Genomic DNA, 113,763 nt, shown 5'->3' with positions numbered 1-113,763 from the left:
AAATTCACGCCAGCCCCAACCTTCGTCATCCCACCAGCGGCGATCGTTATAACCGTCCGCCGCAATAAAACGATAAAACTCGGCATTGCTGACCAGCATTTTACTGGCCTTAAACGGCTTCAGTTCGGTTTGCTGGCTACCGTATTCGTTATCCCAGCCATAAGTGTCGTCGGTTTTGCCCTGCTGCACACGGCCGCCGGGCATCGCGATCAGAGAATTTTCCGGTACCGATTGACGATCGTGACGCGCCTGCGGGCAAACTGGCCAGTGCGGCTGCGGCTTAACCCATTCAATCGGCAACTGGCGCATCAGCACGCTGGAGGTTTCCAGATGAATACGTTCGTGTTCGATGCCCATCAAAATCACCCACGCCGGGCTGTCCCAGTCGATCGGCAGTTCCAGCGGCATGGTGCGAATAAACTCACTCACCAGGCTTTTCACTTTGCCACGATAGTCGCGCACTTCTGCGATGGTCGGCCAGTCGTAATGGCTGTCGTTGAGATCGTCCCAGCTCATCTCATCCACGCCGATCGCCATCATCGCCTCAATACGATCGTCAACGCGTTGATCGAGGTAGCGGCCTGCCATCAGCTTATTAATGTAGAAGGTTGCGGTGTGACCAAAATAGAAGATCAGCGGATGGCGCAGCGAAATGGCTTTGTTAAACCAGGCGCGCTCGTCCGCCAGGCAATCAAACAAGCTTTCATACAGTTCCCAGGTTTGGGTGAAGTACGCCAGCAGCTCGGCCCGTTTTTGTTCGGAGTGTTGGCCGGAAAGTTTCAGCGTACGGGTCGGTGCGGGAAGTTGGACGGTCGTCACAAGGTGCTCCAGTTTGCTAAATGCTCGAACTTATCAATATAGCAAATTAGCATTTCCGCCAGATGAATTAGCGCTGCCAGCGGCGCAGCAGACGGCTTTTCAGGCCGGTATCGAAGCGCCAGATGTGATCGAAGATGCGCAGAATGCCGGGTTTGCCATGCAGCGACATTGCTACCGCGTGGAAGCGCTGTTGATGTTGGCGCTGACGCTGCTTAATGGTGCTGACGATGTCGTCCGGCAAACGCTGGGCAATAAAATCCGAAACGATCACCGCATCCGCTTCCTGCCACGCGCTGCCTTCCATGCGTTTCACCACCGCCGCAAGGCAGGCCGCGAGATCGGTACCGCCGCGAAAACGCTGGCTGAGGAAACGGATCGCCTGCTCAATGCCGTTATCAGCGGTGAGTTCATAACCGATCACTTCATGAGCAAACAGCATGATATAGCAGCGGCGCTTATCCGCCAGCGCCACTTTCAGCAGCGCCAGGCAAAAGGCTTTGGCGCAGCGCTCATTGAAACCGCCCATCGATCCGGACGTATCAACGCAAACGATAAACGGGCCGCGCGGTTGCTCCTCATGCTGCTGGTGGCTGGCCGGACTCATGGTGACTTTTTCGTGCCACGCATCGCCCTGCAGACGATAAGTCAGCAAGCGTTTCTCGACTAAGCGCCGATAAAACTCCAGCTCTAACTCGCTTATGCTCAATGCCGCCAGCTCAGGTGGCAACAGACGCAGCACATCATCGCTTTGATGAATGCCGCTGACTTCTTCCGGTACGTTATCCGGTTCGCGCACCAGCTGGTGAAACGCTTCCAGCGGTACATCCTGCGACGGCACCGATTTGGCCTCGCGGCTGCGACCCAGCTGCTGCGCCAGCTTCATCAATTCCGGCTGCTGGGCGAGGAAATCGCCGTACTGCACAATCAGTTCATAATCGCCGTGCTGCAGCGGCGCTTTGCTTAAATCCCACAGGCGTCCGGCGGCAGCTTCATCGTCATCGGTAAGAATCGGCGCCAGCTGACCGCTGATCGCCATGCGCTGCTGCAGCTCGGCCATCAAGCGTTCGCGCTGCTCTTCCAGAAGGGTTTCATTCAGCGTCAGCGTTTGCAGCGTCAGGCTGAGACGCCAGCGTTGCAGGAACAAGGTGTGTTGCGCGTTGCTGAGCTGGTCGCTTTCAGCATTCAGCAGCAGTTTGCTGGCTTCTTCGATGAACGGCGACGGCAGGCTTTTCAGCTGCGTCATAATGTTGGGTAACTGCTGGGTGAAATGTTGCGTGCTGAGTAGCTGCATCTGTTGAAACAGCTGAAACTCCTGCGCCAGCGCTTCTGGCACCGGCGTGACTTTGATCTGCTCGGCGATCTCCGATCGCCAGCGCGGCAGATCGCGCAACATGGCTTGTTTCAGGCGGGGAAATTTCTCAAAGAACAGCGCCAGTTGCGGTGAGGCGAGCAGCGCGATAATCAGCTCTTCGATTAACTCGGTTTCGCCAATCGACAACAGCGCACTCAGCGTCTCCAGTGAGATCATTTTCTCGCCTGTTTCAGCTGTTCCGCGACATCCTGCAGGCTGGTTTCGATGCGTGCCAGCCAGTCATCGCTAATGAACAGACAGCGCTGATGCTGGCTGAACAGCGTGCGCTGCGCGCGCAGCTGGGTTTCCAGCGCGTCATATTCATCAGCGATCTCCTGCGGCATCTCGCTGCTGCTGCTGGCGCCCGGCAGCGTCAGACGCGTGGATTGCAGGCTGACATCGCGCAGCGTCAAACAGTGATGAGTATCCACCAGCATATCCAGCGTCTGACCAAAGCCGATGCCGTTCAGCTTGCCACGGATTTCACCACCCTTCAGCAGCCACTGATCCAGCGCTTCGCGGCCAATCAGAATGTGCGTCACCTGCATGTCGTGCAGCATCAACGGTTGTTGCAGCATTAGCGTCAGTTGATCATCGGTGATGGCGGCGGGTAATTCGTAGTGCGGTTTGCGGCTGAACATGCCGCTGTGTTTCTCCAGCGTTAGCGCTTGCGCCACGCTTTGCTGCTGTTGCAGCGCCAGCCGGCGGCCTTTGATCTGCTGCAGCTTATGTAGCAGCGCCTGTTGCTGCCACGCATGTTGCGACATCAGCGTATCGATTTCGCGATCCAGCATTTTCATCGACGCCACGTCATGCCACAGGCAATCTTTCAGCAGCACTAAGTCGATGGGCGCGATGGCCACGCGACCGCTGTAAAAGGCGCTAGCCTGCAACAGGTGAATGGCTTTCTTCCAGCGACGATCGGAAATGTACGGCGCGTCCGGCAGCGTTTCTAACTGCTGACGAAGCTGATAGATCAGTTCAAACACGTGATCCGGTAAACTGACCTGGCTGATGCCTTTCTGCCACTGCTCATACTCTTCGTCGCTGATGCGCAACGATTCCGCCACTGGATTGTCGTTTTCATCCTGCTGGTGGGTGAGCATGCTGCGGAAGTTCTGCTTCTCATGCACGTTATCCAGCCACAGGCGAATCAACATGCGGTCATACAGCGCTTCGAGGCCACTATCGGCTTCCGGCAATTCGTTGGAAGCGGTAACCAGCAGGCGCATTGGGATTTTTTCTTCGCTGTCGCCATTGCGGAAGCGGCGTTCGTTAATGGCAGTCAACAAGGTATTAAGAATTGCCGGGCCGGCTTTCCAGATTTCGTCGAGGAAGACTATTTCGGCATCCGGCAGATAACCTTTGGTCAGACGCTGATAACGCCCTTCATCTTTTAGTGCCTGAATCGACAGCGGGCCAAACACCTCTTCGGGGGTGGAAAAACGGGTCATCAGGTATTCAAATGCGCGGGCGTGCTGGAAGGCATATTTCAATCGGCGGGCAATCAGACTCTTGGCGATGCCCGGCGGCCCGAGCAGAAACACACTTTCGCCACTTAAGGCAGCCAGCAAACAGAGGCGGATCGCATGATGGCGTTCATACAGCCCTTTTTCCAGAGCGTTGCTCAGGCGAGAAATTCTTTCTGCCAAAAGATGGGGTTGAGCCATAATCACATCATTATCCTTTTGATACTGGTGCCGTCATAGTCTGGCGAGCGCAATACTCTACTGATTATCATGCGCGATTGCGTTGATAGCCGTCAGCTTTTTTGTTTCAGAAGGTTGATGCGAGAAAACTCGCCGCTTCCAACGGTTTTTTGGCGCTATTTTCGGCGAAAAACCGCGTCACCGACGCGATGGTGACACTTTGTAAGAGTAGGTTTTTTTGGGAATATGTGCATACTGTGCGCTTTTTGATGGCTTGAGCGGAAGGCAAGCGCCTCCGGCTCCAACAAAAGACAACTTATGAGCTCGGATAAGAAACAGTCCCTTGGGGCAGTCACGCTGGCGGCAATTGGCGTGGTGTATGGCGATATCGGTACCAGCCCACTCTATACATTGCGTGAATGCCTCTCTGGTCAGTTTGGATTTGGCGTGGAGCGCGAAGCGGTTTTTGGCTTCCTGTCGCTGATTTTCTGGCTGCTGATTCTGGTGGTGTCGCTGAAGTACATCAGCTACGTGATGCGTGCAGATAACGCCGGTGAAGGCGGGATTTTAACGCTGATGTCGCTGGCCGGACGAAATACCGGCGCCAGAGCCACCGCGATACTGGTGATCATGGGCCTGATCGGCGGCAGCTTCTTCTACGGGGAAGTGGTGATCACGCCAGCGGTGTCGGTGCTATCGGCGATAGAAGGTCTGGAAATTGCCGCGCCGAGCCTCGATACCTACATCGTGCCGTTGGCGATTGCGGTGCTGACGTTGCTGTTTGTCATCCAGAAGCACGGCACCGGCATTGTCGGTAAGCTGTTCGCGCCGGTGATGCTGCTGTGGTTTATCATCCTCGCCGTATTGGGTGCGCGTAGCATCATTAATAATCCTGACGTGCTGCACGCCATGAATCCTTACTGGGCGCTGCACTTCTTTATTCAATACAAAAGTGTCTCTTTCTTCGCGCTGGGCGCGGTGGTGCTGGCGATTACCGGCGTGGAAGCGCTGTATGCCGATATGGGCCACTTCGGTAAATTTCCGATTCGTCTCGCCTGGTTTATCGTGGTGCTGCCTTCACTGGTGCTCAACTACTTTGGTCAGGGCGCGCTGCTGCTCAAACATCCTGAAGCGATCAAAAACCCGTTCTTCCTGCTTGCGCCGGATTGGATGCTGATCCCGATGTTGATTCTCGCCACCTTAGCCACAGTGATCGCCTCGCAAGCGGTGATTTCCGGCGTGTTCTCATTAACGCGTCAGGCAGTGCGTCTCGGCTATTTGCCGCCGATGCGCATTGTGCACACCTCAGAAGAGGAGTCCGGGCAGATCTATATTCCGGTGATTAACTGGCTGCTCTACTTCTCGGTGGTGATTGTGATTGTTGGCTTCGAGCACTCCAGCAATCTAGCGGCGGCTTATGGCATCGCGGTCACCGGCACCATGGTGCTGACCGCCATTCTCTGTTCTACCGTGGCGATTCAAAACTGGCACTGGAACCGCTATCTGGTGGTGCTGATTCTGATTGCCATGCTGATCATCGACGTGTCGCTGTTCTCCGCCAACCTGATCAAAGTGTTCTCCGGCGGTTGGCTGCCGCTGACGCTGGCGCTGATGATGTTCATCATTATGACTACCTGGAAAAGCGAGCGTTTCCGTCTGCTGCGTCGCATGCATGAGCACGGCAATTCACTGGAAGCGATGATTGCATCGCTGGAGAAATCGCCGCCGGTACGCGTGCCGGGCACCGCGGTGTATATGTCGCGTGCGCTGAATGTGATTCCGTTTGCCATGCTGCATAACCTCAAGCACAACAAAGTGTTGCATGAGCGCGTGGTGCTGCTGACGCTGCGTACGGAAGATGCGCCTTACGTGCACAACGTCCGTCGTGTGACCATCGAACAGTTGTCGCCGACCTTCTGGCGCGTGGTGGCGAGTTACGGCTGGCGCGAAACGCCAAACGTCGAAGAGATTTTCCACCGTTGCGGTCTTGAAGGCCTGAACTGCCGCATGATGGAAACCTCCTTCTTTATGTCGCATGAATCGCTGATTATCGGCGATCGTCCGTGGTACCTGCGCCTGCGCGGCAAGCTGTTCCTCGCGCTGCAACGCAATGCGCTACGCGCGCCGGATCAGTTTGAAATCCCACCGAACCGCGTGATCGAGTTGGGAACCCAGGTCGAGATTTAATGTTGTGCGCGTCACCAACTCAAGGTGACGCGCAATCCTCCGCTGGCGCGCTGGCTGAACTGCAAGCGAACGCCGTGCAACTGGGCAATATTTTTCACGATGGAAAGCCCTAATCCGCTGCCGGTTTGCGCCTGTCCTGGCGGTCGCCAAAAGCGTTCACCCAACCTTATCAACTGCTCATCGCTGACGCCTGGCCCGTTATCATCAACGGTAATGGCGCGGGCATTGAGCTGCACATCAATAGTGCTGCCCGACGGCGAATAGCGCAGCGCGTTATCCAGCAGATTGCGCACCATCAACCCCAGCAACAGCGGATGACCGTTCATCACCGGTTCGGCATGGCTGGTGAACTGCAAAGCGGTGTTTTGTTGTTCTGCCTGCGGGAAGTGCTCCGCCAGCAGGTTTTGCAGCAGCGGCGCCAGCGCCACCGGTTGAAACTCGCTGCGCAGATCGTCGGCTTCCACGCGTGACAGCGTTAAGAGCTGATCCACCAGACGCGTGGCACGCACGATGCCGCTATCCAGTTGCTGAATGGCGCGTTTGCGCATCGCCTCATCATCATCAGCCAGTTGAATCACTTCACTCTGCACGCGCAGCGCCGCCAGCGGGCTGCGCAGTTCATGGGCGGCATCGGAGGTAAAGCGACGTTCGCGCTGCACCAGATGCGCCATACGACTGAACAAGCCGTTAAGCGCCACCACCAGCGGCTTCACCTCTTTAGGCAAGCGCGTGTCCGGCAATGGCGTGGCATCATCCGGCGCACGCTGATGCAGGGAAAGCGTGAGGCGTTTCAACGGGCGCAGCTCGAACCACACCAGCGCCAGCAGCAGCAGCAACATAAAGGGCATGGCAATCAGCCACGGCAGCAGGCTGCTGAGCGCCAGATCGCGCGTCATATCTTCGCGGTATTCCCATTCTTGCCCGACCACCACGCGATAGCGCTTATCCTCGGAGGTGAGCCACACCAGGCGCCAGCTGTCTTTATCGCCGCGCAGTCGTCCATCAACAAAGCCATCGCGCTGATGATCGAATTGCAGATCGCGACCGTTTTCGCCGTCGTTCAACAACGGTTGGCCTGCCGCGCTGAAAATGGCAAATGCCAGCGCATCATCATCCTGATCGCCGCGGTGATGGCGCAGGATCGCTTTGGTTTTCGGCAACGTCACGTCCTGCAGTGAGGTGGGATCAAGCGCTATCAGCCGTTTGGCGAAAAGCATCTGCTGAGTATCAAACAGCTCGTTCACCGTATCGCGGGTTTGATGCCAGGCGCTGAGGCCGGCCAGGCCGCCGCACACTATAATCAGCAGCACAAAGCCGATGGCGAGGCGCAGAAACAGACTCATTCCGCCGCTCCCAGCGTATAACCGACGCCGTGTACGGTACGAATAAACTGGCTGCCGAGTTTCTTGCGCAGATGATGAATGTGCACTTCCACCGCATTGCTGGAGACATCTTCATCCCAGCTGTAGAGCTTCTCCTCCAGCTGACTGCGCGTCAGCACGCGGCCAGGATTACGCAGAAACAGTTCCAGCAGCGCCAGTTCGCGGCTTTTCAGGCTAACGGGTTCGCCATCGCACAGCACGCTGTGGCTGCCGGGCGCCATTACCACGTTGCCGTGTTTCAGTTCCGGCTGTAGTTGCCCATGACGGCGACGGATCAACGCCTGCAAGCGTGCCGCCACTTCTGTTAACGCAAACGGCTTACACAGGTAATCGTCGGCGCCGAGTTGTAATCCCTGTACGCGCTGATCGAGCGCATCGCGCGCGGTGAGAATCAGCACCGGCACATCGTGTCCTTGCTGGCGCCACTGACGCAGGATATCCAGACCATCGCGTTCGGGCAGCGACAGATCCAGCACCACCGCGTCCCAGGGTGCGGCGGTCAACGCCTGAAATCCGGCTTCGCCGGAGACAAACCAATCCACGCTGAAACCAAGTTTGGTCAACCCGACTTTCAAACCGTCGCCAATCAGCGTGTCATCTTCAATCAGTAAAATGCGCATCAACTCTCCTTCTGTTAAGCGGAGTTATACGAAGCACAATTGCTCTTGTACAGCGAAAATCCCGGCAAATAGACTATTTTTCATGAATGTTAGCCAAACGGATTCTCTTAAGATCCTGTTAAGAACCTTATGGTGAAATAGCTCCCGTAAACCGACACATTCATGGAAAAGAGGTGAATTATGAAAAAGTCTGCAGCTCTGTTAGCGATTGTCGCCCTGGCCGCCACGCCGGTTCTTGCCGCTCAGCAAGGTGGCTTTGTTGATCCCAATGCGCCATCCGCGCAGGTGAAGTCCGGCGGGTTCAAAGCCGATAACACCAGCGTTGTCACGGTGAAACAGGCCGAAGAGATGAAAGACGATAGCTGGATTACCGTGCGCGGTACGCTTGAGAAGCAAATCGGTGATGAGGATTATCAGTTCCGTGATGCCACCGGCACCATGAAAGTTGAAATCGATCATAAACGCTGGAACGGTTTGACCATCACGCCGAAGGATCAGGTAGAACTGACCGGCGAACTGGATAAAGATTTCAACTCCATCGAACTGGACGTGAAACAGGTACGTAAACTGCCGTAATGCCATCTTCGGGGCCGCAGCAGCGGCTCCAAAATCCCACCAAACTCAAATTCTCTCCGGCACAAGCGAAACGTTTCGATGGCGATCACATTTCCGTGATGCCGCCATTGAGTTGCCGTGCGCATTTTATACACTCCCGATCAGCGAAACGTTTCGCTGTGGAGTGGAATAAATGAAAAAAGGTCGCTTGTTAAACGCTGAAGTCTCACATGTGATTGCTCGCCTGGGGCACACCGATACGCTGACGATTGCAGATGCAGGCTTGCCGATTCCGGCCGGTCCACAGCGCATCGATCTGGCGTTAACGCCGGGTACGCCCGAATTTCTACAGGTAGTTGACGTTGTCACGCAGGAGATGCAGGTCGAAAGCGCCCTGATGGCGGAGGAGATTAAGCAGCACAATCCGCAGCTCCACAGCGCACTGCTCGCCGTGCTCGAAGCCTTGCAACAGCACCAGGGGAATGTCATCACCATCCGTTACACCAGCCATGAACAATTCAAACAACATACGCAGCGTAGTCAGGCGGTCATTCGCAGCGGAGAGTGTTCTCCGTATGCGAATGTCATCCTGAGCGCCGGCGTGACCTTCTGAGGCCGCTATGCAACCGTTATTGCAACTCAAAGGAATTGAAAAGTCGTTTCCTGGCGTGAAGGCGTTGAATGGCGCATCGCTGGCCGTTTATCCGGGACGCGTGATGGCGCTGGTGGGTGAAAACGGCGCGGGCAAATCCACCATGATGAAAGTGCTGACCGGCATTTACAGCATGGATGCCGGTTCCCTGCAGTGGCTGGGTAAGGATGTGGCGTTCTCTGGCCCGAAAGCGTCGCAGGAAGCAGGCATTGGCATTATCCATCAGGAACTGAACCTGATTCCGCAGCTGACTGTTGCCGAGAATATCTTCCTTGGCCGCGAATGTGTTAACCGCTTTGGCCGCATCGAATGGAAAAAGATGTATGCCGAAGCGGATGCGCTATTAAAGCGCCTCAATCTGCGTTTCGACAGCCACAAGCTGGTGGGCGATTTGTCGATTGGCGATCAGCAGATGGTCGAGATCGCCAAGGTGCTCAGCTTCGAGTCGAAAGTCATCATTATGGATGAACCGACCGATGCGCTGACTGATACCGAAACGCTGTCGCTGTTCCGCGTCATCAATGAACTGAAAGCGCAAGGCTGCGGCATCGTCTATATCTCGCACCGCATGAAAGAGATCTTCGAGATTTGCGATGACGTCACCGTGTTCCGCGATGGGCAGTTTATTGCCGAACGCGCGGTGTGCGATCTCAGCGAAGAGAGCCTGATCGAGATGATGGTCGGCCGCAAGCTGGAAGATCAATATCCGCGTATCGATCAACAGCCGGGCGAGATCCGCTTAAAAGTGGAAAATCTCAGCGGTCCGGGCGTTAATAACGTCAGCTTTACGCTGCGCAAAGGGGAAATCCTTGGCGTGTCGGGTCTGATGGGCGCAGGACGTACTGAACTGATGAAAGTGCTGTACGGCGCGCTGCCGCGCAGCAAAGGCAAAGTGACGCTGAACGGCCGCGAGATCGTGACCCGCTCTCCGCAGGATGGCCTCGCCAGCGGCATTGTGTATATCTCGGAAGACCGCAAGCGCGATGGTCTGGTGCTCGGCATGTCGGTGAAAGAGAACATGTCGCTGACCGCGCTGCGCTATTTCAGCACTGGCGCGGGCAACCTGCGCCACAGCGACGAGCAACTGGCGGTGGGCGATTTTATCCGCCTGTTCAACGTTAAAACTCCGTCAATGGAGCAACCGATTGGTCTGCTGTCTGGCGGTAATCAGCAAAAAGTGGCGATTGCGCGTGGCCTGATGACGCGCCCCGATGTGCTGATTCTTGATGAGCCGACACGCGGCGTCGATGTCGGGGCAAAAAAAGAAATTTATCAGTTAATTAACCAGTTTAAAGCCGAAGGGCTGAGCATCATTTTGGTGTCGTCGGAAATGCCGGAAGTGCTGGGCATGAGCGATCGTATTGTGGTGATGCATGAAGGCCATCTGAGTGGCGAATTTTCCCGTGAGCAAGCTACCCAGGAATCCCTGATGGCGGCGGCAGTCGGTAAGCAACACAGCGAGGAGTTAGTTGTATGAGCACCCAAACCTTACCCGCCAGCCGTCGTTGGTTTAGCAAAGCCTGGCTGCTGGAGCAGAAATCACTGATTGCATTGATCGTGCTGATCGCCGTGGTTGCCAGCCAGAGCCCGAACTTCTTCACGCTGGCCAACATGTTCAACATTCTGCAGCAGACATCCGTCAACGCCATTATGGCGGTCGGCATGACGCTGGTGATTCTGACCTCGGGCATTGATCTGTCGGTGGGATCGCTGCTGGCGCTGACCGGCGCGGTGGCGGCATCGATTGTCGGATTAGAGGTGAATGCGCTGGTGGCCGTTGCGGCTTCGCTGGCGCTGGGGGCGGCGATTGGCGGTATTACCGGCGTGATTGTAGCGCGCGGCAAGGTGCAGGCTTTCATCGCCACGCTGGTGATGATGTTGCTGCTGCGCGGCGTCACCATGGTTTACACCAACGGCAGCCCAATCAATACCGGTTTTAACGATAACGCCGATCTGTTCGGCTGGTTCGGTATCGGTCGCCCGTTGGGCATTCCAACGCCGGTGTGGCTGATGGTCGCGGTGTTCGGGCTGGCGTGGTACATGCTGCATCACACGCGCCTTGGTCGTTACATCTATGCGCTGGGTGGCAACGAAGCGGCCACGCGTTTGTCGGGCATCAACGTTAATCGCGTTAAAATCATCGTCTATTCGCTGTGCGGCCTGCTGGCGGCATTGGCGGGCACCATCGAAGTGGCGCGTCTCTCTTCCGCACAACCTACAGCGGGCACCGGTTATGAACTGGATGCGATTGCTGCGGTGGTGCTGGGCGGTACCAGCCTGGCGGGCGGTAAAGGTCGCATCATGGGCACGCTGATTGGTGCGTTGATCCTCGGTTTCCTGAATAACGGCCTGAATCTGATGGGCGTATCGTCTTACTACCAAATGATTGTTAAAGCCGTCGTCATTCTGCTAGCGGTGCTGGTGGATAACAAAAGCAGTAAATAACTCTGACCTTCACACAGGATTTAAAAATGAAAAAGTTAACTGCATTGGCCGTCATTCTTGGCGCCACCCTCAGTGCTGGCGCGATGGCAAAGGACACCATTGCTCTGGTGGTATCTACGCTGAATAATCCGTTCTTTGTGTCACTGAAAGATGGCGCACAGAAAGAAGCTGACCAACTGGGTTATAACCTCGTAGTGCTGGATTCGCAGAACAACCCGGCGAAAGAGCTGGCGAACGTGCAGGATCTGACAGTGCGCGGCACCAAGCTGCTGCTGATCAACCCAACTGATTCTGATGCGGTGGGTAACGCCGTGAAGATGGCGAACCAGGCAAATATTCCGGTGATCACGCTGGACCGCGTAGCAGCACAAGGCACCGTGGTGAGCCACGTAGCTTCTGACAACCGCTTCGGCGGCAAAATGGCCGGTGACTTCATCGCCAAAAAACTGGGCGATGGCGCGAAAATTATTGAACTGCAAGGCATTGCCGGTACCTCTGCGGCGCGTGAGCGCGGCGAAGGCTTCAAACAGGCAGCCGATGCCCACAAATTCAACATCCTGGCGAGCCAGCCTGCTGACTTCGACCGTACTAAAGGTCTGAACGTCATGCAGAACCTGCTGCAGGGACATCCGGATGTGCAGGCCGTCTTCGCTCAGAACGATGAAATGGCGCTGGGCGCGCTGCGTGCGCTGCAAACCGCGGGTAAAACCGACGTGCTGGTGGTGGGTTTTGACGGCACCGCTGACGGTGTGAAAGCCGTAGAATCGGGTAAACTGACCGCGACTGTGGCGCAGATGCCAGACAAGATTGGTATGATTGGCGTGCAGACTGCCGATAAAGTATTGAAAGGCGAGAAGGTGCAGGCGGTTAATCCGGTTGACCTGAAGCTGGTGACCAAATAATAAGTAAAGAAAAGCAGGGCAACGCGCCACCGTCCTGGTGGCGCATCTTTCTGGATGAATCCCAATGACCACAAGCGCAAAACTGGCCGTTCTCGGCAGCATCAATGCCGATCACATCCTTAACCTCGCCCATTTTCCACGTCCGGGCGAAACGGTGATCGGGAAACAGTATCACATTGCTTTTGGCGGCAAAGGGGCCAATCAGGCAGTGGCTGCGGGCCGTGCCGGTGCAGACATTGCTTTTATTGCCTGTGTAGGCGCTGATGATATTGGCGAGCGTATTCGTCAGCAGTTGCAGCAAGACCGCATTGATACCGCACCGGTTGAAACTGTCGCAGATGAATCGACCGGTGTAGCGATGATCTTCGTGAATGGCGAAGGCGAAAATAATATCGGCATCTATTCCGGTGCCAATGCCGCGCTGACGCCGGCTCGCGTTGCGCAGCATCAGCAGGTGATTGCCGATGCTGATGCGTTGCTGATGCAGCTGGAATCTCCGCTGGAAAGCGTTCTGGCCGCCGCGAAGGTTGCTCGCGCGCAGCAGACGCAAGTGATCCTGAATCCCGCACCGGCCACGGCGCTCTCTGATGAGCTGCTCGCGCTTATCGACATCATCACGCCAAATGAAACCGAAGCTGAAATTCTCACCGGTATTGCGGTGAAGAGCGATGAAGATGCCGCGCGTGCTGCTGCGGCATTGCATGCGAAAGGTATTGCTACCGTGTTGATCACGCTAGGCCGTCGCGGTGTGTGGCTGAGTGAGCAAGGCAACGGCGTGCGCATTCCGGGCTTCAGCGTGCAGGCCATCGATACTATCGCAGCGGGCGATACCTTCAACGGGGCATTTATTACCGCACGTCTGGAAGGTGTGGCGATGCATGATGCTGTACGTTTCGCCCATGCCGCCGCTGCGATTGCAGTGACGCGTCCGGGCGCGCAGCCCTCAGTGCCGTGGCGCACTGAGATTGACGCCTTCCTGCAACAACAGGACTAAGCGCTTGGCTACCATGAAAGATGTCGCCCGCCTGGCGGGCGTCTCTACCTCCACCGTTTCACACGTCATCAATAACAATCGCTTTGTTAGCGAGCAGGTGCGTGAAAAGGTGGAACAGGCGATTCGTGAGCTGAACTATGCGCCGTCCGCGCTGGCACGCAGCCTGAAGATCAAACAAACCCGCACCATCGGCATGCTGCTGACCGCCAGCAGTAACCCGTTTTATTCCGAAGTGGTGCGCGGCGTAGAAAACAGCTGTTACGAACGCGGCTATAGCCTGATTCTGTGTAATACCGAAGGCGATGAAGAGCGTATGAATCGCAGCCTCGAAACGCTGATGCAAAAGCGCGTCGATGGTTTACTGATGATGTGCACCGAAACCCATCTGCCGTCGGCGGAGATCCTCAATCGTTATCCCTCGGTACCGATGGTGATGATGGACTGGGCGCCATTTGAAGGACGCGGCGACATTATTCAGGACAACGCGCTGCTCGGCGGCGAACTGGCAACCCAGCATCTGATTGATCGTGGCTACACGCGCATTGCCTGTATTGCCGGGCCGCAGGATAAAACCCCCGCGCGTTTGCGTCTTGAAGGTTTCCATAAAGCGATGGCCAACAGCGGATTATCGGTTCTGCCGGGTTTTGTGGTTGATGGTGATTTCGAGTTTCAGGGCGGCTTCAACGCCATGAATCAACTGCTGACGCTGGATACGCTGCCAGAAGCGATATTTACCAGCAACGATGCGATGGCGGTTGGCGTCTATCACGCCTTGTTCCAGGCCGGATTGCGCGTGCCGCAGGATATTGCGGTGATGGGCTATGACAACATTGAGCTGGCGCGTTACCTGACTCCGCCGCTTAGTACCATCCATCAGCCGAAAGATGAGTTAGGTGAACTGGCGATTGATACCTTGATTCATCGTATGAGCGATCCCGACGCCAGTCAGCAAACGCTGGTGCTGACGCCGGAGCTGGTGGAGCGCGGTTCGGTCTAAGTCGCTTTCTTCTTTTTCTCGCGGTTGGCGATCAGATTACGCCCATCGCTCGGACGTAACATCATAAAGGTAAAGGCAGACAACACCGTGACGACGCCCATCGTCAGGAAGGTGGCGTGGAATTGCGCGACGGTTGTGGCCTCGACATCCTGATAGAAACGCAGCACTGCGGCACTCACCGCCACGCCAAAGCTGATCGACAGCTGCTGCGTTACCGCTAGCACACTGTTCCCGCCGCTGGCGTTCTCATCATTTAAATCTGCCAGCGTGATGGTGTTCATCGCGGTGAACTGCGTTGACATCGCCATCCCCAGAATCAACAGTGCCGCCAGCAACATCACCACGCTGCCACCCGGCGATTGCAGTGAGAAGGTGGCGATCAATATGCCAATAATAATGGTGATACCTACCAACGTATGGCGATAACCAAAGCGGCGTAGCACTTGCGTCACCGTGGATTTCGCCAGCAACGCGCCAATCGCCGTTGGACCCATCATGCAACCGGCAATCAGTGCGGGAAAACCAAAGCCCACCTGCAACATCAGCGGCATCAGGAACGGAATGCAGCCGGTTCCCAGACGCGAAGCTATGTTGCCAATGATGCCGACCGAGAAGGTGCGGGTTTTAAACATTGGCAGATTAATCAGCGGTGCCGGATGGCGACGCGCGTGCACTATATAGAGAAGAAGTAATGCAATGCCGCCAAACAGCACCAACAACGCTTGCCACGGCAACACCACGCGCTCGCCAAACAACTCGATACCGACCGAGATCAGCACCAGACCCAAACCAAACAGCAGGAAGCCTGAAAAGTCGAAGCGGCGTTTTGGGGTAGTGAAGTCCGGCATATATTTGCGTGCGTAGAAGATGCCAGCGATACCGATGGGAATGTTGAGGAGGAATATCCAGTGCCAGCTGGCGTAGGTCACTAACAATCCGCCCAGCATTGGGCCCAGAATCGGGCCTACTAAACCCGGCATGGTAACGAAGTTCAGCACCGGCAGCAGTTCACTGCGTGGATAAGCGCGTAACAACGCCAGGCGCGCGACGGGCATCATCATCGCCCCGCCTATCCCTTGTACCACGCGCGAGACCACCAACATGCTCAGCGAGCCGGATAAGGCGCAGGCCAGCGAACCCAGCGTAAATAGCGATACCGCAAGAATGAAGATTTTGCGTGTGCCGTAGCGATCGGCTAACCAGCCACTCACCGGAATCAGCATCGCTACCGTTAACGTGTAACTGATGATGGCGGATTGCATGGCAAGAGGGGAACGTTCAAGGCTGGTGGCGATAGCAGGAAGCGCAGTATTCAGGATGGTGGCATCAAGTGCTTGCATGAAAAACGCCATGGCGGCGATCCAGGGCAAGCCGGCCATGCTGCGCGCGGAGCGAATCATTGAAAGTCCTTCTCGAATAATTGTCAGCCTGCGACAAAGAAATTACGTTTGGTTAAAGAGAATAGCATTGGTGTTTAAGGTGATGGCGCTGATTTATGCCGATGAAGCGGCGATTTTGACTGATTCTTCGCCGGGAAATGTCCGTTTTTAACGCGTTCGTTTAAAAAAGAGGCGCTCAGTCATTTTTTTGCAATTAACCCTTGTCAGCTCCGAATAACTCCCTATAATGCGCCACCACTGAGACGGCAAAGCGGCAACGCAGACGGCTTGGCAGGGAGTGAAGAAATTCATTCCGCCGGATGAAAGCGCTGAAAAAAGTGTTTGACTCCGAAGGAGAGTAGCGTAGTATACGCCACCTCGCGACAGACGGTTCAGCCGCTGTTCGCAACGCTCTTTAACAATTTATCAGACAATCTGTGTGGGCACTCGCAGGATTGATATCCGCGTCTCCGGACGCAAAAAAATATCAAAGCCTCACGAGTGAACACATAATGAAATTCATTATGACGTTTTACAGATGAGCATCGCTGAACTTGTTTCAGCAAATCAAACTTAAATTGAAGAGTTTGATCATGGCTCAGATTGAACGCTGGCGGCAGGCCTAACACATGCAAGTCGAACGGTAGCACAGAGAGCTTGCTCTCGGGTGACGAGTGGCGGACGGGTGAGTAATGTCTGGGAAACTGCCCGATGGAGGGGGATAACTACTGGAAACGGTAGCTAATACCGCATAACGTCGCAAGACCAAAGTGGGGGACCTTCGGGCCTCACACCATCGGATGTGCCCAGATGGGATTAGCTAGTAGGTGGGGTAATGGCTCACCTAGGCGACGATCCCTAGCTGGTCTGAGAGGATGACCAGCCACACTGGAACTGAGACACGGTCCAGACTCCTACGGGAGGCAGCAGTGGGGAATATTGCACAATGGGCGCAAGCCTGATGCAGCCATGCCGCGTGTATGAAGAAGGCCTTCGGGTTGTAAAGTACTTTCAGCGGGGAGGAAGGCGGTGAAGTTAATAGCTTCACCGATTGACGTTACCCGCAGAAGAAGCACCGGCTAACTCCGTGCCAGCAGCCGCGGTAATACGGAGGGTGCAAGCGTTAATCGGAATTACTGGGCGTAAAGCGCACGCAGGCGGTCTGTCAAGTCGGATGTGAAATCCCCGGGCTTAACCTGGGAACTGCATTCGAAACTGGCAGGCTGGAGTCTTGTAGAGGGGGGTAGAATTCCAGGTGTAGCGGTGAAATGCGTAGAGATCTGGAGGAATACCGGTGGCGAAGGCGGCCCCCTGGACAAAGACTGACGCTCAGGTGCGAAAGCGTGGGGAGCAAACAGGATTAGATACCCTGGTAGTCCACGCCGTAAACGATGTCGACTTGGAGGTTGTTCCCTTGAGGAGTGGCTTCCGGAGCTAACGCGTTAAGTCGACCGCCTGGGGAGTACGGCCGCAAGGTTAAAACTCAAATGAATTGACGGGGGCCCGCACAAGCGGTGGAGCATGTGGTTTAATTCGATGCAACGCGAAGAACCTTACCTACTCTTGACATCCAGAGAACTTAGCAGAGATGCTTTGGTGCCTTCGGGAACTCTGAGACAGGTGCTGCATGGCTGTCGTCAGCTCGTGTTGTGAAATGTTGGGTTAAGTCCCGCAACGAGCGCAACCCTTATCCTTTGTTGCCAGCGGTTCGGCCGGGAACTCAAAGGAGACTGCCAGTGATAAACTGGAGGAAGGTGGGGATGACGTCAAGTCATCATGGCCCTTACGAGTAGGGCTACACACGTGCTACAATGGCGCATACAAAGAGAAGCGACCTCGCGAGAGCAAGCGGACCTCATAAAGTGCGTCGTAGTCCGGATCGGAGTCTGCAACTCGACTCCGTGAAGTCGGAATCGCTAGTAATCGTAGATCAGAATGCTACGGTGAATACGTTCCCGGGCCTTGTACACACCGCCCGTCACACCATGGGAGTGGGTTGCAAAAGAAGTAGGTAGCTTAACCTTCGGGAGGGCGCTTACCACTTTGTGATTCATGACTGGGGTGAAGTCGTAACAAGGTAACCGTAGGGGAACCTGCGGTTGGATCACCTCCTTACCTGAAGATACCTTCCCGCGAAGTGCTCACACAGATTGTCTGATAGAAAGTAATGAGCAAGACGGCTGCGAAGTCGTGACACTATCGTGTCCCCTTCGTCTAGCGGTTAGGACTCCGCCCTTTCACGGCGGCAACAGGGGTTCGAATCCCCTAGGGGACGCCACTTGCTTGGTGACAGGTGAAAGGTGTCTCCACGATGTATCTCAAACGAAGCTTACGAGCTGCGTCTGAGATACTGCTCTTTAACAATCCGGAACAAGCTGAAAATTGAAACGACGTATCGTCTTCATTCTCCGTAATAAGAATGAAGCGGCGATATGTTCGAGTCTCTCAAATGCTTGCAGTCTGCACGCGTTGCAAAACGCCTGTGGGTTGTGAGGTTAAGTGACTAAGCGTACACGGTGGATGCCCTGGCAGTCAGAGGCGATGAAGGACGTGCTAATCTGCGTAAAGCGTCGGTAAGGTGATATGAACCGCTACAGCCGACGATGTCCGAATGGGGAAACCCGGTGCACCCAGTGCATCATCGCAACATGAATACATAGTGTTGCGAGGCGAACCCGGGGAACTGAAACATCTAAGTACCCGGAGGAAAAGAAATCAACCGAGATTCCCCCAGTAGCGGCGAGCGAACGGGGAACAGCCCAGAACCTGAATCAGTTTGTGCGTTAGTGGAAGCGTCTGGAAAGTCGCACGATACCGGGTGATAGTCCCGTACACGAAAGTGCACATTCTGTGAGTTCGAAGAGTAGGGCGGGACACGTGGTATCCTGTCTGAATATGGGGGGACCATCCTCCAAGGCTAAATACTCCTGACTGACCGATAGTGAACCAGTACCGTGAGGGAAAGGCGAAAAGAACCCCGGCGAGGGGAGTGAAACAGAACCTGAAACCGTGTACGTACAAGCAGTGGGAGCCTCTTTAATGGGGTGACTGCGTACCTTTTGTATAATGGGTCAGCGACTTATATTCTGTAGCAAGGTTAACCGTATAGGGGAGCCGCAGGGAAACCGAGTCTTAACTGGGCGTTAAGTTGCAGGGTATAGACCCGAAACCCGGTGATCTAGCCATGGGCAGGTTGAAGGTTGGGTAACACTAACTGGAGGACCGAACCGACTAATGTTGAAAAATTAGCGGATGACTTGTGGCTGGGGGTGAAAGGCCAATCAAACCGGGAGATAGCTGGTTCTCCCCGAAAGCTATTTAGGTAGCGCCTCGTGAACTCATCTCCGGGGGTAGAGCACTGTTTCGGCTAGGGGGCCATCCCGGCTTACCAACCCGATGCAAACTGCGAATACCGGAGAATGTTATCACGGGAGACACACGGCGGGTGCTAACGTCCGTCGTGAAGAGGGAAACAACCCAGACCGCCAGCTAAGGTCCCAAAGTCATGGTTAAGTGGGAAACGATGTGGGAAGGCACAGACAGCCAGGATGTTGGCTTAGAAGCAGCCATCATTTAAAGAAAGCGTAATAGCTCACTGGTCGAGTCGGCCTGCGCGGAAGATGTAACGGGGCTAAACCATGCACCGAAGCTGCGGCAGCGACACTATGTGTTGTTGGGTAGGGGAGCGTTCTGTAAGCCGTTGAAGGTGTGCTGTGAGGCATGCTGGAGGTATCAGAAGTGCGAATGCTGACATAAGTAACGATAAAGCGGGTGAAAAGCCCGCTCGCCGGAAGACCAAGGGTTCCTGTTCAACGTTAATCGGAGCAGGGTGAGTCGACCCCTAAGGCGAGGCTGAAAAGCGTAGTCGATGGGAAGCAGGTTAATATTCCTGCACTTGGTGTTACTGCGAAGGGGGGACGGAGAAGGCTAGGTTATCCGGGCGACGGTTGTCCCGGTTTAAGCGTGTAGGCTGATACCTTTGGTAAATCCGGGGTATCTTAAGGCTGAGGCGTGACGACGAGCCACCACGGTGGTGAAGTAACTGATGCCCTGCTTCCAGGAAAAGCCTCTAAGCTCCAGGTAACACGAAATCGTACCCCAAACCGACACAGGTGGTCAGGTAGAGAATACCAAGGCGCTTGAGAGAACTCGGGTGAAGGAACTAGGCAAAATGGTGCCGTAACTTCGGGAGAAGGCACGCTGTCATCAGGTGAAGTCCCTCGCGGATGGAGCTGAAGGCAGTCGAAGATACCAGCTGGCTGCAACTGTTTATTAAAAACACAGCACTGTGCAAACACGAAAGTGGACGTATACGGTGTGACGCCTGCCCGGTGCCGGAAGGTTAATTGATGGGGTTATCCGCAAGGAGAAGCTCTTGATCGAAGCCCCGGTAAACGGCGGCCGTAACTATAACGGTCCTAAGGTAGCGAAATTCCTTGTCGGGTAAGTTCCGACCTGCACGAATGGCGTAATGATGGCCAGGCTGTCTCCACCCGAGACTCAGTGAAATTGAAATCGCTGTGAAGATGCAGTGTACCCGCGGCAAGACGGAAAGACCCCGTGAACCTTTACTATAGCTTGACACTGAACATTGAGCCTTGATGTGTAGGATAGGTGGGAGGCTTTGAAGCGTGGACGCCAGTCTGCGTGGAGCCAACCTTGAAATACCACCCTTTAATGTTTGATGTTCTAACGTAGGCCCGTAATCCGGGCTGCGGACAGTGTCTGGTGGGTAGTTTGACTGGGGCGGTCTCCTCCCAAAGAGTAACGGAGGAGCACGAAGGTTGGCTAATCCTGGTCGGACATCAGGAGGTTAGTGCAATGGCATAAGCCAGCTTGACTGCGAGAGTGACGGCTCGAGCAGGTGCGAAAGCAGGTCATAGTGATCCGGTGGTTCTGAATGGAAGGGCCATCGCTCAACGGATAAAAGGTACTCCGGGGATAACAGGCTGATACCGCCCAAGAGTTCATATCGACGGCGGTGTTTGGCACCTCGATGTCGGCTCATCACATCCTGGGGCTGAAGTAGGTCCCAAGGGTACGGCTGTTCGCCGTTTAAAGTGGTACGCGAGCTGGGTTTAGAACGTCGTGAGACAGTTCGGTCCCTATCTGCCGTGGGCGCTGGAGAATTGAGGGGGGTTGCTCCTAGTACGAGAGGACCGGAGTGAACGCACCACTGGTGTTCGGGTTGTCATGCCAATGGCACTGCCCGGTAGCTAAGTGCGGAAAAGATAAGTGCTGAAAGCATCTAAGCACGAAACTTGCCCCGAGATGAGTTCTCCCTGACTCCTTGAGAGTCCTGAAGGGACGTTGAAGACTACGACGTTGATAGGCCGGATGTGTAAGCGCAGCGATGCGTTGAGCTAACCGGTACTAATGACCCGTGAGGCTTAACCTTACAACGCCAGAGGCGTTTTGGTCTGAGAGACCGGATATTTTCAGCTTGTTTACGGACTGGTCTGCGGCGCCTGAGAGGGGGCTGCGGACGAAACAGAATTTGCCTGGCGGCTTTAGCGCGGTGGTCCCACCTGACCCCATGCCGAACTCAGAAGTGAAACGCCGTAGCGCCGATGGTAGTGTGGGGTCTCCCCATGCGAGAGTAGGGAACTGCCAGGCATCAAATAGTGAAGAAGCCCCGGACGAAAGTCCGGGGCTTTTTTACGTCTGAATGTTAGCTAAAAACTGGCTATTTCAATGCTTTTTAAGCCACTGAACAATAAAATCGGCAACCTGCATTGGCTGATTAATATCCAATATGGGCAAATTCAGTTCCATATCCTCATCAGTAGCGACGGCAATCACATACTGATCCAGCAAATCCTTAATCTCACCTTTAACGCCACGCCGCCAAAGTGCAATTTTGGGGACCGGCTCATCTTTGAAGCCCTCGACCAGCACCAGATCCAACGTTGAGCTATCCATCTGTGATGCTAATTGCATTAGGCTTAAAGGCTTATTAGGTGATTCAACCATCAATGCCCAGCGCTGATTACTGGCGACGATCACCTGATCCGCCCCAGCTTTACGCAGCAAATAACTGTCTTTCCCCGGCGTATCGATATCCATCTGATGATGTGTGTGCTTAATTAAGCCTGATCGAATCCCCTGAGTTTTGAGAAGTGGAATGACTTGCTCAAGCAAAGTGGTTTTTCCTGTCCCGCTCCATGCGGAAATCGCCAGTAAGCGCACACTCATAAATACTTTTCCTCATTCATGAGATCGTCTGGCGTATTGATATTGCGGAACGCAGATTCTGGGTCTGAAAACGCAATAGCATGCCCGCCATGCTCATGTAAGAACTGCATTAAACGTCGCTCGCCGCGCAGTAGCCAGGTTTCAAGATCATCAGCCAATGCGCAATTGACCAGCGCTAAGGCTGGATGATCACGCTGGGAGGATTTCACCCACACAGCGGGCGCATCATTACGCTGTTGCCACAGACGCGCGACAAAGTCATTGGGGATCCATGGCGTATCACAAGCGCAGAAAGCGACCCATTCGTTTTTACTGCTGCGTAAACCACTGAGCATGCCAGCCAGCGGTCCGGGATAATCGGGCAATGTATCGATAACCACCTGACAACCGCTTGCCTGATAGCGATCAATGTTACGGTTAGCGCTTATCAACACAATATTGACCTGCGGCCGGAATCGCCGCAAAACGTGCTGATAAAGGTGTTCACCCTGTAACATCAATAACCCCTTATCCTGGCCTCCCATACGACTGCCTTGGCCACCCGCGAGGATCACGCCGGTAAATGCTGTCATATTCGTCTCCTTGCTTCATTCTGGACGATACTTACTTAGCGGCAGCGTACCATCTGCATAAAGGAATCAATGATGAAATATCACCGACTCAATGAACTGCTCGAGCTTCTGCAACCCGCATGGCAGAAGGATGCCGATCTCAACTTGCTGGCATTTTTGCAAAAACTGGCGCAGGAATCTGGTTTCAGTGGCTCATTAAGTGAATTAACCGATGATGTATTGATTTACCATCTCAAAATGCGTGACACAGATAGCCAGAGTGCCATTCCCGGCCTGAAAAAGGATTATGAAGTGGACTTCAAAACCGCGCTATTACGTGCACGCGGTGTGATTAAGGATGATGAGTAATGTTATCCTTGCGCATTAATCGCAAAGGTAACACACAGGCAAAAAGATGAGCGAAGCCGCCTTTAATTTCCAGACGTTGAATCCCGATGTCATCCTTGATGCACTTTGGGATGCGGGTCTGCGTGTCGAATCAGGCTTAACCGCCCTCAATAGCTATGAAAACCGCGTCTATCAGTTCAGCGACGATGATAAACGCCGCTATGTGGCTAAGTTTTATCGTCCGCAGCGCTGGAGCGCGCAACAGATCCTTGAAGAGCATCAGTTCACTCAGCATTTATTAGAGGATGAAGTGCCGGTTGCCGCGCCGCTCGTTCTGCAGGGCAGCACGTTGAATCATCATGCCGGCTTCATGTTCGCGGTCTTCCCCAGTTTAGGCGGACGGCAGTATGAAACTGATAACGAGGATCAGATGGAATGGGTTGGCCGCTTTCTGGGGCGCATCCATCAAACCGCCAGGCAAAGCCTGTTTCAGCAGCGACCCACCTTCGGCCTTGAAGAGTATATTTTTCAACCGCGTCGGGAGCTGGAACAAAGCGCGTTAGTACCGGCTTCACTTAAAGACTTGCTGCTTGCTGCCGTTGATAAGCTCAGCGCGACGCTGCAGCAGCGCTGGCATAGCCATTGGCAGCCGTTAAGGTTGCACGGCGATTGCCATCCCGGCAATATTCTGTGGCGTGAAGGCCCGATGTTTGTCGATCTTGATGATGCCCGTAACGGGCCAGCAGTGCAGGATTTATGGGTGCTGGTCAATGGCGATCGTCAGGAACAGTTGATTCAATGGGACATTTTGCTGGAAGCCTATAATGAATTCGGTGATTTTGATTTACATGAATTGTCACTGATTGAACCTTTACGCGCTATGCGCATGGTTTATTATTTGGCCTGGGTAGTACGCCGCTGGCAGGATCCCGCTTTTCCGCGCGCCTTCCCCTGGATGACAGATGAGGATTTTTGGCGCCGGCAGATTGCATTATTTATCGAGCAGGAAAGGCTGTTACACGAACCGCCGTTGCAGCTTAGCCCGCAATATTAATGAAGTACTCAGGAGATTGTTTCACGATGAAAAAGATCATGTTTGCGCTGGTAGGTTTAATGCTGGCATTTGGCGCCTCGGCGGCACAGTTCAACGATGGTAAGCAGTTCGTTACTTTGCCAAAGCCAGTGGCGGGTGAGCCGCAGGTTCTGGAGTTCTTCTCCTTCTTCTGCCCACATTGCTACCAGTTCGAACGCGTTTATCACGTGAGCGAGGCAGTGAAAAAGAACCTGCCGGCGGACACGAAAGTGACCAAATACCACGTTGATTTCCTTGGTGGTCAATTCGGTCCGGTTGTCACTCAGGCATGGGCTGTTGCCATGGCGCTAGGCGTAGAAAGCAAAGTTACTGCACCGATTTTCGACGGTATTCAGAAAACCCAAACCGTTACCGATGCAGCAAGCCTGAAAGAGACTTTTATTAAAGCGGCGGGTATCTCTTCAGAAGATTACGATGCAGCGTGGAATAGCTTCGCAGTAAAAGCGCTGGTTGCGCAGCAGCAGAAAGCAGCAGCAGACGTCAATCTGCAAGGTGTGCCAGCGATCTTCGTTAACGGCAAATATATGGTTAACAACGGCGGCCTGGATACCAGCTCAATGGACAACTTCGTTGCTGATTACGCCAATGTAGTGAAGTTCCTGGTAGAAAAGAAGTAATTTAGTTTTTAGAACGCCGGCACTGCCGGCGTTTTTTATTGCCTTCATTCTCTTATTTATGCGATGTATTTATTAACCCTTCGCTTAATATCCACATGGACGATCGTCTTTTCATTAGGGCGAGCAAGATCACGATAAGTATTTAACTTGCTGATATAAATGATTTTTTAATGTTAAAGTAATTGCAATTAACGTAAATAACAATACGTTATGATTTTTACGCACAAACTTATCCACAGTTTGATCCTTGCGATCTGTGCCGCGTAACGACGAAAAAGATCCTGACTTCCCCGAGTGCATTCAACATTCTCCTCTGGTTGTGGCATCCTTATAGCCCTCATTATCGCAACGAAGAAAATACGAACCTATGGCGCAAATTGCAGAAAATCCCCTGATTCTGGTCGACGGCTCATCTTATCTGTACCGTGCATATCATGCCTTTCCGCCGCTAACGAACAGTGCAGGCGAGCCAACTGGCGCCATGTATGGTGTGCTCAACATGTTGAAAAGCCTGTTGATGCAGTATCAGCCAAGCCATGTGGCTGTGGTCTTCGATGCGAAAGGCAAAACCTTCCGCGATGAGCTTTTTGAACACTACAAATCGCACCGTCCGCCGATGCCAGACGATCTGCGTGCGCAGATTGAGCCGCTGCATGAAATGGTGAAGGCGATGGGCCTGCCGCTGTTGGCGGTATCTGGCGTTGAGGCGGATGACGTTATCGGTACGCTGGCGCTAGAGGCGGAAAAACTCGGCCGTCCGGTGTTGATCAGCACCGGCGATAAAGATATGGCGCAGTTAGTGACGCCTGCGATCACCTTGATCAACACCATGACGAATACCGTGCTCGGTCCGGAAGAGGTCGAGCAGAAATATGGCGTGCCGCCAGCACTGATTATCGATTTCCTCGCCATGATGGGCGACAGCTCGGACAACATTCCAGGCGTGCCGGGAGTCGGTGAGAAAACCGCGCAGGCGTTGCTGCAAGGCTTGGGCGGTATGCAGTCAATCTATGACAATCTCGATAAAGTGGCCGATCTCTCGTTCCGCGGTGCGAAAACCATGGCGGCGAAGCTGGAGCAAAATCGCGACGTCGCGTTCCTGTCTTATCAGCTGGCAACCATCAAAACCGACGTTGAATTGGATCTGACCTGCGATCAGCTTGTCGTCAATGAACCCAATGTCGAAGCGCTGCAAACCTTGTTTAGCCGTTATGAATTTAAGCGCTGGATCACCGATTTGCAGGATGGTTCATGGCTGCAACAAGGTAAGAAGAGCAACGCGCAGGCTAAGAAACCGCAGCTCAGCGAACCTGCTGCGCCCGCTGCCGAAGCGACCAGCGTGCTCTCTGCGGATGGCTACGTCACTATCCTCGATGAAGCGACATTTGCCGCATGGCTCAAAAAGCTGAAAAGCGCCGAGCTCTTCGCTTTCGATCTTGAGACCGACTCGCTGGATACTTTAAGCGCCAATATTGTCGGCATTGGTTTTGCCGTCGCGCCGGGTGAAGCCGCTTATCTGCCGGTCGCCCACGATTATCTGGATGCGCCAGATCAGCTGGATCGCAGCGAAGTGCTGAAGCAGCTAAAACCGCTGCTAGAAGATGGTAACGCGCCGAAGGTTGGTCAGAATCTCAAATACGATCGCGGCGTGCTGAAGAATTACGACATTGAACTGAACGGCATCAAATTCGACACCATGCTGGAATCTTATTGCCTGAACAGCGTGGGCGGAAAACACGATATGGATAGTCTGGCCGCGCGCTGGCTAAACCATAAAACGGTGACTTTCGAAGAGATCGCGGGTAAAGGTAAAAATCAGCTCACTTTTAATCAGATTGCTATCGAGCAAGCAGGACACTATGCGGCGGAAGATGCCGATGTCACGCTGCAATTGCATCTGAAAATGTGGGAGAAACTGGAGCCGGAAGCGGGGCCGAAACAGGTATTTGAAGAGATCGAAATGCCGTTGTTGAAGGTGATATCGCGGATTGAGCGCAACGGCGTGCTGATTGACCAGAATATCCTGGCGAAACACTCGCAGGAGCTGACCACGCGTGTGGCCGAGCTTGAGCTGAAAGCGCACGAGCTGGCAGGCGAACCGTTTAATCTCTCTTCACCTAAACAGCTGCAAACCATTCTGTTTGAAAAGCAGGGTATTAAACCGACCAAGAAAACGCCGGGCGGCGCGCCGTCGACCAGCGAAGAGGTGCTGGCTGAGCTGGCGCTTGATTATCCACTGCCGAAAGTGATTCTGGAACATCGTGGTTTATCGAAGTTGAAATCGACTTACACCGATAAGCTGCCACTAATGATCAATCCGCTTACCGGCCGCGTACATACATCCTATCATCAGGCGGTAACGGCGACGGGACGACTCTCGTCTACCGATCCTAACCTGCAGAATATCCCGGTGCGCAACGAAGAAGGGCGCCGAATCCGCCAGGCGTTTGTCGCCGGATCGGGCAATCGTATTGTTGCCGCGGACTACTCACAGATTGAACTGCGTATCATGGCGCATCTGTCGCAAGACAAAGGCCTGCTGGATGCGTTTGCCCAGGGCGAAGATATCCACCGTGCCACCGCATCAGAAGTGTTTGGTGTGGCGTTAAGCAAAGTTTCAGGTGAGCAGCGTCGCAGTGCCAAGGCGATCAACTTTGGTCTGATCTACGGAATGAGCGCGTTTGGTCTTTCCCGCCAGCTCAATATCGGTGCGGGTGAGGCAAAGAAATACATGGATCTCTACTTTGAACGCTATCCGGGCGTGCTGCGTTATATGGAAGAGACGCGCGCGAAGGCAGCAGAGAAAGGCTATGTAGAAACGCTCGATGGTCGTCGTTTGTGGCTGCCTGATATCACCTCCAGCAATGCGATTCGTCGTAAAGCGGCGGAGCGAGCGGCGATTAATGCCCCAATGCAAGGCACGGCAGCAGACATCATCAAACGCGCGATGATTGCGGTGGATGGCTGGCTGTTGGAGCAAAAAGACGATGCCGTACGCATGATTATGCAAGTACACGATGAACTGGTATTTGAGATCCGCAGCGATGCGGTGGATAGCGCCATTAAGACCATCCGTGATCTGATGGAGAACAGCATGAAGCTGGATGTGCCGCTGCAGGTGGAAGTAGGCACCGGCGATAACTGGGATGAGGCACACTGATCATGCTGATTCAGCGGTATTTGCGTGCCGCTGGCATCATCATAAGAAAAAAGTTTACTTAATCGGTTCAGCAACCTCACAAAGCGGTCTATTAAATGCGCGTTTTGTAACTGCCTATCGTCTAAGCATTTTTTTAGTAATTAAACTACATCGAACGCGTGAAAGTGTGATGAGCTTAGTAAAAAAGATGTCGAATCCTGAAACTTAACAACAAAAAACCCTTTGTAGGGCGCTGAAAATCAGGTAGAGTTTGTCGCGTAGGGTACAGAGGTAAGATGTTCTATCTTTCAGACCTTTTACTTCACGTAATCGGATTTGGCTGAATATTTAGCCGCCCCAGTCATTTATGACTGGGGCGTTTTTTATTGGGCTTTTTCTCAAAAGCCGCAACAAAATCACTCTGCTGTTTATTCGCCGTCGCCTTCTTGCGCTGGCTCCAGTTCGCTAAACCAGCTGTCCAGCTTCTTACGCACAATATCAACGCCCATCTTCTTCAGCGACGAGAACATTTCCACCTGCACATCACCGTTAAAGGCCAGCGACGCTTCGCGCACCATCGTCAGCTGTGCTTTACGTGCGCCGGATGCCAGTTTGTCGGCTTTGGTCAGTAAGACCAGCACGGGAATCTGGCTCTGCACGGCCCATTCAATCATGTTCTGATCGAGGTCTTTCAGCGGATGGCGAATATCCATCAATACCACCAGACCCTTCAGCGCCTGACGTTTTTGCAAATATTCCGCCAGCGAGCGCTGCCATTTGCGCTTCATCTCTTCCGGAACCTGGGCATAGCCATAACCGGGTAAATCGACCAGACATTTACCTTCAACCACTTCAAACAGGTTAATCAGCTGAGTACGACCTGGCGTTTTACTGGTACGGGCCAGACCTTTTTGGTTAGTGATGGTGTTCAGCGCGCTGGATTTGCCTGCATTCGAGCGCCCGGCAAAAGCAACTTCAATACCCACATCCGCCGGTAAGTGGCGAATATCGGGGGCGCTGAGCATGAAATGGGTCATGTGATAGTTCAAAGCAGACAAAGTGAAACTCCAGCAAAATGAATCGGGCAATTGGGCTGATTATACCTGTAATGGCGCAAAAGTGCCCGATAGCGTCCAAATGCGCCATTTTGTAAGAGATCTATGATTTTTACTGCCAGCGATTACCGCTTCATGGAATATTAACAATCCATTTAGATTTTATATTTCAATGATTTGAAATGAATTTAGGAAATGCCACTCTAAAATAGAGACAAGTCTCACTTGTTCATTTTACCTATTAGTCTACATTTGTTGTCAGTGCACGGCAGCACCCATCAGGATGATGAGCTCAGGAGTGTCGGGGATGACCAAGAGCATGGCGGGAAGCGATTCAGGCAGGAATCGAACAAGGACAGGGATTAATCGCAGGAGCGATGTGGCGATGGAGCAACCGGGACGTTGTGAGCCGTAAAGGATTTATTCAGTGTTTCCTTCATATGAAGGTGCGATAAAAGGCGATAGCATAGGCTATCGCCTTTTTTCTTTGCTTACTTTCTGCTAGATTTCGCCGCAATTCTATACTGAACTCACAAAGCACCGCCGAGACCGGACACCATGAAGCAACCTGCATCAGCCCCGCGTGGCAAACCTGCTGCGAAAGCCAAACGCAAATCGCGTGAAGACCTTAATCAGGAAGCGCGCGATCGCAAACGCGATAAAAAACATAGCGGCCATAAATCTGGCAGCCGCGCCAATCCTGAAACGCAAGCCGCTGGCAAAGGTCAGGGTAAAAAAGCTCAGGATCCACGCCTGGGCAGCAAAAAGCCGATCGCATTAGTTGCTGATGGTAAAACCCAGCCGGCAAAAAAGCCTGAAGCGAAACCAAAGCCAAAAGCAGAAAAAGTTCGCCTGACGCCACAAGAAGAGCTGGCGAAGCTGGAAAATGACGAACGTCTGGATACGCTGCTGGATCGCCTGGAAAACGGTGAAACCTTGAGTGGCGAAGATCAGGCCTGGCTGGATCAAACCTTAGACCGCATCGATGAGCTGATGGAAACGCTGGGCATCGCGCTGGATGACGAAGCGGAAGATGAGCAGGCTGAAGAAGATATGATGCGCCTGCTAAAAGGCAATTGAGGCAAATTTTGATCGGCATGCGTTTTCGCGCATGCCGCGCTAAACAGGTATTCACCTATGTTTTGGCCTGGATCAATTTTCGCGCTGCTGCTGACATGTTATCTGCTCTGGTTATTGTTTAAACTACGCCGCCTGTCGCGTCTTAAGTCGCGTTTACGTCGGCGTTCAGCCCATCGCTTCGTCCACTCTTCAGCTACGCGACCCTCTCTCAGACGACGTCACCGTAAGGAGTGAGCATGTCATCGCAGCAGATTGATTGGGATCAGCGCCTCATCGAAAAATACAACTACGCTGGCCCACGTTATACCTCTTATCCCACCGCGCTCGAATTCAGTGAGAAATTTGGTGAGGCAGATTTTCAGCAAGCCGTGCAACGCTATCCCGATCGTCCGTTATCGCTGTATGTGCACATCCCGTTTTGCCATCGGCTTTGTTATTTTTGTGGCTGCAATAAAATCGTGACGCGCCAGCTGCATAAAGCCGATCGCTACCTTGATGTGCTGGAGCAGGAAATTCGTCAGCGTGCGCCCTTATTTGCGGGCCGCTGCGTCACTCAATTGCACTGGGGTGGTGGCACGCCGACATTCCTCAACCAGCAGCAGGTGAGCCGGCTGGTGGCGCTGCTACGCGAGCATTTTACGATTGCCGATGACGTCGAAATGTCGATCGAGGTTGATCCACGTGAAATCGAACTGGAGATGATCGATCATCTGCGCGCGGAAGGTTTTAATCGCCTGAGCATGGGCGTGCAGGACTTTAATAAAGCGGTGCAGGAGCGCGTGAATCGCGTGCAGGATGAAGAAACCATCTTCGCTCTGGTGCAGCGTGCGCGTGAGCAAGGCTTCCGTTCGGTCAGCCTTGATCTGATTTATGGCTTACCGCTGCAAACGCCGGAAAGCTTCGCCTTTACTTTACAGCGCGTTATTGCACTCAATCCCGATCGCCTCAGCGTCTTCAATTATGCGCACATGCCTTCACTGTTCGCTGCGCAGCGTAAAATTAAAGATGAGGAGCTGCCAGGTGCAGCACAGAAACTGCAGATCCTGCAGGAAACCATCGCCACCTTAACCGGCGAAGGCTATCAGTTTATCGGTATGGATCACTTCGCGCGTCCGGATGATGAGCTGGCGGTGGCACAACGCGCTGGCGAACTGCATCGTAATTTTCAGGGTTACACCACACAGGGCGAAACCGATTTGCTCGGTTTGGGCGTGTCGGCCATCAGCATGCTGGGCGACAGCTATGCGCAAAATCACAAAGAGTTGAAAGCCTATTACGCAGATGTCGAGCAGCGCGGCAATGCGCTGTGGCGCGGGCTTACCTTGAGTAACGATGATTGTTTGCGCCGCGATGTGATTAAAGCCTTAATCTGTAATTTCGCACTGGATTTTGCCGCGGTCGAGGCGCAATACCCGGTTGAGTTTGAACACTATTTTGCCGAGGATTTAGCGCTGTTAGCGCCGCTGGTGGCGGATGGATTGGTGGAGCAGCACGGTCGCAGCCTGCACGTTACCGGCGTCGGTCGGTTGCTGATACGTAACATCTGTATGTGCTTCGATGTGTATATGCGCCAAAAGGTGCGCATGCAGCAATTCTCGCGAGTGATATAAAAAACGGGGAGCCTATTCGCTCCCCGGTTTCAAAACGCATAACGTGCGCGTTATTCCATTCCCAGCTCTTTCAACTTACGCGTCAGGGTATTTCGTCCCCAGCCGAGCAAGCGCGCCGCTTCCTGTTTGTGCCCTTGTGTATGACGTAGCGCGGTGGTGAGCAGCGTGCGCTCCATCTCCGGCTGTGCTTCCGACAACAGGTTTTGATGACCGGAACGTAAGGCGCGATCTGCCCACTGCGCCAGCAGCGTAGCCCAGCTGTCCGGCAAAGATTGCACCGGATTGTCTGGCGTGCTGGATTCAAACAGTTCAGGCGGCAGATCCTGAATCAACACTTCCTGGCCAGCTGCCATCACCGTCAACCAGCGACAGGTATTTTCCAGCTGGCGCACGTTACCGGACCAATGCAGACGCGTCAGCGCGGTTTCGGTTTCCGGATGCAGAATCTTTGCTTCCACCCCTAACTCACGTGCAGCAACCTGCAGGAAGTAACGCGCCAGGCGCGGAATATCTTCGCGTCGTTCACGCAGCGGCGGCAGATGAACGCGGATCACGTTAAGACGATGGAACAAGTCTTCACGGAATTTGCCTTCCTGCACGCGCAGCTCAAGATTCTGGTGGGTTGCCGCGATGATACGCACATCCACTTTCACCGGCGCATAGCCGCCAACGCGATAAAACTGGCCATCGGCCAATACGCGCAATAAGCGGGTTTGCACATCAAGCGGCATATCACCAATTTCATCAAGGAACAGCGTGCCGCCATCGGCCTGCTCAAAACGTCCCTGACGAATCTGGTTGGCACCGGTGAACGCGCCTTTCTCGTGACCAAATAGCTCTGATTCAATCAAATCTTTGGGAATCGCCGCCATGTTCAGCGCGATAAAAGGAGATTTTGCACGTGGACTGTGGCGATGCAGCGCATGTGCCACCAACTCTTTACCGGTACCGGATTCACCGTTGATCAGCACGCTAATTGAGGAGCGTGAAAGACGACCAATGATGCGGAACACATCCTGCATTGCCGGCGCTTCGCCGATAATGTCGGTGGTTGGGCCGCTGACGGGCTGATTACGCGGCTGCTGCTGCTCCTGATAATGGCTTATCGCACGTTCAACCAGCGCGACCGCTTCATCAATATCAAACGGCTTTGGCAGGTAATCAAACGCACCTTGCTGATAAGCGCTGACGGCCGCATCCAGATCGGAGTGTGCGGTCATAATGATCACCGGTAGCATCGGATGGCGCTGCTTAATCTGTTTCAGCAGCGCAAGTCCATCCATGCCAGGCATACGAATGTCTGACAATAATACGTCTGGGGTTTTGCTTGCGAGCGCGTCCAATACCTCGTTAGCGCTGTCAAAGGTTGCACAGCTCAAACCGGCTCCAGTGAGTGCCCTTTCAAGCACCCAGCGGATGGAGCTATCGTCATCGACGATCCAGACTATCCCTCGTTGCATAGAAACCTCACTGGCGAATAGGCAGGTAAACCGAGAATTCGGTGTGACCTGGCCAACTGTTAAATTCTATTTTTCCTGAATGCTGATCGATCAGGCTACGGGCGATGGACAGACCTAAACCGGTGCCGCCTTCGCGTCCGCTAACCATCGGATAGAACAGGGTATCTTGTAGCTGGGCCGGAATGCCTGGGCCGTCATCTTCAATATCAATACGCGCGACTAAGCGGTAACGCGTGCCGTGCAGGGTGAGCTGGAAGGCGGTACGCGTACGAATCACAATGGTGCCGCCTTCATCGCCCAATGCCTGCAGCGCGTTTCGCACCACATTCAACAGCACTTGTTCAATCTGGTCGGGATCGTGCGGCAGTTCCGGCAGGCTTGGGTCGTAATCGCGCACCAGCGAAACGTTATCCGGCAGCTCCATCGACACCAGATTCACCACGCGTTCGGCAACCTGATGAATACTTTGCGTTACGTGCAAGCCCGGCTGTTGCGGGCCAAGCAGACGATCAACCAGATTACGCAGGCGGTCGGCTTGCTCAATGATGATGCGCGTATATTCATGCAGGGAAGGATCGGGTAACGCGCGAGTCAGTAGCTGCGCGGCGCCACGTAATCCTCCCAGCGGGTTTTTAATCTCATGCGCCAGACCGCGCACTAAATCGCGGGCAGCGACCTGCTGAGCATGCTGAATTTGTTCCTGGCTAAGACGACGTTGATTATCCATCGGCGCCATTTCCAGCAGAATAAAGCCATCCGGTAAGCGCTGTGCCGTGAGCGACATAATGTGCGCGCGGCCATCAACCACCAGAGTGACTTCGCTATCGGTAAAGCCCTGGCCAGCTCCGAGACTCTCGCTCATCACCTCAATATTCAGCGAAAAATAGCCGGTTAATTCCGGTAATGGCGTGCCGAACAATTTACGTGAGCTTTGCGCCAGTAATTGCTGAGCCGCCGGATTGGCGTAATGGATAACTAAATCGTTATCGACCAGCAAAATACTGTTGATCAGGGAGTTGAGAATCTGCCCCGCGTCGGGCAGCGTGCCAGTTGCCATACAGCGTTCCTCTGCACTAATTTAGTGCATCATAGCCTTTCAGGACGGAAATCTGTGCTTCGAACCATGAATGCGCGGAGAAAAAAGCCCATCCGGAGATGGGCTAAAGTTTCCACGGCAATTAAAAATCTTTCAGGCTGTTCACGCAGCAAAAAGAGTGCGTGAACAGGGAGCTGAAATTTTTAAATTAAACGCTGTAGTACAGTTCGAACTCAACTGGGTGCGGAGTCATACGCACGCGGTCAACTTCTGGCTTACGCAGTTCGATGTACGCATCGATAGCGTCATCAGTGAACACGCCGCCACGGGTCAGGAACTCGCGGTCTTCGTTCAGTGCGTTCAGCGCTTCTTCCAGAGAACCTGCAACTTTTGGAATCTCAGCTTCTTCTTCCGGTGGCAGGTCATACAGGTTTTTGTCCATCGCATCGCCAGGGTGGATCTTGTTGATAACACCATCAAGACCGGCCATCAGCAGCGCGGTGAATGCCAGGTATGGGTTAGCCGCTGGATCCGGGAAGCGTGCTTCGATACGACGTGCTTTCGGGCTGGCAACCACTGGGATACGGATAGAAGCAGAACGGTTACGGGCAGAGTAAGCCAGCATAACTGGCGCTTCGTAGCCTGGGACCAGACGCTTGTAGGAGTTGGTGGTTGGGTTCGCCAGGGCGTTGATCGCTTTAGCGTGCTTGATGATACCGCCAATATAGAACAGAGCAGTTTCAGACAGGCCGCCGTACTTGTCGCCAGAGAACAGGTTCACGCCGCCTTTTGACAGAGACATGTGGCAGTGCATACCAGAACCGTTATCGCCGAACATTGGCTTAGGCATAAAGGTTGCCGTTTTGCCGTACGCGTGAGCAACGTTGTGCACCACGTATTTGTAGATCTGAATTTCGTCAGCTTTTTTGGTCATGGTGTTGAAGCGGGTTGCCACTTCGTTCTGACCAGCTGTGGCTACTTCGTGGTGATGTGCTTCAACCACCAGACCCATCTGCTCCATGGTCAGACACATAGCAGAACGGATGTCCTGTGCTGAGTCAACCGGTGGCACTGGGAAGTAACCGCCTTTCAGACCTGGACGGTGACCTTTGTTACCGCCTTCGTACTCTTTACCGGTGTTCCAGGCTGCTTCGATATCGTCGATAGCCACGTGTGAACCTGAAGTAGTAGAACCGAAACGGATGTCATCGAACAGGAAGAACTCTGGCTCTGGTCCAAACAGCACGGTATCCGCGATGCCTGAAGAACGCAGGAACTCTTCTGCACGCTTAGCAATGGAGCGTGGGTCACGGTCGTAGCCCTGCAGTGTGCCTGGCTCAAGGATGTCGCAACGGATGATCAGGGTCGAGTCTTCGAAGAACGGATCCATGACTGCAGTGGTTGCATCCGGCATCAGCACCATGTCTGATTCGTTAATGCCTTTCCAGCCACCGATGGAGGAGCCATCGAACATTTTGCCTTCTTCGAAGAAGTCAGCGTTAACCTGGTGAGCAGGGATAGTAACGTGCTGTTCTTTACCTTTGGTATCGGTAAAACGCAGGTCAACAAACTTAACTTCATGCTCGTTCATCATCGAGAGAACGTGTTCAGCGGACATACTCAACTCTCCTGGAAATGGTCATTATCGTCATGGTGAGAGAACTTCGTTGCCGGGAATGTGTCACGACTGCTGACCACTCCTAACCAAAGATCTCGGCAAGCTCTTTCAACCGTTTTATAACTGTCGTTTTCGCTTAAAATATATAAAGCGAATTCTGTGCCAACTTTATGACAATGGCGAAAATGGCGCTACAATGCGCCCTTTCGTGAGTCGAAGGCTGCACCAGGATGGATTGCATGCATCGTTATGGTGCGCCACAGGTGAAGTTAAGCACCAATTTGGTGCAAATTACTATCGCAGTGCAGATTAATGCACCGAAAACGGTGCTAAAAACCAGCGCTATAAGAAACTTTCGGCGAAATCTGTGATCATGTTCAGTCTTCCGCTTAATCCGTGTACAATACCGCGTTATTTCTATAATGCCTGAGGCAAAGCTGTGATCGAAAATTTGCGTAACATCGCCATCATCGCGCACGTTGACCATGGTAAGACCACCCTGGTTGACAAGCTGCTCCAACAGTCCGGTACTTTTGATGCTCGTACCGAAGCGACTGAGCGCGTAATGGACTCCAACGATTTGGAGAAAGAGCGTGGGATTACCATCCTCGCAAAAAACACCGCCATCAAATGGAATGACTACCGTATCAACATCGTTGATACCCCAGGACACGCCGACTTCGGTGGTGAAGTGGAGCGCGTCATGTCCATGGTGGATTCGGTGCTGCTGGTTGTAGATGCGATGGATGGCCCTATGCCGCAAACCCGCTTCGTAACCAAGAAAGCATTTGCTCATGGTTTGAAGCCGATTGTGGTTATCAACAAAGTTGACCGTCCGGGCGCGCGTCCTGATTGGGTTGTTGATCAGGTATTTGACCTGTTCGTTAACCTGGATGCGACTGACGAGCAGCTGGACTTCCCGATTATCTTCGCTTCGGCGCTGAACGGTATCGCGGGTCTGGAACATACCGACATGGCTGACGACATGACCCCGCTGTATCAGGCGATCGTTGACCACGTTTCTCCACCTCAGGTTGAAGTTGAAGCGCCACTGCAGATGCAGATCTCGCAGCTGGACTACAACAACTATCTGGGCGTGATCGGCATCGGCCGCATCAAGCGCGGTACTGTGAAGCCGAACCAGCAGGTCACTATCATTGATAGCGAAGGCAAAACCCGTAACGGTAAAGTCGGTAAAGTGCTGGGCCACCTTGGTCTGGAGCGCATTGAAAGCACTCTGGCGGAAGCGGGCGACATCATCGCGATCACCGGTCTGGGCGAGCTGAACATTTCTGACACCATCTGCGACACGCAGAATGTGGAAGCGCTGCCAGCCCTGAGCGTTGATGAGCCAACCGTTACCATGTTCTTCAACGTGAACACCTCACCGTTCTGCGGTAAAGAAGGTAAGTTCGTGACCTCGCGCCAGATCCTGGAGCGTTTGAACAAAGAGCTGGTACACAACGTGGCACTGCGCGTTGAAGAAACCGAAGATTCGGATGCGTTCCGCGTTTCCGGTCGTGGTGAGCTGCACTTGTCGGTTCTGATCGAAAACATGCGTCGTGAAGGTTTCGAGCTGGCGGTATCCCGTCCGAAAGTTATCTTCCGCGAGCACGAAGGCCGTAAGCAGGAGCCATTCGAAAACGTGACCCTCGACATCGAAGAAACCCATCAGGGTTCTGTGATGCAAGCGATGGGTGAGCGTAAAGGCGACCTGAAAAACATGGATCCAGATGGTAAAGGCCGTGTACGTCTCGACTACATGATCCCAAGCCGTGGTCTGATCGGCTTCCGTAACGAATTCATGACCATGACTTCAGGTACCGGTCTGCTGTACTCCACCTTCAGCCACTATGACGATGTTCGTCCGGGCGAAGTGGGCCAGCGTCAGAACGGCGTGCTGATCTCTAACGGTCAGGGTAAAGCGGTAGCGTTCGCCCTGTTCGGTCTGCAGGATCGCGGCAAGCTGTTCCTCGGTCACGGTGCGGAAGTGTATGAAGGCCAGATCATTGGTATTCACAGCCGTTCTAACGACCTGACAGTAAACTGCCTGACCGGTAAGAAACTGACCAACATGCGTGCGTCAGGTACTGACGAAGCCACCACTCTGGTTCCACCGCAGAAAATGACCCTGGAACAGGCTATCGAGTTCATCGATGATGACGAACTGGTAGAAGTGACTCCGCTGTCAGTCCGTATTCGTAAACGTCATCTGACCGAGAACGATCGTAAACGTTCTTCTCGCGGCAGCAAAGAGTAAGCGAAACAGTCTGATATTGAGCCCCGCACCCGCGGGGCTTTTTTATGCCTGCAACCCGCTGCAACGCTCGCTTAATGAAGTTTGCCTCCGCTTCCAGATTACTGATTTCCCGCCCCTCGTCCCTGTTCAGCTCCCACTTTTGCCGCTAAAGTGAATGATCCAGGGAACGAAAAGGAGAGGCGTCATGCTGTACATCTTTGATTTAGGCAATGTGATTGTTGATATCGATTTCAATCGTGTGCTCGGCGTCTGGAGCGACTTAGGGCGCGTGCCGTTATCCACGCTACAAAGTCGTTTCCGCATGGATGAGGCTTTTGAGAAACACGAACGTGGCGAAATCAGCGATCCAGAATTCGCTGCGCGCATTTGCGACCAGCTGGATATCGCGTTGAGCTATCCGCAATTCACTGCTGGCTGGCAGGCGGTCTTTGTCGGCGTGCGTCCGGAAACGCTGGCGATCATGAACAAGCTGCGTGCCAATGGCGAGCGCGTGGTGATCCTGTCCAATACCAATCAGCTGCACTTCGAGTTCTGGCCAACCCAATATCCCGATGTTCAACAGGCGGCCGATCATCTTTATATGTCGCAGGATATCGGCATGCGTAAGCCGGAAGCGCGCATCTACAACTATGTGCTGCAGCACGAAGGTTATCAGGCCGATCAGGCGGTATTTTTCGATGATAATCAGGCCAATATCGACGCTGCGCGCGCACTCGGCATTGAGAGCGTGCTGGTGGTTGATGAGAAAACTGTGCCGGACTGGTTTGCAGGTCGTCTCTGAGTGCTGAACCATCGACATCTGCGCCACTCGGCGCATGCCTTTTATTTGTGGGTAAAACTGCTGTGGCGACGCGTTGACGATGACAACATGACGACGCAGGCGGGTAATCTCGCCTACGTCTCATTGCTGGCATTGGTGCCGCTGATTGCCGTGGTGTTCGCTCTGTTTGCTGCTTTTCCGATGTTCTCGGACATCAGCGTGCAGTTGAAGAACTTCATCTTTACCAACTTCATTCCGGCAACGGGCGACGTGATTCAGCGTTATCTCGATCAGTTTGTCGCCAACGTCAATAAGATGACGGCGGTCGGCATTGTGGGGTTGATCGTCACCGCGCTGCTGCTGATGCATTCGGTGGACAGCGCATTGAACGCCATCTGGCGCAGCGATAAACCGCGTCCAATGGTCTACTCCTTTGCTGTTTACTGGATGATCTTAACGCTGGGCCCGCTGCTGGCCGGCGCAAGTTTAGCGCTCAGCTCCTATCTGCTGTCGCTGCGCTGGGTGAACGTCACGGGCGTCACCAGCTTGATCGATCATCTGCTGCGCATATTCCCGCTGTGCCTCTCGATCCTCGCTTTCTGGCTGCTGTATAGCATTGTGCCGACGCGGCGCGTGCCGACGCGTGATGCACTGATCGGCGCCATCGTTGCCGGGTTGCTGTTCGAGCTGGGTAAAAAAGGCTTTGCGCTCTATGTTACGATGTTCCCTTCGTATCAGTTAATTTACGGCGTTCTGGCGGTCATCCCCATTCTGTTCCTATGGGTCTATTGGTCGTGGTGTATTGTGTTGTTAGGCGCGGAAATCACCGTCACGCTGGATGACTATCGCCAGCTAAAACAGCAGGAACGCGAAAAAGAACGTGAGGAAACATGATTGCTTTGATTCAGCGCGTCAGCCGCGCCAGTGTCAGCGTTGACGACGCGACAGTGGGCGAAATTGGCGCCGGCTTGCTGGTGTTATTGGGTGTGGAAAAGGGCGATGACGAACAAAAAGCGCAGCGATTAACCGAGCGCGTGCTGGGCTACCGTATCTTTGCGGATGAGAATGACAAAATGAATCTTAATGTGCAGCAGGCAGGTGGCAGCGTGCTGGTGGTGTCGCAATTCACTCTCGCCGCAGATACCAATAAAGGTATGCGTCCCTCTTTTTCTGGCGGCGCAGAACCGGCGGAAGCCGAGCGCCTCTATGAATACTTTAGCGATTGCTGCCGTGCACAGGGTGTGGCCACCGCAAACGGGCGCTTCGCCGCCAATATGCAGGTTTCGTTGGTAAACGATGGTCCGGTGACCTTCTGGTTACAGGTGTGAGGGTTTCAGCCGAGCGGCAAGGACTTAGCCACGCAAGCTTCGAACGAGAGAATCACTTTATGTATCATCTTCGCGTACCGCAAACGGCGGAAGAGCTGGATATGTATTACCAGTTCCGCTGGGAAATGTTACGAAAGCCGCTGCGTCAGCCGCAGGGTTCTGAGCGTGATGCCTGGGATGCGCTGGCGCATCATCAAATGGTGGTGGATGAGCAAGGCAAACCGGTGGCAATCGGCCGTCTGTACATCAATGCCGAGAACGAAGCCGCGATTCGCTTCCTCGCCGTGCATCCTTCGGTGCAGGGCAAAGGTCTTGGCACGCTGGTGGCGATGACGCTGGAATCAGTCGCGCGTCAGGAAGGGGCAAAACGCGTCACCTGTAGCGCGCGTGAAGACGCCGTCGAATTCTTTGCCAAGCTCGGCTACGTCAATCAGGGCGAAATCACCGCGCCGCAAACCACGCCGGTGCGTCACTTCCTGATGATTAAACCGGTTGTGACGCTCGACGATATTCTGCATCGCGCCGACTGGTGCGGACAGCTGCAACAAGCCTGGTACGAGCACATTCCGCTGAGTGAAAAAATGGGCGTGCGCATTCTGCAATATACCGGGCAGAAATTCGTTACCACCATGCCCGAAGCGGGCAACCAGAATCCCCATCACACCCTATTTGCGGGCAGCTTGTTCTCGCTCGCCACGCTCACCGGTTGGGGGTTAATTTGGCTGCTGCTGCGCGAGCGCCATCTCGGTGGCACCATTATTCTGGCGGATGCGCATATTCGCTACAGCAAACCGATCAGCGGCCGTCCGGGCGCGATTGCCGATCTCGGCTCGCTCAGCGGCGATCTTGATCGTCTGGCGCGTGGCCGCAAAGCGCGCGTGCAGATGGAAGTGGAGCTGTTTGGGGATGATGAGCTGGGCGCGGTATTCGAAGGTGTGTATATCGTGCTGCCCGCCGATTCTGACGGAGCACTGGAAGAGGGCGGCTCCGGCGCCCGTATCGATTAGTCCTGCAATTTTTTTACCTACTGTAGCGGCGCAATTTATTGCGCATCGCTTTTTAAAGTCAAAAGAGCGCAATGAATCGCGCCGCTACAGAATTATTGCACTTGCCCGCCACGCATCGTTTGCTGTACAGCTTGGGCATCGGTGGTTACCGACAACGTGCCATCCACGCTGGGGCGCAGCGGCGCGCTGGCGTTCAGCGAACCTTTCAGCTGCAGCTGTAAATTACTGTTACCACTCAACTGCAGCGTTGGCCAACCCCAATTGCCCAGCACGTTTGCCGGCACAGCCTGGCCTTTCAGATTCAGCGTCAACGGACGTTGCGCGTCCTGCCCAACCGTTGCTGATCCTTCCAGTAAACCGCTGCCGTTAAAGGCGCTCAATTCTGTTACCTGAATCTGTTGATCGTTGGCATTCAGCGCAATGGACGGATGACGCAGATCGGTACGATTGAAGGTGGCTTCGGCCGCGTTGAAGCTGGCTTTACCGGACCAGATTCCCCACTGATGTTGACGCGCCAGTAACAGATTATTCGCGCTGCCATCCAGTGACGTCATCTGGAACGGGAACGCCGGATTGATATCAATAATCAGGTTACGGTTGGCAGTAGCGCGGGTTATTAGCACGCTATCCAGCCAGTCCGGTAAGGTTTGCTGCCAGCGTTCACGCCAGTTTTGCGGCAAAGTATATTCCAGCCCGGCGATCGCCAGTTCATCCAGCGTCAGACGTTTGTCGCTGCGCGTCCAGTTGCCACTGGCGCGCACCACGCCATTCACCCAGCGCGAACTGAACTGCGTCAGCGCGATGCCCTGCGCCGAGAATTCGGCATTGACGATAGGATCGTTGAGCTCAAAGCCACCGTTAATAAAATTCCCGGCATTCATGGAGAGAGAACCGCCATCGCTTTCCCAATCATCGCCGCGCAGGGTGACATTTTTCAGGGTTAAATCGAGATCGGTCACCGCCCAGTCAGGTCCTTGCAGGCGTGCATCGGTCATATCCAGACGGTTGATGCTCACAGAAGGCACAGCGCGCAGCGGATTGAGGAAGTCGCTCAGGCTTTGATGGGTTTGCAAGCGGATATCGTTGAGGCGCAGTTGGTCGATCTTCCAGTTGCCCTGCGCATCGCGCTCGGCATTGCCGGTCATCGAACCGCGCGCCAGATCGGCGCCGATATTGCTCAGCACCAGACGACGTTGCTTGATACTGCCCTGCAGCAGCACGTTGTTACCCGGTACGCCATCCAGCGTCAGGGTGCCAGCGCTGATCTGGAACTGCGCATCGCTGCCCAGCACGTCGTTAGGCAGCGGTTTCCACGGCAGAAGACCGCCATTCACGCGCTGAGCGGTCATCGGCAATGTGCTGTGCGGATTCTCAATACGCACATTATTCAGCTGCAGGCGATTGGCCTGAATCGGCAGCGTGGTATCGGGCGCTTGATTGGCGAGATTGATTTCACCGTCGCGCACTTCGATGCTGTTGAAGTGCAGTGGATCGCTGAACTGAACCAGCGCAAGGCCAAGATCAACGCGTTTCGCCACCAACACGGCGGGCTGACCATCATGACCAAAGCTGAAGTCATCGAGAATGATATGCGAAGGGGAGGAGAAGTCGTGCTCAATCTTGCTGAGAGAGAGATGCCAGGCGGTTTTATCGCTTACCCAGCGGCTAAACCAACCTGCGCCCCATTGTGTTTGTAGCAACACATACAGCACTACCAGCGCCAGCAGAATTAGCAGCAGTAAGGTAAGGAAAAACTTGCCTAAAAATTTCATCGCACTCATCCATCCCGATATTTATCCGGTGAGTGGTTGTTATGCCTGAATTACCGTTACAGCTCAACAGCCTGGATGTAAATGCGGATAAATATCAGGCAGGCCGAAGCCTGCCTGCAGGATTACTTTTCTTGCGGGAAGATCAGGTTCAGCACGATGGCGGTAATCCCACCGGCCGCAATGCCAGATGAAAGCAGGGTTTTCAGCCAGTCCGGGGCAAATTGCAGAATCAGCGGCTGCTGAGAAACGCCCAAACCTACCGCCAGCGACAGCGCGATAATCATGATGGCACGACGATTCAGCGGTTCACGCGAAACGATGCGCACGCCAGATGCGGCGATGGTACCAAACATCACAATGGTGGCACCGCCCAGCACCGGTTCTGGAATATGCTGCACAAAACCACTCACGGCTGGGAACAGGCCAAGCACGATCAGCATCAGCGCCACGACAAAGCCCACATAGCGGCTGGCAACGCCGGTAAGCTGAATCACGCCGTTGTTCTGGCCAAAACAGGAATTCGGGAAGGTGTTGAACAGCGCTGAGACAAAGGAGTTAAGACCGTTGGCCAACACGCCGCCTTTCAGACGCTTCATATACAGCGGGCCACTTACCGGCTGCTCGGAAACATCAGAAGTCGCGGTGATGTCGCCGATGGTTTCCAGCGAGGTCACCATAAACACCAACATCAGCGGGATCAGCAGATTCCAGTCAAAGCCCAGGCCGTAGTAGAGCGGCGATGGCACGGCAATCAGCGGCTGATCGGCTGGCGTGCTGGTGGTGGGCAGCATATCCAGCGCCCAGGCCAGCGCATAACCTACCGCCATCGCGATCACCAGCGAAGCCACGCGCAGATAAGCATTACGCTGACGATTAAGCAGGATAATCACCACCAATACCGAAGCTGCCAGCAACAAGTTTTTCGGAGCGCCAAACGTGTGATCGCTCATCGCCGCAAAGCCGCCGCCGATGGAGGTCAAACCGACCTGAATCAGCGACAGGCCAATAATCACCACCACAATGCCGGAAACCAGCGGCGTAATGATGCGGCGCGCCAGGTGCAACACGCGTGACAGCACCATTTCGGTACAAGACGCCACCATCAGCGTGCCAAACAGCGCCGCCATCATGGTCGGCACATCAACGCCACCATTTTTCAGCGCCATGCCGCCCATGATCAGCGGCGTCACGAAGTTAAAGCTGGTGCCCTGAATCGACAACAGGCCAGAGCCCACCGGTCCCCAGGTTTTGATTTGCAGAATGGATGCCACGCCCGAGGCAAACAGCGACATGCTGATGATGTGTTGCGTGTCCTGTGCCGGTAAACCCAGCGCCTGGCAAATCAGCAGCGCTGGCGTAATCACCGCGACAAACATCGCCAGCAAATGCTGACAGGCAGCAAACAAGGTTTGCGGTAACGGTGGACGGTCTTCGAGGCGGTAAATCAGTTCACTTTTCGGGCTTGCAGCGCTGGCAGGCTGGCGAGTTTCAGCGGTGTTGACGGACATGGTGGACGTTCTCAATTACAACAAAGGGGCGATTTTAAACGGTTGCGTTGTGAAAGCAATCGTTTGCAATGCCCCTTTTTACTTCCGTTGATCTAAAGCGTAAACACCGTACGGCAACGGCTGTCATCTTCCTGCCACGCCAGCGCGACGTCACTCAGCGAGCGCATCTGGAAGGCGATCGAAAAATCGCTCTCGGCGGCGGCCGTCAGCATTTCGCCAATGCAGGCGATCAACTCTTTATCCGACACGCTGCCGAGGCCGCTGCCCATTAATGTCAGCCCGGACGAGCGCAGCAGTTTACTGTGCAGGGTAATTTCCTGTCCGCTTAAGGAACCGATTTGCACAAAGCGTACCGTTTTCTCTCCGCCCGCTACGGCGGCGTGCATGATATCGAGTGCGCTCTGGCCCCACAGATAATCGAGTACCACATCAACACCTTCTTTCATCAACGCCGGTAACGCGTCCGGCAATTCATCCAGCGTGAAAGTGAGGTCGGCGCCCTGCGCGCGCAGTTGATCCAGCGCGGCGCGATTACGACCGGTGGCGATAATTTTGCCTGCACCCAGATGCTGTGCGATACGCACCGCTAAACCGCCCGACGTGCCGGTTGCGCCATTGATCAATACGGTTTCACCAGTGCGCAGCTGGGCGCGTCGGGTTAATGCCGCCCAGGATGACATGCCCGGATTCGCCAGCGCAGCGGCCAGCACCGGATCCAATTTCGGCGGCAACGAAACGATGCTGTCGGCGGGCACTAAGGTTCTCTCCGCCATGCTGCCCCAAGGTGCATTAAAGGCAAGGAAGTAAACCGGATCGCCATTACTCAGCGTGCCGGTACCATCGATGCCGGTAATAAAGGGATAGTGCGCGGCCGCGCTGTAATGCGTTCCGGCGGCGCGTGCTTTTGCCAGCTGGCTAACGGCGGCGGCTTTCACTGTTACCACCACATGGCTTTCATCAGCCTGCGGTTCAGGAAAATCACCGTAAACGGGCAGTTCACCTGCCGCGGAAACTATCGCTGCTTTCATGCTTTCACCTTCAGTTAAGCGGAAACTATGTGTAATATGCACACATTAGGCTTACCTCAGGATAACGTCAATGAAAAGTGTGCAAAATACACATAATGGTGCTGCATTTGATGATCTGCACAACGCGCTGCTGATGATTGTAGGAACTTTCAATCGTCCACAACGTGATGAATTATTGATAAAAGAGTCAAATATTCAGCTCGATCGTGCGCTGTTTCCGCTACTGATTCAAATCGGTCGCTTCGGGCCAATTGGCGTGGTGGAGCTGGCGGAGCGGGCCGGACGCGATTACACCACCGTCAGTCGTCAGGTGGCGAAGCTGGAGGAGTTAGGGCTGGCGCAGCGCCAGAAAAATGCCAAAGACAAACGGGTGAATGAAGCGGTGATCACTGCGGCAGGTAAAGCGATGACTGACAAAATCGATGCGGCGCGCGCGCAAATTTATCAGAACCTGTTTGCCAGCTGGCCGGATGAAGAGCGCGCCGAGCTGGCGCGTCTGCTGCAGAAATTTGTCGGGGATTTTATTGCCATCGATAAAAGCAAGACGGCGGATTAAGCGTTACTGTAGCGCTCGGTTTCCGGCAGCCAGCGCTCAATCAGTGCCTGCGCCTGCTCTGGATAGTGCTGGTGGATATGACGCGCCACGCGCTGAACTTCGGGAATCATGCCCTGATCGCGCAGTAAATCCGCTACTTTAAACTCGGCGTTGCCGGTTTGACGTGTGCCGAGCATTTCACCCGGACCGCGAATCTCCAGATCGTGCTGGGCAATCACGAAGCCGTCGTTGCTATCGCGCAGCACCTGCAACCGCTTCTGCGCGGTTTTGCTGAGCGGCGCTTTGTACAACAACACGCAGTGTGAAGCGACAGCACCACGGCCTACGCGGCCGCGCAGCTGATGTAACTGAGCCAAACCGAGACGTTCCGGGTTTTCGATAATCATCAGGCTGGCATTCGGCACATCCACGCCCACTTCGATCACCGTGGTGGCGATCAGCAGCTGGATTTCATTGGCCTTAAACGCCGCCATCACCGCCTGCTTTTCGGCAGGCTTCATGCGGCCGTGTACCAGGCCAACCTGCAAATCGGGCAGCGCCACTTTCAGCTCTTCCCACGTTGCTTCTGCCGCCTGCGCTTCCAGCACTTCCGACTCTTCAATCAGCGTACACACCCAATAAGCCTGACGCCCTTCGTGGCAGGCGCTTTGCACGCGCGTGATGATCTCACTGCGGCGGCTGTCGGGAATCGCCACCGTGGTCACCGGCGTACGACCTGGCGGTAGTTCGTCGATGGTGGAGGTATCGAGATCGGCGTAAGCCGTCATCGCCAGCGTGCGCGGAATCGGCGTAGCGGTCATGATCAGCTGATGCGGATGGAAACCTTGCTCCTCGCCTTTTTCCCACAGCGCTAAGCGCTGGTGCACGCCAAAGCGATGCTGCTCATCAATGATCACCAGCGCCATGCCGTTGAATTTCACCTGTTCCTGGAACAGCGCGTGGGTGCCGACCACCATCGCGACCTGACCGCTGGCAATGGCTTCCTGCTGCGCTTCACGCGCTTTGCCTTTCTGCTTGCCCGCCAGCCAGCCCACTTCAATTCCCAGCGGAGCAAACCACTGGCGGAAGTTGTTGGCATGCTGCTCGGCCAGCAGCTCGGTCGGTGCCATCAGCGCTACCTGTTTGCCGTGTGCGATGACGTTCAGTGCCGCCAGTGCGGCCACCAGCGTTTTACCGGAGCCGACATCGCCCTGCACCAAACGCATCATCGGAAAATCGTTGGCCAAATCCTTTTCAATTTCTGCCACCACACGCTGTTGCGCACCGGTTGGCGAGAAGGGCAGCGCCGCCAGTAGCTGATCAACCAGCTCGTGGCGCGCCGTCATCGGCAATGCATGATGGCGCTGCGCACCGGCGCGTACGGCTAGCATGCTGAGGTTATGCGCCAGTAGCTCTTCCAGAATTAAGCGTTTCTGTGCTGGATGGCGGCCAGTATCCAGCTCACTTAAACGCAGATCCGGCGGTGGACGATGCAGCGTGCGTAGTGCATCCGGCAGGCTAATCAGCCCGCCGCTCAGCTCCGATGGTAGCAGCTCGGCAATTGGGCAGCTCTCCAGCAACGTCAACGCCTGATCGGTGAGATTGCGCAGTGTCGCCTGGCGAATGCCTTCGGTAGTGGGATAAACCGGCGTCAGGGTTTCCTGCAGCTCAACGCCGCCTTGTTCGCCCTGTACGCGATACTCGGGATGAATGATTTCAGCACCGCGCTGACCGCGCTTAATCTCGCCGTAGGCGGTAACGCGACGGCCCGGCGCCAGGCTGTTTTTCATCCCGGCATTGAAATTAAAGAAGCGCATGGTCAGCATGCCGCTGCCATCGCTGATGTTGCACACCAACATGCGGCGGCGACCAAATGTGATTTCGCTGCTCAGCACTTCACCTTCCACCGTGGCATAAACGCCGGGCAGCAGGTCATTGATTTTATACAGTTGGGTGCGATCTTCGTAACGCAGTGGCAGATGCAGCAGTAGATCCTGAATGGTGAACAGGCCAAGTTTGGCCAGCTTGCCCGCCTGACTGGCGCCGACGCCGGTCAGGGTACTGAGCGGGATGGCATCCAGCAGACGGCCTTTCATTTTCTACCTGTTGATTGCATGGTGGCCCACCACTCGGCGTCGGCTTCTACTTCGCCCTGACCATTGATGTGCGGATACGGCAGGCCTTTCTGCTTAGCGACGCGAGCCAGCACCGGATAACCGCCTTCGAATAGCAAACGCTGCTGCTCATCTTCATCCAGCAGGCTGTAGGTGCGCTGATACATACCGGCATTCTGTCGCTGACGTTGCGCTTCATACAAAATCAGCGCGGAAGCTACCGAGACATTGAGCGACTGCACCATGCCCACCATCGGCACAACGATGTCCTGATCGGCCAGCGCCAGCGCTTCAGCGGTAATACCGGTTTTTTCCTGACCCATGAGAATGCAGGTCGGTTTGGTGTAATCGATGTCGCGAAAATCTACCGCTTTGGCGGACAGATTGGTCGCCAGCACCTGCATGCCTTCATCCTTCAGATGACGCACTGCATCTGCAATATGCTGATGCGTTTTAACCTTCACCCAACTGTTGCTGCCGGCCGAAGCGGAAACCATGGTGCGCATACGCACGCTTGGCCAGACGGCGTGCACTTCATGAATGCCCACCGCATCGGCGGTACGGATCACCGCCGAGACGTTATGCGGTTTATGCACCTGTTCCATGCAGACGGTGAGATCGTGCTGGCGCAGGGCCAGCATCTCCTGAATTCGGGCAAAACGTTGAGCGTTCATGGGCTAGTTACGGTTGCGGTGAACTTTGATCACGTCCGGCATTACGCGAATTTTGCGCATAATATTCGCCAGATGGACGCGATCGTTCGCGGTGAGGCGGATAAAGGCGCTATACACGCGACCATCACGCTCTTCGGTATTCAGGCTCTGAATATTGGAACTGGCAGTGTTGATTGCAGCGGTCAGATTCGCCAGTGCGCCCTGATGATTGAACATGTCGACTTTAATCTCTGCGACAAATTCCTGGTCGGTCACTTTATCCCACTCAACCGGCATGAACTTTTCAGGCTCTTTTTGGTAGCCACGGATGTTACGGCAGGATTCGTGATGCACCACCAAACCTTTGCCGGGACTAACGTGCGCCACAATCGGGTCACCAGGAATTGGACGGCAGCATTTGGCAAAGGTAATCAGCACGCCATCCGCGCCTTTGATCGGCAGCTTTTTGCGTTTGCTGTTGCTCTGCGGCTCTTCACTGCCTGACTGCAGCAAGTTCTTTGCCACCACCACGCTCATGGCGTTGCCCAGGCCGATTTCTGCCAGCAAATCATCGATGGCGGTCAGCTTCATGCGCTCAAGTTCGTGCTGAATGTTCTCAACCGGAATCTCTGCCAGCTTCTTGCTGCCGCCGAGCGCGTGGCTCAACAGACGACGACCCAGGTTGACGGAGTCTTCACGTTTGAGGTTTTTCAGCAGCTGACGGATTTTGGCGCGCGCTTTCGAGCTGACGACGAAATTGAGCCAGGCAGCGTTCGGACGAGCGCCCGGCGCGGTGATGATTTCAATGGTTTGACCGCTGGTCAGCGATTGTGACAGCGGGTAAGGCTGGCGATCGACGCGTGCGCCGACGCAGGCATGACCGATATCGGTATGCACCGCATAGGCGAAATCGACCGGCGTGGCGCCAGCCGGCAATTCGACGATGCGGCCTTCCGGCGTGAACACGTAGATCTCATCCGGGAAGAGATCGGATTTCACGCTTTCGATAAATTCAAATGAGCTACCGGCGCTTTGTTGCAGCTCCAGCAGGCTTTGTAACCAGCGCTGAGCACGAATCTGCGCGGTAGTACCGCTGACTTCGCCGCTCTCTTTATACGCCCAGTGTGCTGCCACACCCATTTCTGCCATCTGATCCATATCTTCAGTACGGATCTGCACTTCAACCGGTACGCCGTGTGGGCCGATCATTGAAGTATGCAGCGATTGATAGCCGTTGGCCTTGGGAATGGCGATGTAATCTTTTACGCGTCCGGGACGCGGTTTGTACAAGCTATGCATCTGTCCGAGCACGCGATAACAGGTATCCAGATCTTTCACGATGACGCGGAAGGCATAGATATCCATGATCGAGTGAAAACGCTGCTCTTTCAGGTGCATTTTGCGGTAGATCGAGTAAAGATGTTTTTCGCGTCCACTTACGCGGCAGGGAATACCTGCTTCCTGTAAGCGACCGTCGATTTCAGCAAGGATCTTCTGAATCATCTCTTTACGGTTACCGCGCGCCGCTTTCACCACCTCTTTAATCACGCGGAAACGGTTCGGGTAGAGCGCTTCAAAGCCGAGCTCTTCCAGTTCTGTTTTCAGGTGATGAATACCAAGGCGGTGCGCCAGAGGACTGTAAATCTCCAGCGTTTCCAGCGCGATACGACGTTTTTTATCCGGACGTAACGCGCCGAGCGTGCGCATGTTGTGCGTGCGGTCAGCCAGTTTGATCAAGATGACGCGGATATCCTGCACCATCGCCATGATCATTTTGCGGAAGTTTTCAGCCTGCGCTTCTTTCTTGTCGCGGAACTTCAGCTTATCGAGCTTGGATACACCTTCTACCAGTTCGGCAACGCTTTTACCAAACAGCTGTTCCATATCCTGGTAAGTGGCGGGCGTATCTTCGATCACATCATGCAGCAGCGCCGCCATTAGCGTTTCGTGGTCGAGTTTCATCTCGGCCAGAATGCAGGCTACAGCAACAGGATGGGTGATATAAGGCTCGCCGCTGGAGCGTGTTTGACCCTCGTGGGCATCACGCGCGACTAGATAAGCTTGCTTGAGGCGCTTAATTTGCTCCTCAGGCAAGTATTTTTCAATCAGTTGATTGAGGCTTTCAAACAGATACAAGGGCGACCTGCGAAGTGCTGTTAACGACGACCTTCAGCGATAGCGGTAACGGCTTGTAACTCAGCGGCTTCCTGCTCATGCTGTTCCTGACGATCACGGACATCCAGAATCTGGGTAGTGATCAAACCTTCTTCGATTTCGCGCAGGGCGATAACGGTTGGCTTATCGTTCTCTTCCGGAACCAGCGCATCTTTACCGCCTACCTGCATCTGACGTGCACGACGTGCAGCGACCAACACCAGGTCAAAACGGTTACCAACTTTCTCTACTGCGTCCTGAACGGTTACGCGTGCCATAGGTGTGCTACTCCACAGATGATGAAGAAATGACTGGGCATAATACTGAAAGTGAATTCAGACTGCCAATAGTTTGCTGATTAAAGCATCATGTCGCGATTTTTGGCGACCCATACGCAGACGTTCTGCGCGAATAATGGTTTTCAGATCTGACAGCGCCAGATCGAAATCATCATTAACAATTAAATAGTCATATTCGGCGTAGTGGCTCATTTCCGCCACGGCCTGTTGCATACGACGGGCAATCACCTCTTCGCTGTCCTGACCGCGGCCACGCAGGCGACGATCCAACTCTTCGGTAGAAGGCGGCAGCACAAAGATGCTGCGAGCGGCCGGCATTTTCTGGCGAATTTGCTGCGCACCTTGCCAGTCGATATCCAGGAAGACGTCCACGCCGGTCGCCAGCACCTGCTCAATCGCAGCGCGTGACGTACCGTAATAATTGCCAAACACTTCCGCATGTTCGAGGAAGTCGTCTGTTGCAATCATGGTCTCGAATTCGGACTTAGAGACGAAAAAGTAGTGCTCACCATGAGCTTCACCGGGACGCACGCCACGGGTGGTATGAGAAATAGACACCTGCGTATCGTACAGCGGTTGTGTCTTTAACAGCGCCTGAATCAGGCTGGATTTACCCGCGCCGCTGGGGGCGGAAACTATATAAAGCGTGCCTTGAGCCATGGTTATCTTGAATTGAGTAAAGAGCGGAGTCGATTTCCTGCACAGTATACACGGCTTGGGGTGGTCACGCAGCGTTTGCCGCTTGGCTGAGGCAATTCTTTTTTCTGTGAAGCCGCGCCAGAGGCTGATGTAGCAGGCTGCAACAGCAATTTAATCTCTGGAATCAGCATCCAGCGCACAATCTTCATGGCTGGTAAAGGCCTGCGCTGCGCGCTCCAATAGCGAAAAAGGAGAGCGAAGATGAAAGGATGCCTGAGTCTATTGTGTTGCTTATTCAGTATGGGTTGCTGGGCCGAAGCGCTCTGCCCGAATTGGTCGCCGGTGCGCGCGGGGCAGGAAATCACACAGCTGCAAACCCAGCTACGACAGTGGGATGACGCGTATTACCGGCAGGGCACAAATCTGGTGACCGATGCCGATTACGACAGCCTGCAACTGCGATTACAGCAGTGGCAGCGCTGTTTCACTCCGGCGCACGCCACCTACGATGCACAACTCACCACCGATGGCAGTACGCATCATCCGGTGGCGCATACCGGCGTGCGCAAACTGCGCGATAAGCTGGCAGTGGCGTACTGGATGCAGGACAAATCTGCGCTATGGCTGCAGCCGAAAGTCGATGGCTTCGCCGTTACTTTAGTATATCGACAGGGTAAGTTGGCCTCATTGATCAGCCGCGGCGATGGTTTGCGTGGCGAAGAGTGGCTGGCCAAATCCGCACATATTCCCTCCATCCCGCAGCGGCTGGATACCTTGCGTGAGGAAGTGGTGCTGCAAGGTGAGCTGTTTCTGCAAATGACCGATCATCAACAGGCGCGTGACGGCGGCAAGAACGCGCGCGCTCAGGTGGCGGGAGCGATGATGCGCCACGACACCAGCCCGCTGCTTGAGCGCCTTGGCGTATTTATCTGGGCGTGGCCGGATGGACCCAATTCAATGCCCGATCGTCTGGCGCAGCTCACACAATGGGGATTTGGGCTGGCGCAGAGCTGGAGCCGTCAGGTGAGTAATGAAGAGGAAGTCGCGGTATGGCGCGATCGCTGGTTCCGCGAATCGCTGCCGTTTGTCACCGACGGCGTGGTAATCCATCAATCACCTGTCAGCGCAGGGCGCGACTGGCAGCCCGGCCAGGGCAGTTGGTCAGCGGCATGGAAGTATCAACCAGCAGAAGTCAGCAGCGAAGTGCTGTCAGTGGATTTCAATGTGGGCCGCACGGGCAAGATCGCTGTGGTGCTAAATCTGATACCGGTACAACTGGAGGACAAAACGGTACGCCGGGTAAACATTGGTTCCCTGCGACGCTGGCGGGAACTGGATGTGATCGCGGGTGATGAGGTGACGCTCACGCTGGCGGGATTAGGCATTCCGCGACTGGAGCGCGTGATTTGGCGTGTGGCGCAGCGCGATTATCCAGCGTCGCCACAGGAGGGTGAATTCCACGGCTTAACCTGTCTGCACTTTAGCGCCGACTGCCGGGCGCAGTTTTTATCTCGCCTTAGCTGGCTCAGCCAGAAGTCGGTACTCGATATTGCGGGTGTTCAGCGCAGCAGCTGGCAGCGCCTACTGGATAGCGGCGCTATCAGCCATCTCTTTTCCTGGCTGACACTGACGCCGGATCAGATTGCGCAGGCTAATGGCATCACGCCGGCTCGCGCGCAACTTATCTGGCACCGCTTTAACCTGACGCGTGAGCAGCCGCTGCGACGCTGGGTGAGTGCGCTTGGCTTGCCGTTGCCGCGTGCAGCGTTACAGGCTTTACCGGATGCGCAGTGGTCGCAGTTGCTGGCGCGAACGGCGGAAAGCTGGCAGCAACTGCCCGGTATCGGTAGCGTGTTAGCACAACGGATTGTGATGATGCTGCAGGATGCGCACCTGCAGCAGTTGATTCACTTTCTGCAGCAGCAGGAGATTCCTGCAACTGATTCAATGTTCAGGATGGGGATAGTTGAAGATCGGCAAACCGAGGCGGAAACGCAGCGCCAGCAAGCGGGCGAAGAAGCCGAACAGTAGCGTGATGATCACCACCGCTTCATGCGCCAGCGGCGTTTTCAACAACAGGATATACATCCAGCCCGAGGCAAAAGCGATACCGGCATACAGCTCTTTCTGGAACACCAGCGGAATGCGGTTGCAGAACATATCGCGCAGCACTCCGCCGAATACGCCAGTGATCACGGCGGCGATGGCAGCAATGATGGAGGCGTGCCCGCTATCCAGTGCAACCTGGGCGCCAATAATCGAGAACACCACTAAACCCAGCGCATCCAGCACCAGAAACACTTTGCGCAGGTGCGTCATTAGCGGTGCAACAAAGGTGGTCACAACCGCAGCCGCAGCCACGATCATGATGTACTCCGGGTTTTTAACCCAACTGAGCGGATAGTGGCCCAGCAAAATGTCACGCACCGAACCGCCGCCAATGGCGGTGACCGAGGCGATGATGATCACGCCAAACAGGTCCATTTTACGACGTCCTGCCGCCAGCGCGCCGGTCATGGCTTCGGCTGTAATACCAATAATATAGAGAACGGTTAACAACATAGAGCACTCCAGTAAATTGGCGGCAAGGCTAAAGATTTCTCAGAGTGTAGACCACTGAGATTTTCTAAATAAAGCGTTATCGGATTAGGCTTTTTGATGGCGTGCATGCTAACAGGCTTAGCAGGCGGGATAAATCTGCAGTTATTGACCTTTTCGCATAAGTATAAATGATGCGAAGAGGGGCAGATCTTCTCTTCTTAAGTTCTAGCCAGTTTGTGTCGTACGTGATTACTGGCAATTGAAGCAGGATTTCCGCTCTCAGGCATCACGCGTAGCAACTATTGGACAGGCATGAAAACTCGTAACGAAGACATTCTCTTTTTCTCCTCTGACAAACTGGCGGCGCTGGGGCTTGAGAGTCTTTTGTCCTCGTTACCTGTTGCGTTTCAGCTGCATGAGCTATGGTCTCTCAGCACGGTCATGGCGAAGTGCGAAAAGATGAAACCGCGTTTGCTGGTGTGTATCTTTCATGAAAATATGCCGCTAACCGGCACCTTAAAAGTGCTTTACGCCTTACAGCAGCAGTTTCCCACGATGCAAATCGTGGTGCTGACGCGGCGTTTGTTACCGCTGATGCATGCGCTCAGTCGTTACCTGCCTTCGCTGACGGTGTTGGACTTAAAATCCTCTCGTCAGATACTTTCCAGCCGTCTTCTCACCAGCATCAACACTAATGCCCAAATTCAGTTAGTTGAAGGTGCGGATATTCTTTTGCCAGACAGGCAATTAAGGGTATTACTGATGATGGCGTGGGGTTACAGCATAGAGCACATCGGCATTCGCTTAGGCATCAGTCACAAAACAGTGAATGCACACAAACTCAATGCACTGGCGCGACTGCAGGTCAAAAGCAAGAATGATATGGCCGATCTCTACATGGTGATTGATGAGTTACGCATGATAGTGAGTTGGCTGCGCTTGCAGCGTAACGGCAAGTTAAGTGAACTCAGTTTTCAGTCACTGGAAGAGTTACTGGAAGCCTAAAAAGAAAAAAGCGTGCTGGCGACCAGCACGCGAACGCATCTTTTCAGATGCCCAGAGCCCACCATACAGACTTGTTTTTATTATCCGTTTCTTGCTCGCACGTTAGCGAAACTTTTCAGGCTAAAGCGGTATTCTGGCTGGAACCAGGAGCGACCGTAGTAGCAGTAGATCAGCATTCTGATGGATACCATGGCGAGGTAGCCCCAGATGGCGCACAGCACTGAAGGTGTCAGCCACACGGTAAACAGTGTGACGCTTAATCCCACCAGTACAGAAGATGTTTCCGCAAAAGCGATGTGCGAAAATTGGTTTTCCCGCTGTAATATGGCGCGATAATGTTGTCCCTGCGGAATAATAATGAAGATGACCGAAATCATTTCCAGCATTATTGCCATTTCGGGTTGATTCATCATTCGACTAGAAATATCGCTACCAATAAACAGCGCGGCAAAAATAGCGAGTCCGCATAATACATTCCCCCAATATAATATTGAGAGATCGCTATTGTTCAGGTTTTTAGTTCTGATAATGGCATTGCCAAATCCGCGATCGGCCAGTGTGTCAATAATCAATAACATTACAATAGCAATGGCGAGTAAATTTAACTCGTTTGCCTGGAGTATTTGTGCCAGAAGTGAAAGTTGTAAAACACCAATGCCGACGATTTTAATCGATGACAAAATTGACCATTTAGCGTTGGTCAGATTTTTTTCTCTTATCGCCATATTCTGCTCATTATGGTACATGTACCAGTGCAATTAAGGGTTTACTCTGGCCACAGGCCAAAGCACAGCTTACATCAATGCAGCGCATCCTGACGCAGCCCTGATATACCTTTCAGGTTTTGCCACGTAAAAATGCGTTCAATTAAATGATGTTCTGAATTTATTAAGATGACCCTGGCGCTTAATGATGTTGTTGTCTTAATGGTATCTCCTCCTGTGCGGAGGAAATCCGTAAGATCATTATAAAATCCCTTTGAGTTTATATATTCCCCGGCCAGCATCCGGCTGGCAATCTCAACAAATTCTTTTTCTGATAACAAAGGATAGGTTGAGCGATCCATGTTATTTCCCTGCTGTTGTTATTATGGTTACTGCTGTGTGTGAAATGAGTTATACCGTGTTTTAATTAATTTAACACCATCAGAAAACTCCTATAAATAGACCGCAGGAATAAATGGTTTCAGAATTTGCATCAGAATATATAAGGCGAATGATTTACTATTTATTAGTGCTTTTCTTCATTCCATACGGTTGAATGAATCGGCGATAAAGAAATACAGAAAAAACTTTGATAAATCAGAGGCACTCAGCATTTTTCTGCACATCCTCACCAGGAATTTTCCTGTTGAGAATGCTTAAGCCAGACTGGTGTTTAACAGATAAATACGTGAAGGTTTGAGCAAAACAGTTAAACGCTACTGAGCAAAAAAGTAAGCGATTTTTATTGATTGATTCCAGCATGCGTTAAAGAAGCGATCTCTGCATAATCCATTGATTCTAATGAGTTAACAGATGAAGAAGCTGTTCCAGGTCGCGTTTTACCCATGCAACATCCTCGGCAAACTTCTCGTCAGACATGAATGCTTGACGATAAACCACCATCACCACTTCCGCACCTTGCTCATTGGCAATTACCCGCATCGGCATATAAATCTCTTTACCCGTTCCGGTATCAATCCAGTGATCCATCACGCCAAAGGGATTGTGTGGGGTAAAGCGAATCTTTACCGTTCCCTCGGGACCTTTGGCTTTCCAGCTGTTCCCTTCCTGCGTCAGCGTACTGGCGCTGAGTCCGCTAGCCCATTTGGCAAAGCATTCCGGTTTCCAGATGGTTTCATACAAATCTAACCAGTTGCGTGGAACCGTTAGTGTGACGGTCTGAGATGGCAGCATGGGACCTCCTGATGTGATACAGCCATTAAAGCACGCTGATACCGGGCTGCAAACGGCCCGGTCATGGAAGTGTGGGTCAGCAGCGGTTTCCGTGAAAACGCTGTAATCAGATAAACTTGCCGCGTCCCTGAATAGCCTGCTCTTCACCCGTATCATCAGCATGGCGCAGCACGAAGCGATCGGACTGCGCAACCACCGCGCAGCTGTGGTTAGGGAAGATGCGCAGCAGCGCGCCAACGGTGGGTGCCTGTTCAGCATATTGCAGGAAACCATGCTCCTCCGACAGCTTCATCACTTCATAATGATTGCCTTGCTCATCGACGGCGATACCAAATCCGCTGGCATTGGTGCCGTGCGGCCCTTTATCAGAGCTAAGCATTTTGGAACCGGCATCAATAATGGCGAAGTGCGGATTGACCGCTACCACGCGCGTTACCACGCTCAGCGCCAACGCCTCTGGCGTGCAAAGACCTAAACGCCATGCGGTGAGATCGAGCAGCGCATAATTGCCGGGGCGGATTTCATTGCTTCCCTGCGCGACGGGTGCCGCCAATGCCGTTGGCGTTGAACCGACTGAAATCGGGCAGTGCGCAAAACCAGCGGCAATCAGGCGCTGCTGCAGATCACGCATCAATGTGATTTCCTGCAGAGCAACGTCGGCAATCGCTGCGGCGTTGCCTGCGCCATAAGCGTGACCGGCATGAGAAACCAGCCCGGCAAACGTGAGGCCCGCACCCTGTATCTGCTGCGCCAGCGTAACGGCGGCATCGCCGTGCGGATCAACACCGATGCGATGTAATCCCACATCCACTTTGATGGCTAACGCCAGCTGGCAATCGGGCTGGCGCTGATGTGCAGCCGCTATTGCCGCCACGCCATGCGTGCAATCCGCAATGCAGGTAATGCGCGCCTGATGTTGTACGGCCACCGCCAAAAGTTCTTTCAGCGTTTCGGCATGCACTACGGGGTAAGCCAGCAGCAGATCGCGTTCGCCACCGAGAATGAAGGCGATGCCTTCACTCGGTTTAGATACGGTAATGCCGCGCGCGCCGAGCTTTCGCTGCTGCTCAGCAATCCAGACGCTTTTATGGGTTTTGATATGAGGACGTAGCGTGACGCCAGCGGCATCGGCTTTTTGCTGCATCTGTTGCAGGTTGCGTTGCAGGCGCGCTGCATCAATTTCGAGGTAAGGTGTGAGTCGGTCGGCAATCAGAGGCCGCAACCAGCCAGCCTCAATATTCTGTTCCATCATAATAGTCCGCAGGTGATTACACAGTGCGGACTATGATTCATCAATGCACGGCAGAATGCCAGCCGACAAAATCGGCACATTCCTGCGCAGGGCCGCCATGGATGGTGACTTTTTAAACTTTAGAGTTGGAGCTCTGGAATCCGCCGCCCAAATCTTCTATCAAAACCACCGCAAGGTTAATCTGCTGCGCCTTCAGCGCCACCAGTTTCTGGTCGGATTCGATCAGCTGATTTTGGATTGTCAGCACATCAAGATAAGGACGCAGGCCCGCTGCGTATTCACGATGCAAATCATCCCACGCGCTGTGAATCAGCTGGTTGGCGCTTTCCTGTTGCGCCAGCTGATCCTGAATCGACTGCAACTGAGTAATGGTGTCGCTGATATTACCCAGTGAACTAATCAGCAATTTGTTGTACTGCGCTACCGCCAGATCGTAATCGGCGTCGCTCTCTGCTAAATCGGCGCGACGTTTGCCCGCGTCAAAGATCGGCAATGACAAACTCGGTCCCACATTAAAGAAGCGGCTTGGCGCACCAAACAAGGCATCGCCGAGCAGTGATTTGGTGCCGGCTTCGGCCACCAAATTGATGTTGGGATAGAACTCGGTTTTGCTGGCGGCGATCTGTTTTGATGCCGCTTCAACGCGCCAGCGCGCGGCCACCACATCCGGACGACGACCCAGCAGTTCGGCCGGAATGGCGTTTGGCAGCATGGCGGCGACCGGCACATTCATTTGCGCCGGTTTTAGCTGGTGCCAGTAATCTGGGCCTTTACCTATCAGCGTTGAAAGCTGAATACCGGCATCGGTGACTTGCTGTTGAGCTTGCGTCAATTCGGCTCGCGCGGTTTTCTGCTGCGACAGCGCCTGCTTATATTGGTAATCGGAAGTGAGGCCAGCGCTGACATATTGCTGCTGAATTTTGGCGATACCCGCCGCACGCCCGGCATTCTGCTGCGCCAGTTCGGCATTATTCCAGGCGAGATTAAGGTTGTTCCACGCTCGCGTCACGTTCGCGGCCAGCGTTAACTGACTGGCCTGACGATCCAACTCGCTGGCACGTGCTTGCCCCAATGCGGCTTCAGCGGCATCTTTTTTGCCGCCCCATAAATCGAAGGTGTAGCTCAAGCCAACGTTAGCGGTGCGCAGCGTGCTATAGCTTTTCCCCTCCAGCAGCGGATCATCCACTTTTGCCACACGCGAGCGCGTAATGCCCGCGTTGAGATCGACAACCGGATAGCGTTCGGCATCGGCGGCAATCACTTGTGCATTGGCTTTATCCGCTTGCGCGTTGACTACCTGCAAATCCGGGCTGGATGCCATCGCATCATCAATCATTCGATTGAGTTGAGCATCGTTAAAACCTTGCCACCATGCGCTTTTTGGCCAATTCGCGGCGCTGAAATGCGCGTTTTTCAGGGATTGACTGGCTTGCAGAGCGTTAGCATCAAGCAGCGTGTTTTTGGGGTGTAAGCCTTGTGGATTGGCACAACTGGCCAGCAGCGCAGTGGCAACGGCCAGCGCGATAAATTTGCAGTGAAAGTGCTGTGTCATGGTTCTGGTCAAAGAGGGGAGAAGGCGACCATTACAAGAGGCGGGGCAGATTTTGACAAACCTGTTTTTCGTTAAGAATGGTTGTCAAATGTGAGCAGAGAAAATGAGCAGCAGGTGAAAACCTGCTGCATCAAGAGATTAGATATAGAGAGACGCTTCACCCGGCGGACGGGTTTTGAAGCGACGATGCAGCCACAGATATTGGTCGGGCGCGCGCAGAATTTCATTCTCAATCACGCGATTCATGTAAGCAGCGGCAGCGGCTTCATCTTCATACGGATAATTTTCCAGTTCAGGCTGAATAATCAGCTGATAACCGCTCTTATCCTGGTTACGAATCAATACGATGGTCAGCATTGCCGGTTTTGCCAGACGAGACAAAACATAGGTGCCGTTGGTGGTCGCCGCTTGTTTCACCGCAAACAGCGGAGCAAACACGCTGCCTTTGGGGCCGTAATCCTGATCCGGTGCGAACCAGACCGCTTCGCCTTTTTTTAGCGCCTGCACCATGCCGCGCAAATCGCGACGATCGATCATCGCTTTATTCGAACGCATGCGACCCTTGGTTTGTGCCCACTCCATCGCCTGATTATTGTGCGGACGATACATCGCCATCATTGGCTGGCATAAACCGGTAATGCGGCCGCCCAGTTCCAGCGACATAAAGTGCACACCGATGACCATCACACCACGCTGGTGGCTTTGTGCGTGCTGCAGGTTTTCCAGACCATGCACTTCGAAGTAACGACGCACGCGTGCATCAGACCAGAACCAGGCAATGCCGGTTTCTGCCAGCGCCATTCCTAGCGATTCGAAGTTGCCGGCGATCATCGCCTCGATTTTCTCTTCCTTAATATTGGGGAAGCACAGCTCGATATTGCGACGGGTGATGCGTTCGCGGCGCTTCAGGAAGTGACGCGACAATTTGCCAGCGCCAGCACCAAGCCGGATCAGAATGGGGTAAGGAAGTTGCACCAGCAGCCACAGCACACCTAGCCCAAACCAGGTAAACCAATAACGGGGATGCAGAAGTTTGGAACGGAACTGCCTGGATTTCGTCATAACGCCTTCATGTCGGGGAAAAAATGTATCGCACGAAGAAAAAGGGTCCCTGAGTTCCTGGAGCGGTACAACTGTATTGATTACGACCAGCACTTTAGCAAAAAGTGCCGTCAATGTTACCCAATCTCTGCAATCCTCAGGATTGAGCACATTCATGGTTAGAACGGCCTCATTCTATCACCTTTTATTCATTCCCTTTAAAAACAGCAGGGTAAACTCATCCTAAAGAAGTCAAAATAGCCATCACGTAGTGGATTAAGAACTGTCTGTTAATAAGGACACACGAATCTTTACGCTTTATTTACTTTGCTCAGGAAGATTAAAGCGTTTGTCTTCAGGAAAAAGCTGATGACCGCGCTGATGCAGTCTCTGTTGCCATTCCATGTCTCCCTGCAACAGGGCAATTTTAAGCAGTGAGTAGGTTACGTTGGCATCATGATGCTTTGCCAGGTATTCACTTGCCCACACTTTGAATTGGAGTAATTGGCCGATATCGTTTGTGCTGTTGAACGTCATTAGACGATGAAGGTTTGCATCAAACTGATAGCGCTCCCATTGGGCGTAAGGATTAATAAGTTGCTCAGCATGGGAAAAATCAGCAAACCTGTTGCGCTCAATTTGCGTCAGGATGGCATTGGTGTGCAAACCTGTTGCCGCAAAAACCATCAAAGCGAGAGCAAAAAGGGTGACAAACCCAGTTGCAGCGTAATGCGCTAACGGGCGCAGAGTCAGGCTTTGCAGATCTGACTCAGATTGCATCAGACGGATTAGCAGTAGTAATACCAGACCATGCGGCGCGGACTGGTAGAGTGGATACTCAAAAAGCAGATGGGTCACGATAGGTAAGGTCATCGCCCAAAACGTAAAGGCGCGTCGCCTTGCATAAGGGCTACCGGTTACGACGGGCTTGAACCACGCCCAAATTATTAGTGCCACTCCCGCCAGCGCAATAACCCCATTTTCCACCCACTGAAACAGGATTTCATTATGCGGGTGCGTTGGGGGACGAGAATTCAACGGATGCGCCGTTTCCTCACGTACGTGCAGCAGATAATCGTGCTCAAAACGACCGGCACCCCAACCACGTAAAGGACGTTCGGCGATCATATGCAGGCTGTGCGTGATCATCTGCACACGGCCTGCCGTTGAATGGGTTTTATCCACTTTTTGTAATCCCGCCATGGGGGCATACGCGAGCAGGGTCTGGCAAGCTATCACAATTGCTAATGCAATCGGTAAGCCAATCAAGAGGTGCTGCCGCCAATGGCGATGCCGGCGGAATGTCCAGATAAGTAAAGCGCTACTGGCCGACGCACCAAGCCAGGCAACGCGAGACTGGATGATCATCAAAATCACCAGCAATACAGCCATGATCGCTGCCAATAGTAAACGAAGCCCGCCATGACGCGCCTTAAAGCTAAAATACAGGGCTAATGTCCAGCCAGTAGCCAGAAAACTACCCAGTAAATTTACCTGCTGGAAAATGCCATAGATGCGGGTGCCATCTGCCGGAAATTCCATCCAGTTATTTGCCCCAGTCATGAAGAGTTGGCATAGCGCCAGCATCGCTTGCGCCACGGCCGCAGTAATAATGCATACCAGCCAGAGCCTTTTAACGTTTGGCGAAAGGGGGATTTGTAGCATGGCCAGGTAAAACAGCACTGCCAGAGCATAGGCAGTTAGCTGAGGGAGTAAGGTCACATCATGATTGCCGTAAAACGTATAGAGTATGGGCTGGCTAAGGAGCAGAAACGCTAGCAGCCATATCGGTGTCACCTTTGCCACTCGCACCCCGTCCGTCGAGGGGGTCGAAAAGAGGCATTTTATTGCCACAATAAAAATACAAATGCCCATAAAAATGAGCGTAATAATATTTTGCGGCAGGCGAAAACCTGAACCGCCCATATTGGCAACGTAAACTTGCAGCATCAATATTAAGTCGCTCGCCACGACCAATGAAACAAGCAATGTAGTAAATGGGGGCTTGCGAACAGTAGGGCTGAAAAACATGGTTTTCTTCTAATCAATAAGCGGAAATGATGAGCGTGCCGGCACCATTAAATGCGCCAGGTGTGACTGCTCCATGAGTACGCAGCGTTGAGCTAAGCGTAAACGTTGCCAGCGAGTCGGCTGAATTAACTTCAATCTCAATGCCTTCAGAAGCATCTTGATCGTTGACTTTTAATTCAGTCTGCAAACTGTCATCCGAACGAAGTGAGACAATATTGGTGTTAAACCCTACCGCGTAAATTTTTGCCGTTGCCGCTGAGCTACAGGATAGTGTTAACTGCGTTTGAGCAGTATTACCGTTTATGCTTTTATCAGAAACATAGCCGTGATAGAGGTTAGTATCACCCAAAAGTGAACAACTAACAGGATATTTATGATCTCTGATACATATATTATCAGGCAGAAAGGTTGCATCATGCCAATCATTTTGAAATGTTGCCAGTCGGAAACAATTATAATCAGTGGACCATCCGTCTATCTGGAAGGTATGTTCTGTCGATAAAGGATATTTAGCTTTATACGCTTTTCCCAGTTCGCCAATGGTTGCATAGTTTTCTGCGAATAAAACATTTGGCGCATGAATGTCAGCAGGAACATTATTATTTTCGGGAAAGGACGCGATTTTACAGCCCGGCTGCTTATAACACGGATTTTTTAAAGGGCTATCTTCATCCCAGTGATCAACATAAACACGAAAGGTAGTATATTTCCCTACCCAGGAAAAATAAACATTATGGCTGATGATTGTGGCTTGTGCTGATGCAGGAGTAATTATGCAAATAAAATAAATGATGAGTTTAAAAATGCTCATTAGTGATACTCCAGTTCTACGGTTGCGCTGGCATTGATTGTACCGGGATGTAATTCGTTATTTTTAATGCTTTCACGATTAGCAGACAGGAATAAGTGATAGACCATTTTGTTGTCACCAGAATGGAAAATCCTCTCGACGCTTTTGTTTATCGGAATAAAAATACCTTTTTCTTCAACGCCAATGGCGATGCCTTTTGCGGTACTGGATGGATCAAGTGCCATCATGCCCGCTTGTTGCACATCTTCTGTTGCCTTAAAGGTGATTGAGAGTTTATCGGATGTTGAGGTATCGCAACCCTGTAAATTAAGCGTTATGGAAATACCTGCGGTACGTTGATAGCGATAAAGAAATTTATTAATGACGCTGCCAAAATCAATAACAATATCACTGCTGTTGGGGTCGAGAATGCAGGGTTCCTGCACTAATCCGCCTGTAAAAGAAAAGTCAGCAGCTGCAAAGGCGTTTATAGAACATGATGATAGCAGAGTTATTAACATAATATGGAAGCGCATAATCATTATTCGTATTTAATAACAAGCGTTGCAAGCGCTTTAAAACGTCCGCTTTTCAAAGCGCTGCCAGCTCGCTTTATCGGAACGGCATAAAATATTGGCTGCGTAAGATCATCAAGCGTAAAGCGCTGATTGATTATAATGGGTTGATTATTTTGCATTATCCTGATACCTAAATCATCAATCCCTGTGAATAATGCGCTGGCATCAAAATTGCTGGTTATGCCCAAAAATGCCAGTTCCAGCTGTTTTCCCGGCGGGGTCCGACATACGATACTGATGGGAACACGCTGTTGATATCTCACACCATCAACATGATTTACTCCTACTGCATCACCAAAATCAACGTCTGCCGGTTTGTCATTGTTTATTACGCAATTAATACTGATCAGTGTGGCTGAAAAATTTATTTTCACAGCGTGTGAATTACAACAATAAATAAAGAGTGATAGTATGAGTATTGCAGTTTTCATTCACTGAGGCTCGACAATCAGTTGAGCACTTATTGTTAACTTACCTGGCAAGGGTATTGAACCAGATTTTTTAACAGGAACCACCTTTAGAGAAAAATCACCTGTCTGCACGTAATTGTATTTTTTGTTTATTTCGAGTGGTGTGCCATCTTTACCATTGATGAATTTTATCCCAACGTTAGTGATGTTAGTGCGTATTGCTGCTTTATCAAATGTTGCTGCGCTACCCGATACACGGAAGTAAAGATTTTCGGAATAGTTTTCATCGCACTTAATCGACAGCGTCAGCAATTCAGTGTATTTCAGACCATCTATTTCATTAATATCCACACTGTCGCCAAAGTTGACATCGATATCTTTATTATTGTCAATTTTACACGGGACGTTAATCAGCTTTCCTGAAAAGTTGACGCCTGCATTGGCATTAGACAACGTGCTATGCAACGCAAATGCAATGATCAGTGGACAGAGCATTATTTTTATAATCTGCATTCCGTGTCTCCTCAACGAACATTCAATACCATGGTGGCGGTTGCAGTAAAATTACCCGCTGTGACTTTGGCCTTGTTTTTAACCGGCACGGCAATCAATGTGTTTGATATTCGCCAATCAATGTTGTGTGCTTTATTTATTTCGATGTCTTTACCGTTTAATATTAATTTGATGCCCACATTGCTGTTGGTGGTAGAAATGACATTTTTATCAAACACCGCCGCTGTAGCTGAGATAAAAACTTCCTGCTCCCCGTTGAAAGCTCCCGGACACGTGACGGTGAATGGCACCGATTTACTGAACCGGATACCATCAATTAGTTGAATGATGATATCGCCGAAGTTAACACGACTTTCTCGATCACCATTCAAAGTACATTGGGAGCTGACGATAATCCCCGACACATTAATTGGATATCTATTCGTGCCGGGGATAATTTCTTCATGCGGCGCGATCGGCGCTGAGAAGAGCATTTTGCAGTGCAGCAGTGCGAAGAAGATGACCAGCCACTTCATGCTTATTCGCGGCTATCGGTGACACGGCACACATTGGCTTTGCAACTGAATGTCAATTTTGGCCGACCGCCGAAATCGTCGATATAGCTTAATACCGGATGCGAACCTAACTTACTGGCTTTTACGTTAATAGCGGCACTGCCTTGTGGCGGAATCATGATCGGTTTAAAATCACTTTCTTCTTTACCATCAACATGACTGGCTGCAGTAATCAGCGTGACATAATATCCGGTAGGATTTATCACCGTGTATTGATCACCGTTTTTTTTCAACGTGAGTTGATTTTGTACGGGTTTGATTGAAGCTCGTGGATCGATCATTAATTTTTCTGGACGATAAAATAGTTTGATGCGGGTCTGTAACGCAATTTGTAATACGTTTTGTTTTTCACTGCGTGGCGGAATCTCGCGCAAATTAAAGTAAAACAAAGATTCACGATCCTGAGGCAATGATTTTGCGGCAGGTAAAGATTGGATTTTAATCGCGCTTTTATGACCCGGCTCAATACGCTGAACTGGAGGGAGCGCCATAAGCGGCGACTTTATTTTTTTTCCTTGCTCATCTTCCAGCCAGCTTTGCGCCAGATACGGACGCGCTTTATTTTCATTGCTGATATTCAAACTGATTGAGCGTTCAGCGCCGTCATAAATGACGCGGGTGCGATCCAATGCAACAGCAGCCAGCGTGCTTTGTGAAAAAATCATAGCGCCAAACAGCATCGCCACGGTAGCGAGAGAAGCCTTCAGGTTCATAAAATTAATACTCACTCTATATGTCTGGGGTAATAGAGCGACAGATACTCAACAAACTTTAATGCGCAAAATTATTCTTTTTCTGTACACGGAAGCAGCAGGTTTGTTTCTCCACTCTCATCAATGGGTAATACTTTTGGGAAGGTAATTTGGCATTGAATATTGCCGTTCCAGCGGACATCCATCAGCATTTCAGGGTTTACACCACTAAGCCAGACGCTGCCCATCTCATCAACAATGCCGGTCTCACGCCCTTTACTTAATACGCTCGCGCCAAACGGCGGATAACTGCCATCACTTAGGCGAATAACCGCCATTAGCTTTTGACCTTTAATTAATCGAAAGCGACGATAGCCAATGGCGCCTTCGGTTAAGGTTAATTGCAAAACGGGCGACTCCGCTTCAATGTCATCGTTGAGTTGGTTGATATCCAGATGTGCCTGATTACGTATATAGCTACTGACATCCGCCAGTACCGCTTTTCCGAATTTGTTGCTATGAGTGGCCGCACCAGAAGACTTAATGGGCACATCGCTAATACCTTCAGTATCCAGCATCAGACGCGTGCCTCCAGGTATTATGGTGCGATGTAATGCTGCTCCATGTGCTGTGGCCGTTAATCCTCCCTGCATGGACAGGGCTGCGGAGCGATACTGACCGGGTTTATAACTGGCACTATAGTTCGTTAGCGTGTTATCGCCGGTATGGGTGTAGTAGCCACTATAAGCGCTTCGTTGTTGGCGATCGACATTGGCGCCTAAGCGATAACTGTTGCGTTCATCCATGCGGTTATACCAACTCAGGCTATTGATTTGGCCGGCATCTGAATTTTGTGCATTGATATTCAAGCCCGATGAGGTCCCGAAAGGCACGTTCAGGCTTAAGAACACTCCGTCATCTTGTATACCTGAATTTTGTGCGCGATAGGCGGAGAGATTGAAACTGACGTTTTTAAAATTTCCCACATCGAAATAACGCGCAAACGACATATTCCAGCGGCTGGTCGCCTGACGATTCCAGTAAGTCTGATAGTTATAATTTAAAAATGCGCTGACGCCGAGTGTACGGAATTGTTTATTAAGTGAAACGGTATAGGTCTGCTTATTCGCTGCATTATTACGAATAACCAAATGCTTACGGCTCGCCTCAAGATATTGATTTAGACTAAGATAGCTCTTCTCCGTAAAGCGATAACCTGCGAAGGTAACCTGCGTGTCATAGTTTTCGAAGCGTTTAGAATAACTCAGGCTATAGGAGCCGCCAGAGCGCGTTTGGTTATTAGGCAGCTTTGCATAAGATTGGGTTGCGGTGAGTGCCAGGGCCCCAAACGATAAGAGGTCACGCCCTGCACCCAACGACGCGGCATGATATTTTCCAGAGGATAATCCACCCCCGAGCAGCGACCAACCGTTACTAATACCCCATGAGAATTCCCCTGCCATTAACCTTTCATTCTGCAGATGAAATCTATCGTCTGTCGTTTGCCCTACCGCCGCCTTAAAGCGAACCTGTCCAGGGCGACTAAGATAGGGAACAGATGCGGTTTCGACCTGAAAGGTCTGAATGCTGCCATCTTGCTCTTCAACTTTGACATCCAGCGTGCCAGTAATAGAGTCGCTCAAGTCCTGAATAATAAAAGGACCGGGAGCCACCTGGCTTTCATATAACACACGTCCAGCGTGACTAATGGTGACTTTTGCATTGGTCTTCGCCACGCCACGGACCTCCGGTGCGTATCCACGCAAATTGGGGGGTAACTGGCTATCATCACTAATAAGGCCGGCGCCAACATAGCGTGCATTTTCAAACACATCACTGGCGAGGTCATTTTGACCAATAATTAATTTTGCGCCCCAAGGTTTGATTGCCCTAAATGCCTGATATTGATTCCAGTTAAAAGTAGAGGTTTTAGTGTTATTGGCAGTGTAATGAGTACCATTCCAGAACGCACGCATACGCCAGGGACCGGCGTTGACACCTACCACGCCATTACCGCTTAATTCGCGTGATTCACTGCCTTGTGCCGGGGAGGAGTAATTAAAATTGGTGTTATAATCCGCAATAAATCCAGCAATCCCTTCGTCCCAGCGTGAAGGGGGATCCCAGTTAGCAGTTTGATATTCAATATATGCCTGAGGAACACTCATGTAGAGCGTTGATAACGCGAGATCAGGACGCAAAATGATACCCGGCATGATATCAAGCCGGGCACATTTTTCATTATTCCAGTAGGTAACTTTATCTAACCATGACTTCTTTAAACCGAAGCCTGCCATCATTTTTGGTGTTAAGCAGGCGACAGTTTCGTTTTCATCATGTTCAGACGGTAAAAAAGTAACCTCCTCGGTGGGTGATTCATTGTCATTAATTTTGATTGCCATGTCATATTGACCAGGCATCATATAACCTGCCCGGGAAAATTGACTCATATCAATGTTTTCCCGGTCGGAAATATCCATGTTGTCCAGATTAAACTCAACTTCCTCTGCTAATGCACTGCTAAAAAAAGCCAATGATAAAGCAATTACTAACGGGCGTAAGCGCCAGTTATTTTGAAAAGGAAATGAGTTCCTGGTATGGACTGACATACTACTAACACCCTGTTGAAATAAACAAGAGATGCGCAGATTACGCATGTCTCTAATTAGCGTGGAAAACGATTACTGATAATCCAGGCTAAAGTCGACGGTGCTTTGAAATACCCCCGGTGTGATGGTTGCAGAGGCACCATCACCCTGCAGATATGCAGAGAACGACAAAGTGTTGCTACCATTCTGCAGAGTCATGGTTGATGGCTGACCCAATTTAATTAGCTGGCCTGAGCCATCTGTCAGGCCAATGCTGGCACCGCTAGCGGTACCGGTCATGCCAATTAGAGTCGGTACGGCAGCAGAGGCCTGTCCGGTAAAGGTCACACTCACATCTTTACCTGCGGTGAAATCGCAATTCTCCAGTTTGATGTTGAAGGGTACCGGTGTTGATTTACCACCCGCTGCCAACTGCTTTTTCGATACCTGACCCAGATCAATGGTTTGATCCTGCGAGCCTGGGTTGATTGAACAAGGTGCATCAATAATTGAGCCCTTAATGGTGACAGTACCTGCACCCTGGCTATTGACAGCGTTAGCCAGGCTGGCGGTCATCATCAATCCCAAGCCGAGTGCGACTGACATCTTGTTAAATCTCATAATATTTACCTGTTCCTATATGGGTGTTTGAAGGCGCAAAGGAAAAGAACCGCGACAGTGATGAGCATAAAATTCGCTTTCCTTAAACGATCCATTGCATGTGCACGAATTGAAGGGCGACAGGTTTCTCGAAAAAATTAATAGGAAAAGTAAAATATTACGATCACAAGTAATATTCAGAAAAACAGGGTATTTTTCTTTTCATCCTTAGGGCATTAATAAGTTTTGTGCTAGAGATATTAAGGAGAAAATTTCAAATTAGAGACATTTCTTATACACGGAAAAGAAAATGTCTTATTTAAAATGAAATAAGGCGTTGCCTGATGATGAACATTTTTTTCATGTATAGCTTTCGCTACCTGGTACAGGGGATATTTACGAAGAGTTGATCAGGGCGAATATCTTTTGGATCCCTAACTGTTATTTTATGCATAATTTCCCGATCTTAATCTGATGCTTACCAAAGAGAATAAATTCTATGACACATAAACGTTTGCTGGATTGCTCAGCTTCCGAGCTGCTGCCGATGGATAAAGATGCGTTGATATATGCTGTGCGTGCCAGCGAAGGACGGGTGGTAGTCAGCGAAACTATCGGCATGACTTCACCCTTGCTGCATAATATTACTAACGCCGAATTGGCGGCCTCTCAGGGGGCTGATATTGTATTGATCAACATGTTCGACAGTGAAAACCCTGTTATTCATGGCATGCCCGCAAACATTGCGCCGGAACAAACTTTACATGAAATATGCCGGCTGACCGGGCGTATTATTGGGGTCAATCTTGAAGCGGTAGATCCTGATTTTGATGCCACGCATCTTGATGAATTACAAATGGTGCCAGGGCGCGCGGCAACAGCGGAAAACGCCTGCCGTTTGGTGCAAATGGGAGCCAAAATTTTGGTTCTCACGGGCAATCCTAATAACGGTGTGAGCAATCGTGCGCTGGCTAAAGCGGCGAAAATGATCCGCGAGGCGGTTGGTAACAGCGCACTCATTATCACCGGTAAGATGCATGGTGCTGGCATTGTTCAGGAGAGTGGCAGCGACATCCTCACCGAGCAAGATATTGCTGAGTTCGTGCAGCAAGGGGTTGATGTGGTGTTGGTGCCTGCACCCGGCACACTACCGGGTATGAGTCAGCAGAAAGTTGCCTCACTCATTGAATGTATTCATTCGCATGGCGCTTTAGCGATGACCGCGATCGGGACATCGCAAGAGGGGGCAGATGTGAATACCATTCGTCAAATCGCGTTAATGAGTAAGATGGCGGGCGCAGATCTTCATCATATTGGTGACACCGGTTACATCGGGATGGCATTGCCTGAAAATATCATGGCTTACAGCATTGCCATTCGCGGTATCCGACATACTTACACGCGCATGGCACGCTCAATAAATCGTTAACCCACATTAATCGTCAAGCCCGTAGGATGACGGACTTGACGTTATTAATGGTGTGCGTGATTACTCTATGTTCTGAATCTGTTCACGCATCTGTTCAATCAACACTTTCAGCTCAATCGCTGATGTCGTGATCTCGGCATTAATTGATTTCGAAGCCAGCGTGTTCGACTCGCGGTTGAACTCTTGCATCATAAAGTCGAGGCGGCGGCCAACGGCTTCTTTCTTTTTCAGGATGTTGTAGGTTTCTTTAACGTGCGCATCCAGGCGATCCAGCTCTTCCGACACATCGGTGCGCTGCGCCATCATCACCAGCTCTTGCTCCAGGCGATTATTTTCCAGCTGCACTTCGGCTTCTTCCAGCTTGGTGACCAGACGCTCGCGCTGCCATTTAATCACATCTGGCATCTGCGCGCGCACTTTGCTGACTTCGTGCGATACGCCTTCCAGACGCTGTTCAATCATCGCTTTCAGCGCGGTGCCTTCGCTTTCACGCGCTTCGATAAAGTCATCTAACGCGCCATCCAGCGCCACCAGCAGTTCGGCGTTGATGGCATCGAGATCCTGCTCTTGCGCGGACATCACGCCCGGCCAGCGCAGAATATCCAGCGGATTGATCGCGCCTTCATCACTCTGCATCTTCACCCAGTTGGCGGCCTGCACCAGCTGTTTGGCCAGTGATTCATTCAGCTGCAGTTCGCCTTGTGCGCTGGCATCGGCATCATAACGCAGGTTGCATTCGATTTTACCGCGCGTCAGGCGATTACGGATGCGCTCGCGGATGACCGGCTCCAGGCCACGAAATTGCTCCGGCAGACGGATATAGGTTTCCAGATAGCGCTGGTTAACCGAACGAATTTCCCAGGCGGCGCTGCCCCAGTGGCCTTTGGCTTCGCGGCGGGCGTAAGCGGTCATACTGCGGATCATAATCGTCTTCTCTTTTTCAGAAATGTTGGGTGAAGTATAGCGAGGCAGCCTCGACGCTAACAGGCATAAGCGCACTTAAGCGTGAATAACAAAAAATTACCTCTTTTACCGACAGACACTTATGCTTAGCGCTGGTTCGCTTAAAAGGATGAAGTGATGTTCCGCTCTCTGGCTCTTCCTGCTTTATTAACCTTACTGCTCGCTGGCTGTCAGGCTCCGTCGACGAAAACGCATCAGATCCCGCCCAACACCGCGCCGGTTGCGGTATGCGGTTCTGGTGACGTGATGATGCAAACAACGTTGTGGTTTGGCATGAACAAACCGAAAGGTGGCATCGTCAGCAGCAGCGAATGGCAGCAGTTTGTCGATAACGATGTGACGCCGCGTTTCAAAGACGGTTTATCGGTATATGACGCCAAAGGTCAGTGGCTGGGCGAGAACGGTAAGCTGGCGCGGGAAAACAGCAAAGCATTGATGCTGATTCACACTCCGGATGTGGCGAGTTCTGACAGCATCAACAAACTTCGTGATGTGTATAAACAGCGCTTCGAGCAGGAATCGGTGATGCGGGTTGATTCACTGGTGTGCGTGGCGTTTTAAAAAATGGCGGCCATGCAGCCGCCATGCGTTATCAGATAAACAGCCCGGCGAACGCGGCCGACAGCAAGCTCACCAGCGTGGAGCCATACACCAGCTTCCAGCCAAAGCGGGAAACCACATTGCCCTGTTTCTCGTTCAGGCCTTTAATCGCACCGGCAACGATGCCGATTGAGGCGAAGTTAGCGAACGACACCAGGAACACTGACAGAATCCCCAGTCCGCGTGGCGTCATTTCAGCCGCCACTTTCTTCAGCTCGATCATCGCAACAAATTCATTCGCTACCAGTTTGGTGGCCATAATACTCGCCGCCTGCAAAGCATCGGCGGAGGGAATGCCAACCAGCCATGCAAACGGATAGAAAACGTAGCCAAGCAGCTGCTGGAAGCTGTAACCAAATACTGCCGCAAACAGCGCATTGATCGCCGCAATCAGCGCGATAAAGCCAATCAGCATCGCCATGATGATCATCGCCACTTTAAAGCCGGCGAGAATGTATTCGCCCAGCATCTCAAAGAAGCTCTGATCTTCATGCAGCTTATCCAGCGCAATCTGCTCTTCGTTTTCCGGGCGGGTGGGATTGATGATCGACAAGATAATAAAGGTGCTGAACATATTAAGCAGCAGCGCCGCAACCACATATTTGGCATCAATCATCGACATATACGCGCCAACAATCGACAGCGAAACCGTCGACATCGCCGTCGCCGCCATGGTGTACATGCGTGGCGCGGAAATATCGGCGAGAATGCCTTTATAGGCAATGAAGTTTTCCGACTGGCCGAGAATCAAGGTGCTGACGGCGTTAAACGACTCCAGCTTGCCCATGCCATTCACTTTCGATAACAGAGTGCCAACGGCGCGAATCAGCAGCGGCAGAATGCGCCAGTGCTGCAAAATGCCGATCAGTGCGGAAATAAACACAATCGGGCAGAGCACGCCGAGGAAAATAAAGGCTAATCCCTGATCTGCCATATTGCCGAAGACAAAGTTGGTCCCTTGCGCGGCGTAGGTTAATAAGGTTTCAAAGAAGCCGCCCACCGCAGTGACTACCGATTGGCCGCCCGCCGAGTGCAGGAAGAACCAGCCCAGCGCGGCTTCGACAATCAGCAGCTGAATAATAAAGCGGGGACGAATGCGTTTGCGGTCGTGGCTGACCAACAGCGCAAGGGCAAAAATCACCACCAGCGCCAGCAGGAAATGGAGTATCGCGATCATCATTTATCTTTTTAAGGGAGGAAACGCGCATTTAGCCACAGCCACCACAGAATTTCATCCAGGATTGTGGCGATCGCGGGCGGGACAGCCGCAGCTGAAGTCCGTATAATGCGCAGCCAAACCTAAGCAAGCCGGAGAGAAACCATGCGTCCAGCAGGCCGTAGTGCATCTGAAACACGTCCCGTCACACTCACTCGTCACTACACCAAACATGCAGAAGGCTCTGTGCTCGTTGAATTCGGCGAAACCAAAGTGCTGTGCACCGCAACCGTCGAAGAGAGCGTGCCGCGTTTCCTCAAAGGCAAAGGTCAAGGCTGGATCACCGCGGAATACGGCATGCTGCCGCGTTCGACCCACAGCCGCATGGCGCGTGAAGCCGCCAAAGGCAAACAGGGCGGACGTACGCTGGAGATTCAACGTCTGATCGCCCGTTCACTGCGTGCAGCAGTGGATTTGCAAGCGCTAGGCGAATTCACCATCACGCTGGATTGTGACGTGATTCAGGCCGATGGCGGTACGCGTACTGCATCCATTACCGGTGCCTGCGTGGCGCTGGCCGATGCGTTGAATGCGCTGGTGGCGGCGGGCAAGCTGAAAGCCAGCCCGCTGAAGGGTATGGTGGCGGCGATTTCTGTGGGTATCGTCGGCGGTGAAGCGCTGTGCGATCTGGAGTATGTGGAAGATTCCGCCGCAGAAACTGACATGAACGTGGTGATGACCGAAGACGGCCGCATGATTGAAGTGCAGGGCACCGCAGAAGGTGAGCCCTTCAGCCACGACGAGTTACTGCAGCTGCTGGCGCTGGCGCGAGGCGGCATTGAGCAGTTGATTCAGGCGCAGAAAGCGGCGCTAACTAATTGATGTAACAGGCGACCATAGAGTCGCCTTTTCTTTATTTGAGGAGTGAGAAATGAAAGCCTGGCAGCGTCAGTTTATTGAATTCGCCCTGAACAAAGGGGTGCTGAAGTTTGGTGAGTTCACCCTGAAATCGGGACGTAAAAGCCCCTATTTCTTCAATGCCGGTCTGTTTAATACCGGTCGCGATTTAGCGCTGTTAGGCCGTTTCTACGCGCAAGCGCTCGTTGATGGCGGCGTTGATTTCGATCTACTGTTTGGCCCGGCGTACAAAGGCATCCCAATTGCCACCACTACCGCAGTGGCGCTGGCCGATCATCATGAACGTGACGTGCCTTACTGCTTCAACCGCAAAGAAGCCAAAGATCACGGCGAAGGCGGTTTGCTGGTGGGCAGCCCGCTGCAAGGCAAAGTGATGCTGGTGGATGATGTGATCACCGCCGGTACTGCGATTCGTGAATCAATGGATATCATCAGTGCGCATAATGCGACATTGGCGGGCGTGTTGATTTCGCTGGATCGTCAGGAACGCGGTCGCAGCGATATTTCGGCGATTCAGGAAGTGGAACGTGACTATAAGTGCAAAGTGACGGCGATTATTACCCTGGCTGAGCTGATTGATTACCTGGAAGAGAAGCCGGAGATGGCTGACCATCTGGCGAAAGTGCGCGCGTATCGTAAAGAGTACGGGATTTAATTATTCGGTAATGAGGTCGGCATTTATGCCGACCTGGTCTTTTAAACCAACTGCGCCGCCATCAGCGGCCAGCGGCTCTCGAAATCTGCGGTCGGACGAAAGCGGAATTCGGAGCGCACATAGCGCGACAACAGCCCTTCACAAAACGCCAGTAACTGGCTCGCCAGCAGCGTTTCGTCGTTCTGGAAACCTTCACCATCACGCATTTTCTTCTCGCGCATCACCTGACGCAGCTGCACTTCAATACGCTCAAACAGCTGATTAATACGCCCTTGCAGGCGATCCTGTTCAAACATCAGCGCGTGGCCGGTCAAAATACGCGTCAGCCCCGGATTACGCTCACCAAATCCCAGAATCAGCTGCACGATTAAACGCAGGCGCGTCAGCGTCTCTTTTTCATCTTTCAGGATCAGATTGATGCGGGTAATCAGACTGTCTTCAATAAACTCGATCAGGCTGTCAAACATGCGCGTTTTGCTGGGAAAGTGGCGATAAAGCGCCGCTTCCGACACGCCGACATTAGCGGCCAGCTTCGCGGTGGTGATGCGCTGACTGCCATCGCCCGACTCCAGCATTTGCGCCAGCGCCTGCAAAATCTCTTCGCGACGATTCCGTTTCGCGACTTTTTTTTCTGCCATGACCTTCAACACCCCTGAAATTCACCAAAAACAGGCAATACTGCCTCATCTGCCACAGACATAGCGGCCTGTGGCGACAAGAAATAAAAAGATGGCTAAGCGAAAAGTGTCGCGTATTACTGGCGGCCTGAGTGACCGAAGCCGCCTGCGCCGCGGTCGCTGGTGTCAAAATCTTCCACCAGGTTAAATTCGGCCTGCACGACCGGCACGAAGACCAGCTGTGCTAAACGGTCGCCTGGCTGCAGCGTGAAGCTGTCCTGACCGCGGTTCCACACGGAAACCATCAGTTGGCCCTGATAATCGGAGTCGATTAAACCGACCAGATTACCCAGCACGATGCCATGTTTATGGCCAAGACCGGAGCGCGGCAGAATCACGGCGGCAAGAGCAGGATCGGCAATGTGAATCGCCAAACCGGTGGGAACCAGCGTGGTCATGCCTGGTGTGATTTCAAGCGCATCATCCAGGCAGGCGCGTAAATCGAGGCCTGCGGAACCAGAGGTTGCATAAGTCGGCAGCGGGAATTCGTTGCCCACGCGTGCATCAAGAATTTTAACGTCGATTTTTTTCATCATAACGGCTGACAATCTCGTCTAGTAATTGTTGGCCAAGGAGCGTCTTATCACTGAGCGGTAAGACTTTTTCTCCTTCCTGCCAAAAAAGGTGAAGAGCATTGGTGTCGCTATTGAAGCCCTGACCCGCCTGCGCCACATCGTTCGCACAAATCAGATCCAGGTTTTTTCGCACCCGTTTTTGCCGCGCGTATTCTTCCACATTCTGGGTTTCGGCAGCAAATCCCACAACATAAGGGCGATTTTCCTGCAGCGCCGCGACGCCTGCGACAATATCGGGGTTCTTCACCAACTGCAGCGTGACGCTGTCGTCGCCACCCTGTTTTTTGATTTTCTCTGCGGCAATGTTAGCCGCCCGGTAGTCTGCCACGGCTGCGCTGGCAATGAAAATATGTTGTTGCTGGATTTGCGCCATCACCGCCGCTTCCATCTCCAGCGCGCTGTCGACGTCCAAGCGTTGCACGCCAACTGGCGTTGGCAGCGCCACCGGGCCGGTAACCAATGTCACCTTCGCACCGCGTTTGGCCGCAGCCGCAGCAATCGCAAATCCCATCTTGCCCGAGCTGTGATTGCTGATATACCGCACCGGGTCCAGCGCTTCGCGGGTTGGACCGGCGGTGATCATAATGCTGAGATGTTGCAGATCGTTGACGGGCGCAGCCCACTCCAGCGCGTGCGCCACAATCGCCAGCGGATCGAGCATGCGGCCGGGACCCACATCGCCGCACGCCTGGCTGCCGCTGTCGGGGCCCCAAATCAGTACGCCGCGCTGCTGCAGACGCTGCAGGTTCTCTTGCGTGATCGCCGCGCGGTACATCTGTTGATTCATGGCCGGGACGATGGCAACCGGCGCTGCGCTTGCCAGGCACGCGGTGGTGACCAAATCATTCGCCATGCCGGCAGTGACGCGGGCAATCAGATCGGCGGTAGCCGGCGCCAGCACAATTAAATCGGCCCATTTCGCCAGTTCAATATGGCCCATCGCCGCTTCGGCTGCCGGGTCGAGCAAATCATCAAATACCGGATAACCGGAAACCGCCTGCAGGCTCAGCGGAGTAATAAAGGCCCTGGCCGCTTCGGTCATCATTACGCGCACATCAGCACCGCGATCGCGCAGCCGACGCACCAGCTCCGGCGCTTTGTATGCAGCAATGCCGCCGCTCACGCCCAGCAGAATTTTCTTTCCAGCTAATCCCGTCATGTTGTTCGCCTCAAAGCAAATTGCCGCGTCAGGGGCGGCAGATGCAGGCAACTTTATCACAAAATCCACAGTGCGCCTTTTCACTGCCTGCGGCCTTTGCGAGCTGGCTCTGAAATCGTTCAGCGCGTGCTGGCGCTGACGGTGGCTGACGCGCAGAATCGCCGCATCGCAGGGAGGAGATGGTCATGACGGAACTGGCACCACGGGAAAAACTGATGTTAATGGGCGCTGAAGTGTTGAGTGATGCTGAGCTGCTGGCGATTTTTTTGCGTACCGGCATCAGCGGCACCAGCGTGCTGCTGTTGGCGCATCAGATGTTGAACGAGTTTGGTTCGCTCTATCGCATTATGACGGCCAGCAAAGAGGAACTCGGGCAGATTAAAGGCGTGGGCAGCGCCAAAATGACGCAGCTTTATGCCATCGCGGAACTGGGAAGGCGATTTTTTGCCAGCCAGCTGGCGCGGGAAAACGTGATGGAGAATCCGCAGGTGACGCGCCATTACCTGCAAAGCGTGCTGGCGCATCAGGAGCGCGAAGTGTTTATGGCGCTGTTCCTCGATAATCAGCACCGCGTGTTGCAGGCGCAGAAGATGTTTTCCGGCTCGATTGCCAGCGTGGAGGTTCACCCGCGCGAAATCGTGCGCGAAGCGCTGAAACTTAACGCGGCGGCGGTGATTCTGGCGCACAATCATCCGTCGGGAATCGCTGAACCCAGTCGCGCCGACCGCGATATTACCGGAAAAGTCGGGCAAGCGTGCGCGCTGCTCAATATCCGTTTACTTGATCATTTGGTGATCGGTCACGGCGAGTTTACCTCTTTCGCCGAGCGCGGTTGGTTGTAATTCATCGATTCAACTGAACAGAAATAGGGCATTTTTGCGCGATCCAGAGGGATCTTTATCTGTTCGGGACTTGAGCACTCGGGCTGAGCGGCGTATACTACGCCACCTTTGAGAATCTCGGGTTTGGCGTTTGGGCCAGCTTAGCGGGTTCACATGGAACTCGCCTGGGCGGGCTAAGGCCTGACGAGGCGGCCAAAACCTAGTTTTTAAAGCTCGAGCTGATTTGATTTTTGGAGAATAGAAATGTCACGAGTCTGCCAGGTAACTGGAAAGCGTCCGGTAACGGGTAACAACCGTTCCCACGCAATGAACGCGACGAAACGCCGTTTCCTGCCGAACCTGCACTCTCACCGTTTCTGGGTTGAGAGCGAAAAGCGCTTCGTTACTCTGCGTGTATCTGCTAAAGGTATGCGTGTTATTGATAAAAAGGGCATCGATACGGTTCTGACCGAAATCCGCGCCCGTGGTGAGAAGTACTAAGGAACTGAATCATGGCTAAAGGTATTCGTGAGAAGATCAAGCTGGTTTCCTCTGCTGGTACAGGTCACTTCTATACCACCACGAAGAACAAACGTACTAAACCAGAGAAATTAGAACTGAAAAAGTTCGATCCGGTTGTACGTCAGCACGTGATCTACAAAGAAGCTAAAATTAAGTAATTTTAGTGTTCTGTGAAAAACCCGGCTTCGGCCGGGTTTTTTGTTTCTGCGATTCGTTGAGGAGATGAGATGCCTGAATTACCTGAGGTAGAAACCAGTCGTCGCGGTATCGAACCCCACATGGTGGGTGCCACGATTCTGCATGCGGTGGTGCGCAATTCACGTTTGCGCTGGCCGGTCTCGCATGAAATCCACGCGCTGAGCGACCAACCCGTATTGAGCGTGCAGCGTCGCGCTAAATATCTGCTGCTCGAACTACCGCATGGCTGGATCATCATTCACCTCGGCATGTCCGGCAGTCTGCGCGTGCTACCCGGCGAACAACCGGCCGCCAAACATGACCATGTCGATTTAGTGATGAGCAACGGCAAAGTGTTGCGCTACACCGATCCACGTCGCTTTGGCGCCTGGCTGTGGAGCAATGACCTCGCAGGCAGCAGCGTGCTGGCCCATCTCGGTCCGGAACCGCTCAGCAGCGAATTTGATGGTGCCTATCTGTTTGAAAAGTCACGCGGCAAACGCACAGTGATTAAACAGTGGCTGATGGATAACAAAGTGGTGGTGGGCGTCGGGAACATCTACGCCAGCGAATCGCTGTTTACTGCCGGGATCTTGCCCGATCGTTCGGCAATGAGTTTGAGTCAGGAAGAGGCCGAGCTGCTGGTTAACACCATCAAAGCGGTGTTGTTACGCTCGATTGAGCAGGGCGGCACCACACTGCGAGATTTCCTGCAAACGGACGGTAAACCCGGCTACTTCGCGCAGCAGTTGCAGGTTTATGGCCGCGCCGGCGAACCTTGCCGTGCCTGCGGTACGCCGATTGTCAGCGGCAAACATGGTCAGCGCAGCACCTTCTGGTGTCCACGCTGCCAGCACTGAGTTAAGGCTGCGCCAGTCGCGCCAGTAACGCCTTGTGCACAACGGCAGGCAGAAATGCCTGCACGTCACCGGCATGGCGCGCGACTTCTTTGACCAGCGAAGAAGAGACGAACGAAAAACCTTCTGATGGCATCAGAAACACGCTCTCCAGCGTGGGCAACAGATGACGATTCATCTGCGCCAGCTGCAGCTCATATTCGAAATCCGAAACCGCACGCAATCCACGCACCAGCACATTGGCATTCTGCGCCTGGGCAAAGTTCGCCATCAGGTCGCTAAACCCGATCACCTCGACATTCGGCAGATGTGCCGTCACCTGACGCGCCATATCCACGCGCTCATCAAGACTAAACAGCGGCTTTTTACTCGGGCTGGCGGCAATCGCCACGACGATGTGGTCAAACATCTTCGCTGCACGCGTCACAATATCCAGATGACCCAACGTGAAGGGATCAAAGGTGCCGGGATAAATCGCTTTCGTACTCATACGCGACCTTGTGTTGAGGTGTGATGCAGCGCCCAGAGCGCCGAGTATTTGTTGAAAGTGTACTGCGCATTAACCACCGCCAGAATCCAGCCCTGCTTGCCATCGAGAAAACCGGCGCGCAGCAGCAGCGTTTTAACAAATGCGCCGAGCGTGTGGCTAAAGATCGAGAACAAGCCGCAGCGTTTGCCGCGCTGGAAACGCTCATTTGCCCAGGCTTCGGCATAGTTCATCTGCTTACGCTGAAACGCAATCAGGTCACGACAGGTGAGATGTTGCAGATCGCCCGCCAGCTTCACTACCGGCGCACCCTGCGTCTCCAGTGATTCATGCACCAGATTGTCGTTGTAATTGAACTTGCGCGGATAGAGGCGCATAACGCGATCGGGATACCAGCCGCTGTGGCGCATAAAGCGGCCAAGAAACAGGTTGCTGCGACCGAGGCTGTAAACATTGTCCGAGGCAGGCTGTGCGAGAACCTGCTCGATAGCGCGACGCAATTCGGGTGTAACGCGTTCGTCGGCATCGATCATCAAAATCATCTCGCCTTGCGCATGGGCCTGCGCGCGCTGGCGCTGCTTGCCAAACCCCTGCCAGCCTTCAGCCTGGAAAACCTGCGCGCCCTGTTCGCGAGCGACCTGCATCGTGTTGTCGCTGCTGCCGGAATCGAGCACCACAATCTCATCTGCCCAACTGACAGAAGCCAGCGCCTCCGGCAGCAGTTCAGCTTCGTTTTTGGCGATCATCACCACGGAGAGACGTTGGCGTTGCGACATGAATTAGTGAGCTCGCGGCGGTAAATGAGGTTCGAGTAACTGTAGCAGACGCTGTAATGCGCCCTGATTTTGATGCAGCACTTCCACAGCATGACGGCCGTAATAGCGGCGATAATCGTCATCCTGCAGCAGGTTAGCGACCTCTTTCTGCAGCGATACCACGTCAGTAACGGTAATCAGCCCTTCGGCCTGCTGCAGCTTGGCGCAGATATCTTTGAAGTTCCAGATGTGCGGGCCCATCAGCACCGGAATGGCATGCGCGGCCGGCTCTAGCGGATTGTGGCCGCCGCGCTCAACCAGGCTGCCGCCAACAAAGGCGAGGTCGGCGATGCCGTACAGCATCATCAGTTCGCCCATAGTGTCGCCAATCACCACCTGCGTGGAGCTTGATGGAATTTCGCCGCTGCTACGCAGGATAAAGCTGAAGCCGCGTTTTTGCGTCAGGTCGCAGGCATCTTTGAAACGTTCCGGATGGCGCGGCACCAAAATCAGCAGCAGATCGGGGAACTGCTGCAGTAGACGTCGATGCGCATCGAGCACAATTGCCTCTTCGCCTTCGTGGGTGCTGGTGGCGATCCACACCGGACGACGCGACGCCCACTGACGACGCAGCGTGACCGCTTTTGCCGCCAGCTCTGGCGTTACGGAGATATCAAACTTGAGGCTGCCGGTAACGGTCAGATGCGAACGTTTCAGGCCAAGGCTGAGGAAACGGTCGCCATCTTCGGCGTTTTGCGCGGCAATCAGCGTGATGCGCTGCAGCAGGTCGCGCATAAAGCCGCCGAGCTTTTTGTAGCCTTTAGCCGAGCGCTCAGACAGGCGCGCGTTGGCAATCACCAGCGGAATCTTGCGCTGATGCAGAATACGGATAATGTTTGGCCACAGCTCGGTTTCCATGATGATCACCAGTCGCGGATCGACGGTATCGAGGAAACGGTTAATCGAACCTGGCAGATCGTAGGGCAGGTAAACGTGGTGTACATCTTTGCCAAACGCGGACTGCGCACGCTCGGAGCCGGTTGGCGTCATGGTGGTGACGGTAATCGGCAGCGTTGGATAGCGGTGGCGCAACGCGCGCACCAGCGGCACTGCCGCCAGCGTCTCGCCGACGGAAACCGAGTGCAGCACAATGCCATGTGGCAGCACTTTTCCGCTGCAATAGCCGTAGCGTTCTGCCCAGCGTTTACGATAGGCCGGTGCTTTTCGACCGCGCAGCCACAGGCGCAACCAGATTAGTGGCTGAATCAGGTAGAGCAAGGCTGTGTATAGAGTCGTCATAGTTACCGTTACGACAGAATCGCGTCAAAAAACAGATGAAAGGCGGCATGTTATCAGAAATTAACCGCCTGCTCATACCACTTCGTCAGCTGGTCTGCAGCACTTGCTGATACAGCGAGGTCAGCGCGTGCGCCAGCCGCTGCGGACCATAAGGTTCAATTCTGCGACGTGCGGCTTCGCCCATGGCAGAATTGTGTGAAAGCGCCGGTGTTGCCAGCACGGCTTCGTTTAACGCGTTGATATCTAATGCATCGCAGACAAAACCTTCCTGACCCGCAGTGATAAACTCTGCGCCGCCGCAGCCGGTGCTGGTGATCACCGCCAGGCCGCAAGCCATCGCTTCCAGCACTACATTTGGGAAGGGATCATAAAGCGTAGGCAGCAGCAGCGCATCGGCTGCATGGTAGAACGGTTGCACGTCCTGCTGCACGCCGACGAAGCGTAAGCGATCGAGGCAATTGAGCTGGTTTGCCAGCTGCTGATAGCGCGACAGCTGCTTATCCTGGCCGACCACCACCAGATAGCGATCGCTTTTCGCCACCGCTTCAATCGCCGCTTTTAAGCCTTTACGCTCAAAACCCGAACCCACGTAAATCATCACCGTGGCATCCTGCGGCAGTTTGAGCTGCTGACGTGCTGCATGACGCAGCGCTTCGCTGGCTGGCTGGAAGCGTTGGCTATCAATCGCGTTGTGAATCACATGGATCTTGCTGGCATCGAGCCTGAAATGACGCAAAATATCCTGTTTCACCATCTCTGAGTTACAGATCACCGCTTTCAACGACGGCGCGTTGAACATATCGGCTTCCGCCTGTAACACATAACGATGATAACGACTAAGGCGGGCGCTTAAGCGCTGCCACGGCGTCACAATGCGCGCGCGCTGCTCCAGCCAGACGCGATGCACGCCATCACCGGCACGAAAGATATCGCAACCGGCGATGCGTTCGTGGCTTTGCACAATATCGAACTTTTCGCGTTCCCAGCATGCACGCGCGGCACACGCAAAACCGCGCTCGCGCGAGATGCGACCGAATTTCGCTGGATTGCAGATGTGCAGATGCCAGGCCGGATTCGGCGTGCCCTGCCAGCTGCGAGTGATGATATTGAGATCGAGCTGCTCGCTATCCAGCGCTTCCAGCGCACGCGAAATAAAACGTTCAGCGCCGCCGTCTGGGCGGTATTTCTGCCGGACAATCGCCAGGCGTAACTTACTCATGCAAAAAACTCCGGGCGGCAGCCACCACATCCTCAACGGGAATGGCAGAAAGATAGCGCTGTTGCGTGTTGGTATCGATGTCGTCTGGCGAGGGTAGCGGGCCGTAATCACCGGCCCAAATCACGCGATTATGATCGCCCCACGGACGCCAGTGTTGCAGCTTGGTCGGTCCAAACAGCGCAAGACACGGCGTTTCCAGCGCGGCGGCCATGTGCATCGGCGCAGAATCTACGCCGATAAACAGCTGTGCCGCGTCAATCAGCGCCGCCAGCTGCGGCAAGGATAATTCTCCCGCCAGCGACACCACATTGTGGCTGCGACACAGCGACTGAATATTGGCGATCATTGCCATTTCTTTCTGGTCCGGCGCCGCCGTCAGTACCACGGTGCGGCCTTCGGCAGCGAGCGCATCAATTAGCTGTGCGACTTTTTCATCTTCCCAGCATTTAAACAGCCAGCGTGAAGTGGGTTGCAGCACAACAAACGGCATTTTCACCGCATGATGAGCCAGTACATCCTGCACTTTTTGTTGATCGGCTGTGCTGAAATGCATCGAGGCTTTTGCGCCGGCGGCGCTGATGCCCAGCGGCTTCAGCGCGGCCATATTCTGTTCAACCGTATGCAGCTGATGATGATCTTCCGTACTGACCAGATGGTTGTGCATCCAGCGCCATAAGGCGTTATCACGTTTGCGGAAGGCAAAACCAATACGCACCGGCGCGCCAGAGAATCCGGTAATGATGGCGCTGCGCCACTGATCGGCGAGGTTAATCACCAGGTCATAATGGCACGCGCGCACCGCGGAAAGCAGGGCCATTTCATGCCGGAATTTCTGCCAGCCGCCTTCCTTCTTCCAGTTGCGATCGATGATGTGCAACTGGCGAATGGCCGGGTGCGCCTCCAGCATTGGACGGGTTTCTTTGTAGAGCAGAACGTCGATGTTCGCCTGAGGATAGCGTTGGCGCAGCGCGTTTATCGCGGGCGTGGTCAGCAGCATGTCGCCGTGATGACGCAGCTTGATCAGCAGAATATTTTTCGGTGCAAATTGGTCTGGAATCGGGCTTGCCATACTCAAATGATCTCAGAATTCAGTCAGCTGATTGTAAGGCAAACCCCAAAGGCGTGAAAGCCGGACGCGGCGCTTATTTCTTGCGCCAGCGGTAAATCCGGCTTAGCCACAGCAGCAGTTGATACCATTGCTTTATACCGCGCGCGTTACGCAGCATGCGCCTGTGAGTTTGCGTAGCGAACAGATCGGCAATCATCGCCTGACGTGCGCTCTCTTCGGGTTCGCGTCGGATACAGTGGCAGACGCTGAGCGCCTCATGCGTAATCTGGTAGTGAAATGCCGGGTAGATTTTTACCTTATGACGGTAGCGTGCATTGAGCTCTTCCAGCAACTGCGCGATTCTCAGGTAGTGACGCTGATATTCCACATTACGCTGGCCGGTGCGCTTACGGTTGCTGATGGAAGCATCATGCATGTAGTAGCAGTACAACACTTTATCGGTGTAACGCACACGTTGCGCGTTGAGCATGAACTCGGTGGTCCATGGAATGTCCTGATGATGCAGGCCGGGTTCAAAGTAGAGTTTGAGCTGTTCGATCAACTCTCGGCGGTAAATGCCCAGCCAAACCACATGCATGTAGCGATGCGTTTGCAGCGCCTTATTAAGCCACTCAGGGCCGCTCAGTACCTCGGTGCTGGTGAGGCGATCGAGCGGAATCAGCGGTTTTACTTGCTGGCTGGCTTTGAAAAACCATTCCGCGTTGCACTGTGCGGCATCCAGGTTGTCGCGCTCCGCCATCTCAACCAGCGTTTGATACATCGCGGCATCCATGGTGTCGTCAGCATCCGGAAACGAAACGTACTTACCGCGCGCCACCGCTAAGCCCGCATTACGCGCGCGCGATACGCCGCCATTGGTCTGATGGATAACACGAACATGGGGATGCTGCTGCGCATAAGCATCAGCACGCTCCCCCGAACCGTCAGTGGAACCATCATCGACAATGATAATTTCCAGTGAGGTGAGAGTTTGAGCCAGTAGCGAATTCATAAACGTCTCAAACATCACACCAGCGTTGAACAGGGGCGTGATGACCGAGAGCAAAGGGATAGTTTGCGACATTGTTCATCTAATAATTTACAAATTTATTACATCAATTATTAGTAGGGAATTCAGAACTTTTTGCACATTAATGGTCAAAAGCCTTTTGTTCCCTGGTTTTCCGCATTTTTTTTGAGTTTGTCTTAGTGGATAAGCGAGACAACGCTCCTCAATCTGGGCATCAGCATGAAAAATATTCTCGTGATTAGGCGCGATAACATTGGCGACATGGTGTGTACCACCCCGCTACTGGAAGGATTAAAACGGGCCTTTCCCGAGGCAAAACTTACCTTGTTAGTAAACAAAGTTGCTGAGGATGTGGTGAGCCATAATCCGCATGTTGATCGCCTGTATGTTTACAAGAAAGCTAAGCACCGCGCTAAAAACGAAACCACGCTAGGTGTCTATTGGCAGCGAATAAAGGTCATGCTGGCGCTGCGTAAAACGCGCTTTGATGCGACCATTCTGGCGAATCCTGTGCCGTGTAAATACAGTCTGCGATTGGCGAAAATGGCCGGAGCAGGGAATGTGATTGGCGCGGCTCAGAATGACGCACAGCTTGATCATCCGTTCCAGAAAAGTGATTTCCACGGCGAGCATCAGGTTGAACACACTTACTCTTATCTCTCTGCGCTAACCAGCACGCCGCCTGCTATACCCGCTGTGAATCTCTATCTCTCCACCAGCGAACGTGAAGCAGCTGGCAAACGCATCAGCGCTCTGTTCCCCTCATTGGGCAAGGTTTATGGCGTGCACATCAGTAGCCGCAGCCCAAAGCGCCGCTGGCCGGTTGAATCCTATGCGGCTTTTATCAATAAGCTGCTGGAAGATGAGCAGGCGCGCGTGCTGGTATTCTGGTCGCCGCAGGGAACGCTTGATTTCAATGATAAAGGCGATGCAGTACGCACCGATGAGCTGATGCAGTTGGTCAATTCGCCGCGTGTGGCGCGCTATCCCACCGCATCTGTGCGCGAACTGGTGGCGGGTTTTGATCGCTGTGAGCAGATTCTGTGTAGCGATGGCGGGCAGATGCATCTTGCCGCCGGGCTGCACAAAAAGCAGGTGGTGTTTTTTGGTGATACCAATGCCAGCCAGTGGCATCCGTGGTCAGGGGAATACCGGATCATGCAGACCGCTTCGGGCGAATGTCAGGATGTCTCGCCAGAAGCAGTATGGGAAGCATGGCAGCAACTCAGCGTTAAGCCTGTTGCAGTTTGAAGTTGTCGTGATACTCCGACAGTGTTTGTCCGACGAAGCGGGGGGCTAACCAGCTAAACAACGCTTCTAAATCTTCGTACAGTCGCTCGATATCCTGTTGGTTTTTGAACGTTGGACTGCCGTCAGGCATAAATTCTGAGCTGTGCAGCATAAACTCGGCGTAATCCTGGCCTTCGGCCAGCGACATTTCAACCACGCGTTTCATGTCAGCCAGATTCCCGCCTGATGGACGTAACCAATAAACGGCAGGACTCTTTTGTTTGCCGCGTAAGCGGTACAGACCCTGTTTGACCGTATTCATCAGCGGTGAATACTTGTATTGAATACTCATGGGGATTTCGAGCAGCGAGGAGTGACCGCTGCGTGAGATGTCGTCAGGATCGATAAAATAAGGTTTATGCGGGAAGTGAGTGTAGTTCGTGCCGCCTTTCCCCTGCGGCGCACCACGGGTGTAGGCCCAGTTAACGCGCGGTGTGACGGAGCAGTCAACCTTATAGCCCAGTTCAGTTAAGATCGCCGCATAGCGCTCATCAAAAGCCCAGCGTCCGGCACGATGGCTGAGCATTTTTGTCTGGAACTTCTCCTCCAGCAGATCAGTCATATAGGCAACTTTATCCCGCAGTACTGCATCGGGATATTCAATCAGAAAAGGTTGCCAGCGCCAGTCATCATCGGTGAGTGGCGCTTCCGGTGGGCTGTTCCAGGCGTGAAGATGCATGCCAATTTCGCCCTGCTTGCGTGCAATCACATCTTTGCCGAATTCGACAAAAGCAGGATCCGTTGCCATTTCATAGTTGGTTAGCCAGGTAGGTTTAAAACCATAGCGCTCACATAAAGCCTGAAAGCGTGGCAAATAGCCGGTATTTTCAGTGGTGATGGAGCGATGATTGCGCCAAAGGTTGTCGCCTTCGGTGTCTATGGTAATAAGGAAAGCATGCCGGGTCATGTTTGCCGCCTGAGGCCAATAAAATCGCAATGTTACGCTGTGCTTTTCAGTGACGCAAAACTAATTGCTGCAGATGCTTAGAGCGAAAATAGCGCCGTGAAAAATCGGATTTGCTAGCAGACTGCGTTAAGATTCACGCGGCAATATTTAGTCAAACAGAGTTTTAAAATCAGACAGGTGGAGCATTTTGTCAAAGCGCATACTGATGGTGATTGATGGTTTACCGGGCGGTGGAGCCGAAAAAGTCGTGCTGACGTTGGTGACCGGTATGCTTGAGTTGGGACATCGGGTGTCGCTGTTTTCGCTGCGCAAAGTATGCGATTACCCTTTGCCTGACGGCGTTGATTATCAGGTCATCCAGGATACGAATCGTCAGCCCTGGCGCAAGCTGACCGAATTAACGCGTCGCGCCAGATTGCTGGATGATGCTGTTCTGCGGGCAGAACAGCGCGCCGGTAAGTACGATTTAGTGGTATCTCATTTACACAAAACCGATCGTATTGTGCGCCGTTGTCGGACGCTCTTGCCTCGTAAAACCTGGTTTTGTCTACACGGTGTATTCTCCGCCTCCTATCTGGGCCATCGTGCGGGACTATCGCGCTGGTTAAAAGCACGCAAAATTCACCGTGTTTATCAGGCACGCAACGTGATTGGCGTCTCTGCTGCTGTGGTGGAAGACCTAAAGACTGCTTTTGCGGTTACGCCGGCGCGCGAGGCCGTGATTGGTAATCCGTTCGATATCGAAGATATTATGCAACGTGCAGCCGAGCCGGCTGATGTGCCGCCGCAAGGATTTCTGGTCCATGTGGGGCGATTTCACGAAACCAAACGTCATGATCGCTTGTTGCAAGCCTATGCACTGAGCAACATACCGCTGCCGCTGGTGTTATTAGGCCAGGGATCACCGCAGCGTACAGCTGCGCTGCAGACGCTGGCCCAGCAGTTGGGTATTGCGGATCGCGTCATCTTTCAGGGATTTACGCTCAATCCTTATGCGTGGATTAGCCGGGCAACAATGCTGATAGTCAGCTCGGACAGCGAAGGTTTTGGTAATGTCCTGATTGAAGCGATGCTGTGCGGCACGCCGGTGGTGAGTACGCGCTGTCCGGGTGGGCCAGCTTCGTTACTACAAGGCGATTTGGCGCGCGGACTGGCGGATTTAACACCTGAATCTGTGGCAGAAAAGATGCTGGAGATTTATCAGTCCCCACCTCAGCTCCATGCTGGTGAGTTCGCTGCTTTTGATACCAAGGTCATTTGCCAGCGCTATCTGGCGCTGGCCGAATAATCATAAATGGGAGCATTGCTCCCTTTTATGAGTGTTTAATCCCAGCTCAACACCACTTTGCCGGATCTTCCCGAGCGCATCTCATCAAAGCCCTGCTGGAACTCATCGATGTGATAGCGATGGGTGATGATAGGCGTGAGATCGAGGCCGGACTGAATCAGCGCGGCCATCTTGTACCAGGTTTCGAACATCTCGCGGCCGTAGATGCCTTTGATGAACAAGCCTTTAAAGATCACCTGATTCCAGTCGATGGACATCTCGCCCGGCGGAATGCCCAGCAGCGCGATGCGGCCGCCGTGGTTCATTACCTCCAGCAAGGTGCGGAACGCCGGTGGCGCACCAGACATCTCCAGACCGACATCAAAACCCTCGGTCATGCCGAGTTCGGCCATCACATCACGCAGATTTTCCTGCGCCACGTTGACAGCGCGCGTTACGCCCATTTTGCGCGCCAGATCGAGGCGATAGTCGTTGATGTCGGTGATCACCACATGGCGCGCGCCGACGTGCTTGCACACCGCCGCCGCCATGATGCCAATTGGCCCGGCACCGGAGATCAGCACATCTTCGCCCACCAGATCGAACGACAGCGCAGTGTGCACCGCATTGCCAAAGGGATCGAAAATCGCCGCCAGTTCATCAGAAATGTTGTCGGGAATTTTGAAGGCATTAAACGCCGGAATCACCAGATATTCGGCAAAGCAGCCCTGACGATTGACGCCAACGCCTACCGTATTGCGGCACAGATGTGTGCGTCCAGCGCGGCAGTTGCGGCAATGGCCGCAGGTGATGTGGCCTTCACCGGAAACACGATCGCCAACGGCAAAGCCCTTAACTTCCTGGCCCATTCCCACCACTTCACCCACATATTCGTGGCCGGTGATCATCGGCACCGGAATGGTTTTGCGCGACCAGTCATCCCAGTTGTAGATGTGCACGTCGGTACCGCAGATAGCGGTTTTACGAATCTTAATCAGTAGGTCGTTATGGCCGGGTTCAGGTATTGGCGCGTCCTTGACCATCCAAATGCCTTCTTCGGCTTTTAATTTGGCGAGTGCTTTCATTTCCCTGCTCCTGAAATAACGCCCAGCTGTTGACCAATACGGGTGAAGGCCGCCACGGCGTGTTCCAGCTGCGCCTGCGTATGTCCGGCAGAGATCTGCGTGCGGATACGTGCCTGACCTTGCGGTACCACCGGATAGAAGAAGCCTGTGACGTAGATTCCTTCCTGCTGCAACAGGCTGGCAAATTGCTGCGCCACTTTGGCATCGCCCAGCATTACGGGGATGATGGCGTGATCGGCGCCAGCCAGCGTGAAGCCTGCGGCAGTCATCTTCTCGCGGAAGAAGCGGGCATTTTCCCACAGACGCTGGCGCAAACCGTCACCTTCACTCAGCAGCTCCAGCACGCGCAGCGAGGCAGCCACAATCGCAGGCGCCAGCGAGTTGGAGAACAGATACGGACGCGAGCGCTGACGCAGCCACTCAACCACTTCTCTTTTCGCCGCCACGTAGCCGCCCGATGCGCCACCCAGCGCTTTACCCAGCGTGCCGGTCAGAATGTCGACGCGATCCATCACGCCGCAATATTCGTGCGTGCCGCGTCCGGCAGAACCCACAAAGCCCACCGCATGGGAATCATCGACCATCACCAGCGCATCGAACTCATCGGCCAGATCGCAAATACCCTGCAGATTGGCAATCACGCCATCCATCGAGAACACGCCATCGGTGGCAATCAGGATGTGGCGCGCGCCTTTGTCGCGTGCTTCCTGTAAACGCGCACGCAGCTCACTCATGTCATTATTGGCGTAACGATAGCGCTGCGCTTTACACAAACGCACGCCATCAATGATCGATGCGTGATTAAGGGCATCTGAAATAATCGCGTCTTCGGCGCTGAGCAGTGTTTCAAACAGGCCGCCGTTGGCATCAAAGCAGGACGAGAACAGAATCGCGTCTTCCATGCCGAGGAACGCGGCCAGCTTGTGTTCCAGCTGCTGGTGGATGTCCTGCGTGCCGCAGATAAAGCGCACCGAGGCCATACCAAAACCGTGCGTATCCATGCCGTCTTTCGCCGCCTGGATCAATGCCGGATGATTAGCTAAACCCAAATAGTTATTGGCGCAGAAGTTGATGACGGGCGGGCTGTTAGCTACGTTGATTTCTGCCTGCTGCGCCGACGTGATGGTGCGTTCTTGTTTGAACAATCCGTCCTGACGTGTTGTCTCAAGTTGTTGACGAATTTGCGAATAAAACTGACTGGACATGATTATGCTCCTCAGATAGCAAATATTTGGCACATATTACTGATCGAAAAGCGAATCAACGACATTTCAGCCATCAATATCTCGGTTTTGCAGCATAGTTCACGCTGCGAACAGGATTTGTGCAGCGCATACGGCGTCATCTGGCTGCCTGCGTCTGGCTGAAATGTTATGATGATAGGCATTCGTGGGTGAAACCTCCTGTTTCCCCCCAACTCTTTAAAGGCAAAGCATATGATTATCGTAACCGGTGGCGCTGGCATGATTGGCAGCAACATTGTTAAAGCGCTGAACAACCGCGGTCTGACCGACATTTTGGTGGTGGATAATCTGAAGGATGGCACCAAGTTCGTGAATCTGGCGGATCTCGACATCGCCGATTACATGGATAAAGAGGAATTCCTCAGCTACATCATTTCTGGCGAAGATCTCGGCCCCATCGAAGCCGTGTTCCATGAAGGTGCGTGTTCCGCAACCACCGAGTGGGATGGCAAGTACATGATGGATAACAACTATCAGTACTCGAAAGATCTGCTGCACTTCTGCCTCGAGCGCGAAATCCCGTTCCTCTACGCCTCATCTGCTGCCACTTACGGCGGCCGCAATGAGAACTTCATCGAAGAGCGTCAGTACGAGCAGCCGCTGAATGTGTACGGCTACTCAAAAATGCTGTTCGATCACTACGTGCGCCAGATTCTGCCTGAAGCAGACTCACCGGTGTGCGGCTTCCGTTACTTCAACGTGTACGGTCCGCGTGAAGGCCACAAAGGCGGCATGGCGAGCGTCGCGTTCCACCTCAATACGCAAATTAGCAACGGTGAAAATCCAAAACTGTTCGAAGGCAGCGACGATTTCCGCCGCGACTTCATCCATGTTGATGACGTGGTTGCGGTAAATCTGTGGTGCTGGGAAAACGGCGTTTCCGGTATCTACAACTGCGGAACTGGCCGTGCTGAATCTTTCCAGGAAGTGGCGGATGCGGTGCTGAACTTCCATCAGAAAGGCCAGATTGAATACATTCCGTTCCCGGACAAGCTGAAAGGCCGTTATCAGGCGTTTACCCAAGCCGATCTCACTAATTTGCGTGCAGCCGGTTATGACAAGCCGTTCAAAACCGTTGCGCAAGGCGTGGGCGAATATATGGCCTGGCTGAACCGTAACGTATAAGGAAACCGGCAGCAGCGATGAAAATTCTGGTTATTGGCCCATCATGGGTCGGCGATATGATGATGTCGCAAAGTCTCTATCGCACGCTCAAGGCTGAGCATCCTGAAGCGGTGATCGACGTGATGGCGCCGGCCTGGTGCCGCCCATTGCTGTCGCGTATGCCGGAAGTGAATCAGGCGCTGGCGATGCCGCTCGGCCACGGCGCATTGGCGCTGGGCGAGCGTCGTCGTTTGGGGAAAACCCTGCAGGCCAGCGGCTATGACCGCGCCTATGTGCTGCCGAACTCCTTCAAATCTGCGCTGGTGCCGTTTTTCGCCGGGATCAAACGTCGCACCGGCTGGCGCGGCGAGATGCGCTATGGCGTGTTGAATGATGTCCGCGTGCTGGACAAAGCGGCCTTTCCGTTGATGGTTGAGCGCTATGTGGCGCTCGGCTATGACAAACCGGTTGCTTCCGCGCAGCAGCTGCCGCAGCCGTTGCTGTGGCCGCAATTACGTGTCGATGACGATGAAAAGCGGATGACGGCGGCGCAGTTTGCGCTGTCAGCCGATCGTCCAGTGATTGGATTTTGTCCGGGCGCAGAGTTTGGCCCGGCGAAGCGCTGGCCGCATTATCATTATGCCGCGCTGGCAGAGCAGCTGATTGGCGAAGGTTATCAGGTGGTGCTGTTCGGTTCGGCGAAAGATCGTGAAACCGGTGACACCATTGTGCAGACGCTGTCAGAAGCGGCGCGTGCGCACTGTAAAAATCTGGCGGGTGAAACGCAACTTGAGCAAGCCGTGATTCTGCTGGCGAACTGTGCGGCGGTGGTCAGTAACGATTCCGGCCTGATGCATATCGCTGCGGCGCTTAATCGTCCGCTGGTGGCGCTGTATGGCCCAAGCAGCCCGGACTTCACTCCGCCGTTGTCTCAGCAGGCGCGCATTATTCGTTTGATCACCGGCTATCACAAAGTCCGCAAAGGTGATGCCGAACAAGGTTATCACCAGAGCCTGATTGATATTCAGCCAGCGCGCGTCCATCAGGAACTGAGCGCGCTGTTGCATCCGGTGCAGGAGTAAAGATGCACGTTTTGATTGTTAAAACCTCCTCGATGGGAGACGTGCTGCATACCTTGCCAGCGCTCACGGATGCGATGCAGGCGATTCCTGGCATCAAGTTTGATTGGGTGGTTGAAGAAAACTTCGCTCAAATCCCCGCCTGGCATCCGGCGGTGGATAAAGTAATGCCGGTGGCGATTCGCCGCTGGCGCAAGCACTGGTTCGGTAGTCAGCAGCGTGAAGAGCGTGTGCAATTTAAGCGTGAGCTGCAATCGCGTCAGTATGATGTAGTGCTGGATGCACAAGGTTTGATCAAAAGCGCCGCGCTGGTAACGCGCCTGGCAAAAGGCGAGAAGCACGGGCAGGACAGCCGCAGCGCACGCGAACCTTTCGCCAGCTGGTGGTATGACAAACGCCATGAAATCAACAAGCAACAGCATGCCGTCGAACGTACGCGCGAGCTGTTTGCCAAAAGCCTCGGCTATGGAAAGCCTGCAACGCAGGGCGACTACGCGATTGCCGGCCATTTCCGCTCTACGCTGCCCAATGACACGCAGCCTTATCTGGTGTTTCTGCATGCTACCACGCGTGATAACAAACACTGGCCGGAGTCACACTGGCGTGCGCTGATTGAGTTAGTTCAGCCAACAGGATTGCGCGTGAAATTGCCGTGGGGCGCAGAGCATGAACATCAACGCGCACAGCGTCTGGCCGAAGGCTTCGACCATGTTGAGGTATTGCCTAAGTTAACGCTGGAGCAGGTAGCGCAAGAATTAGCTGGCGCGCGCGCGGTGGTGTCGGTAGATACCGGTTTAAGTCATCTGACGGCAGCGCTGGATCGTCCGAATATCACGCTATTTGGTCCCACCGATCCGGGACTGATTGGCGGGTATGGCAAGAATCAGCATGAATTAAAAGCAAGCGATGGTACCATGCAGGCAATTACGGCCGAGATGGTTATGGAAAAATTGAAGGAACTGCTCTGAATGACCTCAATTTTTAAACAAATCTATCGTTATACTCATGCAAGGGCATTGAGACATAACGAAAACTTGTGGCCCCATATTAAGATTCGCCGAGCCAAAACCGATAATATTCAGCGGCTAAGCTACTGGGGAAAGCAAGTTAAGATTGAGGATCTCATCGCATTGCGTGCCACGATAACGGGAGATGTGACAATCCTGGCTACTGGCCCTTCGGTTAAATCATTAGACATTGAGAAACTTGCCAGCACCACATTCGTGGGCGTTAATGGCGCCTATAATCTGCGCGATAGAATTACCTTTGCATATTATGTCATCGTCGATCGGGGATTTATCGATAAAAGATTCGATCTTGTCACAGATATTATTAATGATGAAAAGCTGGTTCTGTTTACAACCGTGCACTGCTTCAATGATATCTTGCAGCGCGCTGATTTACGGGACGTTAAGTGCCGCCTGGCAATTATTGAAGATCTCAGCTTTAAAGTATTCAGAGGTATCGTTCGCCCTGAAGAGTATGCCCTCAATTATCAGGGGAAAATGGGGATCTCACTCTCTGAAACGCCATTCATCTCTGGTTTTTCCTGGGATATTTGTCAGGGGGTTTTCGATGCCGGCACGGTTGCTTATTGGGCCTTGCAGATATCCGTCTGGCTGGGTGCCAGTCGTATTTTATTAGCTGGCGTTGATATGAATAATTTTTCAGCGCCGCGCTTTTATGAAAGCGACAATGATAAGCTTCCAAGCCTACTTGAATCTAACTTTAGCGCGGTTATTAAACCCGCCTTTATCCATGCAAGCCGGGAATTAGAACGAGCGGGGATTAAAGCGTATAACCTTTCATTAGAAAGTGCTCTTGATGAGAATATTTTTGAGAAGACTACACCAGAAGCTATTTTTTAAAATAGATCACAACCTGAAATCTATTTATTCTTTTTTATTTTTCTAATTTCTAAAAAACTATACCAGGCTTCACATTAAAACCTGGTATATATTATCAATTTAACGTTTTCAACACTGCGTTATAGACCTGTTCCACATTGATTTTCCGCATAGGAAATTGTGGGTCATCATTTTCCTCAGGCTCAATACGGATTATCTGGTGAATATCCAGATCCTGATAAGGTCCAGTATGGCGAGGATTGGCACCCACATACAAACTTACCGTCGGCGTTTGCGCGGTAACAGCAATATGTAATGGTCCCGTATCGCCCGTTATCAATACATCAATTCGCTTAATAAGCTGAAGCAGTTCGGGCAGACGCGTTTTGCCAATATATGAAGTGACCCGATGATGATACTTTTCTGGCAGTAGTGCAAAGAAGGCGCTTTCGATCGGGCGATCCTGGCCGGCTCCAGTCAGAACCAAAGTGGATTCTGGACTGTGGCTAAAAATACGCTCTGCCAATTGTGCAAAGTGTTCCACGGGCCAGCGACGGTTATCACCTGATGCGCCCATTTGGAAACCGACAATGGTTGAGCTTTCCTGCTGGTGACCATCATCAACTTTTATAGGAAATTCCATGCGGATATCAGTGGTGTCACAGCCTAATGAACCAATAAGATTCAGTTTACGTTGAATAATGTGTGATTCTGCTCGCGGTGAGTAGAGATCAAGCCAATGATTAAATACAGGATTATCGCTACCGAAATTATCTCTAACCAGATATTTTGAGCCGCTTAACCGCGCGCAAAGAATATCGTAGCCTAAGCTGGAGTGCAGTAGCAGCGTTAGGTCAGGTTTGAAGCGGCGTAGTTTCCTGATCAGATTAGGCGCGCGGACAATTTTATTGTCCCAAATAGCCACTTGATCAAACCATTCGCTGTCTTCAACCAGATCACGGTTTTTATCGCTGGAAACCAGCATGATTTTGGCGGATGGATAACGGCGCTTAATCGCTTTTATTGCTGGTGTGTTAAACAGCAGGTCACCTAATGCCGTCGTCGAAAAAATAACGATGCGCTCGAACTCATGGGTCGCGCTCAGCGGGGACTTATTTCTGTCGATTTGGCTCAGTTTAGCGTGCAGACTCAGCACGGAGTTAATTAGATTTATTTTCCAACGTTTTTTCATTAATACGGCTTACCCTAGAGAATCTGACTATTCGACAGCCATAGCAAAAAATAATTTCGCCATTATAACGAAAAAAACATCAGCCCCGTATAGAGGCTAACGTTAAGGCCGGTTTGCACTTTGACTTAATTTAGAACAAAGACTCTAAATGCTTGAACAATGGGCTTTGCGCAATGCTTTCACTAATCAACTCAACGGCATAGTGCTGCGGCACGGGCGGCAATGGTTTGCCCGGCTTACACACGCCTGGCGCACGGAAGCGTGGCGGCTGGGTTTTGGATGGCGGCGGAGTCGCACCCTGATGCAGCGGCTCATTCAGCAACTGGCTTGGCCGCACTAGCGTGATATCGGCTGGCAATGTCGGCAGCATCTGCTGCAAGACGCGCACCGTCGTCGGATGCGGATGACCAATCGCAATGGCATAACCATCGCGCTGCGCAAGTTTCACCGCGCGGGTAAACTGCGCGCGGATTGAAGCCTCATCCTGACTATCATCAAGGAACACGCGGCGTTTCAGGACTTTAACGTTGGTACCTTGCGCGGCTGGGATCGACTGACTATTGCCAATCGTCATGCTATCGAGAAAGTAATAGTTGTAGTGATTGAGCACCTGCATCACTTTCTGCATGCCGGGCAGGCTGGAGGTCATTTTGCTGCCCATATGGTTATTCAGGCCAACCGCAAAAGGCACTTTGCCGCTGGCTTCTCGAATAATCCGCTCGATTTCCGTGCTGCTCATCTCGGGCGTCAGCGTGTCTTTCTCCAGCGGCTGTTTGCTAAGCGGTGCCATCGGCAGGTGGATCAGCACTTCGCGACCACCCTGATGCGCTTTGGTGGCCATCTCACGCGCATGGGGCGCATTCGGCAGGACCGCAACGGAAATCGCGGTGGGCATCTGCAGCACTTTATTCTCTTCTTTTGGCCGATAACCAAAGTCATCGATCACGATAGAGAGTTTTCCCGCATGGGCGGAAAGTGACAGAAACAGGCCGCATAGGGCGGCCGAGAGCTTAGAGGGTTGAAACAAAACTTATCTTCCTAACCACGGTAGTGGATTGACGGCCTGTCCCTGGCGTCGGATTTCAAAGTAGAGCGAAGGCGTGCCGCGGCCGCCGCTGGTGCCCACAAGGGCGATAGGCTGTCCTGCCTTCACCTGAGCACCCACGCTCACCAGTGCGCTTTGGTTGTAGCCATAAAGGCTCATATCACCTTTACCGTGTTCCAGAACGACAACCAGACCATAGCCTTGCAGCCAGTCGGCCATCAATACGCGTCCATCAGCGATGGCTTTCACTTCGGTACCTTCTGGCGCATCGACGACCAGACCTTTCCAGCGCAATTCGCCCTGCATCGATTCACCGAAGCGATGTTCAATACGTCCCCGTACCGGCCAAACCGCTTGCCCGCCGGGCTTGCCTAATCCGCCGGTACGCGCCATCAGCTCGCGCTCACTCTGCGTTGGCTGATAACTTGATCCTTTGGCTTTCGCCTGCGCCTGACGCTGACGCACTTTTTCCGCCTCGCGCGCTTCGCGTTCCGCACGTTCGCGTGCTTCACGCTCTGCCTTAGCGATTTTGCTTTGCAGGCGGCTTTCGTTCTCACGCATTTCAACCAGGTCCGCCTGATCTTTCTCCAGCGAGCTTTCCAGTATGGTGAGCGTTTTCTTACGCGCCGCGCTGGCGACTTCCAGCTTGCTTTGCTGCGTCTGCTGCTGGGCCAACAACGATTTTTGCTGCTCCTGTTTGCCCTGCAATGATTGACGCTGTTCCGCTAATTGCTGCTGGGTTTGTTTGAGATCGTCGATGTTTTTCTGGCGTGCGGCGTTGAGATAGCCGAAATAGGCAAGAATGCGCTCACTGCGCTGGGCTTCTTCGCCTCCGAGCAGCAACTGCAGACCATTATGCTGTCCCTGACGGAAGGCGGCATCAAGCTGTTGTGCCAGCAGTTTTTCCTGCTGTGCTTGCTGCTTTTCCAGCCGCGAGATAGAAGAGGTGACCTGCGCGATTTCACCCTCAAGCGTGCTGAGGCTGTTACGCGTTTCGCGCAGCTGACGGCTGGCCTGCGCAATCACTTTTTCCTGGCTTTGCAGCTGATCCAACAACTTACTGCGCTGCACTTTCTGCGCTTTAACGCTCTTTTCTTTCTCGGCAATGTCCTGCTGAATGGACTTCAACTGCGTTTTACTGTCATCCGCACTGCGTGCAGCGGCAGGAAGTAATAATGTGCCCGCCAGAAGCAGACTCAGGGAGATTTCGGACCAGCGAAATGACAACGGAAGCGCAGTGCCGTTGTAACGGGTCCTTGTGTATGTAACGGTCGCTTTTCCCTTCATAGTCGATAATTATTCCACGATGAACAGCCGCTTACCAGTTAGCCCGGCCGGGTTTTACTTTACTAAAAATGTCTGTACCGAGCTTACCGGCATAAACTTTGTCTTAATTTTGGGATTAGAACACTTTTTTTGGAAAATGACGCACAAATCGTAACTCTGTCCCCTTAGCGACTGTACATGCGAAGTGGCGCAGGTATACTCAGAACCCTTGTTTTAGCTTATCAGCCCGGTTTGGAGTCGTTACCCCTCATGCAAGAAATTATGCAGTTTGCAAGCAATCACCCCATCCTCAGTCTGGCATGGGTCGCTTTACTCGTTCTCGTGATTGTGACCACCGTTAAAGGTATGTTCTCTAAAGTAAAAACTATCAGCCGTGGTGAAGCTACCCACCTGATAAACAAAGAGGACGCGGTGGTGGTAGACGTGCGTTCACGTGACGATTACCGCAAAGGACACATTTCTGGGGCTATCAACGTAGCGGCAGCAGACATCAAAAAAGAGAGCTTTGGCGAGCTGGAAAAGCACAAGTCACAGCACATAATTGTAGTTTGCGCGACCGGTCAAAGTGCGGGTGAATCTGCAGCGAAATTGAGCGCAGCGGGTTTTGAAAAAGTCTCCGTTCTGAAAGATGGCGTGAGCGGCTGGAGTGGTGAAAATCTGCCACTGGTGCGCGGTAAATAACTTCTCAGAGGTAACCGTATGGCGAATGTAGAGATCTACACCAAAGTCACTTGTCCTTATTGCCACCGTGCAAAGGCGTTGTTGGATCAGAAAGGCGTGTCGTTCCAGGAGATTCCCATTGACGGGAACGCGGCGAAACGTGAAGAGATGATTCAACGCAGCGGCCGCACTACGGTGCCACAGATTTTTATTGATGCGCAGCACATTGGCGGCTGTGACGATCTTTACGCGCTGGATGGGCGTCAGGGACTTGATCCTTTACTCCAGGCATAACTTTTCGGTCAGACAATTTTAACTCACAGGATTTAGTCACATGTCAGAGCAAAGCAGCAGCGAAATGCAGTTCCAGATTCAACGTGTTTACACCAAAGATGTTTCTTACGAAGCGCCAAACGCACCGCAGGTTTTCCAGAAAGAGTGGGAACCGGAAGTGAAGCTGGATCTGGACACCGCCTCTTCTCAGTTAGCTGATGGCGTTTTTGAAGTCGTTCTGCGCGTTACCGTAACGGCAACCGTTGGCGAAGAAACCGCATTCCTGTGTGAAGTACAGCAAGCGGGCATTTTCACCATTAGCGGTATCGAAGGCACGCAGATGGCGCATTGCCTCGGCGCGTACTGCCCGAACATTCTGTTCCCGTATGCACGCGAATGCGTAACCAGCCTTGTGTCTCGTGGTACTTTCCCGCAGCTCAACCTGGCGCCAGTGAACTTTGATGCGCTGTTCATGAACTATCTGCAGCAGCAAGGTGAAGGCGAAGCGCCACATCAGGATGCCTGATGACTACACTCAACGCTTCAATTAGCGTCATCGGTGCCGGCTCGTACGGCACCGCATTGGCCATCACGCTGGCCCGCAACGGCCATCCGGTTCTGCTCTGGGGCCACAATCCTCAAAGCGTGGCGCAGCTGCAAGCTGACCGCTGCAATGCCGCTTTCCTGCCCGATGTCCCTTTCCCTGATAATCTCGTTCCTGAAGCCGATCTGGCAACCGTGGTTAACGCCAGTCGCGATCTGCTGGTCGTCGTGCCGAGCCATGTATTTGGCGACGTGCTGACGCAGCTTAAGCCGCATTTGCGTGCCGATTCGCGGATTGTCTGGGCGACTAAAGGACTGGAAAAAGAGACTGGCCGGTTGCTGCAGGATGTGGCGCGTGAAATCCTCGGCGATGCGATTCCACTCGCGGTGATTTCCGGACCTACCTTTGCAAAAGAGCTGGCAGCCGGCATGCCAACGGCCATCGCACTGGCATCCACCGATGCGGAGTTCGCTGAAGACCTGCAGCAGAAGCTGCACTGCGGCAAAAGTTTCCGCGTCTACAACAATCAGGATTTCATCGGCGTGCAGTTAGGCGGCGCGGTGAAGAACGTGATTGCGATTGGTGCGGGGATTTCTGACGGCATTGGCTTTGGTGCCAACGCGCGTACCGCCTTGATCACTCGCGGCCTGACGGAAATGAGCCGTCTTGGCGCAGCGCTGGGCGCCGATGCCACCACCTTTATGGGCATGGCCGGTTTAGGCGATCTGGTGCTGACCTGTACCGATAATCAGTCGCGCAACCGTCGTTTCGGCATGATGCTGGGGCAAGGCGAGAGCGTAGACGAGGCGCAACGCATTATCGGACAAGTTGTAGAAGGCTACAGAAACACCAAAGAAGTCAAAGCATTGGCCGCGCGCGTCGGCGTAGAAATGCCGATTACCGAGCAGATTTATCAGGTGCTCTATTGCGGAAAATCAGCGCGAGAGGCAGCATTGACCTTACTTGGCCGTGCAAGGAAGGACGAAAACAGCCAAAGCTAAAGCAGGATGCGCCAGCGTCACCACCTGTAGCGCCCCATCAGGCGCTTTTTTTATCGGGAGCAAACAGCAATGTCGTCTGAAGAGTTAGAACTGGTCTGGAACCATATCAAAGCCGAAGCCAGAGCCCTGGCCGACTGTGAACCGATGCTGGCCAGCTTTTACCATGCGACACTGCTCAAACACGAAAACCTCGGCAGCGCGCTCAGTTACATGCTCGCTAACAAGCTGGCGAACCCGATCATGCCCGCTATCGCTATTCGCGAAATCGTGGAAGAAGCCTATCGTGAAGACCCGGAGATGATTGTCTCTGCGGCCTACGATATTCAGGCTGTACGCCAGCGCGATCCCGCCGTTGATAAATACTCTACGCCGCTGCTTTACCTCAAAGGTTTCCACGCCTTGCAGGCTTATCGCATCGGCCATTGGCTGTGGAAAGAGGGCCGCCGCGCGCTGGCTGTCTATCTGCAGAACGAAATCTCCGTCTCATTTGCCGTGGATATTCACCCGGCGGCACGCATTGGTCGCGGCATCATGCTTGATCATGCTACCGGCATTGTCATCGGCGAAACGGCAATCATTGAAAATGATGTTTCAATTCTGCAATCGGTGACGCTCGGCGGTACTGGTAAAACCAGCGGCGATCGCCATCCGAAGATCCGTGAAGGTGTGATGATTGGCGCCGGCGCCAAGATTCTGGGCAACATTGAAGTGGGGCGCGGCGCAAAAATCGGAGCCGGTTCGGTTGTCCTGCAGCCTGTACCGCCTCATACCACGGCGGCCGGCGTACCAGCGCGCATTGTCGGTAAACCGACCAGCGATAAACCCTCGATGGATATGGATCAGCACTTCAACGGCGCAGGCTTTGAGTACGGCGACGGCATCTAGCCTTTGATCAGTGCGCCAGCATAATCGAGTTGGCGCCACGCTTCATACACCACCACTGATACTGCATTAGACAGGTTCATGCTGCGGCTCTCCGCCATCATCGGAATGCGGATTTTCTGCTCAGCGGGTAGCGCGTTGAGAATTTCTGCGGGTAAACCGCGACTCTCCGGACCAAACACCAAATAATCACCCTTCTGATAGCTCACCGCGCTGTGCGCCGGCGTTCCTTTGGTGGTGAGGGCGAACATGCGCTGTGGCGTTTCTGTTGCCAGAAATTCTGCGTAATTGGCGTGTTTTTTCAAGGCGGTATATTCGTGGTAATCCAGCCCGGCGCGGCGCAGGCGCTTGTCATCCCAGGCAAAGCCCAGCGGTTCAATCAGGTGTAACTGGAAACCGGTATTTGCGCACAAGCGAATGATGTTGCCGGTATTTGGCGGAATTTCAGGTTCGAATAAGACAATGTTTAGCATAAGGCCCCCAGAAACGAGGGCCGAAGCATAACAAATTATTGACGGGCGGAGTACAGCGGCAGCCACAGCGTGAGGCGTAAACCGCCAAGAGGGCTGTCATCCGCTTTAACCCAGCCGCGATGCTGCTGGATGGCGGTTTCGACAATCGCCAGGCCTAATCCGGTGCCGCCTGACTCACGATCGCGCGCCTCATCGGTGCGGTAGAACGGACGGAAAATCTGCTCGCGATCTTCTGGGCTGACTCCTGGACCATCATCATCGACATGAATGGTGATGCCCGCAATATCCACCGAGAAGCTGACGCTGATGTGCGAATTCGAATAGCGCAGCGCATTACGCACGATATTTTCCAGCGCACTCTCCAACGCATGGGGATTACCGTACAGCGGCCACGGGCCAGGCGGATAGGGCACTTCCATCAGTTTGCCCATCTGCTCGGCTTCAAATTTGGCATCTTCCAGCACGCCATTCCAAAGCTGATTGGCCTTCATCGCTTCGCTAACCAGCGCGTTATTGTGCTGCGTTCGCGACAGCACCAGCAGATCGTTAATCATGCCATCCAGACGCTGCGCTTCCGTTTCAATGCGCTGCAGCTCTTTGCCTTCACCGTTACGGCGACGCAGGAGCGCGGTTGCCAGCTGCAAGCGAGTTAACGGCGTACGCAATTCATGGCTGATATCGGATAGCAGACGCTGTTGCGCCGTCATCATGCGTTCGAGCGCGCTCACCATTTGGTTGAAACTGGAACCCGCAGCCAGAAACTCTTGCGGCCCCGATTCCAGTTCCGGATGCTGGCGCAAATTGCCGCTTGCCACTTCATCCGCCGCATATTTAAGTTTGCGCGCGGGGCGCGCCAGGCTCCACGCCAGCCACAGCAGCAGCGGCGAGCTGATCAGCATCGTGACAATCAGCAGCAGTAGCGGGCGGTCAAACAGCAGATTAACGAAATCGAGCTGCGAGCTGGTGGCAGGACGAATCAGGTAGAGCTGATAGTTGTCTTCGCCATCGCGGACCGCGAAAGGTCCAACCATCTCCACGCGGCCATACTTTTTCTTTTGTGGGTGGTCGGCGTTATCCGACTGCCCAATAAAGTTGCGGATGATCTGCATTTCATTGTGCTGCGCGCCAATCACCCGGCCTTCGCTGGTCACCAATAACAAACGCTGACCAGGCGGCGCCCATTTGTCGATGGAGCGGAACAGGCGACGCCACCACATTAAGTCGTTGGGTGGATCCTGAGACAGCTCCGCTTCAACGTGCTGTTCAATCATGGTGCCCTGACGTTGCTCGCTTTCCAGTAACGCGGTCATCTGGCGCGAATCGAGTTTAGGCACCATGAGAACCAGCATCAACACCAACGCTAGCGTGAGCCAGAAGATGGCGAAGATGCGGGTGGTTAAACTTCCAATCATGATGCCGAAACCATCAGATAGCCGCGTCCGCGTAGGGTTTTAAACCACGGATGACCATCACGACGTTCCGGCAATTTACGACGCAGGTTAGAAATGTGCATATCGATAGCGCGGTCAAACGGTGTCAGACGTTTGCCCAACACTTCCTGACTAAGGTGCTCACGCGATACTACCTGACCCAGATGCTGTGCCAGCAAATAGAGCAGGGTGAACTCGGTGCCGGTGAGGTCCAAAGTTTCGCTGTCGAAGCTGGCCTCCTGACGACCCGGATTCAGGCGCAGGCAGTCGACTTCCAGCGTGGGTGAGCTGTTATCGTGCTGCTGTTGCTGCTCGCTCCAGTTTGAACGGCGCAGAATGGCACGAATACGTGCTACCAGTTCACGATCGTTAAACGGTTTAGGCAGATAGTCATCTGCACCCAGTTCAAGGCCCAGAACGCGGTCCAGTTCGCTGCCACGTGCAGTCAGCATAATGACCGGAGTTTGGTGCTGTTGGCGTAGTTCTTTCAAAGTGTCGATACCATTCTTCTTCGGCATCATCACATCAAGCAATAGCAAGTCCACGGTGTTGTCTAGCAGGTTAAGCGCCTGCTCACCATCGCTTGCCACAATGACTTCAAAACCTTCCATCTCAAGCAGTTCTTTAAGCAGCGAAGTTAATTCGCGGTCGTCATCAACCAACAGGATTTTATTCATTTTTTATTGCCCTCCGCAGGCAAAATACCGTGTTCCTTGACTTGCAATCCAACGCTTTACGTACTTTTACACCCCCTGACGGATGTTTGCAGCCACCGCCGTACACTGGCTCTCGTTGAATCGCAAAACGGAACGAACTGGGAGTTAACGATGCGCTACTTAACCGCCGTCGTCATTGCCTCAGCGATGGTTCTCAGTCACGCCAGCGCCGAAGCAGCAGACACGACGACGATTGACGAGATGCATCCGAACAGCGGATTGACGACAGGCAGTATGACGCAAAATCCGCAAAGCTACATGTTCGATGGCATTGAGCTGACTGAACAACAGCGGCAACAGATGCGAGACCTGATGCAGCAAGCGCGACACGAACGCCCAACCATCAGCGTTCAAGATATAGAAACTATGCATGACCTTGTCATTGCAGACAAATTTAACGAATCGGCTATCCGACAGCAGGCAGAGAAACAAGCCCGCGCAGCGGTAGAACAGCAAGTCGAGATGGCTCGGGTTCGTAATCAGATGTATCACCTGCTAACGCCTGCACAGCAAGCGACATTGCAGAAAAATTATGAGCGACGATTAGCTGAAGTTCGTCGGCTCTCAGGATTGCAGCCATCATCACCGCTGCAAGCAGTGAGTAGTACCAGCAGTAACCAGTAACATAGTATCCCTGTTTTCCTTGCCATAGACACCATCCCTGTCTTCCCCCGCATGATGCGGGGGTTTTTTTTATCAATAACTTACCAACAAAACCACGCTAAAACAGTCAGTTAGTTTGAGTTATCAACCAACAGGAACCAGTTCAAAGCAACTGGAAAAGGGTCGCATTGTGGTCACTGGTGGACACAAGGTGGACACTCTTTCGGGAATAACGCTCGCATCTCAACTTATGACCGGCTCAGCGGCTTTCTGACGGCTTTTCCCAATCTCTATCGCCTCCAGTCCCCCGCCCAGCGGATTGAGCGTCACAGCGTGCTGGAGGAAGTCTGGCGCAAAGTGGGCGTAAATCATCGTCTGCTCAATTTTCGCATGTCCGAGGATGTCACGCAGTGTAATGATGTTTCCGCCATTCATCATAAAATGACTCGCGAACGTGTGCCTGAGAACGTGTGTTGCCTGACCGCGTGGTAATTCCGGTACGGCGGTTCTCAGCTTTTCCCTGAAACTCTCGTAATCCACTTTGAACAGCTTCCCGCTTCTGCGCGAGCCGATAAGTTTTTCCAGCTCATCCGAAATCGGGATCACCCTGTTTTTGCCGTTCTTCGTGGCGAAAAAGTGGATGCGTCCCATGCGCACGCGCATTGCATCCAGTTCTGCCGCTTCACTCCATCGTGCGCCAGTGCTCAGGCAAACCAGCGCAACCTTCCTTTCATCCCCTTCCAGAACGGCCAGCAGTGCGGTGATCTGATCCGGCATCAGGAATATGACTTCAGGATCTGCCTGTTTTAACGGAGGCAACTTCTGCACCGGATTTGGCTGGCGATACTCACCGAGCTTAATCAGAGTCGTAAACATGCCGGAAAGGCGATAAACATCACGATTAATCGTGGCCGGTGAAATTCCCGCTGCCAGCCTGGACGTTCTCAGCTGTAGCAGGTTCTTTTTGCTGAGCGCGTTCGCCGGCGTATCACCAATTTGAGCAATGGTTTTGAGCAGATGCATTCGCTCAATTTTTCCGTTCTTCAGCGTGATCCCGTGTACTTCCCACCAGTTAGCCAGTAGCTCAGAGATGCGCCGGCGGTCTGAGGGTTGTTTAGACCATTCTTCCGGCTCACTGGCTTTGCTCATCACCCAAAGTTCATACGCTTTCGCGTCAGATTTCCTGCTGAATTTCTTCCGGTATCGCTTTCCTGCTTTACCGGTAGGGCGGATGTCCACCATCCATTGACCATCATCAGTTGGTTTAATGCTCATGGTTGAGCCCTCCTGATTGATGGTGTTGCTTCGTCGTTTGCCGGGCCGGTATGGCTCAGCAGCCAGGCGGAATGTACAGCTAACCATCCCTGCCTGTTAATTGGCGTTACTCTGTTTTTTCTGGCCCACTGTGTGTGAGAGCCGGCGATATCTGGCCGGCTGCTTCAGTGGTTTTGCCGATCATCATCCATAACGTGTACTTCTCGAATCTAGCTGTGCGGACAATCCTTTCAATCGTTTTTAGGCCAACGCCATCACCACCTGATTCAATGTTTCTCAGGCTGCTTAAAGCGAGGCTGCATTCCCTAGCCATCACGGCTTGTGTGATCCCTTCAGCCATCCTGATGGCGCGTATTTTATTTCCATAGTCCTGAGTCATTTGAACTCCCAAAAGTACCGGATTTATTAACGAGGCTACTGATTAGCAGCATCGGCGTTATCGCCTTCGTCGTTTAAATCTTCAGCGCCTTTTGGGGCTACTTGTCCAGCACGTATCGCGGTTTCGCCCGTCATCAGCCATAAAACGTATTTTTGAAACCGTGGATGTGCGCACATCTTTTCAATGATGCTTAGGCCTACCTCTCTCCCGGTTTCGTAGTTTTTAATGGTGCTCAGTCCAATCCCTGTTAAATCACGTAGTTGCATCTGGGTAAGCCCCTCCGCAATACGGATTAATCTTAATTTCTTCCCATACGCTGTTGACATCGTTCCAGATCTCAGACTAGATTAGCGCCATGGTTCCACATCTCAGACCATGACAGTTTCAATAAACCCAACAGCAACTAGAAGCCGTAGGAAGCAGTTAGAAGCAGTTGGAACCTTAAACAGGAGATTATCACATGAGCACGATGAGTGATGGTTTGGAGGTCAAAAGCCTCGCTGACGCAGTTACGTACCAGAAGTTTGGCGAGATGATCGGGAAGCCGGTCAGCGCAATTAAGGCGATGGCTGAGAACAATAAGCTGCCGCTGATTGAATGGCGTAACCCGGAAAACCCTACCGGCCGAGCTGGTGAAAAAATGGTGTATCTGCCTGAATTTAATCGTGCTATGCGCGATGCATATTACTCCCGTCCGACCGAACAACGCGATGCCTGGTTGCTATGGCTGGGCCTTTAAATGTCAGCGGTACATCAGGTAGTTGAAGTAAACAAGCACGTCAGCCTGTATCGCGGTTTCACAATTCAGCGTTTGCCGCGCAGCGCGGTCGATAAGAATCACCGTTATCAGGTGACAAAAGACGGGATGTATTACGGGCAAGAGTTCGCCCAGGCTGAAGCTCTACGCACCATTGATGGCCTTCACCGTGATCATGAAGTCTGGTGTGAGCGCCTTGGATTTCCAGTAGTGGTTGGCGAGGTGACGAATTGTTCAGAGCCGATGAATGGCAACTAGCGGTTTACCTCACGATTCTGGCGTGGGGATTAATTGAGTCGATGCAGCTGATCATTCAGGACATCTGCCGGCGACAACGGGCAAAGCGTTACAAGGCAAGTAAAAAGGGAATCAAAGCAAATGCGTAATGAATACCAGGTATTAAAAAACAACCTTCTCAACTCCTACCACAACAAAGTTATGGTGCTCAAAGCCGCCACCGCTGTTGCGCCGCAGGTGCGTGAGAACTCCATCGCTGATCACGCTTTCCGCCTGAGTATCGGTCTGGAAGGTCTGGTAACTGTCGCAAATGCCTCGGGTGATGCGGAGTCTGCTGATGAGCTGGAAAAGGTTGTTGCTCAGTGCAGTCGCGGCGAAATTCCACTGTCGGCCATTGCGTGATAATCCGGCGCGGTGCGCCGGGCTTATCCGAGGCATCGCTTGCGAGCGGTGCGCCTGATAAGTCTCAGTGGGGTGAGTATGGCTGATATCGAAAATGGAGAAGGGGCGGTTAACCCTTATGCCGCGATAGCTGCCCCATACCTCCGCAAGTTTCATAAAACGAGAGTTGAGAAATGCGCGGGAACGCCTCTAGAGCGAGCTTTTAATAAGTTGTCAGCATCAGAGAAAAAGGCGGTATTTGTGCTTGGAAATGCCAAAGCGGAAATATGGCCGGGGAAAATGGCGAAGCTGGGACATAACCAGATTGCATTTGTATACAGCCAGTTTTCAGAGCAGGAAAAGTTAACGCTAATTTCCGGCATGAAATCCCTGAAGGAATTGTCCGACAAGATTCCATATAGCCGGCCCGGCGAAGAAGGTGCCGCAAGGCTTACGGAGTATGACGGCAGCGAAGGAGAAGAGCCCGAAGAGGTGCCGATTTCCTGTGTTACCAACGTTACTGAACCGTCGGATATACATCTGAACGTTCTCGGCTTCTGAATTAAATAACCACTCATTTTTTTCTTAATTAGGCGAATTACTCGCCGGGCTTCGTGCAACCTGAAAAAAGGTGACTACATGCAATCAATACCTCGGGCGAAAGTGACGAACTGTGAAAACGTCATGATCTCCATGCTTTCCCAAGCCAATCAGGAGGGCCAGCAGGATAAGGCCTACTCCGTATCAATCCGCCTGAATGCACTGGCGATCATCATCGTTAAAAACCAGCTAAGCCCCGCTGCAACTTCTGAGCTTCTGATGAAAGAAGCCGCGAAGTATGAAGCTCAGGCCGTAGGGGGTTTGTAATGCCAGACATCATTGATATTGCCCAAGAGCACGCCGCCGAAATGCTGGCGCATCAGATTTCTGCAGCAAGGTCGAAAGTAACCGCTGTAAGCAGTTCATTCTGTGAGTCATGCGGAGAGCCTATTCCTGAAGCCCGCCGCCGTGCTGTGCTTGGTGTGTCAACATGCGCAACCTGCCAGGAATTAATTGAGCACCGCGCGAAGGTCGCCGGTATGCGTCAGGGTTGCCGCTCATGAACAAAACCATTCTGAAATGGCCGGGCAGCAAGGCCAAAGTGATGGGCGAGCTGAATAAGCACCTGCCAGCTGGTAACCGCCTGATTGAGCCGTTCGCGGGATCGTGTGCCGTGATGATGAATACTGATTATCCGGCCTACCTCGTTGCTGATATCAATCCTGATCTAATTAATCTGTATCGCCAGATTCAGGAGTTTGAAAAACCATTCACCGCATTAGCCGCCAGCGTTTTTGCCCAGAACGCCGATGAAAAAAGCTATTACGATATCCGCAAGGTGTTTAACGATGACGCCGGCATGACTCTCCTACATCGCGCAGCTTACTTCCTGTATCTGACCCGCCACGCCTACCGCGGCCTTTGCCGCTTTAATCAGCGCGGAGGTTTTAACGCGCCTTATGAGAAGACGGCTAAACCTTATTTCCCGACTGAGGAAATTCAGGCGTTTGCCTTTAAGGCACAACGAGCCACTTTCATCTGTGCTGATTTCACTGAAACGCTGGCGCAAGTCAAAGATGGTGATGTTGTTTATTGCGATCCCCCTTATGACGGCACGTTCACCCAATATCACACCAACGCATTTGCCGAAATTCAGCAGCGCCAGTTAGCGCAGAAGCTGAATGAGTTGGCGACAGTTGGCGTGCCAGTTATTGCTTCAAATAGCGATACCTCTTTGATCCAGAGCCTTTATGGCGACTTTGAACGTCACAGCATTACTGCCCCGCGTAGTATCGGTGTCGCAGCTGGCTCCGGTAAAAAGGCCAATGAAATAATTGCGGTTAGCCGCCCGGCTAAGTCGGGCGAGGTGGCAGCATGAATCTCATTGACGCAGTGATAACCAGAATTATTGATGTCAGACCATATCGTCATTTCTGGTTGGTTGAAGTTGAGGCCAATGCTTACGGGGGTTTGACCAAAACTGAGCTAATCAGAGATACCGAAGAGCAGGCTCGTAGCGTCAAGCCGGGTGATGTCATCGCGGTATGACAGAGATAAACCGCGGCAGAATTGCCCCAACACCTCCACCTCCTTACCCCGGTAAAGCGCCAGAGCCTGCCGGGCCTTATGCATGGAATGCATCCAGAGATTCTGAAGATTTTGCTGTTGACCGAACTCCGGGTGTAATTCGTTATCGGCATGATGGTGAGTCACGTTCTGTTGAGCTATTTGACCTTTTCGGTCAGCGCCGTGAGCGCGATCAGGAAGAACGTGTTTTACGACGTCGCCTGCAAGCGCTTCCGCAATATATTCGGCGCTTTTATGCGCAAAAGCTCACTGAGATCGAAGAAAAACAGGGTAAGAAAAAAGCGGCTCATTGGCTTAAAAGCTCGTTTGGCCGCTTTGTTCTTCCTCGTGTTGATGCCGTTAACCAGCAGTATCAGCCTGACGGCGAAATGCCCCCTGCGCTCATTGAGTTCCGCAGTGATTTTTACCGTATTCCTTGGGCGGGAAAGCGAGAGCTGAAAAAACTCTCATATCTGCTGGCCGATAAATTAACTAACGAGCTGATAAACGAAACCAACCTGCAAATGGAAAAACACGGTGATGCCGAATTTTCTATTTTGTCCGGTTACGGTCGTGCGGCCTGGCTGATCTCTCATTTGAAAATGACTGCGCCAGGCTGGCAGCGTTACTGCGCCGAAGAGCTTACCGCAGAAGAGGCATTATCAGCCGCCGCGCGTATTGAATCATCATCATGGTGGATGCGCCGTCTGCGCAAGTTACATGACCAGTGGCGTGAGCATTTGATGATCGCGTCAGGTTATGTGCATAAGAAAGCGGCACCATATTGCAGTGAGCAAGTGCTCAACGAGTGGGTAGCCCAAAAACGCGCGAATCGTGAATTCCTGAATGCCATGGAGTTGGAGGATCAGGCTACGGGGGAGCGTACATCACTGGCTGATAAAGTAGACGGTAGCGTTGCTAATCCTGCTGTACGTCGCGCTGAGCTGATGGTCAGAATGCGAGGCTTTGAGGATTTGGCAAAAGCTCAGGGCATGGTTGGTGATTTCTATACGCTGACTGCACCCTCCAAATATCACGCAATGCAGGTAAGCGGTAAGCGCAACAATAAATATCAGTCTGCTAATCCGCGCGAAACCCAGCGCTATCTTTGCAAAGTATGGTCAAAGGTTCGCGCTGCATGGGGTCGTAAAGGTATTCGCACTTTTGGCTTTAGGGTTACTGAGCCTCATCACGATGCTACGCCTCACTGGCACCTGCTGCTGTTTTTCATGCCCGAACGTATTGAGCAGGCTCGCGCCATTTTCCGTAAATATGCACTCAAGGTTGATGGTCACGAAAAAGGGGCGGCAGAAGCACGTTTCAAAGTTAAGCCTATGGACGAACAGTTTGGTTCTGCAACTGGATACATCGCTAAATACATCTCCAAAAATATAGATGGCTATGCACTTGATGGTGAAAAGGATGACGAAACCGGCGAAGAGTTGAAGGATATGGCGAAGCGCGTGTGTGCCTGGGCGTCGCGCTGGCGTATCCGTCAATTTCAGCAGATCGGCGGTGCTCCGGTGACAGTTTATCGTGAGCTTGGCCGTTTGCGTGATCGCGATCTTGTTCTGCATCCGGAGATAAAACCTGCTCAGGAAGCTGCGGGCGGATATGACTGGTTTGGATATACGCAGGCGCAGGGAGGGCCATTAGTTCCGCGTGATCTCCTTCGCGTGCGCCTCAGCTATGAAATGACAGAAAACGGTAATGACTATGGAGACACCGTCAGCCGTATCAGCGGCGTTTACTCTCCGTTTTCCGTTAATTCAACCATCTACACCCGCACTACCGATTACAAAATCGTGCCGAAACAAAAGACCAACTCGGATGAGGCTTTTGACATCTCAGGCGGCATCGCCGCCCCTTGGAGTTCTGTCAATAACTGTACGCGGGAGCCACATAATGATGATAAATCCCCAGTAACTCGGATGATTGTTAATGGATACTCGGGCGACACGGAGCCTGTAGTAGCACCTGAAAGTGAAGTTGTTGCGATTAATTTTGAAAAGTTGAGCCGCAAAGAGAGGCGAGAGCTAAATCGTAGGCTTTTATCTAAGGTCCGGCATGAAAGATATAACGACCGAGAGCGCCGTGCTGCTCCAATACGTCGGGAAGTAACAGATCCGAAGGTTCAGCAGCTAGATGATTATGCTAAGTCGGTTGGATGGGAGTTGAGTAAAAGTCAGCTGAAACTTCTGTTATCCGGTGAAAAGATGCGGATAGATGGCAAAATTGTCACTACGACTCGCAATTGTGAATTGATAGTGCGCGAAGACGATAGTGCCGGCATTAAAGCTACTGGTTTATGGCATCATATGAAGTCTCAACACAATATCGACAGTGCCAGTATTAGGCATGATCCTGTCGGAAATTATGCGAAGATGCTTAATCAGATTGATCCTGTTGCTTGGGAGACGTTGTTCGGTTGAGGTGTGAAAAGGTGAAACATGTTTGATAAAGAGCAGAGAGAGCAGCAATCAGATTACTTCATCAGTAATAAAATTAAACGTTGC

113 protein-coding genes, 1 tRNA gene and 3 rRNA genes (2 of these 117 running past the window's edge) are annotated in these 113,763 nt (G+C 53.0%); 58 read left to right on the top strand and 59 right to left on the bottom strand.

Annotated features, from left to right (window positions below; genetic code table 11):
- The 3 genes from ovoA to ravA all read right to left on the bottom strand — a co-directional run.
- Positions 1-819: the start of a 5-histidylcysteine sulfoxide synthase gene (gene ovoA / locus ACYAC5_RS19600; RefSeq protein ID WP_462062165.1), read on the bottom strand. The gene continues 1,308 nt to the left of window position 1, outside the view; 819 of the gene's 2,127 nt are visible here — the first part of the coding sequence; the start codon lies at positions 817-819; its stop codon lies off the left edge, out of view.
- A gap of 67 nt (positions 820-886) precedes the next feature.
- Positions 887-2,347, bottom strand: a complete 1,461-nt coding sequence (gene viaA / locus ACYAC5_RS19595; RefSeq protein WP_309836578.1) for an ATPase RavA stimulator ViaA — start codon at positions 2,345-2,347, stop codon at positions 887-889.
- Complete coding sequence (gene ravA, locus ACYAC5_RS19590) at positions 2,344-3,840, bottom strand: ATPase RavA (RefSeq protein ID WP_137386815.1); 1,497 nt, start codon at positions 3,838-3,840, stop codon at positions 2,344-2,346. The genes viaA and ravA overlap by 4 nt, the downstream gene beginning before the upstream one ends.
- A gap of 297 nt (positions 3,841-4,137) precedes the next feature.
- Here ravA and kup point away from each other — a divergent pair, with 297 nt between their 5' ends.
- Positions 4,138-6,006: a low affinity potassium transporter Kup gene (kup, locus tag ACYAC5_RS19585; RefSeq protein ID WP_101763918.1), complete on the top strand. Its 1,869-nt coding sequence runs from the start codon at positions 4,138-4,140 to the stop codon at positions 6,004-6,006.
- 11 nt (positions 6,007-6,017) lie between these two features.
- Here the strand turns inward: kup and qseC are convergent, their stop codons facing one another.
- Complete coding sequence (gene qseC, locus ACYAC5_RS19580) at positions 6,018-7,349, bottom strand: quorum sensing histidine kinase QseC (protein ID WP_222235021.1); 1,332 nt, start codon at positions 7,347-7,349, stop codon at positions 6,018-6,020.
- Complete coding sequence (gene qseB, locus ACYAC5_RS19575; protein WP_137386813.1) at positions 7,346-8,008, bottom strand: quorum sensing response regulator transcription factor QseB; 663 nt, start codon at positions 8,006-8,008, stop codon at positions 7,346-7,348. The genes qseC and qseB overlap by 4 nt, the downstream gene beginning before the upstream one ends.
- A gap of 180 nt (positions 8,009-8,188) precedes the next feature.
- Here qseB and ACYAC5_RS19570 point away from each other — a divergent pair, with 180 nt between their 5' ends.
- From ACYAC5_RS19570 to rbsR, 7 genes are all read left to right on the top strand, one after another.
- Positions 8,189-8,584: a YgiW/YdeI family stress tolerance OB fold protein gene (locus ACYAC5_RS19570; RefSeq protein ID WP_176973313.1), complete on the top strand. Its 396-nt coding sequence runs from the start codon at positions 8,189-8,191 to the stop codon at positions 8,582-8,584.
- 172 nt (positions 8,585-8,756) lie between these two features.
- Positions 8,757-9,176, top strand: coding sequence for a D-ribose pyranase (rbsD, locus tag ACYAC5_RS19565; protein ID WP_101763922.1), 420 nt, complete (start codon positions 8,757-8,759; stop codon positions 9,174-9,176).
- A 7-nt stretch (positions 9,177-9,183) separates the two neighbouring features.
- Positions 9,184-10,692 carry a ribose ABC transporter ATP-binding protein RbsA gene (gene rbsA / locus ACYAC5_RS19560; protein ID WP_462062161.1) on the top strand — a complete coding sequence of 503 codons (1,509 nt, stop codon included), beginning with the start codon at positions 9,184-9,186 and terminating at the stop codon, positions 10,690-10,692.
- Complete coding sequence (rbsC, locus tag ACYAC5_RS19555) at positions 10,689-11,660, top strand: ribose ABC transporter permease (protein WP_008106756.1); 972 nt, start codon at positions 10,689-10,691, stop codon at positions 11,658-11,660. The genes rbsA and rbsC overlap by 4 nt, the downstream gene beginning before the upstream one ends.
- Before the next feature lie 26 nt (positions 11,661-11,686).
- Positions 11,687-12,562, top strand: a complete 876-nt coding sequence (gene rbsB / locus ACYAC5_RS19550) for a ribose ABC transporter substrate-binding protein RbsB (RefSeq protein WP_137386809.1) — start codon at positions 11,687-11,689, stop codon at positions 12,560-12,562.
- 64 nt (positions 12,563-12,626) lie between these two features.
- Positions 12,627-13,556, top strand: coding sequence for a ribokinase (gene rbsK / locus ACYAC5_RS19545; protein WP_309836586.1), 930 nt, complete (start codon positions 12,627-12,629; stop codon positions 13,554-13,556).
- Positions 13,557-13,569: 13 nt separating this feature from the next.
- Positions 13,570-14,553: a ribose operon transcriptional repressor RbsR gene (gene rbsR / locus ACYAC5_RS19540; RefSeq protein WP_309836759.1), complete on the top strand. Its 984-nt coding sequence runs from the start codon at positions 13,570-13,572 to the stop codon at positions 14,551-14,553.
- On the opposite strand, the gene mdtD is transcribed toward rbsR, so the two are convergent.
- On the bottom strand, positions 14,550-15,953 hold the full coding sequence (mdtD, locus tag ACYAC5_RS19535; RefSeq protein ID WP_137386807.1) for a multidrug transporter subunit MdtD: 1,404 nt from the start codon (positions 15,951-15,953) through the stop codon (positions 14,550-14,552). The genes rbsR and mdtD overlap by 4 nt on opposite strands.
- Between mdtD and ACYAC5_RS19530 the strand changes: the two genes are divergently transcribed.
- From ACYAC5_RS19530 to rrf, 5 genes are all read left to right on the top strand, one after another.
- A complete protein-coding gene (locus ACYAC5_RS19530) occupies positions 15,892-16,104 on the top strand; it encodes a hypothetical protein (RefSeq protein WP_167391204.1) in 213 nt (70 codons plus the stop codon). The genes mdtD and ACYAC5_RS19530 overlap by 62 nt on opposite strands.
- A gap of 403 nt (positions 16,105-16,507) precedes the next feature.
- Positions 16,508-18,047 (top strand): 16S ribosomal RNA (locus ACYAC5_RS19525).
- Positions 18,048-18,135: 88 nt separating this feature from the next.
- Positions 18,136-18,210 (top strand) — tRNA-Glu (locus ACYAC5_RS19520).
- A gap of 215 nt (positions 18,211-18,425) precedes the next feature.
- A 23S ribosomal RNA gene (locus ACYAC5_RS19515) occupies positions 18,426-21,330 on the top strand.
- Positions 21,331-21,432: 102 nt separating this feature from the next.
- Positions 21,433-21,548: ribosomal RNA gene (rrf, locus tag ACYAC5_RS19510) — 5S ribosomal RNA — on the top strand.
- The 16S, 23S and 5S rRNA genes sit together here with 1 tRNA gene alongside, the layout of an rRNA operon.
- A 75-nt stretch (positions 21,549-21,623) precedes the next feature.
- On the opposite strand, the gene mobB is transcribed toward rrf, so the two are convergent.
- Complete coding sequence (gene mobB, locus ACYAC5_RS19505) at positions 21,624-22,127, bottom strand: molybdopterin-guanine dinucleotide biosynthesis protein MobB (RefSeq protein WP_309832445.1); 504 nt, start codon at positions 22,125-22,127, stop codon at positions 21,624-21,626.
- The gene (gene mobA, locus ACYAC5_RS19500) at positions 22,124-22,699 is read right to left on the bottom strand and encodes a molybdenum cofactor guanylyltransferase MobA (RefSeq protein ID WP_101760726.1); all 576 of its coding nucleotides are present in this window, start codon (positions 22,697-22,699) and stop codon (positions 22,124-22,126) included. Before mobA ends, mobB begins: the two co-directional genes overlap by 4 nt.
- A 72-nt stretch (positions 22,700-22,771) precedes the next feature.
- Here mobA and ACYAC5_RS19495 point away from each other — a divergent pair, with 72 nt between their 5' ends.
- The 5 genes from ACYAC5_RS19495 to spfP all read left to right on the top strand — a co-directional run bounded on the left by ACYAC5_RS19495 (position 22,772) and on the right by spfP (position 28,219).
- Positions 22,772-23,047 carry a YihD family protein gene (locus ACYAC5_RS19495; RefSeq protein ID WP_309836589.1) on the top strand — a complete coding sequence of 92 codons (276 nt, stop codon included), beginning with the start codon at positions 22,772-22,774 and terminating at the stop codon, positions 23,045-23,047.
- Positions 23,048-23,093: 46 nt separating this feature from the next.
- Positions 23,094-24,080 (top strand): serine/threonine protein kinase, encoded by a 987-nt coding sequence (locus ACYAC5_RS19490; protein WP_462062159.1) that lies wholly within the window; start codon positions 23,094-23,096, stop codon positions 24,078-24,080.
- A gap of 26 nt (positions 24,081-24,106) precedes the next feature.
- A complete protein-coding gene (dsbA, locus tag ACYAC5_RS19485) occupies positions 24,107-24,736 on the top strand; it encodes a thiol:disulfide interchange protein DsbA (protein ID WP_101760723.1) in 630 nt (209 codons plus the stop codon).
- 367 nt (positions 24,737-25,103) lie between these two features.
- Positions 25,104-27,896, top strand: a complete 2,793-nt coding sequence (gene polA, locus ACYAC5_RS19480) for a DNA polymerase I (protein WP_462062157.1) — start codon at positions 25,104-25,106, stop codon at positions 27,894-27,896.
- A 275-nt stretch (positions 27,897-28,171) separates the two neighbouring features.
- Entirely contained in the window at positions 28,172-28,219 is a 48-nt protein-coding gene (gene spfP / locus ACYAC5_RS19475; protein WP_071892919.1) for a small protein SpfP, read from the top strand.
- 84 nt (positions 28,220-28,303) lie between these two features.
- Here spfP and yihA read toward each other — a convergent pair whose 3' ends face one another.
- The gene (gene yihA, locus ACYAC5_RS19470) at positions 28,304-28,933 is read right to left on the bottom strand and encodes a ribosome biogenesis GTP-binding protein YihA/YsxC (RefSeq protein ID WP_462062156.1); all 630 of its coding nucleotides are present in this window, start codon (positions 28,931-28,933) and stop codon (positions 28,304-28,306) included.
- Positions 28,934-29,488: 555 nt separating this feature from the next.
- Here yihA and yihI point away from each other — a divergent pair.
- Positions 29,489-30,010, top strand: a complete 522-nt coding sequence (gene yihI, locus ACYAC5_RS19465) for a Der GTPase-activating protein YihI (protein ID WP_101760720.1) — start codon at positions 29,489-29,491, stop codon at positions 30,008-30,010.
- A gap of 236 nt (positions 30,011-30,246) precedes the next feature.
- On the top strand, positions 30,247-31,620 hold the full coding sequence (gene hemN, locus ACYAC5_RS19460) for an oxygen-independent coproporphyrinogen III oxidase (protein ID WP_192415276.1): 1,374 nt from the start codon (positions 30,247-30,249) through the stop codon (positions 31,618-31,620).
- 50 nt (positions 31,621-31,670) lie between these two features.
- On the opposite strand, the gene glnG is transcribed toward hemN, so the two are convergent.
- The 3 genes from glnG to glnA form a co-directional block, all read right to left on the bottom strand.
- Positions 31,671-33,080, bottom strand: coding sequence for a nitrogen regulation protein NR(I) (gene glnG, locus ACYAC5_RS19455; RefSeq protein ID WP_008109800.1), 1,410 nt, complete (start codon positions 33,078-33,080; stop codon positions 31,671-31,673).
- Positions 33,081-33,087: 7 nt separating this feature from the next.
- Positions 33,088-34,137, bottom strand: a complete 1,050-nt coding sequence (gene glnL / locus ACYAC5_RS19450; RefSeq protein WP_008109798.1) for a nitrogen regulation protein NR(II) — start codon at positions 34,135-34,137, stop codon at positions 33,088-33,090.
- A 187-nt stretch (positions 34,138-34,324) separates the two neighbouring features.
- Positions 34,325-35,734 carry a glutamate--ammonia ligase gene (gene glnA, locus ACYAC5_RS19445; RefSeq protein WP_462062154.1) on the bottom strand — a complete coding sequence of 470 codons (1,410 nt, stop codon included), beginning with the start codon at positions 35,732-35,734 and terminating at the stop codon, positions 34,325-34,327.
- A gap of 439 nt (positions 35,735-36,173) precedes the next feature.
- Here glnA and typA point away from each other — a divergent pair, with 439 nt between their 5' ends.
- The 5 genes from typA (at position 36,174) to fabY (ending at position 41,089) form a co-directional block, all read left to right on the top strand.
- Positions 36,174-37,994 carry a ribosome-dependent GTPase TypA gene (gene typA / locus ACYAC5_RS19440; RefSeq protein ID WP_008109794.1) on the top strand — a complete coding sequence of 607 codons (1,821 nt, stop codon included), beginning with the start codon at positions 36,174-36,176 and terminating at the stop codon, positions 37,992-37,994.
- A 184-nt stretch (positions 37,995-38,178) separates the two neighbouring features.
- On the top strand, positions 38,179-38,775 hold the full coding sequence (gene yihX, locus ACYAC5_RS19435; protein ID WP_101760718.1) for a glucose-1-phosphatase: 597 nt from the start codon (positions 38,179-38,181) through the stop codon (positions 38,773-38,775).
- The gene (locus ACYAC5_RS19430; RefSeq protein WP_101760717.1) at positions 38,776-39,648 is read left to right on the top strand and encodes a virulence factor BrkB family protein; all 873 of its coding nucleotides are present in this window, start codon (positions 38,776-38,778) and stop codon (positions 39,646-39,648) included.
- Positions 39,645-40,082: a D-aminoacyl-tRNA deacylase gene (dtd, locus tag ACYAC5_RS19425; protein ID WP_101760716.1), complete on the top strand. Its 438-nt coding sequence runs from the start codon at positions 39,645-39,647 to the stop codon at positions 40,080-40,082. Before ACYAC5_RS19430 ends, dtd begins: the two co-directional genes overlap by 4 nt.
- 59 nt (positions 40,083-40,141) lie before the next feature.
- On the top strand, positions 40,142-41,089 hold the full coding sequence (fabY, locus tag ACYAC5_RS19420) for a fatty acid biosynthesis protein FabY (RefSeq protein WP_101760715.1): 948 nt from the start codon (positions 40,142-40,144) through the stop codon (positions 41,087-41,089).
- 92 nt (positions 41,090-41,181) lie between these two features.
- Here the strand turns inward: fabY and ACYAC5_RS19415 are convergent, their stop codons facing one another.
- The 3 genes from ACYAC5_RS19415 to ACYAC5_RS19405 form a co-directional block, all read right to left on the bottom strand.
- Positions 41,182-42,861 carry an AsmA family protein gene (locus ACYAC5_RS19415; RefSeq protein ID WP_192415278.1) on the bottom strand — a complete coding sequence of 560 codons (1,680 nt, stop codon included), beginning with the start codon at positions 42,859-42,861 and terminating at the stop codon, positions 41,182-41,184.
- Positions 42,862-42,983: 122 nt separating this feature from the next.
- Entirely contained in the window at positions 42,984-44,369 is a 1,386-nt protein-coding gene (locus ACYAC5_RS19410) for a nucleobase:cation symporter-2 family protein (protein WP_192415280.1), read from the bottom strand.
- A 92-nt stretch (positions 44,370-44,461) separates the two neighbouring features.
- Positions 44,462-45,397: a quinone oxidoreductase family protein gene (locus ACYAC5_RS19405; protein WP_192415281.1), complete on the bottom strand. Its 936-nt coding sequence runs from the start codon at positions 45,395-45,397 to the stop codon at positions 44,462-44,464.
- Positions 45,398-45,467: 70 nt separating this feature from the next.
- On the opposite strand from ACYAC5_RS19405, the gene ACYAC5_RS19400 reads away from it, so the two are divergent.
- The gene (locus ACYAC5_RS19400) at positions 45,468-45,953 is read left to right on the top strand and encodes a MarR family winged helix-turn-helix transcriptional regulator (protein ID WP_192415283.1); all 486 of its coding nucleotides are present in this window, start codon (positions 45,468-45,470) and stop codon (positions 45,951-45,953) included.
- On the opposite strand, the gene recG is transcribed toward ACYAC5_RS19400, so the two are convergent.
- The 5 genes from recG to gmk are packed head-to-tail and all read right to left on the bottom strand — an operon-like array spanning position 45,950 to position 51,812.
- Positions 45,950-48,028 carry an ATP-dependent DNA helicase RecG gene (gene recG / locus ACYAC5_RS19395; protein WP_192415284.1) on the bottom strand — a complete coding sequence of 693 codons (2,079 nt, stop codon included), beginning with the start codon at positions 48,026-48,028 and terminating at the stop codon, positions 45,950-45,952. The genes ACYAC5_RS19400 and recG overlap by 4 nt on opposite strands.
- On the bottom strand, positions 48,025-48,720 hold the full coding sequence (gene trmH / locus ACYAC5_RS19390; RefSeq protein WP_101760710.1) for a tRNA (guanosine(18)-2'-O)-methyltransferase TrmH: 696 nt from the start codon (positions 48,718-48,720) through the stop codon (positions 48,025-48,027). Before trmH ends, recG begins: the two co-directional genes overlap by 4 nt.
- A 3-nt stretch (positions 48,721-48,723) precedes the next feature.
- The gene (gene spoT / locus ACYAC5_RS19385) at positions 48,724-50,835 is read right to left on the bottom strand and encodes a bifunctional GTP diphosphokinase/guanosine-3',5'-bis pyrophosphate 3'-pyrophosphohydrolase (protein ID WP_101760709.1); all 2,112 of its coding nucleotides are present in this window, start codon (positions 50,833-50,835) and stop codon (positions 48,724-48,726) included.
- A gap of 20 nt (positions 50,836-50,855) precedes the next feature.
- Entirely contained in the window at positions 50,856-51,131 is a 276-nt protein-coding gene (rpoZ, locus tag ACYAC5_RS19380) for a DNA-directed RNA polymerase subunit omega (protein ID WP_007885265.1), read from the bottom strand.
- A gap of 57 nt (positions 51,132-51,188) precedes the next feature.
- Entirely contained in the window at positions 51,189-51,812 is a 624-nt protein-coding gene (gmk, locus tag ACYAC5_RS19375) for a guanylate kinase (RefSeq protein WP_008109768.1), read from the bottom strand.
- A gap of 240 nt (positions 51,813-52,052) precedes the next feature.
- On the opposite strand from gmk, the gene ligB reads away from it, so the two are divergent.
- Positions 52,053-53,822 carry an NAD-dependent DNA ligase LigB gene (gene ligB, locus ACYAC5_RS19370; RefSeq protein ID WP_462062150.1) on the top strand — a complete coding sequence of 590 codons (1,770 nt, stop codon included), beginning with the start codon at positions 52,053-52,055 and terminating at the stop codon, positions 53,820-53,822.
- On the opposite strand, the gene ACYAC5_RS19365 is transcribed toward ligB, so the two are convergent.
- Entirely contained in the window at positions 53,736-54,353 is a 618-nt protein-coding gene (locus ACYAC5_RS19365; RefSeq protein WP_008109765.1) for a trimeric intracellular cation channel family protein, read from the bottom strand. The two genes, ligB and ACYAC5_RS19365, sit on opposite strands and share 87 nt — an antisense overlap.
- A gap of 291 nt (positions 54,354-54,644) precedes the next feature.
- Here ACYAC5_RS19365 and ACYAC5_RS19360 point away from each other — a divergent pair, with 291 nt between their 5' ends.
- Positions 54,645-55,337 carry a response regulator transcription factor gene (locus tag ACYAC5_RS19360; RefSeq protein ID WP_192237015.1) on the top strand — a complete coding sequence of 231 codons (693 nt, stop codon included), beginning with the start codon at positions 54,645-54,647 and terminating at the stop codon, positions 55,335-55,337.
- Positions 55,338-55,417: 80 nt separating this feature from the next.
- Here the strand turns inward: ACYAC5_RS19360 and ACYAC5_RS19355 are convergent, their stop codons facing one another.
- From ACYAC5_RS19355 to ACYAC5_RS19285, 15 genes are all read right to left on the bottom strand, one after another.
- A complete protein-coding gene (locus ACYAC5_RS19355) occupies positions 55,418-56,062 on the bottom strand; it encodes an oligosaccharide flippase family protein (protein ID WP_192415287.1) in 645 nt (214 codons plus the stop codon).
- Positions 56,063-56,136: 74 nt separating this feature from the next.
- Entirely contained in the window at positions 56,137-56,403 is a 267-nt protein-coding gene (locus tag ACYAC5_RS19350; RefSeq protein ID WP_137386792.1) for a hypothetical protein, read from the bottom strand.
- Positions 56,404-56,839: 436 nt separating this feature from the next.
- Positions 56,840-57,235, bottom strand: a complete 396-nt coding sequence (locus tag ACYAC5_RS19345) for a polyketide cyclase (RefSeq protein WP_101760704.1) — start codon at positions 57,233-57,235, stop codon at positions 56,840-56,842.
- 106 nt (positions 57,236-57,341) lie between these two features.
- Positions 57,342-58,487: an alanine racemase gene (locus tag ACYAC5_RS19340; protein WP_370581471.1), complete on the bottom strand. Its 1,146-nt coding sequence runs from the start codon at positions 58,485-58,487 to the stop codon at positions 57,342-57,344.
- A 112-nt stretch (positions 58,488-58,599) separates the two neighbouring features.
- Positions 58,600-60,039, bottom strand: a complete 1,440-nt coding sequence (locus tag ACYAC5_RS19335) for an efflux transporter outer membrane subunit (protein WP_192415288.1) — start codon at positions 60,037-60,039, stop codon at positions 58,600-58,602.
- Positions 60,040-60,177: 138 nt separating this feature from the next.
- The gene (gene lpxP / locus ACYAC5_RS19330; protein ID WP_101760701.1) at positions 60,178-61,101 is read right to left on the bottom strand and encodes a kdo(2)-lipid IV(A) palmitoleoyltransferase; all 924 of its coding nucleotides are present in this window, start codon (positions 61,099-61,101) and stop codon (positions 60,178-60,180) included.
- Positions 61,102-61,398: 297 nt separating this feature from the next.
- A complete protein-coding gene (locus ACYAC5_RS19325; RefSeq protein WP_462062149.1) occupies positions 61,399-63,111 on the bottom strand; it encodes a PglL family O-oligosaccharyltransferase in 1,713 nt (570 codons plus the stop codon).
- Positions 63,112-63,124: 13 nt separating this feature from the next.
- On the bottom strand, positions 63,125-63,922 hold the full coding sequence (locus ACYAC5_RS19320; RefSeq protein ID WP_277974288.1) for an MrpH family fimbial adhesin: 798 nt from the start codon (positions 63,920-63,922) through the stop codon (positions 63,125-63,127).
- Entirely contained in the window at positions 63,922-64,437 is a 516-nt protein-coding gene (locus tag ACYAC5_RS19315) for a fimbrial protein (RefSeq protein WP_462062148.1), read from the bottom strand. Before ACYAC5_RS19315 ends, ACYAC5_RS19320 begins: the two co-directional genes overlap by 1 nt.
- A 5-nt stretch (positions 64,438-64,442) precedes the next feature.
- A complete protein-coding gene (locus ACYAC5_RS19310) occupies positions 64,443-64,910 on the bottom strand; it encodes a fimbrial protein (protein WP_309832489.1) in 468 nt (155 codons plus the stop codon).
- Entirely contained in the window at positions 64,911-65,402 is a 492-nt protein-coding gene (locus ACYAC5_RS19305) for a fimbrial protein (protein ID WP_110868222.1), read from the bottom strand. It lies immediately after the preceding gene.
- A gap of 11 nt (positions 65,403-65,413) precedes the next feature.
- On the bottom strand, positions 65,414-65,917 hold the full coding sequence (locus ACYAC5_RS19300; protein WP_158238592.1) for a fimbrial protein: 504 nt from the start codon (positions 65,915-65,917) through the stop codon (positions 65,414-65,416).
- Positions 65,918-65,919: 2 nt separating this feature from the next.
- Positions 65,920-66,669, bottom strand: a complete 750-nt coding sequence (locus tag ACYAC5_RS19295) for a fimbria/pilus periplasmic chaperone (RefSeq protein ID WP_271461475.1) — start codon at positions 66,667-66,669, stop codon at positions 65,920-65,922.
- 71 nt (positions 66,670-66,740) lie between these two features.
- Positions 66,741-69,257: a fimbria/pilus outer membrane usher protein gene (locus ACYAC5_RS19290; protein WP_462062146.1), complete on the bottom strand. Its 2,517-nt coding sequence runs from the start codon at positions 69,255-69,257 to the stop codon at positions 66,741-66,743.
- A gap of 72 nt (positions 69,258-69,329) precedes the next feature.
- Positions 69,330-69,857 carry a fimbrial protein gene (locus tag ACYAC5_RS19285; RefSeq protein ID WP_101760694.1) on the bottom strand — a complete coding sequence of 176 codons (528 nt, stop codon included), beginning with the start codon at positions 69,855-69,857 and terminating at the stop codon, positions 69,330-69,332.
- A gap of 478 nt (positions 69,858-70,335) precedes the next feature.
- Here ACYAC5_RS19285 and ACYAC5_RS19280 point away from each other — a divergent pair, with 478 nt between their 5' ends.
- On the top strand, positions 70,336-71,265 hold the full coding sequence (locus ACYAC5_RS19280) for a DUF7916 family protein (protein WP_192415289.1): 930 nt from the start codon (positions 70,336-70,338) through the stop codon (positions 71,263-71,265).
- Positions 71,266-71,325: 60 nt separating this feature from the next.
- Here ACYAC5_RS19280 and ACYAC5_RS19275 read toward each other — a convergent pair whose 3' ends face one another.
- Positions 71,326-72,189, bottom strand: a complete 864-nt coding sequence (locus tag ACYAC5_RS19275; RefSeq protein ID WP_280172222.1) for a YicC/YloC family endoribonuclease — start codon at positions 72,187-72,189, stop codon at positions 71,326-71,328.
- A gap of 156 nt (positions 72,190-72,345) precedes the next feature.
- Between ACYAC5_RS19275 and ACYAC5_RS19270 the strand changes: the two genes are divergently transcribed.
- A complete protein-coding gene (locus tag ACYAC5_RS19270) occupies positions 72,346-72,789 on the top strand; it encodes a DUF3574 domain-containing protein (RefSeq protein ID WP_210081787.1) in 444 nt (147 codons plus the stop codon).
- 31 nt (positions 72,790-72,820) lie between these two features.
- Here ACYAC5_RS19270 and ACYAC5_RS19265 read toward each other — a convergent pair whose 3' ends face one another.
- A complete protein-coding gene (locus ACYAC5_RS19265) occupies positions 72,821-74,005 on the bottom strand; it encodes a NupC/NupG family nucleoside CNT transporter (RefSeq protein ID WP_462062995.1) in 1,185 nt (394 codons plus the stop codon).
- 144 nt (positions 74,006-74,149) lie between these two features.
- Between ACYAC5_RS19265 and rph the strand changes: the two genes are divergently transcribed.
- Both rph and pyrE read left to right on the top strand, forming a co-directional pair.
- Positions 74,150-74,866, top strand: coding sequence for a ribonuclease PH (gene rph, locus ACYAC5_RS19260; RefSeq protein WP_101760691.1), 717 nt, complete (start codon positions 74,150-74,152; stop codon positions 74,864-74,866).
- A gap of 49 nt (positions 74,867-74,915) precedes the next feature.
- A complete protein-coding gene (gene pyrE / locus ACYAC5_RS19255; RefSeq protein WP_008109749.1) occupies positions 74,916-75,557 on the top strand; it encodes an orotate phosphoribosyltransferase in 642 nt (213 codons plus the stop codon).
- Between the two features lie 41 nt (positions 75,558-75,598).
- Here the strand turns inward: pyrE and slmA are convergent, their stop codons facing one another.
- The 3 genes from slmA to coaBC all read right to left on the bottom strand — a co-directional run bounded on the left by slmA (position 75,599) and on the right by coaBC (position 77,968).
- A complete protein-coding gene (gene slmA / locus ACYAC5_RS19250; protein ID WP_008109747.1) occupies positions 75,599-76,195 on the bottom strand; it encodes a nucleoid occlusion factor SlmA in 597 nt (198 codons plus the stop codon).
- 116 nt (positions 76,196-76,311) lie between these two features.
- On the bottom strand, positions 76,312-76,770 hold the full coding sequence (gene dut, locus ACYAC5_RS19245) for a dUTP diphosphatase (RefSeq protein WP_167391166.1): 459 nt from the start codon (positions 76,768-76,770) through the stop codon (positions 76,312-76,314).
- A complete protein-coding gene (gene coaBC / locus ACYAC5_RS19240; protein WP_192415293.1) occupies positions 76,748-77,968 on the bottom strand; it encodes a bifunctional phosphopantothenoylcysteine decarboxylase/phosphopantothenate--cysteine ligase CoaBC in 1,221 nt (406 codons plus the stop codon). The genes dut and coaBC overlap by 23 nt, the downstream gene beginning before the upstream one ends.
- 185 nt (positions 77,969-78,153) lie before the next feature.
- On the opposite strand from coaBC, the gene radC reads away from it, so the two are divergent.
- The 4 genes from radC to mutM all read left to right on the top strand — a co-directional run bounded on the left by radC (position 78,154) and on the right by mutM (position 80,348).
- Positions 78,154-78,810: a RadC family protein gene (radC, locus tag ACYAC5_RS19235; RefSeq protein WP_101760688.1), complete on the top strand. Its 657-nt coding sequence runs from the start codon at positions 78,154-78,156 to the stop codon at positions 78,808-78,810.
- A 243-nt stretch (positions 78,811-79,053) separates the two neighbouring features.
- A complete protein-coding gene (rpmB, locus tag ACYAC5_RS19230) occupies positions 79,054-79,290 on the top strand; it encodes a 50S ribosomal protein L28 (RefSeq protein ID WP_007885297.1) in 237 nt (78 codons plus the stop codon).
- A gap of 11 nt (positions 79,291-79,301) precedes the next feature.
- A complete protein-coding gene (gene rpmG / locus ACYAC5_RS19225; RefSeq protein ID WP_001051798.1) occupies positions 79,302-79,469 on the top strand; it encodes a 50S ribosomal protein L33 in 168 nt (55 codons plus the stop codon).
- A 69-nt stretch (positions 79,470-79,538) separates the two neighbouring features.
- Positions 79,539-80,348, top strand: coding sequence for a bifunctional DNA-formamidopyrimidine glycosylase/DNA-(apurinic or apyrimidinic site) lyase (gene mutM, locus ACYAC5_RS19220; protein WP_222213536.1), 810 nt, complete (start codon positions 79,539-79,541; stop codon positions 80,346-80,348).
- 1 nt (position 80,349) lies between these two features.
- Here the strand turns inward: mutM and coaD are convergent, their stop codons facing one another.
- The 6 genes from coaD to ACYAC5_RS19190 form a co-directional block, all read right to left on the bottom strand.
- Positions 80,350-80,835 (bottom strand): pantetheine-phosphate adenylyltransferase, encoded by a 486-nt coding sequence (gene coaD / locus ACYAC5_RS19215; RefSeq protein ID WP_192415295.1) that lies wholly within the window; start codon positions 80,833-80,835, stop codon positions 80,350-80,352.
- Positions 80,832-81,608, bottom strand: a complete 777-nt coding sequence (locus ACYAC5_RS19210) for a glycosyltransferase family 2 protein (protein WP_192415297.1) — start codon at positions 81,606-81,608, stop codon at positions 80,832-80,834. Before ACYAC5_RS19210 ends, coaD begins: the two co-directional genes overlap by 4 nt.
- 3 nt (positions 81,609-81,611) lie before the next feature.
- Positions 81,612-82,886, bottom strand: coding sequence for a lipid IV(A) 3-deoxy-D-manno-octulosonic acid transferase (gene waaA, locus ACYAC5_RS19205; RefSeq protein WP_101760684.1), 1,275 nt, complete (start codon positions 82,884-82,886; stop codon positions 81,612-81,614).
- A gap of 85 nt (positions 82,887-82,971) precedes the next feature.
- On the bottom strand, positions 82,972-84,105 hold the full coding sequence (locus tag ACYAC5_RS19200; protein ID WP_192415299.1) for a glycosyltransferase family 4 protein: 1,134 nt from the start codon (positions 84,103-84,105) through the stop codon (positions 82,972-82,974).
- Positions 84,098-85,174, bottom strand: a complete 1,077-nt coding sequence (gene rfaQ / locus ACYAC5_RS19195; protein WP_192415300.1) for a putative lipopolysaccharide heptosyltransferase III — start codon at positions 85,172-85,174, stop codon at positions 84,098-84,100. Before rfaQ ends, ACYAC5_RS19200 begins: the two co-directional genes overlap by 8 nt.
- Before the next feature lie 73 nt (positions 85,175-85,247).
- A complete protein-coding gene (locus ACYAC5_RS19190) occupies positions 85,248-86,237 on the bottom strand; it encodes a glycosyltransferase (RefSeq protein WP_277974249.1) in 990 nt (329 codons plus the stop codon).
- Positions 86,238-86,402: 165 nt separating this feature from the next.
- Here ACYAC5_RS19190 and ACYAC5_RS19185 point away from each other — a divergent pair, with 165 nt between their 5' ends.
- On the top strand, positions 86,403-87,434 hold the full coding sequence (locus tag ACYAC5_RS19185; protein ID WP_277974248.1) for a glycosyltransferase family 9 protein: 1,032 nt from the start codon (positions 86,403-86,405) through the stop codon (positions 87,432-87,434).
- On the opposite strand, the gene ACYAC5_RS19180 is transcribed toward ACYAC5_RS19185, so the two are convergent.
- The gene (locus ACYAC5_RS19180) at positions 87,415-88,380 is read right to left on the bottom strand and encodes a polysaccharide deacetylase family protein (protein WP_192415306.1); all 966 of its coding nucleotides are present in this window, start codon (positions 88,378-88,380) and stop codon (positions 87,415-87,417) included. The genes ACYAC5_RS19185 and ACYAC5_RS19180 overlap by 20 nt on opposite strands.
- A 205-nt stretch (positions 88,381-88,585) precedes the next feature.
- Between ACYAC5_RS19180 and ACYAC5_RS19175 the strand changes: the two genes are divergently transcribed.
- Entirely contained in the window at positions 88,586-89,668 is a 1,083-nt protein-coding gene (locus ACYAC5_RS19175; RefSeq protein ID WP_192415343.1) for a glycosyltransferase, read from the top strand.
- A 35-nt stretch (positions 89,669-89,703) separates the two neighbouring features.
- Here ACYAC5_RS19175 and tdh read toward each other — a convergent pair whose 3' ends face one another.
- Positions 89,704-90,732 (bottom strand): L-threonine 3-dehydrogenase, encoded by a 1,029-nt coding sequence (gene tdh / locus ACYAC5_RS19170; RefSeq protein ID WP_101760674.1) that lies wholly within the window; start codon positions 90,730-90,732, stop codon positions 89,704-89,706.
- Positions 90,729-91,937, bottom strand: coding sequence for a glycine C-acetyltransferase (locus ACYAC5_RS19165; protein WP_110868205.1), 1,209 nt, complete (start codon positions 91,935-91,937; stop codon positions 90,729-90,731). Before ACYAC5_RS19165 ends, tdh begins: the two co-directional genes overlap by 4 nt.
- 231 nt (positions 91,938-92,168) lie before the next feature.
- On the opposite strand from ACYAC5_RS19165, the gene rfaD reads away from it, so the two are divergent.
- From rfaD to ACYAC5_RS19145, 4 genes are read left to right on the top strand one after another with little or no spacing between them, the layout of a single operon-like run.
- Positions 92,169-93,101, top strand: a complete 933-nt coding sequence (gene rfaD / locus ACYAC5_RS19160) for an ADP-glyceromanno-heptose 6-epimerase (protein ID WP_192415308.1) — start codon at positions 92,169-92,171, stop codon at positions 93,099-93,101.
- A 17-nt stretch (positions 93,102-93,118) separates the two neighbouring features.
- The gene (gene rfaF / locus ACYAC5_RS19155) at positions 93,119-94,162 is read left to right on the top strand and encodes an ADP-heptose--LPS heptosyltransferase RfaF (RefSeq protein WP_192415310.1); all 1,044 of its coding nucleotides are present in this window, start codon (positions 93,119-93,121) and stop codon (positions 94,160-94,162) included.
- Between the two features lie 2 nt (positions 94,163-94,164).
- Positions 94,165-95,127, top strand: coding sequence for a lipopolysaccharide heptosyltransferase RfaC (gene rfaC, locus ACYAC5_RS19150; RefSeq protein ID WP_192415312.1), 963 nt, complete (start codon positions 94,165-94,167; stop codon positions 95,125-95,127).
- Complete coding sequence (locus tag ACYAC5_RS19145; protein ID WP_192415314.1) at positions 95,128-96,027, top strand: sugar glycosyltransferase; 900 nt, start codon at positions 95,128-95,130, stop codon at positions 96,025-96,027.
- A gap of 94 nt (positions 96,028-96,121) precedes the next feature.
- Here ACYAC5_RS19145 and ACYAC5_RS19140 read toward each other — a convergent pair whose 3' ends face one another.
- The 3 genes from ACYAC5_RS19140 to envC form a co-directional block, all read right to left on the bottom strand.
- Complete coding sequence (locus ACYAC5_RS19140) at positions 96,122-97,198, bottom strand: glycosyltransferase family 9 protein (protein WP_110868201.1); 1,077 nt, start codon at positions 97,196-97,198, stop codon at positions 96,122-96,124.
- A gap of 130 nt (positions 97,199-97,328) precedes the next feature.
- Positions 97,329-98,225 (bottom strand): divergent polysaccharide deacetylase family protein, encoded by an 897-nt coding sequence (locus ACYAC5_RS19135; RefSeq protein ID WP_192415316.1) that lies wholly within the window; start codon positions 98,223-98,225, stop codon positions 97,329-97,331.
- A 3-nt stretch (positions 98,226-98,228) separates the two neighbouring features.
- A complete protein-coding gene (gene envC, locus ACYAC5_RS19130) occupies positions 98,229-99,530 on the bottom strand; it encodes a murein hydrolase activator EnvC (protein ID WP_192237029.1) in 1,302 nt (433 codons plus the stop codon).
- A gap of 249 nt (positions 99,531-99,779) precedes the next feature.
- Here envC and ACYAC5_RS19125 point away from each other — a divergent pair, with 249 nt between their 5' ends.
- The 5 genes from ACYAC5_RS19125 to cysE all read left to right on the top strand — a co-directional run bounded on the left by ACYAC5_RS19125 (position 99,780) and on the right by cysE (position 102,893).
- A complete protein-coding gene (locus tag ACYAC5_RS19125; RefSeq protein WP_008109709.1) occupies positions 99,780-100,211 on the top strand; it encodes a rhodanese-like domain-containing protein in 432 nt (143 codons plus the stop codon).
- An 18-nt stretch (positions 100,212-100,229) separates the two neighbouring features.
- Positions 100,230-100,484 carry a glutaredoxin 3 gene (gene grxC, locus ACYAC5_RS19120; protein WP_007885328.1) on the top strand — a complete coding sequence of 85 codons (255 nt, stop codon included), beginning with the start codon at positions 100,230-100,232 and terminating at the stop codon, positions 100,482-100,484.
- Positions 100,485-100,524: 40 nt separating this feature from the next.
- On the top strand, positions 100,525-100,989 hold the full coding sequence (secB, locus tag ACYAC5_RS19115; protein WP_101760668.1) for a protein-export chaperone SecB: 465 nt from the start codon (positions 100,525-100,527) through the stop codon (positions 100,987-100,989).
- Positions 100,989-102,008, top strand: coding sequence for an NAD(P)H-dependent glycerol-3-phosphate dehydrogenase (gpsA, locus tag ACYAC5_RS19110; protein ID WP_101760667.1), 1,020 nt, complete (start codon positions 100,989-100,991; stop codon positions 102,006-102,008). The genes secB and gpsA overlap by 1 nt, the downstream gene beginning before the upstream one ends.
- Before the next feature lie 69 nt (positions 102,009-102,077).
- A complete protein-coding gene (gene cysE / locus ACYAC5_RS19105) occupies positions 102,078-102,893 on the top strand; it encodes a serine O-acetyltransferase (protein WP_007885334.1) in 816 nt (271 codons plus the stop codon).
- On the opposite strand, the gene trmL is transcribed toward cysE, so the two are convergent.
- From trmL to cpxR, 3 genes are read right to left on the bottom strand one after another with little or no spacing between them, the layout of a single operon-like run.
- Positions 102,890-103,363: a tRNA (uridine(34)/cytosine(34)/5-carboxymethylaminomethyluridine(34)-2'-O)-methyltransferase TrmL gene (gene trmL / locus ACYAC5_RS19100; protein WP_101760666.1), complete on the bottom strand. Its 474-nt coding sequence runs from the start codon at positions 103,361-103,363 to the stop codon at positions 102,890-102,892. The two genes, cysE and trmL, sit on opposite strands and share 4 nt — an antisense overlap.
- Positions 103,364-103,398: 35 nt before the next feature.
- On the bottom strand, positions 103,399-104,775 hold the full coding sequence (gene cpxA, locus ACYAC5_RS19095; protein WP_101760665.1) for an envelope stress sensor histidine kinase CpxA: 1,377 nt from the start codon (positions 104,773-104,775) through the stop codon (positions 103,399-103,401).
- Positions 104,772-105,470: an envelope stress response regulator transcription factor CpxR gene (cpxR, locus tag ACYAC5_RS19090; protein WP_007885339.1), complete on the bottom strand. Its 699-nt coding sequence runs from the start codon at positions 105,468-105,470 to the stop codon at positions 104,772-104,774. The genes cpxA and cpxR overlap by 4 nt, the downstream gene beginning before the upstream one ends.
- 150 nt (positions 105,471-105,620) lie before the next feature.
- Here cpxR and cpxP point away from each other — a divergent pair, with 150 nt between their 5' ends.
- Entirely contained in the window at positions 105,621-106,133 is a 513-nt protein-coding gene (gene cpxP / locus ACYAC5_RS19085; protein ID WP_101760664.1) for a cell-envelope stress modulator CpxP, read from the top strand.
- A 222-nt stretch (positions 106,134-106,355) separates the two neighbouring features.
- Here cpxP and ACYAC5_RS19080 read toward each other — a convergent pair whose 3' ends face one another.
- The 3 genes from ACYAC5_RS19080 to ACYAC5_RS19070 form a co-directional block, all read right to left on the bottom strand.
- Positions 106,356-107,387, bottom strand: a complete 1,032-nt coding sequence (locus ACYAC5_RS19080; protein ID WP_462062139.1) for a phage integrase — start codon at positions 107,385-107,387, stop codon at positions 106,356-106,358.
- 106 nt (positions 107,388-107,493) lie between these two features.
- Entirely contained in the window at positions 107,494-107,766 is a 273-nt protein-coding gene (locus ACYAC5_RS19075; RefSeq protein ID WP_462062138.1) for a helix-turn-helix transcriptional regulator, read from the bottom strand.
- A 35-nt stretch (positions 107,767-107,801) separates the two neighbouring features.
- Positions 107,802-108,092, bottom strand: coding sequence for a helix-turn-helix domain-containing protein (locus ACYAC5_RS19070; protein ID WP_222213507.1), 291 nt, complete (start codon positions 108,090-108,092; stop codon positions 107,802-107,804).
- 134 nt (positions 108,093-108,226) lie between these two features.
- On the opposite strand from ACYAC5_RS19070, the gene ACYAC5_RS19065 reads away from it, so the two are divergent.
- The 10 genes from ACYAC5_RS19065 to ACYAC5_RS19020 all read left to right on the top strand — a co-directional run.
- On the top strand, positions 108,227-108,505 hold the full coding sequence (locus ACYAC5_RS19065; protein WP_462062136.1) for a Cox family DNA-binding protein: 279 nt from the start codon (positions 108,227-108,229) through the stop codon (positions 108,503-108,505).
- Entirely contained in the window at positions 108,506-108,781 is a 276-nt protein-coding gene (locus ACYAC5_RS19060; RefSeq protein ID WP_462062135.1) for a hypothetical protein, read from the top strand. It abuts the gene before it with no gap.
- Positions 108,782-108,901: 120 nt separating this feature from the next.
- On the top strand, positions 108,902-109,162 hold the full coding sequence (locus ACYAC5_RS19055) for a hypothetical protein (RefSeq protein WP_462062133.1): 261 nt from the start codon (positions 108,902-108,904) through the stop codon (positions 109,160-109,162).
- 78 nt (positions 109,163-109,240) lie between these two features.
- Positions 109,241-109,702, top strand: a complete 462-nt coding sequence (locus ACYAC5_RS19050) for a hypothetical protein (protein ID WP_462062131.1) — start codon at positions 109,241-109,243, stop codon at positions 109,700-109,702.
- A 78-nt stretch (positions 109,703-109,780) separates the two neighbouring features.
- Entirely contained in the window at positions 109,781-110,008 is a 228-nt protein-coding gene (locus ACYAC5_RS19045; RefSeq protein ID WP_462062130.1) for a DUF2732 family protein, read from the top strand.
- Entirely contained in the window at positions 110,008-110,244 is a 237-nt protein-coding gene (locus ACYAC5_RS19040) for a TraR/DksA family transcriptional regulator (RefSeq protein ID WP_462062129.1), read from the top strand. The genes ACYAC5_RS19045 and ACYAC5_RS19040 overlap by 1 nt, the downstream gene beginning before the upstream one ends.
- Positions 110,241-111,059, top strand: a complete 819-nt coding sequence (locus ACYAC5_RS19035; RefSeq protein WP_462062128.1) for a DNA adenine methylase — start codon at positions 110,241-110,243, stop codon at positions 111,057-111,059. Before ACYAC5_RS19040 ends, ACYAC5_RS19035 begins: the two co-directional genes overlap by 4 nt.
- Positions 111,056-111,229, top strand: a complete 174-nt coding sequence (locus ACYAC5_RS19030; RefSeq protein ID WP_462062126.1) for a hypothetical protein — start codon at positions 111,056-111,058, stop codon at positions 111,227-111,229. The genes ACYAC5_RS19035 and ACYAC5_RS19030 overlap by 4 nt, the downstream gene beginning before the upstream one ends.
- Positions 111,226-113,679: a replication endonuclease gene (locus ACYAC5_RS19025; RefSeq protein ID WP_462062125.1), complete on the top strand. Its 2,454-nt coding sequence runs from the start codon at positions 111,226-111,228 to the stop codon at positions 113,677-113,679. Before ACYAC5_RS19030 ends, ACYAC5_RS19025 begins: the two co-directional genes overlap by 4 nt.
- Before the next feature lie 18 nt (positions 113,680-113,697).
- On the top strand, positions 113,698-113,763 hold the 5' portion of the coding sequence (locus tag ACYAC5_RS19020) for a hypothetical protein (protein WP_462062124.1). 405 nt of this gene lie beyond the right edge of the window; the window shows 66 of its 471 coding nt (coding positions 1-66); the start codon lies at positions 113,698-113,700; the stop codon falls past the right edge of the window.

This window comes from Pantoea sp. y20, assembly GCF_054903455.1.
Note: the sequence above shows the minus strand (reverse complement) of the source record. Positions and strands in the feature narration are given on the sequence as shown.

Bases quoted from the DNA above. Each gene is read 5' to 3' on its own strand.
- trmL (WP_101760666.1), bottom strand. From the start codon at position 103,363: ATGCTAAACATTGTCTTATTCGAACCTGAAATTCCGCCAAATACCGGC.
- rpoZ (WP_007885265.1), bottom strand. From the start codon at position 51,131: ATGGCACGCGTAACCGTTCAGGACGCAGTAGAGAAAGTTGGTAACCGT.
- ACYAC5_RS19350 (WP_137386792.1), bottom strand. From the start codon at position 56,403: ATGGATCGCTCAACCTATCCTTTGTTATCAGAAAAAGAATTTGTTGAG.
- ACYAC5_RS19355 (WP_192415287.1), bottom strand. From the start codon at position 56,062: ATGGCGATAAGAGAAAAAAATCTGACCAACGCTAAATGGTCAATTTTG.
- ACYAC5_RS19495 (WP_309836589.1), top strand. From the start codon at position 22,772: ATGAAATATCACCGACTCAATGAACTGCTCGAGCTTCTGCAACCCGCA.
- ACYAC5_RS19415 (WP_192415278.1), bottom strand. From the start codon at position 42,861: ATGAAATTTTTAGGCAAGTTTTTCCTTACCTTACTGCTGCTAATTCTG.
- ACYAC5_RS19340 (WP_370581471.1), bottom strand. From the start codon at position 58,487: ATGATGGAACAGAATATTGAGGCTGGCTGGTTGCGGCCTCTGATTGCC.
- rfaC (WP_192415312.1), top strand. From the start codon at position 94,165: ATGCACGTTTTGATTGTTAAAACCTCCTCGATGGGAGACGTGCTGCAT.
- cpxP (WP_101760664.1), top strand. From the start codon at position 105,621: ATGCGCTACTTAACCGCCGTCGTCATTGCCTCAGCGATGGTTCTCAGT.
- ACYAC5_RS19335 (WP_192415288.1), bottom strand. From the start codon at position 60,039: ATGACACAGCACTTTCACTGCAAATTTATCGCGCTGGCCGTTGCCACT.
- rbsK (WP_309836586.1), top strand. From the start codon at position 12,627: ATGACCACAAGCGCAAAACTGGCCGTTCTCGGCAGCATCAATGCCGAT.
- ACYAC5_RS19030 (WP_462062126.1), top strand. From the start codon at position 111,056: ATGAATCTCATTGACGCAGTGATAACCAGAATTATTGATGTCAGACCA.
- ACYAC5_RS19165 (WP_110868205.1), bottom strand. From the start codon at position 91,937: ATGTCCAGTCAGTTTTATTCGCAAATTCGTCAACAACTTGAGACAACA.
- ACYAC5_RS19080 (WP_462062139.1), bottom strand. From the start codon at position 107,387: ATGAGCATTAAACCAACTGATGATGGTCAATGGATGGTGGACATCCGC.
- ACYAC5_RS19075 (WP_462062138.1), bottom strand. From the start codon at position 107,766: ATGACTCAGGACTATGGAAATAAAATACGCGCCATCAGGATGGCTGAA.
- glnG (WP_008109800.1), bottom strand. From the start codon at position 33,080: ATGCAACGAGGGATAGTCTGGATCGTCGATGACGATAGCTCCATCCGC.
- rbsA (WP_462062161.1), top strand. From the start codon at position 9,184: ATGCAACCGTTATTGCAACTCAAAGGAATTGAAAAGTCGTTTCCTGGC.
- dut (WP_167391166.1), bottom strand. From the start codon at position 76,770: ATGATGAAAAAAATCGACGTTAAAATTCTTGATGCACGCGTGGGCAAC.
- ACYAC5_RS19360 (WP_192237015.1), top strand. From the start codon at position 54,645: ATGAAAACTCGTAACGAAGACATTCTCTTTTTCTCCTCTGACAAACTG.
- ACYAC5_RS19305 (WP_110868222.1), bottom strand. From the start codon at position 65,402: ATGCAGATTATAAAAATAATGCTCTGTCCACTGATCATTGCATTTGCG.
- waaA (WP_101760684.1), bottom strand. From the start codon at position 82,886: ATGACGACTCTATACACAGCCTTGCTCTACCTGATTCAGCCACTAATC.
- ravA (WP_137386815.1), bottom strand. From the start codon at position 3,840: ATGGCTCAACCCCATCTTTTGGCAGAAAGAATTTCTCGCCTGAGCAAC.
- mdtD (WP_137386807.1), bottom strand. From the start codon at position 15,953: ATGATTCGCTCCGCGCGCAGCATGGCCGGCTTGCCCTGGATCGCCGCC.
- rpmB (WP_007885297.1), top strand. From the start codon at position 79,054: ATGTCACGAGTCTGCCAGGTAACTGGAAAGCGTCCGGTAACGGGTAAC.
- ACYAC5_RS19290 (WP_462062146.1), bottom strand. From the start codon at position 69,257: ATGTCAGTCCATACCAGGAACTCATTTCCTTTTCAAAATAACTGGCGC.
- ACYAC5_RS19280 (WP_192415289.1), top strand. From the start codon at position 70,336: ATGACACATAAACGTTTGCTGGATTGCTCAGCTTCCGAGCTGCTGCCG.
- ACYAC5_RS19035 (WP_462062128.1), top strand. From the start codon at position 110,241: ATGAACAAAACCATTCTGAAATGGCCGGGCAGCAAGGCCAAAGTGATG.
- cpxA (WP_101760665.1), bottom strand. From the start codon at position 104,775: ATGATTGGAAGTTTAACCACCCGCATCTTCGCCATCTTCTGGCTCACG.
- yihX (WP_101760718.1), top strand. From the start codon at position 38,179: ATGCTGTACATCTTTGATTTAGGCAATGTGATTGTTGATATCGATTTC.
- rfaF (WP_192415310.1), top strand. From the start codon at position 93,119: ATGAAAATTCTGGTTATTGGCCCATCATGGGTCGGCGATATGATGATG.
- gmk (WP_008109768.1), bottom strand. From the start codon at position 51,812: ATGGCTCAAGGCACGCTTTATATAGTTTCCGCCCCCAGCGGCGCGGGT.
- ACYAC5_RS19295 (WP_271461475.1), bottom strand. From the start codon at position 66,669: ATGAACCTGAAGGCTTCTCTCGCTACCGTGGCGATGCTGTTTGGCGCT.
- rfaD (WP_192415308.1), top strand. From the start codon at position 92,169: ATGATTATCGTAACCGGTGGCGCTGGCATGATTGGCAGCAACATTGTT.
- yihI (WP_101760720.1), top strand. From the start codon at position 29,489: ATGAAGCAACCTGCATCAGCCCCGCGTGGCAAACCTGCTGCGAAAGCC.
- ACYAC5_RS19265 (WP_462062995.1), bottom strand. From the start codon at position 74,005: ATGATCGCGATACTCCATTTCCTGCTGGCGCTGGTGGTGATTTTTGCC.
- ACYAC5_RS19345 (WP_101760704.1), bottom strand. From the start codon at position 57,235: ATGCTGCCATCTCAGACCGTCACACTAACGGTTCCACGCAACTGGTTA.
- ACYAC5_RS19400 (WP_192415283.1), top strand. From the start codon at position 45,468: ATGAAAAGTGTGCAAAATACACATAATGGTGCTGCATTTGATGATCTG.
- ACYAC5_RS19140 (WP_110868201.1), bottom strand. From the start codon at position 97,198: ATGAAAAAACGTTGGAAAATAAATCTAATTAACTCCGTGCTGAGTCTG.
- envC (WP_192237029.1), bottom strand. From the start codon at position 99,530: ATGAAGGGAAAAGCGACCGTTACATACACAAGGACCCGTTACAACGGC.
- ACYAC5_RS19050 (WP_462062131.1), top strand. From the start codon at position 109,241: ATGGCTGATATCGAAAATGGAGAAGGGGCGGTTAACCCTTATGCCGCG.
- tdh (WP_101760674.1), bottom strand. From the start codon at position 90,732: ATGAAAGCACTCGCCAAATTAAAAGCCGAAGAAGGCATTTGGATGGTC.
- fabY (WP_101760715.1), top strand. From the start codon at position 40,142: ATGTATCATCTTCGCGTACCGCAAACGGCGGAAGAGCTGGATATGTAT.
- ACYAC5_RS19275 (WP_280172222.1), bottom strand. From the start codon at position 72,189: ATGATCCGCAGTATGACCGCTTACGCCCGCCGCGAAGCCAAAGGCCAC.
- ACYAC5_RS19185 (WP_277974248.1), top strand. From the start codon at position 86,403: ATGAAAAATATTCTCGTGATTAGGCGCGATAACATTGGCGACATGGTG.
- ACYAC5_RS19310 (WP_309832489.1), bottom strand. From the start codon at position 64,910: ATGAAAACTGCAATACTCATACTATCACTCTTTATTTATTGTTGTAAT.
- coaD (WP_192415295.1), bottom strand. From the start codon at position 80,835: ATGAGTACGAAAGCGATTTATCCCGGCACCTTTGATCCCTTCACGTTG.
- trmH (WP_101760710.1), bottom strand. From the start codon at position 48,720: ATGAACGCTCAACGTTTTGCCCGAATTCAGGAGATGCTGGCCCTGCGC.
- ACYAC5_RS19070 (WP_222213507.1), bottom strand. From the start codon at position 108,092: ATGTCAACAGCGTATGGGAAGAAATTAAGATTAATCCGTATTGCGGAG.
- rfaQ (WP_192415300.1), bottom strand. From the start codon at position 85,174: ATGGCAAGCCCGATTCCAGACCAATTTGCACCGAAAAATATTCTGCTG.
- dsbA (WP_101760723.1), top strand. From the start codon at position 24,107: ATGAAAAAGATCATGTTTGCGCTGGTAGGTTTAATGCTGGCATTTGGC.
- ACYAC5_RS19145 (WP_192415314.1), top strand. From the start codon at position 95,128: ATGACCTCAATTTTTAAACAAATCTATCGTTATACTCATGCAAGGGCA.
- viaA (WP_309836578.1), bottom strand. From the start codon at position 2,347: ATGATCTCACTGGAGACGCTGAGTGCGCTGTTGTCGATTGGCGAAACC.
- ACYAC5_RS19025 (WP_462062125.1), top strand. From the start codon at position 111,226: ATGACAGAGATAAACCGCGGCAGAATTGCCCCAACACCTCCACCTCCT.
- ACYAC5_RS19405 (WP_192415281.1), bottom strand. From the start codon at position 45,397: ATGAAAGCAGCGATAGTTTCCGCGGCAGGTGAACTGCCCGTTTACGGT.
- recG (WP_192415284.1), bottom strand. From the start codon at position 48,028: ATGAAAGGCCGTCTGCTGGATGCCATCCCGCTCAGTACCCTGACCGGC.
- ACYAC5_RS19045 (WP_462062130.1), top strand. From the start codon at position 109,781: ATGCAATCAATACCTCGGGCGAAAGTGACGAACTGTGAAAACGTCATG.
- ACYAC5_RS19175 (WP_192415343.1), top strand. From the start codon at position 88,586: ATGGTGATTGATGGTTTACCGGGCGGTGGAGCCGAAAAAGTCGTGCTG.
- ACYAC5_RS19410 (WP_192415280.1), bottom strand. From the start codon at position 44,369: ATGTCCGTCAACACCGCTGAAACTCGCCAGCCTGCCAGCGCTGCAAGC.
- ACYAC5_RS19315 (WP_462062148.1), bottom strand. From the start codon at position 64,437: ATGCGCTTCCATATTATGTTAATAACTCTGCTATCATCATGTTCTATA.
- ACYAC5_RS19285 (WP_101760694.1), bottom strand. From the start codon at position 69,857: ATGAGATTTAACAAGATGTCAGTCGCACTCGGCTTGGGATTGATGATG.
- ACYAC5_RS19490 (WP_462062159.1), top strand. From the start codon at position 23,094: ATGAGCGAAGCCGCCTTTAATTTCCAGACGTTGAATCCCGATGTCATC.
- ACYAC5_RS19365 (WP_008109765.1), bottom strand. From the start codon at position 54,353: ATGTTGTTAACCGTTCTCTATATTATTGGTATTACAGCCGAAGCCATG.
- gpsA (WP_101760667.1), top strand. From the start codon at position 100,989: ATGACTACACTCAACGCTTCAATTAGCGTCATCGGTGCCGGCTCGTAC.
- ACYAC5_RS19530 (WP_167391204.1), top strand. From the start codon at position 15,892: ATGAAAAACGCCATGGCGGCGATCCAGGGCAAGCCGGCCATGCTGCGC.
- kup (WP_101763918.1), top strand. From the start codon at position 4,138: ATGAGCTCGGATAAGAAACAGTCCCTTGGGGCAGTCACGCTGGCGGCA.
- ACYAC5_RS19570 (WP_176973313.1), top strand. From the start codon at position 8,189: ATGAAAAAGTCTGCAGCTCTGTTAGCGATTGTCGCCCTGGCCGCCACG.
- ACYAC5_RS19200 (WP_192415299.1), bottom strand. From the start codon at position 84,105: ATGAGTAAGTTACGCCTGGCGATTGTCCGGCAGAAATACCGCCCAGAC.
- qseC (WP_222235021.1), bottom strand. From the start codon at position 7,349: ATGAGTCTGTTTCTGCGCCTCGCCATCGGCTTTGTGCTGCTGATTATA.
- pyrE (WP_008109749.1), top strand. From the start codon at position 74,916: ATGAAAGCCTGGCAGCGTCAGTTTATTGAATTCGCCCTGAACAAAGGG.
- rbsC (WP_008106756.1), top strand. From the start codon at position 10,689: ATGAGCACCCAAACCTTACCCGCCAGCCGTCGTTGGTTTAGCAAAGCC.
- rbsB (WP_137386809.1), top strand. From the start codon at position 11,687: ATGAAAAAGTTAACTGCATTGGCCGTCATTCTTGGCGCCACCCTCAGT.
- ACYAC5_RS19210 (WP_192415297.1), bottom strand. From the start codon at position 81,608: ATGTCGCAACGCCAACGTCTCTCCGTGGTGATGATCGCCAAAAACGAA.
- lpxP (WP_101760701.1), bottom strand. From the start codon at position 61,101: ATGACGAAATCCAGGCAGTTCCGTTCCAAACTTCTGCATCCCCGTTAT.
- glnA (WP_462062154.1), bottom strand. From the start codon at position 35,734: ATGTCCGCTGAACACGTTCTCTCGATGATGAACGAGCATGAAGTTAAG.
- secB (WP_101760668.1), top strand. From the start codon at position 100,525: ATGTCAGAGCAAAGCAGCAGCGAAATGCAGTTCCAGATTCAACGTGTT.
- ACYAC5_RS19320 (WP_277974288.1), bottom strand. From the start codon at position 63,922: ATGAGCATTTTTAAACTCATCATTTATTTTATTTGCATAATTACTCCT.
- radC (WP_101760688.1), top strand. From the start codon at position 78,154: ATGACGGAACTGGCACCACGGGAAAAACTGATGTTAATGGGCGCTGAA.
- polA (WP_462062157.1), top strand. From the start codon at position 25,104: ATGGCGCAAATTGCAGAAAATCCCCTGATTCTGGTCGACGGCTCATCT.
- dtd (WP_101760716.1), top strand. From the start codon at position 39,645: ATGATTGCTTTGATTCAGCGCGTCAGCCGCGCCAGTGTCAGCGTTGAC.
- hemN (WP_192415276.1), top strand. From the start codon at position 30,247: ATGTCATCGCAGCAGATTGATTGGGATCAGCGCCTCATCGAAAAATAC.
- ACYAC5_RS19325 (WP_462062149.1), bottom strand. From the start codon at position 63,111: ATGTTTTTCAGCCCTACTGTTCGCAAGCCCCCATTTACTACATTGCTT.
- ACYAC5_RS19055 (WP_462062133.1), top strand. From the start codon at position 108,902: ATGCGTAATGAATACCAGGTATTAAAAAACAACCTTCTCAACTCCTAC.
- rpmG (WP_001051798.1), top strand. From the start codon at position 79,302: ATGGCTAAAGGTATTCGTGAGAAGATCAAGCTGGTTTCCTCTGCTGGT.
- cpxR (WP_007885339.1), bottom strand. From the start codon at position 105,470: ATGAATAAAATCCTGTTGGTTGATGACGACCGCGAATTAACTTCGCTG.
- ACYAC5_RS19125 (WP_008109709.1), top strand. From the start codon at position 99,780: ATGCAAGAAATTATGCAGTTTGCAAGCAATCACCCCATCCTCAGTCTG.
- mobB (WP_309832445.1), bottom strand. From the start codon at position 22,127: ATGAGTGTGCGCTTACTGGCGATTTCCGCATGGAGCGGGACAGGAAAA.
- rph (WP_101760691.1), top strand. From the start codon at position 74,150: ATGCGTCCAGCAGGCCGTAGTGCATCTGAAACACGTCCCGTCACACTC.
- slmA (WP_008109747.1), bottom strand. From the start codon at position 76,195: ATGGCAGAAAAAAAAGTCGCGAAACGGAATCGTCGCGAAGAGATTTTG.
- ACYAC5_RS19040 (WP_462062129.1), top strand. From the start codon at position 110,008: ATGCCAGACATCATTGATATTGCCCAAGAGCACGCCGCCGAAATGCTG.
- ACYAC5_RS19300 (WP_158238592.1), bottom strand. From the start codon at position 65,917: ATGAAGTGGCTGGTCATCTTCTTCGCACTGCTGCACTGCAAAATGCTC.
- mobA (WP_101760726.1), bottom strand. From the start codon at position 22,699: ATGACAGCATTTACCGGCGTGATCCTCGCGGGTGGCCAAGGCAGTCGT.
- grxC (WP_007885328.1), top strand. From the start codon at position 100,230: ATGGCGAATGTAGAGATCTACACCAAAGTCACTTGTCCTTATTGCCAC.
- ACYAC5_RS19180 (WP_192415306.1), bottom strand. From the start codon at position 88,380: ATGACCCGGCATGCTTTCCTTATTACCATAGACACCGAAGGCGACAAC.
- ACYAC5_RS19065 (WP_462062136.1), top strand. From the start codon at position 108,227: ATGAGCACGATGAGTGATGGTTTGGAGGTCAAAAGCCTCGCTGACGCA.
- glnL (WP_008109798.1), bottom strand. From the start codon at position 34,137: ATGGCAACTGGCACGCTGCCCGACGCGGGGCAGATTCTCAACTCCCTG.
- cysE (WP_007885334.1), top strand. From the start codon at position 102,078: ATGTCGTCTGAAGAGTTAGAACTGGTCTGGAACCATATCAAAGCCGAA.
- rbsD (WP_101763922.1), top strand. From the start codon at position 8,757: ATGAAAAAAGGTCGCTTGTTAAACGCTGAAGTCTCACATGTGATTGCT.
- coaBC (WP_192415293.1), bottom strand. From the start codon at position 77,968: ATGACGGGATTAGCTGGAAAGAAAATTCTGCTGGGCGTGAGCGGCGGC.
- ACYAC5_RS19060 (WP_462062135.1), top strand. From the start codon at position 108,506: ATGTCAGCGGTACATCAGGTAGTTGAAGTAAACAAGCACGTCAGCCTG.
- rbsR (WP_309836759.1), top strand. From the start codon at position 13,570: ATGAAAGATGTCGCCCGCCTGGCGGGCGTCTCTACCTCCACCGTTTCA.
- ACYAC5_RS19270 (WP_210081787.1), top strand. From the start codon at position 72,346: ATGTTCCGCTCTCTGGCTCTTCCTGCTTTATTAACCTTACTGCTCGCT.
- qseB (WP_137386813.1), bottom strand. From the start codon at position 8,008: ATGCGCATTTTACTGATTGAAGATGACACGCTGATTGGCGACGGTTTG.
- mutM (WP_222213536.1), top strand. From the start codon at position 79,539: ATGCCTGAATTACCTGAGGTAGAAACCAGTCGTCGCGGTATCGAACCC.
- ligB (WP_462062150.1), top strand. From the start codon at position 52,053: ATGAAAGGATGCCTGAGTCTATTGTGTTGCTTATTCAGTATGGGTTGC.
- ACYAC5_RS19190 (WP_277974249.1), bottom strand. From the start codon at position 86,237: ATGTCGCAAACTATCCCTTTGCTCTCGGTCATCACGCCCCTGTTCAAC.